This window comes from Micromonospora sp. NPDC049171 (assembly GCF_040648275.1).
GTDB lineage: Bacteria > Actinomycetota > Actinomycetes > Mycobacteriales > Micromonosporaceae > Micromonospora.
The window spans coordinates 57314-157577 of the sequence record NZ_JBEZDJ010000022.1; the positions used below are offsets into that span (position 1 = coordinate 57314).

Genomic DNA, 100264 nt, shown 5'->3' on the forward strand with positions numbered 1-100264 from the left:
TCGTAGACCAGGTCCAGTGCGACCTCGCGCTGCTCCTCGGGGATCTTCGACATCGGCAGGATCTTGCTGGCGTGCACGATCGCGGAGGTCAGGCCGGCCTGCACGCACTCGTGCAGGAACACCGAGTTGAGGACCTGCCGGGCAGCCGGATTGAGCCCGAACGAGACGTTCGAGATGCCGAGGGTGAAGTTGACCCCTGGGTAGAGCCGGGCGATCTCCCGGATCGCCTCGATGGTCTCCAATCCGTCGCGGCGGGTCTCCTCCTGGCCGGTGGCGACCGGGAAGGTCAGCGCGTCGATCATGATGTCGGACAGGTCCATCCCCCACCGGCCGGTGAGGTCGTCGATGGTGCGCGAGGCGATGCGGACCTTGTCCGCCGCGGTGCGCGCCTGCCCTTCCTCGTCGATGCACATCACCACCACGGCGGCACCGTGCTCCCGGATCACCGGCATCACCCGCCCGTAGCGGGACTCCGGGCCGTCGCCGTCCTCGAAGTTCACCGAGTTGACCACGCACCGCCCGCCGAGCATCTCCAGCCCCGCCTCGATCACCGCCGGCTCGGTGGAGTCCAACATGATCGGCAGGGTGGAGGCGGTGGCGAACCGGCTGGCCAGCTCCCGCATGTCCTGCGTACCGTCGCGGCCGACGTAGTCCACGCACAGATCGAGCAGGTGTGAACCGTCGCGCGCCTGGCTGCGGGCGATCTCCACGCAGGCCCGCCAGTCGGCGGCGAGCATCGCATCCCGGAATGCCTTGGACCCGTTGGCGTTGGTCCGCTCCCCCACCATCAGCACGGACGCGTCCTGGGCGAACGGCACCGGGTGGTAGACCGAGGAGACGCCCGCCTCGTGCCGCGGCTCACGGGCCGGGGCGGTGACGCCGTGCAGCCGCTCGGACAGCACCCGGATGTGCTCCGGGGTGGTGCCGCAGCAGCCGCCGACGAGCCCCACGCCGTACTCGGTGATGAACCGCTCCAGGGCCTCGGCCAGCTCCACGGGAGTCAGCGGGAAGTACGCCCCGTCGGCGGTCAGCACCGGCAGGCCGGCGTTCGGCATCACCGACAGCGGGATGCGGGAGTGCTGCGACAGATACCGCAGGTGCTCGCTCATCTCGGCCGGGCCGGTCGAGCAGTTGAGCCCGATCAGGTCCACGCCGAGCGGCTCGATGGCGGCCAGGGCCGCACCGATCTCGCTGCCCACCAGCATGGTGCCGGTGGTCTCCACCGCCACGTGACAGATGATCGGCACCGACTGACCCAGCTCGGCCATCGCCCGCTTCGACCCGACCACTGCCGCCTTGACCTGGAGCAGGTCCTGACAGGTCTCGATGATCAACGCGTCCGCGCCACCGACGATCAGACCGGCGGCGTTCTCCTGGTACGCGTCGCGCAGGGTCGCGTACGGGGCGTGCCCGAGGGTAGGAAGTTTGGTGCCCGGCCCGATCGAGCCGAGCACGAACCGGGGCCGCTGCGGGGTGCTGGCCGCGTCGGCGGCCTCCCGGGCGATGCGCGCGCCTGCCTCGGACAACTCCCGGATGCGCTGCGGGATGTCGTACTCGGCGAGGTTGGCGAGGTTGGCGCCGAACGTGTTGGTCTCCACGCAGTCCGCGCCGGCGGCGAGGTAGGCGTCGTGCACCCCACGCACCACGTCCGGCCGGGTGACGTTGAGGATCTCGTTGCACCCTTCGAGGCCGTCGAAGTCGTCCAGCGTGAGGTCCGCGGCCTGCAGCATCGTGCCCATCGCACCGTCGGCGATGAGAATCCGGTCGGCCAGCACATCCATCAACGAAGTCCGCACCCGTTCAGGTTAGTGCGGCATCCCCTCCGCCCAGCACCCCTCGGCGCCCGATCCCAAATTGTGTCAGCGGGATCACCCTGTCCGGTTCATTCGTGTATGACCGGGCCTCCGGGCGGCCGACCGGCGCGGCCGACAGGCCGTACCCTCGGCTGGCACGTAGGCTGACGGACGTGAAGGACAACAGGGACGCCGCCGTGCCCCACGGTATGACGACCGGGCGCCATCCCGGCGCCGGCCGCGACGAGCAGGGTGAGGTGACGGCGTGACCGAGTTCGACGGACTGCCGGTGCTGCGGTCCCCGGTGGCCATCGCCGCGTTCGAGGGCTGGAACGACGCCGCCGACGCGTCCACCGCCGCGGTCGAGCACCTCGAGCAGGTCTGGAACGCCCGGCAGATCGCCGAGTTGGACCCGGAGGACTTCTACGACTTCCAGGTCAGCCGGCCCACCATCACCATGGCCGACGGGGAGACCCGTCGGGTGGAATGGCCGACGACCCGGTTCATGGTGGCCAGCCCGGAGGGCACCGAGCGCGACGTGGTGCTGATCCGCGGCATCGAGCCGAGCATGCGCTGGCGGACGTTCTGCGAGCAGGTGCTGGAGATCTGCCACAGTCTCGAGGTGGAACGGGTGGTGCTGCTCGGCGCGTTGCTGGCCGACGTTCCCTACACCCGGCCGCTGCCGATCAGCGGCAGCGCCTCCGACGCGCAGGCCGCCGAGCGCTACCAGCTCACCCCCACCCGCTACGACGGGCCGACCGGCATCGTCGGCGTGCTGCACGACGCCTGCACCCGCGCCGAGGTGGACGCCGTGTCGTTCTGGGTGCACGTGCCGCACTACGCCAACAACCCGCCCTGCCCGAAGGCCACCCTCGCCCTGCTGCACCGGGTGGAGGAGGTCGTCGACCTGCCGGTGCCGATGGCCGACCTGGCCGAGGAGTCCGCCGAGTGGGAGCAGCGGGTGCGCAGCGCCGCCGAGCAGGACGCCGAGCTGGGCGAATACGTCCGCGAGCTGGAGGAACGGGTCGGCGACGAGGGAATCACCCCGCTGACCGGTGACGAGATCGCTCAGGAGTTCGAGAAGTACCTGCGGCGCCGGGGCGGTTCGGCCGGCCCCACCGCCGGCTCCTGGTAGCACCGCCTCCCTGCGGGCCCTCGGACCTTTCGTGGTTCGAGGGCCCGTTTTCGCGTGTCCGGGGTGGCGCCGTCACACCCTCTACGGCATCCTAGGAACCTAGATGTGATCAAGGAGGTGGGTGTGCAGATCAACCCCGGGGCCGCCGAGTTCCCGCACCGACAGATCGCCGCGCAGCTCAAGGCCCAGGTCCGCCGCGGCGACTGGGGGCCCGGCGAGCGCCTGCCGTCCATCCCGGCCATCGCCGAGATGTTCGGCGTCGCCAAACAGACCGTGCAACGCGCCGTCGACCAGCTGCGGGTCGAGGGCATCCTGATCACCAAACCCGGCTCCGGTACGTTCGTCCGGGGCACCCGCCGCCGACTCAACCGCCTCTCCCGAGGCCGGTACGGCGGCTTCCGCGGCTACCACACCGACCTCGCCGCCCGATACCGCCAGCAACTCGTCTCGGTCGGTCGCGCCCCCGCCCCCGCCGAGGTCGCCGACGCGTTCGGGGTGCCCGACGGCACCGACCTGCTCTGCCGCCGACACCTCGTCCGCACCGACGACTCCCCCGTGGAGGTCGGCGCCTCCTGGTTCCTGCCCCGCGACACGACAGGCACCTCGCTGGAGCGCGCCGAGGCGTTCGGCCGGCCCCTCTACCAGGAGGCCGAGGAGGCCACCGGGCGGCGCTACGTCTCGGCCACCGACACGATCAGCGCCCGCCAACCCAGCCGGGAGGAGGCCGAGACCCTCCAGATCCGGCCGGACACCCCCGTGCTGCACCTGCTGCACGTCGCCTACGACGCGCACCGCAAGCCGATCGAGGTGGCTCAGGCCACCTGGCCCGGCCCCATGACCACCCTCACCGAGGAATACAAGATCCCCGGCCCGGCCCCCGACCCAGAGCCCGACCCCGGCCTGGTCCTGGGCTAACCCAACCCGCCCGGCCTGCCCCACCCGACCCGCCCGGCCTGCCCCGCCCGGCCTGCCCCGCCGGCCCGGCCTGCCCCGCCTGCCCCGCCCCGCCTGCCCCGCCTGCCCCGCCGATCTTGCCCCGCCCCGCCCTGGCCCGCCGTTCTTGCACATACTGTCGCCGCCATGCCCCGTTCTGCCCCCTTCGGGGGGACAGAAACCGCAAGATCCGCACGGAGACGGCGGCTACGGGATACGAGGGCTCGTCCTCCCTCGACCGCCGCGTCGATCATGGAGTTGTGGTGCCTCACGAAAGGTGCCTAGCACCACGTACCAGGCACCACAACTCCATGATCGACGGGTAGAGGTGGGCTGGGGGTGGTGTGGGTGGGGCCGTTTGGTTGAGCTGAGCGGGCTGGCATCGTTGCGTCTATACCCTCGGTGTATATACTGCGGGTGTATTGATCGATGGTCGGGCATTCCGGTCCCGGCGTCGAGGGACCTCAGGAGGTAGATCGATGCCAGCCGTGAAACCTGTCGGTGGACGGGGAATGACGCGCCGTGGCCTGGTCGGAGCCGCACTGGTGGCCGGGGTCGGCGTGCCTCTGGGCATTGCCGGCCACGCCACGGCGGCCACGGCCAACCCCGGCCCGGACCGGCTCACTCTGCCCCTGCCGACCGGGCCGTACCGGGTGGGAACGGTGCCGCTGCACCTGGTCGACAGGTCACGGCCGGATCCGCTGGCCGGTCCGGGGCGACACCGGGAGCTGATGGTCAGCGTCTGGTATCCCGCCCGGGACGTGCGCCGGTACCCGCGTGCCCCCTGGATGACCCCCGCGTCGATGCGCATGCTGCTGGACTCCGCCGGGTTCGCACCCGACGCCGTGCTGTCGCCGCTGACGGCTGGGCGCGAGGGCGCCCCGGTGCGGCACGCGGGCCAGCGGCTGCCGGTGGTGCTGTACTCGCACGGTGCCGGCAGCCACCGCTCGGACACCACCATCGTGGTGCAGGAACTCGCCAGCCACGGGTACGTGGTGGTCACTGTGGACCACACCTACGACGGGTTCGGCGAGTTCCCCGACGGTCGAGTCACCGTTGCGGACGAGAACTACGACGCCACCCCGTGGACCTACAGCCAGGACGCCCGATTCGTCCTCGACCAGGTCGCCGAACTCGCCGCCGGGCGCAACCCCGACGTCGACCACGCGCCGCTACCGGCGGGGCTGGGCGCCGCCCTCGACCTGAGCCGGATCGGCATGTTCGGTTGGTCGAAGGGCGGCACCGCGACGGCCCTGACCATGGGCACCGACCGGCGGGTCCGGGCAGGGCTGAGCATCGACGGCCCGATGGTGTCGCAGCCAATGCCCACCACCGACCTGTACCGGCCGTTCATGCTGATGACGGCGGGGTACACCCGGGCCACGGAGCCCGCCGTCGCCGATTTCTTCACGCACCTGCGCGGATGGCGGCTCAACGTCCACGCCACGGGGGCGATCCACTCGTCGTACGGCGACAACCAGTGGCTGATGCCGCAACTGGCACGGGTCGTCGGGATGAGCGACGAGGAGCTGGTCGGCTGGATCGGCACTCTGGACCCCTCCCGCGCGGTCCGCATCGGGCAGGCGTACCCGCTGGCGTTCTTCGACAGGCACCTGCGGCACCGGGGCGGCCATCTGCTGCGCGGCCCGAGCCGGTCCTTCCCCGAGGTGACGTTCATTCCGTGACGGCCCCGGAGTGATCGACTCGGCTTCCTGGAATCGGCGGGTCGCGCCGTGCAGGACACCGCGACTTCCTGAAAACCGGGTCGATCACTTCCGGGAGCGGCGAGGGGTTGGGTGTTAGAGGCGGACTCCCAGGAGGGCGTCCACGGTGTCCGCGAAGAGGGCCGGGGCGTCGGTGTCGTCGGCGGTGCCGGCGAGGGTCGCGTCGGCCCAGCGGTCGGCTGCCGCCAGTGCTCCGGGAGTGTCCAGGTCGTCGGCGAGGCGTGCGCGTACCTCGGCCAGCAGCTCAACCCCGGACGGCCCGGCGGGCGCGGCGGCGGCTTGCCGCCAACGGGCCAGGCGCTCCTGCGCGGTGGTGAGCACCTCGTCGGTCCAGGTGCGGTCGCTGCGGTAGTGCCCGGAGATCAGTGCCAGCCGGATCGCCATCGGGTCGACCTTGTCGGCGCGCAGCCGGGACACGAAGACCAGGTTGCCGCGGGACTTGGACATCTTCTCGCCGTTGAGGCCGATCATCCCGGCGTGCACGTAGTGCTCGGCGAACGGCGCCTGGCCGGTGAGCCGCTCGGCGTGTGCGGCGGAGGCCTCGTGGTGCGGGAACAGCAGGTCATTGCCGCCGCCCTGCACGTCGATCCGGTCACCGAGCAGGTTCAGTGCGATCACCGCGCACTCGATGTGCCAACCCGGGCGACCCGCGCCCAACTCCCCGCCCGGCCAGGACGGCTCGCCCTCGCGGGCGCCGCGCCACAGCAGCGGGTCCAGGGGGTCACGCTTGCCGGCCCGGTCCGGGTCGCCGCCGCGCTCCGGGAAGATCTCCAGCATCTGCGCACGGGTCAGGTTGGACTCGTAGCCGAAGCGGGGCGTGGCGGAGATGTCGAAGTAGACGTCGCCGGTGCCGTCGTCGAGGCGGTACGCGGCGCCGTCCTTGACCAGCACCTCAACCTTGTCGGCGATGTCCGGGATCGACTCGACCGCGCCCACGTAGTGCGCCGGCGGGATGATCCGCAGCGCCTCCATGTCCTCCCGGAACAGCGCCGTCTCGCGCATCGCCAGGACCACCCAGTCCTCGCCGTCGCGGGCGGCCCGCTCCAGCAGCGGGTCGTCGATGTCTGTGACGTTCTGCACGTAGCGCACCGGACGGCCGGCGTCGCGCCACATCCGCTGCACCAGGTCGAACGTGATCATGGTGGCGGCGTGGCCGAGGTGGGTGGCGTCGTACGGGGTGATGCCGCAGACGTACATGCTTCCCGCGTCGGCCGGCTCACTCGGGTGGACACCCTGCCGCGCCGAGTCGTACAACGCCAGCGGCTCGCCCCTGCCCGGCAGCCGTGGCACCTCGTGTCCCGCCCAAGACTCCATGGGATCAGCCTAGCCAGCCCACCCACGACGCCGGAGCGTCCCACGGGTGATCAAGATGACAGCGGGTCACATGGGCGGCCAGGGCACCGCGGGCCAGTCCTCCGGTGGCTGCGGGAAGCGGCAGGTCTCCCGCAACCTGTCGATCCGGGACGCCAACTCGGTCACCTCGCTGATCGTCAGGTGGTCGGCCAGCTCCGCGCCGAGCGACCCGGCGACCTGCCCGGCGAGCCCGTCGAGCATCTCCACGGCGTCCGGGGGCAACTGCTTGCCGGCCCAACCCCACAGCACCGTACGCAGCTTGTCCTCCACGTGGAAACTCACCCCGTGGTCGACCCCGTAGATCCGGTCGTCGGCACCGACCAGCACGTGACCGCCCTTGCGGTCGGCGTTGTTGATCACCGCGTCGAGCACGGCGAGACGGGCCAGCCGTGGGTCGTCGGAGTGGGCGAGGGCATACGCGGTGCCGTCGTCGTCGCGGGCCGCGGCGATCGGGAACCAGCGCGGCGGCAGCTCGTCGGCCGGCACGAAACCGACAAGCGGCTCGGTGTCCTCCGGCTCGTCGATCCAGAGCTGGCAGGAGCCGGGGCCGAACGGGCCGTCACGCAGCACGGTGGGCGGCACCAGGCCCCAGCCGGTGGCCCGGGAGACCAGGTACGCCGAGACCTCCCGGCCGGCGAGGGTGCCGTCGGGGAAGTCCCAGAGCGGGCGCTCACCGCGGACCGGCTTGTAGACGCAGCGGGCGGTGGCCCCGTCCAGGGTCAGGATGCCGCGCAGCGTCGTGTTCGACGCGTCGACCAGCCGACCCTCCAGGTCGAGGGTGCCGTCACGCAGCAACCGCAGCGCGGCGTCGCCGTCCTGGCGAGGCTGGAGGCCGGACGAGGTCACCGGTGATAACCGTTGTGCCGCGGGCAGAGGTGCCCGGCGGGGTCCAACGGTTGGCCGCAGAGCGGGCACGGAGGCCGACCCGCGTTGACCACTCGCCGGGCCCGCTCGATGAACTGACGGGTCGCCTGCGGGGTGAGCCGGACCCGGAGCCGGTCGAGGTCCTCGTCCGGCTCGTCGTCCTCGACATCGTCGTCGTCGGCGTCCTCGTCATCCTCGTCGCCCAACTCGACCTCGGGCTCCACCTCGCCCGCGGCGATCGCCTCGATCACCACGGTCGCGGTGTCCACGTCGAAGGCCAGCCCGAGGGTCCCGACCCGGAACTCCTCGTCGACGGGCGTGTCCAGTGGCTCGTTGTCGCCGATCACCGGGGCCAGCTCGGGCAGGTCCACCCCGAAGCGACGTTGCGCCTCGGTGAGCAGCTCCTCCAGCTTCTCGGCGAGCAGGGACACCTGAACCTTCTCCAGCGCGACGCTGACCAGCCTGCCGCCGCCGCGGGCCTGCAGGAAGAACGCGCGCTCCCCCGGCGGCCCGACAGTCCCGGCGACGAACCGCTCCGGCGGTTCGAAGGCGTGCACCTGGTGGGTCATACCCACGACCCTATCCGGCCCGCCACGGCACCGCGCACCCCACCGACCCGTTTCGCCCGGAGGGCGGCGCGCCCGGCGTACCAGCGGCAATAACCGGGCGTGGCGGCCCCGCCGTCGGCCGGCCCACGATCAGGCGGGGGTGTCGCGGCGGGGTGGCCGCCCGGCGGCGGCGTCACGAGGACGCACCGGCGCCACCGCCGACCGCGGCGTCCGAGTCGGCCGCGCGGGGAGCCCGCCGACGCCGCTTGCGCGGCGGCGGCACCAGGGCGGACAGGTCGCCGCCGGTGTCGTTGAGCCGGACCAGGAACGGCCGCAGCGGCGTGAACCGGATCGCGGTCACCGACGCCGGGTCGGCCACGATCCGCTGAAAAAGATCCAGGTGTACGCCGAGCGCGTCCGCCACGATGGCCTTGATCACATCGCCGTGGCTGCAGGCCAGCCACACCGCCTCGGGCCCGTGTTCGGCGCTCACCCGGGCGTCCCACGAGCGCACCGCCGCGACCGCCCGCGCGGCCATCTCCGCCATCGCCTCCCCACCGGGGAACACCGCCGCACTGGGGCGCTGCTGGACCACCGGCCAGAGCGGCTCCTTCGCGAGCTTCTTCAGCGGCTGCCCCTCCCAGCTGCCGTAGTCACACTCGATCAACCCGTCCTCGACGACCGGGGTGGCCTGCGGAAGCGCCAACTCCAGGGTCTGCCGGCAGCGGATCAGCGGGCTGGTCACCACGGCGGCCAGCGGCACCGCCCGCAACCGCTCACCCGCCGCGGCGGCCTGGGCGCGCCCGGTGTCGTCCAGCTCGACCGGTTGCCGGCCGGCCAGGCCGCCGTCGGCGTTCGCCGTGGTCCGGCCGTGTCGCAGAAGCAGAAGGGTCGCCACGGAGACCACCCTATGACCTGCGTCCCACCCGGGACGGCCGCGGGCTCCGAGCCACCACCTGAGGTACGCGCCGCCGGGGGTCGGTGCCGCCGGCCCGCGCTTCATGATCGACTCGGTTTTCAGGAAGTCGGGCTGTCCGACCGTCCCGGACAGCGCGATGTCAAGAAAGTCGAGTCGATCATGCCTGGCGGGCGGCGGGCGGCGGCGGGCGGGGATGACGACCGCGGCCCCCGGTCCCGCCCGGAGGCAGGGCCGAGGGCCGTCGACGGGTCGGTCAGGTGGCGTCGATCGAACCGGTCAGCAGCAGCGCCAGGACCAACGTGCCCAGCGCGACCCGGTACAGCACGAAGACGTACAGGGTGTGGTGGGCGACATAGCGCAGCAGCCAGGCGATGGCCGCGTACCCGATGCCGAAGGCGATGAGGGTGGCCACGATCGTCTGGGCCACCGTGGGCACGGAGGTGCCCGGGGCGGAGGGCTCGAAGACATCCCCCAGGCTGAACACGCCGGACATCACCACCGCCGGGATGGCCAGCAGGAACGAGTACCGTGCCGCCGCCTCCCGGGTGAGGTTGAGCAGCAGGCCGGCGGTGAGCGTGCCACCGGAGCGGGACACCCCGGGGACCAGCGCCATGGCCTGGGCGAAGCCCATCACGATGCCGTCCTTCATCCGGAAGTTTTCCAGGGTGCGGGTCTGCCGCCCCCAGTACTCCGCGAACGCCAGCACGAAGGCGAACACGATGAGCGTGGTCGCCACGACCCACAGGTTGCGCCCGGCGGTCTTGATCTGGTCCTTGAACAGGAAACCGAACAACCCGATCGGAATCGAGCCGACGATCACGTACCAGCCCATCCGGTAGTCGAGGCTGGAGCGCACCGAGGTGTCCCGGATGCCCACCAACCAGGTCCGGGTGATCCGCCAGATGTCCTTGGCGAAGTAGATCAGCACGGCCGCCTCGGTGCCGAGCTGGGTGACCGCGGTGAACGACGCGCCGGCGTCCCGGTCGAAGAAGATCGCCGAGGTGATCCGCAGATGCCCCGACGAGCTGACCGGAAGGAACTCGGTCAGTCCCTGGACGATGCCCAGGACGATGGCCTCAACCCAGGTCACTCGCCGACTCCCGAGAGCTCAAGTGCCTCCGCGACGGTACGCAGGGTCTGCACGCCGCTGTCCCGGTCGGCCACGAACAGGGTCACCGACAGCGTGGTGACGCCCGCGGCAGCGTACTCCCGCATCCGCTCGGCGACGCGCTCCTTCGGGCCGAGCAGGGAGGTGCGGTCGATGAACTCCATGGGTACGGCCGCGGCGGCGTCACGCTGCCGCTTGGCCAGGTACAGGTCCTGCACGTCGCGGGCGGCGTCGCCGTAACCCATCCGGGTGGCGAGCTGGTTGTAGAAGTTCTGCTCGCGGCTGCCCATGCCGCCCACGTACAGCGCGGCGTACCAGCGGACGAGCTCGGCGCAGGAGGCCACGTCGTCGCCGATCACCACGGGCACCGAGGGCACCACGTCGAACCCGGCCAGTTCCTTGCCGACCTTGGCCCGGCCGGCGCGGACCGACGCGAGCTGCTCATCGGCGAACTCCGGGGCGTAGAACACCGCCAGCCAGCCGTCGGCGATCTCACCGGCCAGCTCCAGGTTCTTCGGGCCGACCGCGGCCAGGTAGATCGGTATGTGCTCGCGGGGTGGATGGAAGCCCAACCGCAGGGCCTTGCCGGGGCCGTCCGGCAGCGGCAGCGTGTAGTGCTGCCCGTCGTAGGCCACCTCCTTGCGGGCGATGGCCAGCTTGACGATGTCGACGAACTCGCGGGTCCGGGCGAGGGGCTTGGCGAAGCGCACGCCGTGCCAGCCCTCGGAGACCTGCGGACCGGAGACACCCAGGCCGAGCCGGAACCGGCCACCGGAGAGCGCGTCGATGGTGGCGGCGGTCATGGCGGTGGCCGCCGGCGTACGGGCGGGGATCTGCATCACCGCGGCGCCGACGTCGATCCGTTCGGTCTGGCCGGCCATCCAGGCGAGCATGCTGGGCGAGTCGGAGCCGTACGCCTCCGCCGCCCACACCACCGAATAGCCCAGCCGGTCCGCCTCCTGGGCCAGGGCCAGATGGTCGGCCGGCGTGCTCCACGCTGTCTGGTATCCGAGACTGAGCCCGAGTCGCACTGGTCCTCCCCCATCCGTGGCACAGGTCGCACCAGGTTACGCAATGCCGAAAACGGACTCGATCACCGGCTCTCCACGAATGCTCCCCCCTCCATCGGGGCAGCCCAGAGCGGCGGAACCGGCAGAACCGGCGAAGATACGGGAGCGAGGATATCCGTAGCGCCAGGTTCGAAATAAGGTTCACCCATGCAACAGCGACCGCTCGGCCGAAGCGGGCTGGCGGTTTCCCGGCTCGCGCTCGGCACCATGACCTGGGGCCGGGACACCGACGCCGACGACGCGGCCGCCCAGCTGAAGAGTTACCTCGACGCCGGGGGCAACCTGATCGACACCGCCGACGTGTACGGCGACGGCGACGCCGAGTCGGTGATCGGCTCGTTGCTGGGCTCCCTCGTGCCCCGCGACGAGCTGCTGATCGCCACGAAGGCGGGGTTGCGTCCGGGCAGCGGCCGACGCCGCGACGGCTCCCGGGGGCACCTGCTGCGGACGTTGGACGCGTCGCTGCGTCGGCTCGGCACCGACCACGTCGACCTGTTCCAGGTGCACGGGTACGACCCGGACACCCCGCTCGAGGAAACCCTGGCCGCACTGGACCACGCGGTGGCCAGCGGCAAGGTCCGCTACGTCGGCGTGTCGAACTTCTCCGGCTGGCAGACCGCGCGGGCCGCCGCCTGGCAGACCGCCTGGCCGGGCCGTGCGCCGGTGGTCGCCACCCAGGTGGAGTACTCGCTGCTGGAGCGGGGCGTCGAGCGGGAGGTGCTGCCCGCGTGCGACGCGCTCGGCCTCGGCCTGCTGCCCTGGTCACCGTTGGGTCGGGGCGTCCTCACCGGCAAGTACCGGCACGGCCGTCCGGCGGATTCCCGAGCCGCGTCGCCGCACTTCGAGCGGTTCGTCTCGACGTACCTGGAGCCGCGCTGTTCCAGCATCGTCGAGGCGGTGGCGACGGCGGCCGGTGGGCTGGGGGTGTCGCCGCTGGAGGTGGCGTTGGCCTGGATCCGGGACCGGCCGGGGGTGACCGCGCCGATCCTCGGCGCACGGACGGTCGGGCAGCTGCTCGGCGCGCTCGGAGTGGAACGGATCACCCTGCCCGAGGAGATCACCACCGCGCTGGACGACGTCTCGGCGGTGCCGCTCGGCTACCCCGAACGCGACGGCTGACCGACGCGACCAGGTCACGGCGGCAGCCGTGCCGATCCGGCCCCGCCCCAAGCCCCACGCCGCGCCCCGTTCCAAAATCCGCGCAACTACCCCGATGTTGCGCGGATCTTCCTCGCCCGGGGGCGCGGCTTCAGGGTGTTGGGCGATGTCCGGGGAGGTCGTGGATCGCGGTCAGGAAGCGCGACTGGTCGTCGCGCAGTGCGGGCTGGGTGAGCCGGATCCACGAGCCGTCGTCGAAGACGATTGTGGACGTCAGCTGCACGAGCCCGGTCGCGCCGCGCTCCGAGTCGATGCGGGCCACCCGGTCGCGTGGCACACTCCACAGCACCCGCGGTTGCCGCCGGTCGGGACGGTCGGCGTCGGGACGGGGCCCCATCCGCAGCAGGTGCAGGTGGGTGTCGGTCACCGCCAGCGGGGTGCCCGTGTAGCGCTCCAGGAAGAGCAGCAGGCTGCCGGCGAGGGTGGCGAGGTCGCCGCTGAAGACGTACCGGCGAAGGTAGGCGATCTCGGCGAGCTGGTCGGCCAGCGGGCGGTACAGGCTGAGCCGGAACAGGGCGCGGAACGCCTCCTGCTCCTCGGTGAGCGCAATCGGCTCCCGCCGCACCCGCTGGTGTGGCGGGCCCGGCGCCGGCTCGGTCGCCTCCGGGACACCGGCGGCGAGGGCACCGACCTTGCCGGGCAGCAGCAGCACGCCCGCCGCCAGCCGGACCGGCGCCAGCACCGCGTCCACCCAGACCACCGGGTTGACGATGTTGAGCAGCCCGAACAGCACCTTCGGGTCGAGCGAGTCGACGAACTCGTCGGCCATCACGTCGGCGAGCTGCCGGCCGGCCTTGTGGGTGTCCGGGGCGCGGACCGGGCCGAGCCCCACGTAGCGCAGCTCCTGCCCGGGCAGCAGGGGCGCGACCAGGGCACGTTCGGGTTCGTCGCTGGTGCGGAACTCGTCGCGCAGCTCACGGGCCCGGTCCCGGGCGGCCCGCGCGCCGCCGAGCACCGCCTCGGTGAACCGACCGAGCCGACCCCGCTCCCCTGACATCACGCGTTCCTCCCTGGCGGCCCGCCGACGGCTGCCCGAACACATTCTGTCCGATCGACGCGAGGCCGCCGCGTACCGCCTGGTCGACGATCTGCTCCCCGCCGGGCACGGAGAGGCGGCTCGGGCGCCGCTTCCGGCCAGGAGACAACACGCGGGCGCGGACTCCGGGGCACGAACCGCCCAGGGCAGCGGCGTCGATCACCCCCGAGGGGGTGGCGAACAGCCGCTGGGCTGGGCAGCATGGGTGGCATGGACTACGAGTACGCGCCACTGCGGCTGCCGCCGAACGTCGACCGGTTGACGGCCGCGGCGCAGTTGGCGATCCAGGCGGAGTTCTCCGGATGGGAGTTGGCCCGGGTGCGGTTGTACCGGGACGGCACCCGGCAGGTCGTGCTGCGACGGCGACGGGTCAACCAGCCCCAGCCGGGCCTGTCGTACTGAGAGGACGGGCGGGAACGCCCGGGGCCTCAGCGGGCCCCGGGCGTGACCCGACCTAGTGCTGGTGCCCGGCGTGGTCGTGGTCGTCGTCGAGCTCCAGGAACGGGTGCTCGTCGAGCCGGCCGACCAGCCGGTCGTCGGCCGCCGGCTGGAACGGGCCGACCGCGTCGTCATCGTCGAACGACTCCAGGTCGACGGGGGTGCCCACCTCGCTGACCATGACCACCCCGTCGAGGGGCTCCAGCTCGGGGACGTCCAGCGCGCCGAGCGAGCCGTCGCCGCTCTGCAGCAGCTCCAGCACCGCCTCGCCGACGCCCTCCACCGGTGCCGGCTCGTCGTCCTCCGGGGTGCCCTCGCGGCGGGCCGCCTCGGCCACCCGCAGCAGCGCGGCGACGCTCGGCACCCGGTAGTCGCGCCGCTGCCGCACCGAGATCACCCGGGGGTGCGGGTCGCTGGCCTCGGAGCCCTCGGGGCCGCCGAAGCGCTCGTCGGCCTCGTCCGGGTCGATCGAGTCGACATCCCACGGCGTCACCTCGCCGAAGGCGTCGAGCAACCGCTCGTCGTACGCGAAGGAGGCGTTGTTCAACGCCACGTACGCCTGCCAGACGTCGTCGTCGTCGACGCGGCCCTGAGCGGCGCGTACGGCGGCCAGGTGGTGGCGGGCCGCTTCGATCACCCGCTCGAGAGCGGCGTCCAGCTCACCGTGCTGGTCGGTCATGTGGGGCAGTCCCTTCACGTTAAGGAGGTCGCGCGCCGGGCGCGGCTAGCAGGTGCGGAGGAACCGGTCGAGAACCCGCACGCCGAACTGTAGTCCGTCGACCGGAACGCGCTCGTCGATGCCGTGGAACAACGCCGAGAAGTTCAGGTCGGCGGGCAGCCGCAGTGGCGCGAAACCGAAGCAGCGGATGCCGAGCTGCGAGAACGCCTTGGCGTCGGTGCCTCCGGAGAGCATGTACGGAACGGGGCGCGCGCCCGGGTCCTCGGCGCGCAGCGCCGCTGACATGGCCTCGACCAGGTCGCCGTCGAAGGTGGTCTCCAGCGCCGGCTGCCGCTGGATGTACTCGATCGCGATGTCCGGGCCGATCAGCTCGCGCAGCTGCCGTTCCAGCAGCTCGGACTGGCCGGGCAGGCTGCGGCAGTCGATGGTGGCGGTGGCCCGGCCGGGGATGACGTTGTCCTTGTAGCCGGCGCCCAGGCGCGTCGGGTTGGCGGTGTTGCGGATGGTCGCGCCGATGATGTTGGCGATCGGGCCGAGCTTGGCGATGGCCGTCTCCGGGTCCTCCGGGTCCAGTTCAACGCCGAGCAGGTCGGAGACCTCCTCCAGGAAGGCGCGCACGGTGTCGGTGACCACCACCGGGAAGCGGTGCCGGCCGATCCGGGCGACCGCCTCGGCGAGGGCGGTGACCGCGTTGTCGTCGTGCACCATCGAGCCGTGCCCGGGGCGGCCCTTGGCGTGCAGCCGCAACCAGTCGATGCCCTTCTCGGCGGTCTCGATGAGGTAGAGCCGCTGGCTGTCGTTGACCGAGTAGGAGAAACCGCCGACCTCGCCGATCGCCTCGGTGCAGCCGTCGAAGAGGTCACTGTGGTTGTCCACCAGGAAGCGCGCGCCGTAGTCGCTGCCCGCTTCCTCGTCGGCGGTGTACGCGAGCACGATGTCGCGCGGTGGTCGCACGCCGGTGCGCTGCCAGTGCCGCACCACGGCGAGCACCATCGCGTCGAAGTCCTTCATGTCGATCGCGCCGCGGCCCCAGAGGTAGCCGTCGCGCAGCTCGCCGGAGAACGGGTGCACCGACCACTCGTCGGCGTCGGCGGGCACCACGTCCAGGTGGCCGTGCACCAGCAGCGCGCCCCGGCTCGGGTCGGCGCCCGGGATGCGGGCCACCACGTTCGCCCGTCCCGGTGCGGACTCGTGCAGGACGGACTCCACGCCCACCTCGGCGAGCTTCTCCGCCACGTACTCGGCGGCGCGGCGTTCGCCGACGCTCGTGTCGTTGTCCCCCGTGTTGGTGGTGTCGATGCGCAGCAGGTCGCGGCAGAGGTCCACGACCTCTGCGGTGGGGTCGGGTCGGGCGGAGGCCGCATCGCTCGTCATCGCCTCTTCATACCAGTCGGCGCCGGCCGACCGTCCGGCGCACCGGTGCGGACGACCCCGACCCGCCGGCGCACCGGTGCTGACGACCTCGACCCGCCGGCCTTCCCGGACCGGCGCATCGACGGGCCCGGTTTCGCCGACCCCGGGTTCGGGTACCGCCGCCCACGACCGTACGTCCCCTGCCGGAGCTTCCGCCCGCCAGTCGAGGAGGGCACCATGTCCGCCGTTCCCCTGCCGCCGCTGCCGCCCGCACCCGCGCCCGAGGAGGGCTACCGACCCGGTGGCCGCAATGTCGCCGACATCGTCGACCGGGAGCACCGTCAACTGCTGGCGCTGCTGGACCAGCTGAGCGGCCCGGACGCCACCGGGCAGGAGGGACTGGCGGTGCTCACCGCCGCGCTGTCGCGGCACCTGTCCGCCGAGGAGCAGTATCTGCTGCCGGCGGTACGCGCCGCGCTGCCGGACGCCGCCGAGCGGGTGGACGCCGAGATCAGCGCCGACGCCAGCCTGCTCGGCGCCCTGAAGGGCCTGACCGACGAGGCGTTGACCGAGGTCGCCGAGCGGGTCCGCCACCACGTCGACGGGGTGGGCGCGCTCGTCAGCGAGCTGCGCGCGGTCGCGACCGAGGAGGAGCTGATCCGGCTCGGCAATCGGCTGGAGATCGCCGAGGAGGCGGCACCGACCCGACCGCACCCGGGCACTCCGGCCACCCCTCCGTGGAACCGGATCGTCGAGCCGGCGGTCGGGGTGGTGGACAAGGTGCTCGACGCGGTGACCCGCCGGCCGACGTACCTGGCGGACCTGCCGCAGGCGCCTCGGGAGTGAGGGGCGACGGCGATCCCTAAGTGCATTCATTATCACCGATCCACTCGGGCTATTCCGCCGACTGACGCGTAGTCCTACCGTCACGGTATGAACCTGGAGCTGCGTCACCTGCGGGTGGTCTGCGCGATCGCGGAGACGGGGAGTGTGACGAAGGCGGCGTCGGCGCTCGGCCTGGCCCAGCCGGCGCTGACCGCCCAGCTCCAGCGCATCGAGCGGACACTGGGCGGCCCGCTGTTCGACCGGGACCGGCGGGGTGCCCGGCCCACCGCGCTCGGTGAGCTGGTGCTGGCCCGGGCCCGGGTGCTGCTGCCCGCCATGAAGGGTTTGCAGGACGAGGCCGCCCGCCTGGCCGGGGCTGGCGACGCCCCGCCGTGTTACCGCTTCGGTGGGGTGAACAGCCCGATCCTGGGCCGGATGGTGCACCGGTTGGCCGCCGCGCAGCCGCCCGCCCAGATCACCACGTTCGCCTCCTGGTCGGTGGACGAGTTGGCGCAGTTGGTGGCCGGCGGCCGACTGGACTTCGCGCTCACCGGGGTGTGCGGCGACGCCAGCCCGTCGGGCGGGTTCGGGTTGAGCTGGCAGGAGGTGGCCATCGACCCGGTGTTGGTGCTGCTGCCCGAGACGCATCCCCTCGCGGCACACGACGAGGTGCGTCTGGCGGACCTGCGCCACGAACAGTGGGTGGCCGCCCCGGGCGACGGCTGCTTCGGCGACTGCTTCGCCGCCGCCTGCGCCCGCGCCGGCTTCACCCCCCGCAAGGTGTACGAGACCGACATCCGCGGCTGTGTCGACCTGGTGGACGCCGGGGTGGGGGTGGCGCTGTGCCAGGCGACGTTCCGTCCGGTGGCCGGGCTGGTGACCCGCCGGATCGCCGGCACACCGCTGCGCTGGCGGCTCCTGCTCGGCTGGCACCCGGACTCCCCCGCCGCCCAGGGCGCCGATCTGGTGTTGGAGACGGCCAAGGCGGCGTACGTCGACTCGCTGGCCCCGCATCCGGAATACCTGTCCTGGCTGCTGAGCAATCCCGGGTTCGGTGTGCGGCAACCCAGCGGGATCCGACCGGTCTGAGCGGGTATTCCCGGCCGGTGGCGGTGCGAACCGCCGTGGGCCGGGTATCTGGCGGACATGACCGACCTCTACCCGCCCGCCGACGACCGCGAACTGCTCCGCGAGGCGGCTGCCGCGCACACCGCCGCCACCCGTGCGGTGGAGGCGTTCCTGCGCCGCCTGCCGGAGGTGCCCGACCCGGCGGCCGTCACCGAGTACGCCAACCTGCTCACCCGGGAGGACCAGACCCGCTCCGAACGGGACGCCGCCGCCGACGCGGCGGGGCTGACCATCGCCAGCCTGGAACCGGACCAGGGTCAGTAGCCGGCGCGACGGTGCCGTCCCCCGCGCGGGGGACGGCACCGTCGTACGTGGGCTCGATCAGCGTTCGACGAGCGGGTCGTGCCCCAGGTCGAGCAGCGAGTGCCGCCAGGTGTCGTCGGCGTTGCCGCGCGACGGTTTGGCGTCCATCAGCTCGCGGATCCGTTCGACCGCCTCCCGCATCACCTCGATGTCCTCCGGGGTGAGGTCGACCTTGCGCTTGTTCAGCACCTTGAGGATCTCCCGGCCCGGCTGGGGCAGGTCGAGGGTCGGGTTCGGGCCGAACGACTCCTCCCCGGAGCCGCGGGTCAGCAACCACGTCCGCAGCTGCTCCGACGGGACGTTGACCTCGGCGTGGAAGTCTTCCCAGAGCACTTCCACCTCGGGGTCGAGCCGCGCTTCGCGTACCATCGGGTCTCCTCTCGCAGGCGGTGGTTCGTCCTGGTCGGTCTTCGGATGCAGGCCCTCCGCGGGCACCCGCGTCCGGCGGGGGTTCGCGGTGGGCGGCGCCAGGATCGGGTCGGGGTGGTCGTCCTCGTCCCGGTGTCCCGCGGGCTCGTGCGGGTCCTCGGTTTCCCCTCGTCGCGCCGGCCCGCTCATCGCGGGTGCGTCGTGGTGGCGGCGGTGTACCCCCGCTCACCCGCGGTCACGTCGAAGGTGAGCGCGCCGTCGCGGACGTCCACGGTGACCTTCTGTCCCGGTGAGATCGCCGATTCCAGCAGCATGCGGGACAGGTGGTTGTCCACCTCCCGCTGGATGACCCGACGCAGCGGACGGGCACCGAACTCCGGTTGGTAGCCGTGCTCGGCGAGCCAGTCGATGCCGGCGGTGGTGAACTCCACCTGCAGGTCCTGGGCGTGCATGCGGCGGCGGGTGTCCTCCAGCAGCAGCGCGGTGATGTCGCGCAACTGCTCGGCCTCCAGCCGGCGGAAGATGATGACCTCGTCGATGCGGTTGAGGAACTCCGGGCGGAAGTTCTCCTGTAGCCGGCGCATCAACCGTTCACGCAGTTCGTCGTTCTCCTGCTCGCTGCCCACGGCACCGCTGCCGAAGCCGACCGAGCGCTGGGCGCCGGTGATCAGCTCCGAGCCGAGGTTGCTCGTCATGATCAGTACGGTGTTCTTGAAGTTCACCGTGCGGCCCTGGCTGTCGGTCAACCGCCCGTCGTCGAGCACCTGGAGCAGGATGTTGAACACGTCCGGGTGGGCCTTCTCGATCTCGTCGAGCAGCACCACCGCGTACGGGCGGCGACGCACCGCCTCGGTGAGCTGGCCGGCCTCCTCGTAGCCGACGTACCCGGGCGGGGCGCCGACCAGCCGGCTGACCGTGTGCCGTTCCTGGAACTCGCTCATGTCCACCCGGACCATCCGGTCCGCCTCGCCGAACAGCGCCTCGGCCAGGGCACGGGCCAACTCGGTCTTGCCGACGCCGGTTGGGCCGAGGAACAGGAAACTGCCCATCGGCCGCTCCGGGTCGGCCAGTCCGGCCCGGGAGCGACGGACGGCCTCGGCGACCGCGGAGACCGCGTCGTCCTGGCCGACCACCTTCTGGTGCAGTTGCCCCTCCAGGCGCAGCAGCCGGTCCCGTTCCTCCTCGGTGAGCTGGCTGACCGGAATGCCGGTGGACCGGGAGACCACCTCGGCGATCTCCTGTGGGCCCACCTCCGGCACCTGGGATCCGGACGAGCCGTCCTCGCCGTTCGCGCGGCGGACGTTCTCCTCCAGCTCGGAGATCCGGTCGCGCAGGGCGGACGCGCGCTCGTACTGCTCGTCGGTGACGGCCTGTTCCTTGTCCCGGCGTACCTCGTCGAGCTCCTGCTCCAACTCCCGCACGTCCGCGGCGGGCGTGCGGGTCCGCAACCGCACCCGCGCGCCGGCCTGGTCGATGAGGTCGATGGCCTTGTCCGGCAGGAACCGGTCGGTGACGTACCGGTCGGACAGTTCGGCGGCGGCGACCAACGCCTCGTCGGTGAAGCGCACCTGGTGGTGGGCCTCGTACCTGTCGCGCAGCCCGCGCAGGATGGCGATGGTGTCGTCGACGCTGGGCTCGGGCACCAGCACCGGTTGGAATCGCCGGGCCAGCGCGGCGTCCTTCTCGATGCTCTTGCGGTACTCGTCGAGCGTCGTCGCGCCGATCACCCGCAGCTCGCCGCGAGCGAGGGCGGGTTTGAGCATGTTGGACGCGTCCATTCCGCCCTCACTGCCGGCGCCACCCGCCCCGACCAGGGTGTGGATCTCGTCCATGAAGATGATCAGCTCGTCCCGGTGCGCCCGGATCTCGTCGATCACCTTCTTCAGCCGTTCCTCGAAGTCGCCCCGGTAGCGGGTACCGGCGACCAGGCCGGCCAGGTCGAGTTGGACGACCCGTTTGCCGAGCAGGGTCTGCGGCACGTCGCCGTCGCAGATCCGTTCGGCCAACCCCTCGACGATGGCGGTCTTGCCGACGCCGGCCTCGCCGATCAGCACCGGGTTGTTCTTGGTACGCCGGGACAGGATCTCCACGGCCTGCTCGATCTCGTCGGCCCGCCCGATCACCGGGTCGATCTGGTCCATCCGCGCCAACTCGGTGAGGTCCTGGCCGTACTGGTCCAGGGTGGGCGTGCCGCGATCCGGCTTGGGCCCGGTCATCGGCCCGCGCTCGGCGTTGGCGGCCTGCAACGACTCGGGTTGGATCCGACCGGCGGCCAGCATCCGACCGGCCGGCGACTCCGGGTTGAGCGGCAACGCCATCAGGATGTGCTCGGGGCCGATGTAGTTGGCGCCCATCGCCCGGGACAGCTGGTGGGCGTCGAGCAGCGCCCGCTTGGCGGCCGGGGTCAACGACAGGTTGGGCGGCACCTCGCCGCGCGGTGCGCCGTCGCCCTTCCCGCCGAGGGCGTTGAGCAGGGTGTCCGGGTCGGCTCCGGCCCGGCGTACCAGGTCACGGAGCTGTTCGCGTTGCAGCGCCGCCCAGAGCAGGTGGTCGGTGTCCAGGTCGCTGCTGTGGCGTTGCGCGGCCCGCCGGGCCGCGTCGGCCAGCATCTCCCGGGCGTCGGCGGTCATCAGTCGGGTGATGTCGACCCGGTGCGGCGGTCGGCGTCCTCCCTCGCCCCGACCGAAGTATCTGGCCAGGAATTCGTCCCACGGGTCGGAGCCGGTGTCACCGGGTCCCATCATGTCTGTCCTCCGCAGTAGGGCGCGGCACGGTCGGCAGGGGCTACCCGGCGCGCGCCCCGACAAACGCCGCGGGAGGCGGAGCACCGGCATTCCGGGAGTGGCGTCGGGCTGGGGCCGGCCGTTGGTGGCAGGCTGACGGGATGGATGAGACCCCGCTGCTGATCGTGGATGGCGCCAACGTGGTGGGCTCCCGCCCGAACGGGTGGTGGCGTGACCGTGCCGGGGCGGCGGCCCGTCTGCGCGACTCGCTCGCCCCGGTGGCGACCATCGGGCTGCCGGAACGACTGCCCGCCCCGGTGGAGGTGGTGCTCGTGGTCGAGGGGGCCGCGCGGGACGTGCCGGGCACCGACGGCGTCCGGGTGGTCTCCGCACCGGGTTCCGGCGACGACAGCGTGGTCGACCTGGTCGCGGGCGCCCCGCGGCGGCGCCGGCTGGTGGTCACCGCGGACCGGGAGCTGCGCGAGCGGGTCACCGCCCTGGGCGCGGAGGTGTACGGGCCCCGCTGGCTGCGCGATAATTGAGAAGTTCTCGCACCGGGAGTCCCACAGAACGGACTCCCGGCACTTCAGGGCCCCTACCGGACAGGTGGGCAGGAACACCGACAGGGCGGATGTTCTTTCGGCGCGGCCGATAGGCTCTAATGGAGATCTCCCCGCCCCCAGGAGGTTCCGCCGTGGCGAGCGTCGCCGAGCTGAAGGCTGCCATCGATGTCGCCCTCCAACAGATCGGTGACGGGCAGACAGCCGTGCAGGCCGCCGGCGAGAAACTGGCCGAGGCGCAGCAGACCCTCGCCGGTGCGCTGGAGGGCAGCGGGCACGAGACCGTGGAGGCGGCCCAGGCGTCGCTGACGCAGGCCAGCCAGGAGCTGGAGGAGTGTCTCGCCGCGACACTTGTCGCGGTCGAGCAGGCGCAGCTCTACGTCGCGACCCTGTAGGCCGTCGTGTCCATCATCGAGGACGTGGGTGGGCAGGTCCGCGCCGCCAGCGAGGAGTTCCCGGTCGCGCTGCTCGGGCAGGCGCTGGAGAAGTTCGGCCTCGCGGCGGAGCGTCTGCGCTGGGTCCGCCAGGAGTCGGCCAACCCGATGGGGGTGCCGGAGTTGTCCGCCGCCACCGAACATGCCGAGAGCGCCGGCTACGCGCTGCGCGTCGCCCAGGAACAGCTCTCGGCGTACCTGGCGGCGATCGGGCTCGGCGCGGACGGGTCCCCGGCGCCCCGCCCTGAGCAACGCGCTCCCCGACACGACACCCCACCGGCGGCCGGGCCCACCGCGGTCGCGCCGGAGTCGACCGAGCAGGTTCGGATGCGCCGCTGGTGGTCGGTGCGGGTGGCGGAGCTGACCGGCGGGCGCGAGGGCTCCGACGACGAACCCGACGAGCGGGTGGGCGACTCCCAGGAGTTGCTGCGCCGGGTGGTGGGTGGTGTCCGCTCCGGCGACCGGGACCGGCTGCGCAAGGAGCTGCGGCGGGCCCCGGCCGACGTGGGGCTGGGCATGGCGGCGCTGGCGCCACCACTGCTGCGCGAGCTCGCCGGTGAGCTGCTGGGGCACCCGCCCCGCGCCGCCGACCTCCCTCGGCTGCGTGGCGAGTTGGACGGGCGCGTACGCGACCTGCTGCCCGGGCTGCCGCCGCCGGTGCTGGAGACGCTGCTGACCCGGGTGTGCCGGATGCCGCCGCCACGCGCCTCCGGGGAGCCGACGCACGCCGCCGACTCCGCGGTGACCGCCGGCGTGGCGACCGGGCTGCTGCTCGCCCGCCTCGGCCGGGACCTCCCCTCGGGCCCGAAAGAGCCGGCGGGCGCGGGGCAACCGGGCGCCGGAGAACGACCAGGCGGGGCGGAGCAACGAGGCGGGGCGCAGCAACCGGCGCGGGCCGCTCGACCGGCGGGTACCGGGCAGTCGGGCGGGGCTGGGCGGGCGGGAGGCGTGGGTTCGCGTGCCGGCGGTGCGGCGCAACGACCGGGCGCTGCCGGTGGGCAACGCTCCGGTGGTCTGCCGCCGCGCTCGGAGGAGCTGCCGCCGCGCCCCGATGAGCTGCCGCCGCGTCCCGACGGGCTGCCGCCGCGTCCCGGTGGCCTGGCGCCGCGCTCGGGCAGCCCGTGGCGCGACGCGCCGACCCGTCGGGGCTCCGATGGCTGATCGGCGCGGTCAGCTGGCCAGGCGCGTCCGGGACACCCTGGCCGAGGCGTTGGGTGCCACCCGTACCCGGCTGTCCGCCGCGCAGGCGGAGCTGACCGCCGGGCGGGAACGGTTGGCCCGGGTCCAGCGGGCGGCGGCCGTCGTACCGGAACGGGTGGGCGCCCAACGGGACCGCCGCATCGCCGACATCGACGCCCGCTACTCCGCCCGGATCGCCGAGCTGGCCCGGCGCGCCGCCGACGCCGCCCGCCAGGAGGCGCCCGGCTGCGCGGGGGCCGACTGGGCGGGGTGGGCACCGACGCCGACCCGGCGGGCGGAGCCGCCCGGCGCGCTGCGGGTCGGCACGGTCCGGATCGACGGCGTCGACCCGGTGCCCGCGCTGGTGCCGCTCCTCGACGCCGGCCACGTGCACCTCTCCGGAAACGACCGGGCCGGCTGCGACGCGGTGGTGTCCGCGTTGCTGCTGCGGGCCGCCGGCCGCGCCACCCCCGGCGCGGTCCGGCTGACCGGGTACGACCCGGAGCAACTCGGTGGGGGCCTGGCCGGGTTCGCACCGCTGGGCACGGCGGGGCTGCTCACCTTCGTCGGCCCCGGCGGGCTGGGTCCACTGCTGGACGACCTGGTGGAGCAGATCCGCCGGATCAACGAGACGGTCCTCGCCGGCGAGTACGCCTCGCTGCGGGAACTGGCCGCGGCGACCGGCCGACGACCCGAACCGTGGCGGGTGGCGGTGCTACTCGGCGGTGACGAGCTGAACCGGCACGAGCGCGGCCAGCTGGACCGGGTCGTACGGGCCGGCCCGGCGTGCGGGGTGCACCTGGTGGTGCACGGTGTGCCGGTGCCGGACGATCCGACGGTCACCCGGGTGGTGGCCGGTGCCTCCGGTGCGCGCATCGGCGGGTCGGCCGGGCTGCCGATCCGGCTGGACCCGCCGCCACCGGCGACGCTCGTCACCGAGACCTGCCGGGAGATCGCCGCACAGGTCAACGCGGGCCCACCACCGACCCCGTTCGCCGACCTGCTGCCCCCGCCCGAGCTGATGTGGCGGGAGGACTCCGCCGACGGGTTGACCGCCCCGATCGGTGAGGGGCCGCAGGGCCGGCCGGTGCGGCTGACATTGGGTGACTACCCGCCGCACGCGCTGATCGGCGGGCCGTCCGGCACCGGCAAGACCAACCTGATCTTCGCGTGGATCGGCGCCCTCGCGTCCCGCTACTCCCCCGCCGAGCTGGAGTTCTACCTGCTGGACTTCAAGGAGGGGGTGTCCTTCGCGCGGTTCGCGCAGGGCCGGCGCGACCCGAGCTGGCTACCGCACATGCGCCTGGTCGGCATCAACGTCAACACCGACCGGGAGTTCGGGTTGGCGCTGCTGCGGTTCCTCGCCGAGGAGCTGCGCCGGCGGGCCGACGCGGCCAAGAAGCACGAGGTGACCAAGCTGGCCGAGCTGCGGGCCGTCGACCCGAACGGGCACTGGCCACGGATCGTCGCGGTGGTCGACGAGTTCCAGATGCTGCTGGCCGGTCGGGACGTGGTCGCCCGGGAGGCGGCCGACCTGCTGGAGGACCTGGCCCGGCGCGGCCGGTCGCAGGGCATCCACCTGGTGCTCGCCTCGCAGGACGTGCGGGGCATCGAGGCGCTGTGGGGCCGCCCGGCGTTGGTCGCCCAGTTCACGCTGCGCATCGCATTGCCCAAGGCGCTGCGGATCCTCGCCGAGCGCAACGACGCGGCGCAGTCGCTGCCCCGCTGGCACGCGGTGGTCAACGCCGAGTCGGGCATGGTGGAGGGCAACGAGGTCGCCCGGATCCCGTCGGCCAGCGACTGGGAGACGTGGAGCGGGTTGCAGCACCGGCTGTGGCGGATGCGCCCGCCCGACGCGGCGCCGGCCCGACTCTTTGACGGCGACGCGATCCCCCGGCTGGCCGACGCGCCGGACTTCCGGGCGCTCACCGCACCCCCGGACGGGAGCGTGCCGCGCAGCCCGGTGGCCCTGCTCGGCGAGATCATCGACGTGCAGTCCCGTTCGGCGGCGCTGCGGCTGCCGCGCGCACCGGGGCGCAACCTCGCGGTGCTGGGCACCCGGGTAGACGAGGCGTGCGCGGTGCTCGACGCGGCGGCCCGGTCGCTGGCCCGCCAACACCCGCCGGGCACCGCCCGGTTCTCCATCGCCTGCCTCGACGCGGACGCCGACCCGATGGCCCGTGCCCTCTACGACGACCTGGCCGACGACGCCGCCTGGTACGACGAGGAGACCGTGGGCGAGCTGATGGCCGAGACGGCCGACGGGCTGACCGGGCCGGGCAGTCCGCACTACCTGCTGCTGTTCGCGGTCGACGCGGCGGCCGGCACACTGGCCGCCCGCGCGGGCCGACGCACCGGCCTGGAACACCTACGCCGGATCCTGCACGACGGGCCGGAACGGCGCACGCACGTGCTGGCCTGGTGGCGTGGGGTGGCCCGGATGCGCGCCGACCTCGGCGGGCCGGCCGCCCGCACCGACCAGATCGGGGCCTGGGTGGCGCTGGACGCGCACGGTGGCGAGCTGGGTTCGTCGCTCTACCCGGGCACCGGCGGCCCCGACTGGTATCCCCGCCCCTGGCGAGGGCTCTTCTTCGACCGGGCGGTCCACCGCACCGGCCAGGTGATCATCCCCTATGGACCGTCGCGGTGAACGAACCAGTGGCCAGTGAGACGTACGCGGCGCAGTTGCGGCGACTGGCCGAGCTGACCGCACGGGTGCAGGAGCAGCGTGCCGAGGCGCACACCTGGTACGAGCGGCAGTGCGCCGCCGCCGAACAGGCCGTCGCCGACGCCGCCGAGCAGGTCCAGGACGCCGAGGTGGAGCTCGTCGAGGCGCGCGAGCAGCAGGAACGGGTCGACGCCGAGGTGGCACACCTGTGGCAGCAGGTGCGGACCCGCCTCGGTGCCCGTCGCCTCGGCGGCCCGCCCGCTCCCGCCAACGGCGGCGAGGCCACCGACGCGGTGCTGCTGCTCACCCGCGCCCGGGACCTGCTCGACCGGGCCGGGCAGCCGGGTGAGCTGCCGGGCTCCGTCAACCCCCTGCTGGCGCTCTGCGGGGTGGCCGGCGCGGTGCTCGCGTACGCGCTGGGGGCCGGGGCACGGGCGCTGGGCGTCGGGTACGGCGGCGACCTGGCGGTCGGGATGCCGGTGTTGGCGCTGGTGGTGACCCTGCTCGGGCCGCTCGTCGGGCTGGCACCGGCCCGGGTGCTGGCCGACCGGAGACACGCGGTGCTCGGCCCCCGGCCGATCACCGTGGTCCTCGGCGCGGGCCTGCTGACCACCGCGCTGCTGCTGGCGCTCGGCCGCTGACCGCTCGGGGCGTCCACAAGGGGTTGTCGAGAAGCCGACGGCCGGTGCGGCGAAGATCAGCGCGCGATCTTCGATACGGTACGTCAAATGGTCAGCTTCCACCTCAGTTACCGCGCCGCCGGGGACAACACCGTCGCGCGCCTGCTCGACGGCGCGCTGACCGCCCGATTCGGCAGCGACGGCGTCGTTCGCGACGATCCCGGCGCGGTTCTGACCCCTGCCAAGCTTCGGCGCCTGTCAGACTCGGCGGCACTCATCGTCGTGATCGAACCTCGCTTGCCCGGCGAGTCGGCAGTCTTACCGGGCATCAGGCGACGGACGGTCGTAGCCGCCCTCACCCAGCAGGTTCCGGTCATTCCGGTGCTGGTGAACAACGCCGAACTGCAACGTGGGACGCGCCTGCCCGAGGCGCTCAGACCGCTTGGCCAGCAGCACTACCGGCGGGTCCACAGGACCAGCGCTCCGGCGGACATCGCCTACCTGGTCGACGACCTGGCGACGAGTTTCGCCCCGGAGGCCGCACCGGCCGGGCCAGCGATCCCCCTGATCCTCAGCGTGGAGCCGGTGCGATTGTTCATGCCGCCCCCCAGCCACGGGCCGTCGGCGGCGATCGTCTACTCGACCCGTCAGGGTGATCTGGAGGTCGCCGACGGTGGCCGGCCGATGGCGTGGCGGCACCCGGGGTTGGTAGCCCGGTACGCGATGCGCTACGAGGTGGACACCCGCGCCCACTCGGTCGTCGTCGACCTCCGGCTGCCCTCCGAGGGCGGCGCGTACCACTTCGAGGCGTCGATCGCCGTCGGTTTCCGGGTGACCGACCCGGCGCGGATCGTCCGACGCGCGATCACGGACGCCGCGGTACTGGTCCGCGAGTTCCTGCTGGACACCTGCCGGCCGATCACGTCGCGGTACGGCGTCGACGACGTGATCCGAGCCGAGGCCGCCATCCGCCGACGGCTCGGTCACGACCCGTCCGCTCTCGACGGCATCACCCTCGACCTGAGAAGCGTGCGGCTGTCCCTCGACGAACGAGTCGGTCGCTATGTGCGGGAGCGCGAGGTGAAGCGGGCGCAGGACGACAGGCGCGAGCAAGCGGAGTTGCGGCCGGAGCGGGCCCGGAGGGCCCATTTCCGGGAGGAGGCAGACACTGTCACGTCCGCCGATCCGCAGTTCTACCTCGATGTGCTCGCAAGGGGCAACCCTGTCCCCCCCATGCTCATCGACGAGGCCTACGTCAGCGAGGACCGTGCGATACCAACGTTCACCGGACCGCCGACCTCGTCATTTCCGGGCGTCACCCCGGCGCCGGAGCGGCTGTTGGTGGCGCGCGCGCCCACCCAGGTCCCGGCGGGGCAGGATCTGAGCGTGGAGGTTCGGCTCGTCACCGAGGGACGATCCGTCCATCCGGACGCCGTGACGGCACCGATGCGGCACTTCTTCGTCGCCGACGCCGGCACACCGGTCACCGTGACCGTCCACGCGCCCGCCGGCCTGCACTCCGAGGGCCCGCTCCAGCAGACCGTGCTGGTCACACCCGACGACGATCCGGATCCGATCCGGTTCGGTTTCGGGGCGCGTACCCCGGGTCTGCATCGCATCGACGTGACGGCCTGGGCCGGCGGCACGTTCCTCACCGAGGTCTCCGTCGAGGTCTCCGTCGCCGACGGTGGGCCGTTCCGCGACGGCCAGCCGAAGACGGCGCCGATGGGTGCCCCGCGGGCACGGCCCGGCGAGGTCACCATGGAGGTCCGGTTCGACGGCAGCCAATACACCTTCCAGTTGCGGTCCGACGCGGCGCTGTTCGCCCCGGTCGTCGAGTCGGTCACGAACACGCCGAACGCGGCGGTGGAGCACGCCATCCGGGAGTTGCAGCAGTTGGCCGGGGGTGGTTCCCGCTACAGCGCGACGATGGCCCGCGAGGTCATCAGGTCGGCGGGGATCCAGCTGTGGTCGGAGCTGGTGCCGGCCGACGTGCGGGACCAGTTCTGGCAGGTCGGCGGCGACATGAGCGCCTTCACGATCGCCACCGACCACGACGTGGTCCCGTGGGAGCTGCTCTATCCGCTCAGCGCCCAGCGTGATGCCGGTTTCCTCGTCGAGCAGGTCCCCGTGGTCCGCCGCACCTACGGGCAGCACCGGAACGCGACGGTCGGCCTGCGCAACCCGCGGTTCGTGGTGCCGACGAAGGCCCCAACCGGCGCGCACGAGGAGATCGCCGCCATCCGCGCGATCCTCGGCGCGGCCGACAGCGAGCCCATCACCAGGGCCGACGACCTCCTCGCCCTGATCAATTCGGGGGCGTTGGGGGCGACCCACTTCGCCTGCCACAACACCTTCTCGGCGGACGGCTCGTTCATCGACATGGACGGCGGCCGGTTCAAACCGACCCTGCTCGCCGAGGCCAGCATCCGGAAACTGCTGGCGGAGACCGGCCCTCTCGTGTTCATCAACGCGTGCCGGAGCGCGGGCGTGGCCCCGACGTACACCACGATGCTCGGCTGGGCGCAGCAGTTCATGTCGTCCGGGGCGGGGGCTTTCGTCGGCACGCTCTGGGCGGTGCGCTCGGACAGCTCGGCGCGCTTCGCGACCGCGTTCTACCGCTCCCTCGCCGACGGCGCCACGCTCGGCGCGGCGGCCCTCGCCGCACGCGTCGAGCAGCAGGACGACCCGCTCGACCCGACCTGGCTGGCCTACACGGTGTACGGCGACCCGTTCGCCACCGCCGCCGTCTGACCTGTCGACAACTAACTCGTACGGAAAGGGTGGCGCGGCATGGAGGTGACCGACTACAGCGTGCCGGTCGAGGAACTGGTGTCGGCGGTGAAGTACGCGGTGGAGCAGGCCGGCATCTCCACGACCGACGAGGGCCGGGACCTGCGGGTCGCCTCCGTTCAGCTCATCCTGAGCGCGGTCGTCACCACGAAGGGCGGCGGTGGCGTGGACTTCCGGGTCCCGGTGATCGGCTGGAAGGTCAAGGTGGCCGGCAGCCGATCCCACCAGAAGACCCACACGATCGACATCACGCTCGTCGCCGAGGATCTCCAGGACCGGCACGAGCTGCGGCACAGCGCCGTCGCGGCGACCCTCGTGGACGCGATCACCACGATCCGCGCGGTGGTCGCCGCCGGCAGCGGCGGTGACGACCCGCTGGTGCTGAAGGCCGGCACTGTGGAACTCGTCTTCGGCGTCACCGACCAGGGCACGATCTCGGTCGGCGCGGAGGGCGAGCTGACCGACGAGATCACGCACACGCTCCGGATCGAGCTGGTCGCGGCCACCGCCGGGTAGCTCAGGCCGGGACCAGGACGGCCTCACGAAGCAGTCGCCGGGTCAGGGTGACCCGGTCGGCGTCGTCGGGCAACCCGGGCAGGTCACCGACCCGGGTGACCGCGCCGCTGAGCAGGACACGAGCGGCCGCCTCGCAGTCGACGGGCAGGGTGATGGTGCGGTCGAACAACCGCAACGCCACCGTGTCCGGCCCGTGCGGCACCAACTGCCAGCGCAGGCCCGGCCGCAGGGTGACCCGTGTGTCGGCGTCCAGTGCGGCCAACGCGTCGGCCTGAGCGAGTGGTCGGATGGGCGCCGGGCGGGCAGCCGGCCAGGCTCGTTGGCGCAGCCGCGCGGCGACCGCGCCCGGGTCGGCGCGCAGCAGCCAGTCGCGCAGCGCCTCCACCGTCTCGGTCAGCTCCGGCTCGATGGCGTCCGGGTCGGCGACGTCGGTGCCGAACGGCAGGGTGGCCCGCAGCCGCTGGTCCTCGGCTGCCAGCGCCAGCAACTCCTCGACCAGGGCGTAGCGGGTGAGCGCCCGGATGCCCACGGTCAGGTGCAGCGAGCTGGCGTCCTGCGCCTGCGCGCTGTGCAGCCAGCCCCGGGGGAGGTAGAGGGCGTCGCCGGGGGCGAGCACCACGTCCAGCGCGGCGGGGCCCTGCGCGGTCGCGCCGACCTCGTCGGCACGGCCACCCCACTGCTGCTTCTCCAGCGGGTCGGGCAGCACCGGCGGGTGGATCCGCCAGTGTTTGCGGCCGTCGACCTGCAGGACGAACACGTCGTGCGTGTCGTAGTGGGTGGCGAAGCCCTGGCTGCCGGCCGGGGTGAGGTAGGCGTTGATCTGTAGCGGCTGGTTGAGCGCGAGGCCCAGGTCACGGGCGAAGTCGACGAGGGGTGGCCAGATCCGGTGCAGACCCTGCAACACCAGTGTGGCGCCGGAGGCGTACTGCTCCAGGACTCGCTCGTCGAGCACCTGGTCGCCGATCTCGGCGCCGGCACCACCGCCGCCGGTCCAGCGCGCCGCGGGCACCAACTGGCCGTCCTTGGCGATCCGCAGGAACGGGGTACGCAGACCACGCCGGCTCAGCAACTCGTCGGCGTCGGCGGGGCTGAGCAGGTCGGTGAAGCCGGCCGGGTCGGGCAGCTCGGCGGCGCGGGACAGTAGCGGGGTGTGGCCCCAGTGCGCGGCGGCGAACTTGGCCGGTTCGACCGAGACGCAGCGGGCCAGCGCGGCGGTGGCGGTTGCGGACGAAACCGCCGGGCGGCCGTGGCCGCCCGGCGGGTCGAGGTGCGTCATGGTGTGCCGCTACCGGGCGCTGCCGTCGGCGCCACCGTCCTGCTGACCCGGCGTCGCACCGCCGTCGGCGGGACCTTCCGCGCCACCGTCAGCGCCACCGTCGTGCTGACCGGGGGTCGCACCGCCGTCGGCCGGGCCCTCCGCGCCACCGTCAGCGCCACCGTCGTGCTGACCGGGGGTCGCGCCACCGTCGGCCGGGCCCTCCGCGCCACCGTCAGCGCCACCGTCCTGGTGACCGGGGGTCGCGCCACCGTCGGCCGGGCCTTCCAGGCCGCCGCCGCCCGTGGTCTGCATGTCGTCGTCGTTGAGTGCCATCGGTACTCCCTCGGGTGTGCCGCCCCGCCGTACGCCGGGGTCCGTCGTGCTGCGGGTGGTACCCCACGCGCGATCTTCTCTAACCCTCACCGTAGACGTCGAAGCGGGGCGACACGGGCGGTTCGCGGGCGGCGGCGCAGAGTGTCAGGATGAGACGGTGATCCTGGTGGGTACGTCCGGCTGGCAGTATCGGGACTGGCGGGGCCGCTTCTATCCGCGGCAGCTGCCACAGCGGCTGTGGCTGGAGCACTTCGCCGACGGGTTCGCCACCGTGGAGGTCAACAACGCCTTCTACCGGCTGCCCGAGCGGGACACCTTCGCCGCCTGGCGGGCACGCACCCCGGCGGATTTCTGCGTCGCGGTGAAGATGAGCCGCTATCTCACCCACATCAAGCGGTTACGGGACCCGGCCGAGCCGGTGGCGCGGTTCCTTGGGCGTGCCACCGCGCTCGGTGACCGGCTCGGCCCGGTGTTGGTGCAGCTGCCACCGAACCTGCGGGTGGACGTCGAGGCGCTCGACGCCACACTGCGGCTGTTTCCCGCCGAGGTGCGGGTCGCGGTGGAGCCTCGGCACCCGTCCTGGTGGACCGACGCCACCCGGGCGGTGCTGGAACGGCGTCGGGCGGCCCTGGTCTGGGCGGACCGGCTCGGACGGCCGGTGGCCCCGCGCTGGCGCACCACCGACTTCGGCTACCTGCGGCTGCACGAGGGCCGGGCCCGCCCCTGGCCCCGGTACGGCCGTGCCGCGCTGCGGTCCTGGGCGCACCGGCTGGCCGACGCGTTCGGCGCCGACGAGCCGGCGTACGTGTACTTCAACAACGACCCGGGCGGCGCCGCCATCGTGGACGCCGTGGCGTTCGCCGCGCTCGCCCGTCGGACGGGGCATCCGGTGTCCCGGGTGCCGACCGCCGCCGAGGCGGACACCTCCGGCGACTGAGCCCACCCAACGACGGCGACTGAGCCCGCCCAACGACAGTCGGGCGGGCTCGGACGCGTCAGGCTGTCAGGGCATCATCGTGGCCAGGTCGGCGGGCATGGTGTCCTTCACGTCCTGCCACTCGCCCTGGGTGACGTGTCGGCGCAGGGTGTCGAGCACCACCTGCGTCACCCGCTCCGGGCCGCCCTCCGCGTCGTACGGGAAGCCCTGGCGGACCTCGTAGAGGAAGTCGTCCCGGTTGAGTTTGATCGGCACGTCCGACGGGACCCACCCGTCGAAGTAGATGCCCCGCACCAGCACCGGCAACTGCTGGGCGAACTCCACGCTCTCGTCCACCGGCAGCCGGTCGCGCAGCAGGTGCAGCACCGTGCGCAGCGCCGCGTACGACTGGTTGCGCCGATCCTTGGGCCAGCCGTAGGCGTTCTCGATGTCCTTCAGAATGAGGTTCGTCTTGTCCAACGACGATTCGAACGCTGAGATCATCGCGTCAGCCATCGGTCGACCCCCGTTCCGTGCTGTCCCACCGTCGGTCGTCGCTGCGACGTGGCGGCCCCACCGGGCCACGGCGGGCCCGCACCGGGCTGCCCTGCGGGGCGCGCCGGGCGTTGTCGGGTGTGCCGACCACGTGCAGGACGGCTCCACGCCGTCGATCCGTCACCACTCGAACCGTCATCCCCCGTCACCTCCGTGTCGTCTCCGGCGGCGGCCACCCTCCCAGGCGGCCGCACCCACCGTGTCCACCCTGCCGGCGGACGGGGTGAGCCGGCCCCACCCCGATCGGGTGAGCCGACGGTCAGTCCGCGCCGAGCAGCCCGGCCAGGGTCGTCGCGTTGGTCTGCGCGTAGTCCCGGTAGCAGTTGTTCATCAGCACGTGGGTCTGGCCGGCCTGGTCGGCCAGCTCGCGCAGCTTCGGCGCCCAGTCGGCCAGCTCCCGCTTGGAGTAGTGGTAGCCGAACTTCTCGTGGATGTCCTTGCTTGTCCACTTGTCGCTGTGGCCGTGGAACCGCACGACCGCGAGGTCCGCGGTGGCGGCCAGCACCGGGGGCAGCGACGAGCGGTGGCCCTGCGGCATGTCCACGCAGACGTACGGCAGGTTGTGCTCGCGCAGGAAGGTCAGCGTCTCGTCGGCGTTGTCGCCGTCGAACCAGGAGGCGTGCCGGAACTCGTAGACAGCGCGTAGCGGCGCGCAGCGCTTCGCCACCTCCAGCAGGTACTGCTTGTTGGCCCGCTTGATGGTGAACCAGGGCGGGAACTGGAACAGCAGCGCGCCCAACTTTCCCGCCTCGACGAGTGGGTCCAGGGCGGACAGGAACCGCGTCCAGACCTCCTCGTAGGCCTGCGCGGGCAGGTCGTCGGGGTAGACGTTCTTCTTGTCGGTCTCCGGTCGCAGGTCCTTGTAGAGGGCGCTGACCCGGGTCGGATGCCCGGTCAACAGGCTGAACGCCTTGATGTTGAAGGTGAAACCCTCGGGGGTGCGCTCGGCCCACAGCCTCGCGGTCGCCTCGGCGGGCGGGGAGTAGTAGGTCGCGTCCACCTCGACGAGCGGGAACGTGCGGGCGTAGTAGGCCAGTCGCTTCTCCGGGGTGTCCGCGGTCTGCGGATACCACCCCGAGTCCAGCAAGGTGCGGTCGGTCCAGGACGCGGTGCCCACCAGGATGTCACCCATGGGTGAAGTCCATCGCGTTGTGGACCGACCGGCAACCGCTGGTGTCGCTCAGGCCGCTCGCCGTTCGCGGGTCTGCTTGCAGGACACGCAGGTGGTGGCGGCCGGGAAGATCTCCAGCCGCTCCACCGGGATCGCCGCCGAGCACCCCTCGCACCAGCCGTAGGTGCCCTCGGCGAGCCGGCCGAGGGCGTGCTCGTACTGGGCGCGGCGGTCGAGGATGGTACGCAACAGCGACTGCGCGGTGTCCCGCTCGGCCGTCTTGGTGCCGCTGTCGGCCTGGTCGTCGCCGGCGGTGTCGCCGACCTCCACCAGCCGCAGCACCTGGCTCTGGAGCACGGCCTGGTCGTACTCGGCGGTCAGCTCGTCGTAGCGCGCCTGCAGGGAGAGCCGAATCTGGTCGATCTCCGCCTGGGGACGGGTGGTACCGACCGTGTCGTGGACGAGCATCGCTGCCTGCCTTTCCTGGGCCTGTGGCTCACGGGAACCGGGTGCCGGCGGCGTCGTGCCCCGGTCACGGTCGCGTTCGGTACGCGGGCGGTCACCCGCGCCCTGTGAGCCGGGCGAGTACCCGCCGGACGAGCCGAACAAACCGACGGTTTCCCGACTGTTGTCAGGCGTCGCCGTCGGCCTCCACGAGCGCCGGATGGCGGGGGTCGTCGGCCCGGACCACCACGTCGGCGAAGCTCGCCGGAACGACCTCCTCGGCGTACCTGTCGAAGGCGGGCAGCGCCCACTCCTGGGCCGGGTCGGTACGGCGGCGCAGTGCCGCCGGGGACAACTGCAGGTGGACGGTGACGTCGAAGGGCAGGCCACCGCCGAGCAGCAGTGGGCCGCTGACCAGGACGACACCCCCGGGTGGCAGCTGTACGTACCGGGCGCGGCTGGCCCGGTCGGCGTCGGCGTCCCAGAGGGACGGGAGTAGCCGCCCGGTGCCGCCCGGACCGGCCGGGTCGAGCACCTCCCGACGCAGCCCGGCCTCGTCGACCCAGTTCTCGTAGAAGGAGTCGGGGTTGGTGCGGCCCAACTCGAAACGCAGGGACGCGGGGCGGAGGAAGTCGGTGGCGCGGACGTGCAGCACCGGACGACCCCGGGCGCGTAGGGGGTCGACGAGCGCGGCGGCCAGGTCGTCGGCGCCGGCGGCGGGAGCGCCGTCCACCGCCACCCGCAGCCGGGCCGCCCGGGCGGCACCGGTCGCGGCGCGACTCGCGGCGTCCGTCGCGGCGCGACTCGCGGCGTCGGCAAGCCGGCTGGCCAGCTCGTCGACGAGCAGGTCGGGCGAGATGGGGCGGATGCGCACCGGACCATCCTGCCCCGTGCCGGGCGGGTCGGTGACGCCGGTCAGCCCGTGCGGTCGATGGTGACCCGGGCGTCGTCGGCCAGCCGGTAGCCCACGCCGTAGACGGTGGTGACCAGCGGTACGTCCACACCGACCTTGCCGCGCAACCGACGCACGTGCACGTCGACGGTGCGGACGCCGGCGTGCTCGTAGCCCCAGACCGCGTTGAGCAGTTGCAGCCGGGTGAACACCCGGCGCGGGTGGGCGACCAGGTGCAGCAGCAGGTCGAACTCCAGCCGGGTCAGCGGCAGCGGCTCGTCGTCGCGCAGCACCGAGCGGGACGAGGCGAGGATGTGCAGGGCCGGAATGGTCGGGCTGAGCGCCAGGGCCGGCGACCGGTTGGTGGGCGCCTGGTCGGGCCGGCGTTCGGCCGGGACGGCCCCGATGATCACACCTTCGCCCCGCTCCAGCATTTCGCGGGCGGCTTCGAGCAGCCGGCGTGCCGCCGGAGTCAGCGACTCCTCAGAGGCCAGCGGGATGGACAGCGTCACGGTGAGCACGGGCGCGGCGGTGTTCGCCGGGCGACGTTGGCCGCCGGGAGGTCGACCGGGCACCGAGGGTTGGGACGTATGCCATCCGGCGCGCGACGAGGCAGGGCTGACCGACATGGTCCTCCTTGGGCTGATCCGGGTATCTCCCCACGGCCCGGGACGCCGCTTCATCGATGGTTCCCGGCGCTCGGGCGAGGGTCAAGGGGCGGCCGCGTTGCATGACTGTGACAATTGACTTACACATCGGAGCCAGGTGCTCGCTCTGCGTGTGAGGTCAGATGATTACAGCAGAGCCCACACGATGGGCCGATACGGGGGTCCCCGTCCGGTTCACCTGGGCGTTCACACGACCGCCGGCCCGGCGCTCAGCGCCTGTGGTCCACGCTGATCCGCGCCTCGTCGGCCAGCCGGTAGCCGACCCCGTAGACGGTGGTGACCAACTCCGTGCCGGCCAGCTTGGCGCGCAGCCGGCGCACGTGCACGTCCACGGTCCGGGCCACCGCGTGCTCGTAACCCCAGACGCTGGACAGCAGCTGGAGGCGGGTGAAGACCCGGCGTGGCCGCTCGGCCAGGAACAGCAGCAACTCGTACTCGATGCGGGTCAGCGGGACGACCCGGCCGCCGCGGCGGACCAGCCGCGAGCCGGCCAGGATGTCGACGTGGTCCGGGTCGGCGGGCGGCTCGGCGCTGGCCGGGATCGGGACCGGTCGCGGCCCCGGCGCGACGTTCTCGACGGTACGCAGCTCACCCTCCCCCGACTCGGCAAGCTCACCGAGCAGTTGCACGAGCCGGGCCAGCCGCGGGCTCAGCGGCCCGGGGACGAGGTCGAGGGTGATGGTCAGGGTCGGTGCGGTGCGCGGCCGCGCCGGGCGCAGCCCGTGGTGACGGCGAGCGGGGATGGCGACGACGGACATGGTGCCTCCTGAGTGGCGGTACGCCTGCCACGCCCGGTGGGGCGTGACAGTCAGTGGCGCGCCCACCCGGCGTTGACCGGGGGCGCGAGAGGGGTGGTGCGGTGCAGCGGGGTCGGGCCGAGGGCCGGCAGACCGGCGATCCGCCAGGCGGCGAACCCACCCGCCACGTCGGTGGCCCGGTGCAGGCCGATGTCCTGCAGGGCGGCGGCGGCCAGCGACGAGGTGTAGCCCTCCTGGCAGAGGATCATCACCGGCACGTCGTAGTCGACCGCCTGCGGCAGCCGGGCCGGACAGCGCGGGTCGAAGCGCCACTCCAGCACGTTGCGCTCGACCACGAGCGAGCCCGGCACCATGCCGTGCGCGGCCCGCTGCGCGGCCGGCCGGATGTCGACAAGCAGCGCTCCGGCCCGGTACGCCAGGTGTGCCCGCTCCGGGTCCAGCCGGTTGAGGCGGGCGCGCGCGGCGCCCAGAATCTCGTCGATGCCCCGAGATCCCGGCGGCGGCACGGGGGCCGGACAGTGCTCGGCGGTTAGCTGCATCATGGGTTCCTTCCAGTGACAGGAGTGGATCGTGCGTGGCCGGCGTTCACCAGGACCGGCCGGCCTCGGCGACCTCGGCGACCCGCAGTCGTCCGTCGACGAGGTGATAGCGGGTCATCCGCAGCAGCGCCGGCCGGTAGACGTGCACGCTGACCGCCGGCATCGACCCCTGGTTGGTCACCTGGTGCACGTGTCGGGGGCCGAAGCGACGACCGACGCCGGCGGCCAGCAGCCGTGGGCGCAGCCGACCGGCGCCGACCGTCTCCTCGGTGAGCGCGCCGTGGACGACGCGGAACGCTCCGGCGGAGCCACCGTGGTCGTGCAGGTCGGTGCCCTGCCCGGGCAGCCAACTCAGCGCCCACACCTCGTGGTCGTCGCCGACGTCGAGGCGCGCGTACCACCGCTGGGCAGGGTCGAAGCGCAGGGCGACCGGCCAGCCAGCCGGGTCGGCCCACCGGGCGGCGACGGTGAGCAGGTCGGGCTCCGGGCGGCGGTGCGTCATGGCGGTTCCTCGCGGGTCGTTCGGCGGGGTGCCCTCGTACTCTAGACGGCAAAGCCTATAGGTTTAGTAGGTAATACCGCCTGATGGGACGCCGACTCACCCCCGACGATCAGCGCAGGACCGGAGAGCCCACCCGGTAGCCGGGCACGGAGGGCCACCGCACGGTCAGCACCACCGACGCGCGTTCGGCGTACCAGGAGTGGTCCACGCCCCGACCCCACACCACGTAGTCGCCGGGCGCCGCCAGCCGTACCGTCCGGTCCGGCAACTCCACCCGGAAACACCCCTCGACCAGGACGAGCAGGGTGGTACGCCGTTCCCCGGTCGCCCACCGCGAGCGGGCCTGCCCGGGCGGGTGCACGCCCCACTTCACCTCGACGTCGGTGCTGTGCCGGATCTCCCCCGGCGGGGCGAAGTGCCCCAGCAGCCAGCCGGCGTTGGTGGCACCGTCGACGCCCGCGTTGCCCACGTACACCGTCTCAGCCATCGGACCCTCTCCCCGCGCGCCGGCCGAGCAACTAGGCGCCGGCCGAGCAACCTATCAGGACCGCGGCGACTAACCTGGACCGGTGACCGACCACCTCGACGCCGAGACGCTGGCGTTCGCGCACCGGATGTTCGACCTGGCCCGGGCCGGCTCCACCGAGGAGTTGGCCGCGCAGCTCGACGCCGGCCTGCCCGTCAACCTCACCAACGACAAGGGCGACACGCTGCTGATCCTGGCGGCGTACCATGCTCACCCGGACACGGTGGCCGCCCTGCTCGATCGCGGCGCCGACCACTCCCGGGCCAACGACCGCGGCCAGACCGCGCTGGCCGCCGCGGTCTTCCGCAGCAGCACCGAGGCGGTCCGCGCGCTGCTCGCCGCCGGCGCCGACCCGGCACACGGCAACCCGTCGGCCCTGGAGACCGCGACGTTCTTCGACCTACCGGAGATGGTGGCGCTGCTGCACGCCGGCTGACACCGACGCCGACATGCCGGTATACAGGGTCGGTGGAAGATCCGCTGCCCGAGCAGATGCGCGCCGCCAGCACCTCACTGCTGGCCGCGCTCGACCCCGCCGCCCGCGAGAGCGCCGTGCACCCGTTCGACGACGAGCCGGCCCGACGCTGGTTGGAATACCGGCCCCGACCCCGACCCGGTGTCTGCCTCGCCGAGCTCGACATCGCCGGCCGCAAGGCCGCGCACCGGCTGCTGGCCACCGCGCTCAGCCCCTCGGCGTACGCGCAGGCGATGGCGATCATCTCGCTGGAGGAGGTGCTGGACCGGGCCGAGGACTGGCAACGTGGGCGGCACAGCGGTGACTACTGGGTGGCCGTCTTCGGCGATCCGGCGCGCGACGACCGCTGGGCGTGGCGGTTGGAGGGACACCACCTGTCGGTGAACATGACAGTAGTGGACGACCAGGTCTCCCCCGCGCCGATCTTCTTCGGCGCCAACCCGGCCGCGGTCCGGTACGCGGGCCGCCCGGTCTCCCGCCCACTCGGCGTCGAGGAGGACCTCGCCCGGGCACTGCTCGACGCGCTGGGGCCGGCCGAGCGGGGCGCCGCGATCATCGCCGACGAGGCTCCGGCGGACATCATCAGCGCCACCCGTGGGCAGGTCGACGGGCCGCTGGAACCCCTCGGCGTGTCGGCCGCCCGGCTGGGGCCGACCGGCCGCGCGTTGCTCGACCAGGTGGTCGCGGTCTACCTGGACCGACTGCCGCCCGAGCTGGCCGTGCGGGAGGCGGCGCGCCTCGGTGCCGGCCAGTTGCACTTCGCCTGGGCCGGCCCCACGACGCCCGGCCAGCGGCACTACTACCGGGTGCAGGGCGACGACCTGCTGATCGAGTACGACAACACGAGCGCCGACGGCAACCACGCACACACCGTGCTGCGCCGCCCCGCCAGCGACTTCGGCGCCGACATCCTGGCCAGCCACCACCAAACCCACAAACACTGACCCCACCCCACCCCACCCCACCCCCGCCCCCACCTGGCGTCGATCATGGAGTTGTGGTGGGTGACTTGCCCCGGTGCGCGGCTTCTGTTCGGCACCACAACTCCATGATCGACGGCGCTTGGGGGTCAGGGGCGGGTGGCTTCGACGAGGAAGCGCTGGGCGTGCGCCACGAAGGGGCCCTCGCTGGCTATGCGGTCGTGCAGGGCGCGTAGTTGGTCGCGGTAGCGGTCGACGGTGAAACCGGGCACCGTCCAGATCACCTTGCGCAGAAACCACACCACCGCCCCGACGTCGGCGAAGGTCGCACGCAGGGTGGCCCGACGCAGGTCGACCACCCGCAGGCCAGCGGCCTCGGCAGCGGCAACCGCGTGCTCGGGGTGCCGCTGGGTCGGCGGCGGCAGCGGACCGAGGATCGCCTCACTCAACTCCCGCATGGTGCCCGCCCCGATCTGCTGCGACAGGAACGTGCCGCCGGGTCGCAGCACCCGCGCCGTCTGCGCCCAGTCGGTACGCACCGGGTGCCGACTGACCACCAGATCGAAGGAGGCGTCGCGAAACGGCAACGGCCCGTCCTGTGCGACCGCCACCACTGTGGCACCCACCCGGCGCAGGGTCCGCCGGGCGACCTGCACGTTTGGCGGCCAGCCCTCGGTCGCCGCCAGCAGCCTCGGTGGACGCGGCACCTCGGCGAGCACCTCCCCACCGCCGGTGTCCACGTCCAGTGCCGCGTCGGCGCGAGCCATCCGGTCCGCGACCAGCCGGGCGTACCCCCACGGTGGACGCTCCTCGGTGGCCCGGCCGGCAAGCCAACCGAAACCCCAACCGTCGACCGGCGCGGCAGCACCCTGCGCGATCAACTCCTCGCCCTCATCCTTGGCGTTCACGGCGATCAGCCTCGCCGGCCGGCAACGCGGCCGGCAACTCAATTGCCCACTGCCCGGCCGAGCGGGCCCGGCAGACCGGGAAAGTCAGCGGCCCGAGCACGCTCACCGGGCCGGGTCAGGCCGGGCCGGGCCAGGCCAGGCCAGGCCAGGCCAGGCCAGGCCAGGCCAGGCCAGGCGGGGTCAGGTCAGACCGGGCCGGCAGGCCCGGCGGCTGAGCGGAAGAAGACCCGACCGTCGTGGGCTACGTCTCCCGGTCGCGGCGAGCGGGCGGGCGGCGACGCGAGAGGCGGTACGGGTGTTGGCTGGCGGTGACAGACCTCAGTCCAGCCCCAGGTTGTGCTCTTCGAGGACGGCCTGGAGGATGCCGAGCGCCTTGGGCCCCATGCCGTGCAGCTTGGCCAGTTCCGACCGGGGGACGCCGGCGAGTTGGCGCAGCGTGGTGTAGCCGGCGGCGTGCAGGGCACGCGTCGCGGGCGCGCCGATCTTCGGAAGTGTGTCCAGCGGCGAGGTCATGCGCGGATGGTAGTGACCAACTCCGACACGGTCGGCTCCGCGCGGCGGACCCCGGCTCCGCATCAGGGGCGTGGGCGGGACATCTCCACCGTGGAGCCGGCGAGCGTGTCCAGGCCGCCGGCCTCGGCGCGGCCGGTGTCGAACTGGCGCATCAGCCGGGCGCCCAGGTGCACGCCGACCCCGCCGACGGCCAGTGCGACCAGCTCGGTGATCAGGATCGCGGCGGACGCGCCGCGCTGCGGGGAGTGCGACCGGACCAGGCAGGTGAGCAGGAACATGGCCGCCATCACGGTGTTCACCAGATTGAAGGCGACCGCCGTGCGGCGGGTGTGATCACCGGGCACGTCCCACAGGTCGACCATCCCGGCCACCGCGGTCAGGGCGGCGGCGACAAGGGCGGCGACGGCCGTCCAGTAGCCGACCTCTCCCAGGAAGGCTGGCCCGCCGAGGACGTCGGTGAGGTCGAAGACGGCCGTGCTGACGAAGAGCCCGAGCGGGAACGTCACGAGCATCGGTTGGATGGGGTGGCCCTGCACGCGCAGCCGGCTCTGCATGGATCCTCCCCGGGTCGGCGCACCTCACCTGACCCAGAGTGCTACCCCAGCCCGGTCACCCGGAAACGACGCCGCCCGACTCCTCACCAGCGGGGAGAACGGGCACCAGGCGGGAGTGATCGACTCGGTTTCAGAAAGCCGGGTCATCCACGAGCCCCGGACACCCCGACTTCAGGAAACCCGAGTCGATCAACGGCCGGCCGAGCGGACCGACCGGCCGAGCGGACCGACCGGCCAAGCGGACCGACCGGCCGAGCGGTCAGGTGTCGCGCTGGCGGGAGACCGTCCGGACGAGCCGCTCGGCCACCTCCCGGAGCGGGATGTCCAGCGACGACGCGGCGGCACGCAGCACCTCGAGGGCCTCGGCGGGCGGGCAGCCGCGCTGGGTCATGATCACGCCGACGGCCTGGCCCACCACACCGTCGTTCAGCAGCGAGGCGTCCCGCTCGCCGGCGAGCACGAATTGCCGGTTGCGGTCCCGGACGGCGGCCAGCAGCAGGCCGGCGTGTTCGGCGAGCAGCATCGCGGTCAGCTGGTGCTGTGGGGTCAGGACGTCCGGGGAACCGGCGTAGAGGTTGATCGCCCCGATCACCTGGTCGTCGATGTCGACCGGCGCGGAGATCACCCCGCGTACGCCGAGGTCGCGGGCGCGTGCCGTCCAGACCGGCCAACGGGCCTCACCGGCCAGGTCGGCGGCGAGGATCATCTCGCGGCGATGGATGGCGCTCATCGCCGGCGAGTCCGGCCCGTGTCGCAGGTCGTCCAGGCCGGCCAGCCGCTCGTCGGAGGCGGCCACGCCGGCCGGTTCGCCGGCGCGCAGGGCGGTGAACCCGCACCAGCGCACCCCGGCCACCGCGTCCCGAGTGACCCGGACCAGCGCCAGCAGGGCCTCATCAAAATCGGTCAGCGCGATCAGGCCGGCGGTCAACTCCCGCAACAGTGCGGCGGTTTCCAGGACGCCGAGACTCTGCACCGCCGGTTCCCGCGTGTCGAGGTTCACCGGTCCGCAGCCTCCGTGCACCCTCGCGCCTGCCCAGCGGGCATCGTCACCTGTGTCATCGTCTGCTCTCTCCCGACGTAACCGACCAGCCCTACTACCCTGCGTGACCCGGGTCGAAACGGCGCAAGCAGGGCCCCTGCCGCCGTGGACGCACGGTGGCAGGGGCCCTGATCTTGCCAGAGTCAGCGCGAGGCGCCGCTGAGTCGTCGACCGATCGACGCGATCAACCGATCGAGCTCGGAACCGAACGGGTTGTCGTGCACCAGGTACGTCCAGGTGGCGGTGGGCCGGACCAGGGTGCCGTCGTCGGGCTGCCAGTCCTCATCGAATTCGGTCTCGTTGAAGGTGGCGAGGGTGCGGGCCTCGATCTCCGGGATCAGGTCGTTGAACGCCGGTACGGCGGCCCGGTGGAACTCGTCCAGCGGGTCGAGCCGGCCCAGCGCGCGCAGGTGCACGCCCTCCCGGACCTCCGACAGCTCGGCCAGGTGCTCGGCCCAGAGCCGGTCCAGGTGGAAGAGCGCGATCGAGCGGGCCACGCGGGCGAGTAGGTCCTCGTCCATCTCGCTGGCCTTCTCCGGTGCCTTCTCCAGCAGCATGACCGCGGCCACGTCGCTGGTCAGCAGCCGCTCCCGGCGGGCGGCGAGCGCCTTGCGCTGCTGCTCGATCACCACGCTGTAGCGCCAGGTGTTGCGGTGGATCTCGTGGTTGACGCCCTCGGCGACCCGCTGGGCGTGCTCCACCGCGTAGTCCACCTGCTCGTCGGTGACCAGGCCGTCGGCGTTCATCCGTGGCGACGGCGGCACCGAGTCGGCGGCGTGCCGGACGACCAGGTCGTCCTCCAGGCTGACGAGGAAGACTGAGCCACCCGGATCGCCCTGCCGGCCGGCCCGGCCGCGCAGTTGGTCGTCCACCCGACGGCTGTCGTGCCGGCCGCTGCCGATCACGTAGAGCCCGCCCAGCTCGGCGACGCGCTCCTGGTCGCTCTGGTCGCTGCCGCCGAGCCGGATGTCGACGCCCCGGCCGGCCATCTGGGTGGAGACGGTCACCGCGCCGTACGCGCCGGCCTCGGCGATGATCGCCGCTTCCTCGTCGTCGTTCTTGGCGTTGAGCACCACGCAGGGCACCCCGGCGGCGTTGAGCCCGGCGGCCAGCCCTTCGGACTCCTTGACGTCCAGCGTGCCGATCAGCATCGGCCGCCCCTTGGCGTGCCAGCGCTGGATCTCGTCGATCAGCGCCTCGTCCCGCTCCGCCCGGGTGGCGTAGATCCGGTCCGGCTCGTCCTCACGGATGCACGGGGTGTTCGGTGGGATCACCGCGACCTCGAGGCCGAAGAACTCCCGCAGCTGGTCACCGACCAAGACCGCGGTGGCGGTCATCCCGCAGACCTTCGGGTAGAGCGCAATGTACGCCTGCACGGCGATCGTGCCGAGCACCTCACCCTCGGCGGTGGCGTCCAGGCCCTCCTTGGCCTCGACCGCCGCCTGGAGCCCGTCCGGCCAGCGGCGGCGCTGGGCCACCCGGCCGCGCATCTCGTCGACCAGCTCGACCGAGCCGTCCCGGACGATGTAATCCACGTCACGGTTGAGCAGGGCGTGCGCGTGCAGCGCCACGTGCACCGCGGAGAGCTGCGTGACGTGCTCCTCGTCGTACAGGTCGATGCCGAGCTTGGCCTCGACGGCGGCCAGGCCGGCGGACGTGAACGCCACGCTGCGCCCGTCCTCGGCGACCGTGTAGTGCTTGCCCTTGCGCAGGCCGCGGACGAGCGCGGCGGCGGCGTGCACCGGATCCTGCTCGCCCGGCACGGCGCCGGCGAGGACCATCGGCACCCGAGCCTCGTCGATCATGATCGAGTCGGCCTCGTCGACGATTGCGGTGGCCAGCGCGGGCTGCACCCGGTCTGCCACGTCGGTGACCAGCTGGTCGCGCAGGTAGTCGAAGCCCGCCTCGCTCACCGAGACGTAGGTGACGTCGCAGGCGTACGCCTCGCGCCGCTCCTGCGGGGTGGAGGCCTCGTTGACCCAGCCGACGGTCAGGCCGAGCAGGGTGTAGACCGGCTCCATCCACTGGGCGTCGCGGCGGGCCAGGTAGTCGTTGATGGTGAGCACGTGCACCGGCCCGTTGCCGAGCCGAACGTGCCCGTACGCGGCGATGGTGGCGGTCAGCGTCTTGCCCTCACCGGTGGCCATCTCGGCGACCTTGCCGGAGAGCAGCGACATCGCGCCGATCAGCTGCACGTCGTACGGCCGCTGGTCGAGGCCACGGCGGGCGGCCTCGCGGCCGACGGCGCAGATCTCCTCATAACCGACGGCGGCACCCGCGGCCTCGGTCAACTCGGCGTCGTCGAGCGCGGCGAGATCATCCGCACGCGCCTCGATCGCCGGCAGCAGCTTCTCCAGCGGAGCAAGATCCACGGTCGAGCCGGGGCGCTGGAGGAAGCGCCGGAACTTGCTCTTGAACCGTTGCGACACACCCATGAGCGGCAACGGTACGCGATTCCGGCCGGCTTGCGCGGCCCGGCCGCCGGCAAGTCGACACCGAGCGGACTGAGCAGGCCGACCCCCGCCGGAGGGAACGCGTCGAGTCCGAAGGGAGACGGTCAGCCGACCAGCAGCTGGTGGCTGGCGAGCTCCCGGTAGAGCGGGTCGGTGGCGGTCAACTCGGTGTGGGTGCCCACGGCCACCACCCGACCGCCGTCGAGGACGACGATCTGATCGGCGTCGACAACCGTGGCCAGCCGGTGCGCCACGATCAACAGGGTGCGGCGGACGGCCACCGCGTCGATGGCGCGGCGCAGCGCGGCCTCGTTGCGCGAGTCGAGGTTGCTGGTCGGCTCGTCCAGCAGCAGCACCGGCGGGCCGGCCAGCAGTGCGCGGGCGATGGCCAGCCGCTGCCGCTCACCCCCGGAGAGCAGCACCCCACCCTCGCCCACCTGCACGTCCAGGCCCTGCGGGGTGCGCTGAACGAGGTGGCCCAGGTTGACCTCGTCGAGGACCTCGCGCAGCCGGTCGTCGGTGGCGTCCGGCGTGGTGATCAGCAGGTTCTCCCGCAGCGTGCCGGCCAGCACCGGGGCCTCCTGCTCGACGTAGCCGAGCCGGGCCCGCAGCACGTCGCGAGGCACGGCCCGCACGTCGTTGCCGTCGATGCGGATCGCCCCGGCGCTCACCTCGTAGAAGCGCTCGACCAGGGCGAGCAGCGTCGACTTGCCGGCGCCGGAGGGGCCGACCAACGCGGTACGCGTACCGGCGGGCACGGCGAAGCTGACCTCGTGCAGCACCGGCTCACCGCCGGGGTAGCCGAAGCTCACCCGGTCGAACTCGATCATCGGAGCGGGCCGGCGCGGGGTCGTCGGCGCGGCGGCGGTCGCCGGCGGGTCGTCCGCGCCCTCGGCGGGCACGGCGAGGATCTCCTCGATCCGCTGGAGGGCACCCAGCCCGGACTGCAACTGGGTGTACGCCCGCAGCACCTGACCCAGCGGCAGCGCCAGGAGGAACAGGTACATGACGAAGGCGACCAGGTCACCGACGGAGATCGCCCCGGCGGCGACCCGCGCCCCGCCAATGCCCAGCACCAGCAGGAACGCGCCCTGCACGGTGATCGAACCGATCGGGCCGACGAGTGACTGCACCCGGGCCACCCGCAGCCCCGCCTCGTACGCCTCGCGCGCGCTGCCGGTGACGGCCTGCGTCTCCCGGGTCTCGGCCCGGCTGGCCCGGATGGTCCGGGCCGCCGAGATGGCCCGTTCCACCGCCGAGGTCATCTCGCCGATCCGCTCCTGGGCGGCTCGGGCCAGCGCCCGGACCCGGCGGGCGAAGGTGGCGGCGAAGCCCAGCCCCAGCGCCACCCCGAGCAGGGTGACGCCGAACAGCAGCGGGTCGAGCAGCACCATGGCGGTGCCGGCGCCGACCACCGTCACCGCCCCGGTGACCGTCTCGAAGAGCCCGGAGGTGACGACCGCCCGCAACAGGGTGGTGTCCGAGCCGACCCGGGAGAGCAGATCACCGGTACGTCGGCGGTCGTACTCGGCGATGGGCAGCCGCAGCAGGTGCCCGGCGAGCCGGCGCCGGGTGCCCAGCACCAACCCTTCGGCGGTGCGTTGCAGCAGGTAGTCGCGGAGCCCACCGATCGCCGCGCCGAGCACCACGAGGGCCACCAGCACCGCCACCAGGTCGGCCACCGGGTCATCGGCGCCGATCCGGTCGAGCACCGACCGGGTGAGCAGCGGCTGCGCCAGTGACGCCGCCGCGCCGACGAGCGACAACACGCCCACCACGACCAGGGTGCCGGTGTGCTCCCGCAGGTACGGCAGCAGCGCACCGAGACCGACCGGCCGATCCGCGGCGGTGCCGCCGGCCGGCCGGTCCGTCGAGGTGCCGCCGGCCGATCCGGCCGCCGAGGTGCCGCCGGCCGACCCGCGCGTCGAGGTGCTCATGCCGGGAACGGTAGTCCGCCCCGTCACCCCGGCGGGCGCGCTCCGGTGCGGCGGGTCAGGCGGACAGCACCACCTGTTGCTCCTGGCGGCGACGCTCGGCCAGGTCGGTGAGCAGGGTGGGCGCCTCGTCGAACGGCACCACCGCCGAGACGACGTGCTTGCGGATCACGTCCCCGTAGGTCCGGAGCAGGTCGACGGTTTCCGCGGAGAGCCGCTCGCGGTCCCAGGTGGGGGCGAGCCCGCGCGGCACCCGGCCGATCTGCGCGCAGCGCAGCGACAGGCCGTTGTGGTGGAACTCCTCACCGAGCCGGACCGCGTCCGCGCCGCCCTGGTAGAAGGCGAGGTCGATGACGGTGCCCTGGGGCCGCAGCAGCCGCAGCGCGAGCTGCAACGCCCACGCCTGCCCCCGGCACTGCAACACCACGTCGGCGCCCCGATCACCGGCGGTGTGCGCCCAGCGGGTCTTGAGCACGACGGCCGGATCGTCCCCGTCCGGGTCGAGGGTTTCCAGGCCGAGCGCCTCGGCGACGTGGCGGCGCTGCGGGGTGGGGTCGAGCACCACCACCGAGGCAGCGCCGTTGCGCTGGGCGAACAGCGCCGTCAGCAGCGCCACCACGCCCGCGCCGACCACGGCGACCCGTCGGCCACGTACGCCGTCGCCGAGCGTGCGGACGTCGACGCCGTGCAGGTCGGCGGCGGCGTGCAGCAGACCGTTGGCACAGATCGGGCCCATGTGCGCCACGTAGACGCCGAGCAGCGGATCCAGGTCGTCGGGCAGCGGCACGAACCGCTCGGCGACCGGGTCGGCCAGCCAGCCGGTGCGGTGCCCGTACGTCATCGCGCCGACCGTGCCCACCGCGACGGCCGGGGTCTCGCTCTCCACGACCCGGCCGACCTGCATGTAACCCAGTCGGGTCACCGGGTACGGGGTGCTCGCCGCGCCCGGCTGGAACAGCCCCAGGTCGGCGTTCCAGGTGACGTTGAGGTAGGGGTTGGTGCCCTTGACGTAGCTCAGCTCGGTGCCGGCCGAGACGCCGCTGAACAGCGTCTCGACCCGGAACGTGCCGGGGCGCAGCGGGGCGGCGTCCTGCTCCTCCAGCTCCACCCGGCCGGGACCGGTGACCACCACGACCTTGTCACGCATCGACGGTCACCCCCGCGCTGAGCGCCGCCGGCGCGGTGGGGGTGGCGAGCCGCACGGTCGCGCCGGTGCGGGCCGAGTCGGCCACCGCGAGGGCCAGTCGTTGGGTCGCGAGGGCCTCGGCGTACGGGACGCGGACGTCGTCGCCGATGCCGCGTACGGCGTCGACGAAGGCGCGGTCCACCGCCACCCGGGCGGCTTCCGGGTCGGCGGGGATGTGTCGTTCACCGTCGGCGTCGCGGATCGTCAGGCCGTCCTCGGTGAGGGCGAGGGCCAGCCCGTCGGCGAGGATCTCCACACCGGCGCGGTGCTTCCAGCCGAGCACGCAGGCGGCACTGAGCGTGCCGACCGCGCCGTCGGCGAAGCGCAGGGCGGCGGTGGTCACCGAGTCGATGTCGGCGCCGTCGACCGGCGGCGGTGTGCCGTTGCCGTATGCGGTGACCTCGGTGACCTCCCCGGCCAGCACCCGGATCAGGTCCAGCACGTGGGCGGCCTGCTCGACCACCGGGCCGCCGGAGCGGTCCCGCCGCGACCACCACGCCACCGGGGGCACCTTGTCCAGCCAGGCGCCGCTGACCATCCGCACCGGACGGTCGGCGAGCAACTCGCGGGCCTCGTCGAGCACCGTCAGGTAACGCCAGTGGTGGCCGACGGCGGTGCGCAGCCCGCTGCGGGCGACCAGGTCGGCGATCCGTTCGGCGGTGTCGAGGTCGACCGCGACGGGCTTCTCCACGAACATCGGCACGCCGGCGGCGAGCACGGCCTCCTCGGCCGGGCCGTGCGCGAACGGCGGCACGCAGACGTAGACCGCGTCCGGGCCGGTGGCCAGCAGCTCGGCGACGTCGGCGCAGGAGCGCCCGCCGTGCTGGGCGGCGAGCGCGGACGCCGCCTCCGGTGTGACGTCGGTGACGGCGACCACCTCGACGTCGTCGAAGGCGGCCAGCACCCGCGCGTGGCGTTGTGCCACCCCACCCGCTCCGACCAGACCGACCCGGCATACACGCATCCGACACCCCTTTACCGACGTTTCTCTTGCGATGGGAGCAGTCCCCTGGGGTGTGCGCAATCAAACGTTCATCCCCCGGGAACGCGTGAGCGTCACCCTTGTGATCAAGCTGTTGCCAAGAAAGCGGTTAGAGCGTGCTGGCGGATGGGAACAACCAAATTCGGTTTTTCCACGCACGAACGGAGGGGTGCCCGTGCGGGATATGACAACGAGCGTGTCACCGGTGGTGGAGGCGTGGGCCACGTACCGGACGACGTCGGCCGGTGACTGGCCGGCACGTCGACTGTTGCGGGCCAAGGGATCGACCCGGGTCAGTGTGGTGCTGCCGGCCCGGAACGAGGAGGCCACCGTCGGCGCGATCGTGTCGACCATCCGGGAGCACCTGATGGATCGGGTCGCCCTGGTCGACGAGCTGATCGTGGTGGATTCCCGGTCGACCGACCGCACCGCCCAGGTGGCAGCCGCCGCCGGGGCGGAGGTGGTCAGCCAGGACGCGATGACCCGTGGGCTGCCCCGGCTGACCGGTAAGGGCGACGCGCTCTGGGCCGGGTTGGCCGCCGCCGAGGGTGACGTGGTGGCGTTCATCGACGCCGACCTGCGGGAGTTCCGCCCACACTTCGTGAGTGGGCTGCTCGGTCCGCTGTTGACCGACCCCTCGGTCGACTTCGTCAAGGGCTTCTACCATCGGCCCCTGGTGGGCGCCGCCAGCGTGGAGCAGGACGGCGGGGGCCGGGTGACCGAGCTGATGGCCCGACCCCTGCTCAACCTGTTCTGGCCCGAGCTGGCCGGCTTCGTGCAGCCGCTGGCCGGCGAGTACGCGGGCCGCCGGGACGTGCTGGCCCAGGTGCCGTTCGTCTCCGGGTACGGGGTGGAGACGGCCATGATGATCGATCTGCTCGACCTGGTCGGCCTGGACGCGATGGCGCAGGTCGACCTCGGTGAGCGCAAGCACCGGCACCAGGACACGGCGGCTCTCGGCCGGATGTCCGCCCAGATCATGTTGACCGCCTGGTCCCGGTTGCAGCGGCGCGGGTGGGCGGCCCCCGGGCTGGCGCCGGAGGCGTTGCTGACCCAGTTCCGTCGGGGCGGTTCCGACACGCTGCCCAACCTCGACCGCGAGATCGTGGTCAGCGACGTGTCCATCGAGGAACGCCCCCCGCTGGCCGAGCTGCGCCACCGGATGCCCCGCCGCCGGGTGGCCGCCGCGTGAGCGCGAGGAGTGCGGGGCGGGCCCGATGAGCCTCACTGTGCTGATGAACGCCGGCCCGTGGCTGTCCGTGCCGCCGCCCGGCTACGGCGGTATCGAGAACGTGATCGCCACGCTGGTGCCGGAGTTGCGGCGACTCGGTGTGCGAGTGGTGCTCGCCTCGGTGGGCAGCAGCACCCTGCCGGTGGACGAACAGGTGTCGGTCTTCGCCGACGGGCAGTTCGCCGCCCTGCAGCGGCCGTACAACCAGGTCTGCGGGATCGCCCAGGCGCACCTGGCCGGGGTGGTCCGTGAGCTGCACGCCCGCGACGACATCGACCTGGTGCACGACCACGTGGAGGCGGTCGGGCTGGCCACTCTCGCCGCGATGGGCCCGGCCGGTCCGCCGACCCTGCACACCCTGCACTGGGACCTGGCCAAGCACCCGGCGCTCTACGGCGGACTGGACGGCGGCGACCGGGTCCGGGTCAACGGCGTCTCCGCGTCGCAGCTGGCCCGAGCCCCACTGGCGTTGCGGGAGCACTCGGTGGGGCACGTGCACCTGTCCACCCCGCTCGCCGTCGACGCCGACCGCAGGCCCATGCCGGCCAAGGGCAAGTACCTGCTGATCCTGGGCCGGATCAACCCGGGCAAGGGGCAGGACGTGGGCGCCCGTCTCGCGCATCGCGTCGGCTTTCCGCTGGTGCTGGCGGGCCCGGTCGGTCCGTATCATCGGCCGGCCGATCTCGCCGCGGCCGGCGACGAGGCCCGCCAGAACCCGGACGTGCGGTTCTTCCTCGACGAGGTGGCGCCGCACATCGATGGCGACCTGGTCCGCTGGATCGGCACCGTGGCCGGTCAGGAGCGCGACAACCTGCTCGCCAACGCCCGCGCGTCGCTGTTCCCGCTGCGCTGGGAGGAGCCGGGCGGGACGGCGGTCGTGGAGTCACTGGCCCTGGGCACGCCGGTGGTGGCCACCGCCCGGGGCTGCCTACCGGAGCTGATCGAGCACGGCCGTACCGGCCTGCTCACCACAGACGAGGAGGAGCTGGCTGACCTCGTACTCGGAGCCGAGTTGCTCGACCCCGACGAGTGCCGGCGGGTGGCCGCGCAGCGGTTCACCCCGGCGGTGATGGCGCAGCGCTACCTGGAGCTGTACGAGCGGGTCCGCCAACTGGCCAGCGAGCCGAGGCTGCTCCCGGCCTGACCGGCGGCACGGCCGAGACCGGCGGCACGGCGGCACGGCACGGCGGCACGGCCCCGGCGCGGCGGTTTGGGGGTGGCGGCAGCGGGTAGCCCCGCAGCCTCATGCCCGCCGCGCAGCGAGGAGCCGGTGATGGTCGGACCGATGGCGCACTCCCGGGCGCGCCCCAACCCGGCCGACGGCAAGCCGCCGGTACGCCGTGCGGCGGCCTCGGTGGGGGTGCTGTTCCTGCTGATCGGCGCGCTCGGCTTCGTGCCGGGGATCACCAGCGGCACGGACGCCCTGCGGTTCGCCGGGCACGGTTCGGGCGCGTACCTGTTCGGTGTCTTCCAGGTGTCGGTGCTGCACAACCTGGTGCACCTGGCGTTCGGGGTGGCCGGTCTGGTGCTGGCTCGGACGGTCCGGGGCGCCCGGACGTTCCTGATCGGCGGCGGTGCCGTCTACCTGGTGTTGTGGCTCTACGGGCTGGCGGCGGACCACGACACCGGGGCGAACGTCCTGCCGGTCAACGACGCGGACGGCTGGCTGCACCTGGGCCTCGGCCTGGGCATGATCGCCCTGGGTGTCCTGACCGGGCGCACCCGTCGGTGACGCTGCCGTCGCGGGCCGTGACCTGCGTCGCCTCGCCGCCGGCCCCGGTTTGGCGCGGCAGGGGCTCGGGTAGTTGGCAGATCCCGACCCAGTAGCGAATCGAGGGCCCGAGATGTCCAGCCGGATCACCTGCGACGTGCGCTCCACGGCACCGGTGGCGGTCGTCCGGCTCCGCGGCGCACTGGACCTGGGCACCATGCGGTCGGTGCACAAGGCGCTCAACGACGCTCTCGTCGAACAGACCGAGGCGCTGGTGGTCGATCTGACCGAGGTCGACGTCCGGGACCGGCTGGCGCTGTCGGTGTTCGCCGCGACCGCCCGCCGGGCCGAGGAGTGGCCGGCCGTACCGGTGGTGCTGTGTTCCCCGTCGCCGGTCGTCGAACGGTGGCTGGCCGAGACGGCCACCTGCCGGGTGGTCCCGGTGTCCCCGGACTGCGCCGAAGCGACCCGGGTGGCCGGCGCGATGTCCACGTTGCGGATGCGGGCCCGGCTGGAGCCGGTGGCCGGGGCCTGCCGGCGCGCCCGGGAGCTGGTCACCGACGCGTGCGCGCGGTGGAATCTGCCCGACGCGTCCGGCCCGGCCGCGCTGGTGCTCAGCGAACTGGTCGGCAACGTGGTCCGGCACGCCGGCACACCGATGCAGGTGACGGTGACCCTGCGCCGGCCCTACCTGCACCTGGCGGTGGTGGACGGCAGCCGCGCCCAGGCCCGGCCCGGCGAAACGGACCTGCGCGCCGAGGGTGGGCGGGGTCTGCTGCTGGTACGCGAGCTGACCCAGCGCTGGGGCAGCGTGCCGGCCGGTCAGGGTAAGGCCGTCTGGGCGATGCTGCCGGCAACGTGAGCGTTCGGGGTGCCTGCGCCGGTACCGGCGATCTGACCGAAATTACCGCTCTGGCCTGGTTACATGGTGGGAAGGTCGGGTAGGCACGCCCGTCCTTTCTGCCGTCACGACGGGGTGAGCAGCCATGCCCAAGCGGGTAACCACGGAACCCGGTCGCGATCGGGGCCCGGCGATCCTGGCACCGGCCCGTTTCGGGGGGTTCCCCGGAGCGGTACGAGCACCGGTCCCCGGCAGCTCGTTGATCAAGTTTCTCGCGACGACCGACCACAAACAGATCGGCCTGCTGTACCTGCTGACCTCCTTCGGGTTCTTCCTGCTGGCGGGGTTGCAGGCGATGCTGATGCGCGCCGAGCTGGCCCGCCCGGGGTTGCAGTTCCTCTCCTCGGAGCAGTACAACCAGCTCTTCACCTCGCACGGCGCGGTGATGCTGCTGCTGTTCGCCACGCCTGCGGCGTTCGGGTTCGCCAACTTCATCGTGCCGATCCAGATCGGCGCACCGGACGTGTCGTTCCCCCGGCTCAACGCGCTGGCCTACTGGCTCTACCTGTTCGGCGGGCTGATGGTGGTCGCCGGCTTCCTCACCCCGCAGGGGTCGGCCGACTTCGGCTGGACCGCCTACACCCCACTGAGCAGCGTCGAGAACTCCCCCGGGGTGGGCGCGAACATGTGGGTGCTCGGCCTGGTGCTCTCCGGGCTCGGCACCATCCTCGGCGCGGTCAACCTGATCACCACGATCCTCACCCTGCGCGCGCCCGGCATGACCATGTTCCGGATGCCGATCTTCACCTGGAACATGCTGTTCACCAGCGTGCTGGTGATCCTGGTCTTCCCGCTGCTGGCCGCCGCGCTGCTGGCGCTGTCCGCCGACCGTCTGCTCAACGCGCACGTGTACGACGCGGTCACCGGCGGGCCGATGCTCTGGCAACACCTGTTCTGGTTCTTCGGTCACCCCGAGGTGTACATCATCGCGTTGCCGTTCTTCGGCATCATCACCGAGATCATCCCGGTCTTCTCCCGCAAGCCGTTGTTCGGCTACACCGGGATCGTGCTGGCCACCGTCGCGATCACCGTGCTGTCCATGACGGTCTGGGCGCACCACATGTTCGCCACCGGCCAGGTGCTGCTGCCGTTCTTCAGCATCCTGAGTTACCTGATCGCCGTGCCCACCGGCGTGAAGTTCTTCAACTGGATCGGCACCATGTGGAAGGGCCAGCTCACCTTCGAGACGCCGATGCTGTTCGCCATCGGTTTCCTGGTCACGTTCCTGCTCGGTGGCCTCACCGGGGTGCTGCTGGCCAGCCCGCCGGTCGACTGGCACACCCATGACAGCTACTTCGTGGTGGCGCACTTCCACTACGTGGTGTTCGGCACGGTGGTCTTCGCCCTCTTCGGCGGCTACTACTTCTGGTGGCCCAAGATGACCGGGCGACTGCTCGACGAGCGGCTCGGCAAGGCGCACTTCTGGACCATGTTCATCGGCTTCCACGGCACCTTCCTGGTGCACCACTGGCTGGGCGCCGAGGGCATGCCCCGGCGGTACGCCGACTACCTGCCCAGCGACGGATTCACCACGCTCAACACCGTCTCCAGCATCTTCGCGTTCATCCTCGGTCTGTCCACGCTGTTCTTCATCTACAACGCCTGGAAGTCCTGGCGGTACGGCGCGGTGGTGACGGTGGACGACCCGTGGGGCTTCGGCAACTCCCTCGAATGGGCCACCAGCTGCCCGCCGCCACTGCGCAACTTCGACCGGATGCCCCGGATCCGCTCCGAGCGCCCCGCCTTCGACCTGAAGTACGGCCCGCTCGTCGCCGATCTGGGCCGGGACCTGCCGCAGCGCACCACCAAGCCGCCGCAGCACTTCGCCGAGGAGTTGCGGATGGAGCACCACACTCCGGAGTCGCCGGCCGCCGAGGGCGCGCACGGCGCCCGGGACGCGACCGACTACCAGCCGGCGCCACGCTCGGGTGCCCGGCCGGTGGATGTGCCGGAGCCCGAGGGCGTCCGCCGGCCGAGCTTCGAGCAGAGCGACGCGCCCAAGGACGCCGAGGACGCGCCGAAGCCGCACGAACGCTGGCGGCACCCGCACAGCGACGGCAACCCCGAGGAACACTGATCGGCGTACGCCGAGAGGGCCGACACCCGGTGGTGTCGGCCCTCGTCGTGTGCTCAGCCCTGGGCGGCGGTGGCTCAGTCCCGGGCGGGTGCCAGGCCGGCGGCGGTGAGCGAGCGGCGTACCGCGGGCTGGACCCGGGTCAGCCGCAGCGGCACGCCGGTCCGCTCGGCCGCGTCCCGCCCCGCCATCAGCGCGGCGATCCCACCGGCGTCGAACCCACCCGCGCCGACCAGGTCGACGACCACCTCGCTGGGCTGGCCGGTGACCGCCTCCAGCATGGCCCGGCGCAACTGGTCCGCGCCGTCGCGGTCGATCTCGCCGCCGACCTCGACCACCACCCGGTCGCCGTTCTGCTTCACCGAGATCCGGGTCTTGCCCGGGTCGGGTTCGGCGGCACCGTTCTGCCAGGGTGGCGGCGCGTCGGCGAGCATCGCCTGACGCAGCCAGGTCAGCGCCCGCGACAGCAGCCGGGACACGTGCATCTGCGAGATGCCGAACCGCGCGGCGATCTCGGCCTGGGTCTGGTTGCCGTAGAAGCGCATCGCCAGGATGCGCCGCTCGCGCCAGGGCAGTCGGTGCAGCAGACCGCTCACCGTGACCCGGTCGTCGACCGACTCCAGGGCGTTGTCCGACTCGCCGACCAGGTCACCGAACTCCGCGGAGCTCTCACCGCCCACCGGGGCGTTGAGGGAGGCCGGGCTGTAGCCGGCCGCCGACTCCAGCGCGGCGAGGATCTCCGCCTCCGGCGTCTCCAGACGGGCCGACAGTTCGGCCACCGACGGCGCCCGGGACAGTTCGCTGGTCAGTGCGGCGGTGGCCTGCCCGACCTCGAGGATCAGGTCCCGCAGCCGGCGGGGCACGTGGACGCCCCAGGTGCGGTCCCGGAAATGGCGTTTGATCTCGCCCACGATGGTGATCGCGGCGTACGCGGTGAACGAGCCCCGCTCCGGGTCATACCGGTCGACGGCGTTGACCAGCCCCAACCGGGCGACCTGCTCCAGGTCCTCCAGCGGCTCTCCACGCCCTCGGTACCGGCGGGCCAGCCGCCCGGCGAACGGCAGCGCGAAGCGCACCAGGTCGTCGCGGGCCTCCCCCCGCCGCTCCGGTGGGAGGCCGGCGATCCGGGCCGCGTACGCCAGTGCCGCCGCGTCGAGGTCCTCCAGACCACGCTCGGTGGGTGGTGGTGTGGTCGTGGTCGTGGTCGTGCTCGTCTGTCCGAACATCCGCGCCTCCCTCAGGAAGGTCCCCCGCCCGGATCGGGAAACCGGTCGTGCGCGTGGTCGAGCCACGCACCGGGCCGGAAAAGTGGGTCAGTGACTGGGATGCCAGCGGGCGACACCGCCTCTACGCAGCGCAATCAGGCCGTCGCAGCCAGCGATGTTCCCGCTCCGTAGGTACTCAATCACGGGACCCCGGGTTCGCGAGGAAGTTTCGGCGTGCTCCGCCTCAGGAGACCAACAACCCCTGGTGGCCGCCGCTGTCCCGGAGTACGGCCAACGCCTCGGCGGCCCCCAGCGGAGGCGGCGCGGGCAGGTCGTACGGCTGGGCACGCAGCACCTCGGTGGCCCGGCGGGTGGGCACCGAGGTGACCGGGTAGCCCCGGGCGGTGGTGCGGTCCAACGCTCGACGCCGCCGCCCGAAGCCGGCCACCGCCAGCCACTGCGGCAGCCCGGCCAGGGCCGGTGACCGCATCCCGGGTGGCTCGGGCAGCACGTCCACCGAGCTGAACGCCTCGCTGCCGGCCAACCACCACTCGGCCTCGTCGACGCTGCGCCGGGTGGCGTTCTCACACCAGTACGGCACCAGCCCCGCACGCACCACCTGCCACGGGTCGAGCAGCCGGCCGCACTCCACCACCAACCGGTCACCGGTCTTGCCGGCGGCGCGCAGCCACCGCCGGTACAGGTCGGCCACGCCCGCGCTCAGTGCCGCCGGCCGGGGCACCAGCACCTGGTGCAGCGGGTGCTCGTGCCGTGCGGACCAGTCCCGCACGGCCGGCTCGAAGCCCGGGTCGACGCCGTGCTCGGCGTAACCCGACGGAACGGACACCTCCGGTGGCTCCCAGCGGGTCGCGTCACCGCCGACGGAGCGCAGCACCTGCCGCAGGGCGTGGCTGTCCGGGTGGAAGTCGACCGGGTCCAGCCCGCTGGCCGGGCAGCCGACCTGGAAGCTGTGGCCGGGGCCGCGCTCCAGCACCGGCCAGGTGCGCGCGTCGCGGACCAGCAGCACCGGGGCACCCGGGACCAGCCGGTCGGCCAGAAACTGCGCGTACGCGGCCGGTAGGGCCGTCCACGCGGCGGCCAGCGACACGGTGGCCCCGATCAGCGGGCCCCGGCTGGCCGGGCAGTGCACCTGGCGCAGGTGCAGGTCGGCGTTGCCGGCGAGCAGCCGCACGGCGAGTGCCGCACCGTGCTCCAGTGCGTCCGCCGGGCGGTCCACCGCGCCGTCGGGCCAGTGCACGCTCATCTCGAAGCCGGCCGGCAACCACGGCACGCCGAGAGCGACCGCGAGGTGTGCCGCCGCGCCGTGCGGTGAGCCGATCAGCACCCCGGGGTAGCGCCGGCGGGGGTACTGGTCGACGAACCAGCGGGCCACCCGGGCGGCGTCCACCTCGTCGGTCTGGTCCACGGTGAGCGCGACCCGACCGGCGGCGCGGGTGACCGCGGCGCGGCGTACCGGCTCCGGGGCGCCCGGGAACCGCGACGTCGGCCCGGTGTGCCCGAGGTCGGCGCAGTCCACGCCACGCAGGGCCCGGGCGGTGGCGGCGACCAACACCCGGGCGGCGCTGCCCACGGCCACGACCCGGTCGCCAGCGAGACCGGCGCCATCGGCCGTGAGCCCCTTGTGCACCTTGTGCACCGGCCCCACCTTGCCTCTTTCGCTCACCACGCGGCCCGGCTTCCCGTCCCGATGGGGTTCAAACGGGGCATCACCCACCCGGCAGCACATTCCGCTGGTCAGCGGCGTGCGCCGGTCATCACCGCCGTTCGGCGACGATCGGCCGAGGACGGCGGGAGCGGGTCGGCCGAGGGCAGATCGACTCGGCCCTTACGAAATCGCGGTGGCCGTGCGGGCGGGATACCGCGGTTTCACCAAACCCGAGTCGACCTCGACGGACGGCCCGGTTTCGCCGGCCCCAAGACGGGCACTTCCGGGGCCATGCGCACCGACGACACCAGCGAATCAGCCGCCGCCACGATCACCCCGTACGAGGACGGACCGCTGCTGGTCCGCGGCGACTTCGCGTTGGTCACGCCGGACGGCGAGCACATCGACGCGCGCCGGGGCACGGTGGCGTTGTGTAGGTGCGGCAAGTCGGCGCTCAAGCCGTTCTGCGACGGCACCCACAAGGCGATCAACTTCCGGGCCGGCACCACCCGCGAGGGCTGATCCCACGTCACCGCGTCCCCCGCCGCGCCGCGTCGCCCACCTCGCCGCGTCGCCGCGCCGCCGCGTCCCCACGCCGCCGCGTCGCGCGGCGAGAGCACGCGGACGGACCGCACCAAGACACGCCCCCTTTGCTCTGCACCCGCCCGCGCACCACGCACGCTCCGTAACTGGCGCATGGGCGGGTGCAGAGCAAAGGGACGAACCCGCGCAGCACGCCCCCCAACAGCCGGCACTCAACACCCAGCGCTCGACACCCGGCGCTCGACACCCGGCGCCCAACACCCAGCACCCTGCGCCCAACAGGCGGCGCTCAACAGCCGACCCCACCCCGCCTGGGCGTGATCCGTCGGCTTCCTAAGGTGCCAGTCGCCTCGGCTCAGACGAGCGCGGGCGGGGCCGGCGGGGCCACCGCGGGCAACGCGACAAGCGGGACCTTGGGCGGCAGGGCCGGCGGGGCGGGTGCCCGCAGCGAGCTGCGGCCGGCGGCCCAGCTGTCCAGCAGGTGCGCGGCGAACAGCCGGTCCACCGCGAGCCCGGCCGCCGCGCCGAAGAGCACGTCGGGGGCGAGGGCCGGTTCGGCGCGGACCAGGCCGCCGCACATGTCGTGCGCGGCGATCTGCTCGTGTACCGCGTCGGCCTCGACGTGCTCGTCGTAGAAGCGGGTGGCCACCTCGTCGAGGCCGAGCCGGCGCAGCCCGTTGCCGTAGCGACGGTTCGGCAGCGAGGAGGTCATCTCGAACGCGGCCAGGTGCCCGAGCAGCGCGCCGCGCCACCGCCGGTGCAGCCCGAACAGCGACATCAGGTTGTTTGTCGCCAGGGTCACCGCGGGTGCCGCGTCCAGGTGGGCGCCGTAGGAGGTGTCCATGCCCAGCCGTTGCAGGGTGCGCCGGAACAACTCGGCGTGCATCCGGTCCAGCCGGCCGTTGCCGTACTCGTCGGTCTGGATCTCCACCAGCGCGGCCTTCGCCGGCCCACCGAGGCGGGGCAGGGCCCAGCTGTGCGGGTCCGCCTCGCGTAGGTGGTAGACGGAGCGGTGGGCGACGAACTCGCGGAACTGGCTGAGATCGGCGCGTCGTTGCAGCGTCGCGGCCAGCGGCGGCCCGTCGTCGGCCGCGACCAGCTCGGCCAGGCCGGCGGCCACCCCGGCGGCCGGCACCGACGGTACGCCGACCAGCCGGCGCAGCGCCGCCGCGAAGGGCCGTTCGGCTTCGGCGCGCAACGCGAGCAGCGTCGGCTGCCACTCCCACGCCTCGTCCACGCCGCGCCAGCCCCGGTAGTGCAGCTCGTAGCAGAGGAACAGGGTGAGCTGAAGGTCCTCGTCCGTGATCGGGTCGGCCGGATCGAGGTCGGTGCCGAGACCAGCCGGCAGGTCGTGCGGCGGGCGCCGGAGAGCGTCGAGCACCGCGGTGGAGAGCGGGCCGCGCGATCGTGGCAGTGTCGCGGGGCCGTAGCGGCCGTCAACCTGCTCGGACATGGGACCTCCAGCGTCGTCGGGCCGCTACTGATGCCCTGGCCGAGGGCAGCTAAACGAGGTCTTCGGCGTTCGCGGTGATCTCCACCTGCTCGCGGACCTTGCGGGCCGGAGCGCCGTCGGCGTACAGGCCGCGCAGGTCCGCGAACGCCGGCTCCGGCGGCGCCAGCGACACCGCCGGGTCGACAACCGCCTCCAGTACGCAGGGACGGTCCGCGGCGAGGGCCTCGTCCCAGGCCGCGCCGACCAACTCCGGGCGGTCCACCCGCACACCGTGCAGCCCGAGCAGGCGGGCCCAACCGGCGTACGGCACATCGGGGCGGCGGTTGCCCGGATCGGACGACGGCTGCCGCCCGCCACCCGTGCCGCTCTGATCCCGGTTGTTGAGCACCAGCACCACCAGCCGAGGGTCACGCCAACTCTGCCAGTGGTGCGACACGGTGATCAGCTCGGCGAGCCCGTTGAGCTGCATCGCCGCGTCGCCGAGCAGCGCGATCACCGGCTGGTCGGGGGCGGCGAGCTTGGCGGCCACCGCGTACGGCAGCGCACAGCCCATCGACCCGAGAGTGCCGCAGAGCTGCGCGTTCACCCCGGGTGGCAGGGTGAGGTGCCGGGCGTACCAGTAGAGGACCGAACCGACGTCGACCGCGACCGCCGCGGTGCCCGGCAGGCGGGCGGACAACTCCTGGAGTACGAGCTGCGGGTTGACCGGGTCGGCGGACGCGGCCACCCGTCCGGCGGCGATCTCCCGCCACCGGTCCACCGAGCTCTCCACGGTGGCGCGCCACCGCTGTTCGGGACGACCCCGCAGCCGGGCCAGCAACGCCCGCAGCGTCTCGGCGGCATCGCCGACCAACGGCACGTCGGCCGGGTAGCGGGTGCCGATCCGCCGGCCGTCGATGTCGATCTGCACCGTGCGGGCCTGCTCCGGCATCGGGAAGTAGCCGGTCCACGGGTCGTTGGTGCCGACCATCAGCAGCGTGTCGCAGCCGCCCATCAGCTCGGCCGCGGCCGCGGTGCCGACCTCGCCGAGCACCCCGGTGTGAAACGGCAACCGCTCGTCGAGCACCGGCTTGCCCAGCAGTGACGTGGCCACCCCGGCACCGAGCCGGTCGGCCACCTCGATGATCTCGGCGGCCGCGTCCCGCCCACCCTGACCCACCAGGATCGCGACGCGCTGACCGCCACCGAGCAGTTGCGCGGCGGCGTCGAGGTCCGCCTCGTGCGGCAGCACCCGGGCCAGCGGCTCACCGGGGGTGGCCGAGACCACCCCGGCGGCGTACGTCTGCACGTCGGGCACCAGGGTTTCCTGCAACTGCCGGGGCAGTACGACACAGGTGGGGCTCCGGGTCGCCGCCGCCGTCCGGAACGCCTGGTCCAGCAGGGCGGCCACGTCCTCGGGGTTGCGCCCGTAGCGGACGAACTGGTTGCACACGTCGCCGAAGAGCCGACTCAACCCGATCTCCTGGTGCGCGGCGCCGAGCGGCCCGGAGATGTCCTCCCCGACGATCGCCACCACCGGCTTGCTGTCCAGCTTGGCGTCGTAGAGGCCGTTGAGCAGCTGCACGGCGCTGGGCCCCTGGGTGGCGAGACAGACCCCGATGCCGCCGGTGAACTTGGCGTGCCCGGTGGCCATGAACGAGGCGGTCTCCTCGTGCCGGGCCGGGACGAACGCCGGCTCGCCGCCGGTGCGGTCCAACGCCTCGATCAGCGGGGTGATCGCCTCGCCCGGGTAGCCAAAGGCGCGGGGCACCCGCCAGGCCAGGAGCCGTTCCACCACGAGATCTGCCACCCGGCGCTCAGCCATTGCCGCGCCCCGGTGTGCTGGGGTCGACGTAGCGCAGCACCGCACCCACCCCGTCGGTGAGGTCTGGTGCCTCGTCCGCGCCCAGCACGGTCAGTGCCGCGTCGGTGCCGACGAGCGCGCGGACCAGCGCCGCGTCGGCGCGTACCCGTTGCGGGTCGGCCACCGACATGGCGGCCAACTGCCCCGGGTCGACGGCGATCTCGGTGGGTTGCGCGCCGATCCACAGCTCACCGTCGGCCGACGGATCGTCCACGATCAGCATGGTGTCCACCTGGTTGCGTTGCAGGGCCGAGACGACCGCGTCGAGGCCGCCGCCCACGTCCTCCTGCACACCGAACCTGTCCAGCGCGGCGCTGATCCGCTGGTCGGCGATCTCCGCGATGGTCTGCACGGTGAGGTCGTCCAGCATCGTCTGGTCGGCGCCCCCGGCCCGCGACCCGGCATCGGTGCGGACCACCAGGTCCTGCCACCGCTCCGGCATCTGGGCGGCGATCATCCCGGTGGCGCGGACGTCACCGGCGACCACCACCACGTCCGCGCCGACCTGGTCGGCCAACTGCACGGTGGCCGCGGTGACGTCGCCGGCGTTCTGGTGCCACGCCTCCATGGCCGCCCGCTGGTAGCGCGACTGGGACCAGCCGCCGGGCTTCGTCCGCCGCAGCGGGAACTCGTCGCGGCCGGCGACGTGCGCCCGGCGGGGCACCCCGCCGGCGCTGACCGCCATCGCGTCGGCGCCGAGCCGGTCGGCGACCACACGTACCCAGGCCACCTGTTCGCCGCGTTGGGCGAGCAGCGGCATCACGTGTGGCAGCGGCGCGAAACTGGCCAGGTCGCGCAGTGGTGGCGCGGACAGGTACTCGGAGAGGACCACCCGACCGTGGCTGGCGAAGACCGCCAGTCCGTAGTCGCCGACCATCGGGTCGTGTCCGCGGATCACCCGGTCCAACGCGGCGATGCTCGCCTCGTCCGCGCCCTGTTCGGTCAGGCGACTCTGTAGGGCGCGCCAGCGCAGGTCCAGCGCGGGTTTGGCGTCCTCCGTGTCGGCGGAGGCATCCAGGTACACCGAGCACCACGGCCCGGGACGGTCGTAGAGCGGGCGCAGGAAGGACAGCTGCATGCTCGACCCCTTTCCAGCTCGGCCCCCCGCTTACCCGGGTCGCCGGGGATGTCACCTCGCGGCCGTGAGCCCGTGACCAGGTTTCATTCACGTCGTTCAACCCAGGACGTCGATACGATCTGTGCACACAAGCGGACTCTCGGTGGTGGGAATGGACAGCGGACTCGAAACCCGACGGATCGTGCATCCGACCGAAAGGATCGTCACCGGGCGGTTGATCCGCCTGCTCGACGGCTACACGCGCGAGATACGCGTCGGTCAGCCGGTGCTGGTGGCGGTGCTCGCCGCGGCGGCGATCGCCCGGCTGCCCGCCCTGCTGCTGCGCGCGCTGTTCTCGTTCGGCGGTGGCGGCACCCGCCGGCGGTGGAAGGAGCTGAAGAAGGGCCCGGAATACCTGGTCGTCCCGGTGCGTCTGCGCAACACCGCCGGCCAGCTCTGCGAGGTGGAGCTGCACGGGCATCTGCCGCAGAGCGCCCTGCACCCGGCGGACCAGGTGCAGCTCACCCTGCGCCCGCAACGCGACCCGGAGCTGCCGCCGCGCATCGAGCGGATCGTCAACCTCACCACCGGGCAGTTGCTCACCCCGCGCACCGCGACGCTCTGGTCGCACCTCGGGCCGCCGCTGCTGTTGCAGGCGTTCCTGGGCGCGCTGCTGCTCGCCGGTGTCACGGCCTGCTCCGCACTCACCTGACCGCTCAGGCAGGCGCCCCGGTCAGCCGACCGGGGCGGGCTCGCGGGCCGGTTGGCGGTCGACGCCGAGCATCCCCCGGCGGCGAGCCCAGCGCTCGTAGGCCAGGGTGGCGAACGGCGGCACGGCACTGATCAGGGCGACCGCCGTGGCCAGCAGGCTCCACCGGTGCAGCCGGGCCACGGCCAGCGTCAACACGACATACGCGATGAACAGGCCGCCGTGGATCGGCCCGAAGACCTGCACGCCCAGCTCGTTGCCGGGCGGGCCGTACTTCATGAGCATGCCGACCAGCAGGGCCAACCAGGAGCAAGCCTCGGCGATCGCCGCCGCGACGAACAGCCGGGTCACCTTCTCGCGCATCCGCACGCCACCACCTCTCGACCGGCAATGCTATCGGGATGGTCTGACTGGGCTATCAGGGTGGTCAGCTGGGTAGAAGAGGTCCATTGGGTGTTCCCCCGCCCGACGAGGACGTGCGAGGTTAGGGGGAACCAGCGGTGACAGGGTGGTGACGATGGGCGAGGACGTCGGCGTACGGACCTTCAGTCGAGAAGATCGGGCCCGCTATCGCGACAAGGTCCGCCGCTGTCTGGATGTCTTCGCCGAGATGCTGCGCGAGTCGCGTTTCGACGTCGACCGGCCGATGACCGGCGTGGAGATCGAGCTGAACCTGGTCGACGAGGCGTCGAATCCGGCGATGCGCAACGCCGACGTGCTGGCAGCCATCGCCGATGAGAGCTTCCAGACCGAGTTGGGCCAGTTCAACGTCGAGATCAACGTGCCGCCGCGGCGACTGACCGGCACCGGCACCGCCGACTTCGAAGAATACGTGCGGGCCAGCCTGAACGCCGCCGAGGTGAAGGCGCGGGCGATCGGCGCGCACATGGTCATGATCGGGATCCTGCCGACGCTGCGCCCCGAGCACCTGACCGCCGAGACGCTCTCGGCCAACCCCCGCTACAAGCTGCTCAACGAGCAGATCTTCGCGGCGCGCGGTGAGGATCTGCCGATCGCCATCAGCGGGGTGGAACGCCTGGCGGTCACCGCCGACACCATCACCCCGGAGGCGGCCTGCACCAGTACCCAGTTCCATCTGCAGGTCAGCCCGGCCCAGTTCGCCGACTACTGGAACGCCGCCCAGGCGATCGCCGGCATCCAGGTCGCCGTCGGTGCGAACTCGCCGCTGTTCTTCGGCCGGGAGCTGTGGCGCGAGACCCGCATCCCGCTGTTCCAGCAGGCCACCGACACCCGGTCGGAAGAGATCAAGGCCCAGGGGGTACGCCCCAGAGTCTGGTTCGGCGAACGCTGGATCACCAGCGTGTTCGACCTGTTCGAGGAGAACGTGCGCTACTTCCCGGCGCTGTTGCCGGTCTGCGACCCGGAGGACCCGACGCAGACCCTCGCGGCCGGTGAGGTGCCCAATCTCGCCGAGTTGCGCCTACACAACGGCACCGTCTACCGGTGGAACCGCCCGGTGTACGACGTGTCCCGTGGCCGACCGCATCTTCGGGTGGAAAACCGGGTGCTGCCCGCCGGCCCGACGGTGCTGGACACCATCGCCAACGGTGCCTTCTACTTCGGGCTGGTCCGTGCCCTTGCCGAATCCGACCGGCCACTGTGGTCGCAGATGTCGTTCAGCGCCGCCGAGGAAAACTTCACCAACTGCGCCCGGCACGGCATCGACGCGCAGGTCTTCTGGCCCGGCCTCGGCTATCTGCCCGTCACCGAGCTGGTGCTGCGCCGGCTGCTGCCGATGGCACACCACGGCCTGGACGGGTGGGGGCTCGACCCGGGCGAACGCGACCGGCTGCTCGGCATCATCGAGCAGCGCTGCCTGACCAGCCGCAACGGCGCGAGCTGGCAGGTGGAGACGCTGCACCGACTGGAGTCGGCCGACCACCTGGACCGGCCGGCGGCGCTGCGGGAGGTGGTCCGCCACTACGTGGACCTGATGCACAGCAACCGGCCGGTGCACGAGTGGCCGATCCCGTGAGCGCCCCCGGTGGCCCGACTGGCGCGGGGCTCAGCCGCGCGGGGTGGGCACACCGAAGAGATCGATGATGCCGCCGGGAAGCTGGGCGAGCAGGTCGTGTCGTTCGTCGTCATCGAGCGCCTCGGCGACGGTACGCAACACCGCCTGGGCGTGTTGACGCACCTGGTCGGCGTTCGCGACCTGTTCGCGGTCCCCGACGTTCTTCAGGAACTCGCCGACGTCCCACCGGCGGCCCTGCGGATTGCGGGTGACGGACCCGTTCAGCCGCTCGGGTAGCTGCGCCGCCAGGTGGTCGGCCTCCTGTCCGGCGAGCCGTTCGCCGAGCACCGACAGGACTGCCTGTACGGACCGCACGGCCTCGTTCTCGCCGAGGCCAGCTCGCTGTCGTACCGTGGCGATCATCTGCTCGTACTCCATGCTCCGCTCCTTCGGTTCCTCGACCTGCCGTCGGGCCTGCCTGCGGACGAACGGGGCGAGTTCCCAGGCTCACTGGCCACAAACGGGGTCACGCGCGGATCCGGACTTCCCGCCATCGGCGGTCGGACCCGCACGAAACCCGCCAGTCACGGCACTCGGATCGCCAGTGCGGCCGGGTCGGGCCGCGCGGGAAGCCCACCGGGGCATCGCGCGTCCGTCGACTGGGGACCGTCCGTTGTGGACCCCTCCTGGCGTCGATGACTGTCGTAGGCTGTGGCGGCTCGCACATCGTCAGACGAGGGGATGCCGATGGCCACGTCAGGACCAGACCCAGCTTCGACCCGAGGGCCCGCGCGGGTGCCCCTGTCCCGTCGACACATGCTGCGGATGGGAGCGGCGGCCGCCGGTGGCGCGGTGCTCGCCGGCGGGTTGGAGACCGGGCCCGCGCAGGCCGCGCCGGCTGGTGCGAAGCGTGCGCTGCGGGCTCCGGCGCTGGCGCCCGGCGATCGGGTCCGGGTCGTGTCGCCCGGCAGCACTCCCGACCCCACGAACATGGCCCGCGGCATCGAGATCCTGCGAAGCTGGGGCCTGGAGGTCGAGCTGGGCACGCACGTCTTCGCCAAGTACGGCTATCTGGCCGGCACCGACGCGCAGCGGCTGGCCGACCTCAACGCCGCGCTCAACGACCCGGGGATCCGTGCGGTCTTCGCCGCCCGTGGCGGTTACGGCACCCAGCGGATCGTCGATCGCATCGACGTGTCCGGCGTTCGCCGGGATCCCCGGGTGGTCGTCGGGTTCAGCGACATCACCAGCATCCACGGCAAGCTCTGGCGCGAGACGGGCCTGGTCACCTTCTACGGTCCGATGGTCAACTGGAGCGACGACCGCACCGGCCCTGATTCGGCCGAGGCGCTTCGCCGGGCGGTGATGACCACCGCACCCGTGACGATCGTCCGGGACCCGGCCGAGACGGCGGCGCCCGTGCTGGTGCCAGGGCGCGCGTCGGGCCCTCTGCTCGGTGGCTGCCTCACCCTGCTCTCCACCTCGCTGGGTGCCGGTGACATCCCGAAGTTCGACGACGCCATCCTGTTCTTCGAGGACGTCGACGAGGCTCCGTACAGCATCGACATGATGCTGACCGAGCTGCGCCGGGTGGGCGTGTTGTCGAGGGTTGCCGGGGTGGTCATCGGCCAGATCACCAACAGCGTCGGCGAACCCGGCGAGTGGGACGCTGCGGCGGTGCTGAAGGACCGCCTGTACGACCTTGGCGTGCCGGTCCTGGGCGGGCTACGGCTGGGGCATGGCAACGGGCAGCTCACCGTTCCGCTCGGCGCACGGGCCACGATCGATGCCGAGGCGGGGACCCTGACGGTGGAGCCGGGAGTCCGGCCGCGCTAGCCTCCCGTCACCGCGGCCCAGGGGGACAGGTCGTCGCGCAGCCGGCTGTAGAGGTAGGCGTCGCGCCACTGGCCGGCCCGAAACTCACTGGCCCGCACGACGCCCTCCAACTGGAAGCCGGCCTTCTCCAGCGCCCGCTGCTCGGCGATGTTCTCCGGGTGGGTGCCGGCCTGGATGCGCTGCGCCGGCGTGTGCTGGAACAGGTAGTCGCAGAGCAACGCCTGCGCCCGCCAGCCGATCCCCCGCCCGCGCCATTGCGGCAGGAGAAAGATGCCGATCTCCCAGTACGACGCCCGCCCGGCGTAACGCCCGGAGATGTAGCTGACGAGGCCTGCGGCTGCCCGCTCCTGCTCGACCTCGACGATGAGCCGCCCGTCGTCCTCGCCGAGGTAGCCGTCGACGGCGAACCGCCGAGCCGGCGCCCCCGCGTCGCGGAAGCCGGCCCAGTCCAGACCGATCAGGCCCGGCTCGGTGCAGAGCCGCCGAAATATCGCCAGGTCGGGCTCGGCGACGGGTCGAAGCCGAACGGTGAGATCTGCCGTCACCGGCACCGACGTGCCACCGTGATCCATGGCGACACGCTAGCCGCCAACCCGCACCGCGGTCGTCCCGGCAGCAGGGAGGCGCCGCCGGTCAGACCGTGAGCAGCACCTTCGTACACTCGTCCTGCTTCTTCTGGAAGATCTTGTAGCCCTTCGGGGCGTCGCGCAGCGGCATCCGGTGGCTGACGATGAAGCTCGGGTCGATCTCGCCGCGTTGGATGCGCTCCAGCAGCGGCCGGGTGTAGCGCTGGACGTGGCACTGACCGGTCCGCATGACCAGCGAACGGTTCATGAACGCGCCCATCGGGAACTTGTCGACGAAGCCGCCGTACGCGCCGACGACCGAGACCACCCCACCCGAGCGGCAGGCGAGGATCGCCTGGCGCAGGGCGAACGGCCGTTCCGTCTCGACCCGGGCGACCTGCTTCGCCCGGTCGTAGGCGTACATGGCGGCGTTGCCGTGGTGGCCTTCCAGACCGACCGCGTCGATGCACGCGTCGGGCCCTCGTCCGGCCGTCATCTCGTTCAGGGTGTCCAGCACGTCCGCCTGCTCGTAGTTGATCGTCTCGGCGCCGATGTGCTCCTCGGCCAGCCGCAACCGGTACGCGAACCGGTCGATGACGATCACCCGCTCCGCGCCGAGCAGCCGGGCGCTGGCCGCGGCGAACAGACCCACCGGCCCGGCGCCCCAGACCGCGATCACCTGGCCGGGTTTGATGTCGCACATCTCGGCGCCCATGTAGCCGGTCGGGAACACGTCGGCGAGCATGACCGCTTGGTCGTCGCGGACCTCGTCGGGCACCTTGAGCGGGCCGATGTCGGCGAACGGCACCCGGGCGTACTCGGCCTGACCGCCGGCGTAGCCGCCGAGCAGGTGGGAGTAGCCGAAGATGCCACCCGGCGAGTGGCCCATGATCTTCTCGGCGATGCCGGCGTTCGGGTTGGAGTTCTCGCAGACCGAGTAGAGGCCGCGCTGGCAGGACGAGCAGTGCCCGCAGGCGATCGGGAAGGGCACCACCACCCGGTCGCCGGGCTTGAGGTTGCGCACCTGCGGACCGACCTCGACCACCTCGCCCATGAACTCGTGGCCGAGGATGTCGCCCCTGCGCATCGCGGGGATGTAGCCGTGGTAGAGGTGCAGGTCCGAGCCGCAGATCGCGGTGGTGCTGATCCGGACGATCGCGTCCCGGGCGTTCATGATTTTCGGGTCGGGCACGTCGATCACCTTGACGCTGTCGGTGCCCATCCAGGCGGTGGCCTTCATGGTCGGTCCCTTTCGGAGCGGGCGGTCATCGGCGCGACGGCGGCAGCGGCTGGGCGGGGCGCTGCATGGCCTGCTGGCGTACGGAGATGCCGTTGGGGCTGCCCTCGGAGCGGACCACCTCGCCGGTCTCCAGCACCTGCTTGAAGCGGCGCAGGTCGTCACGGACCTGCTGCTCGGGCTCCTCGCCGAAGAGTTTCGCCACCACCCGCCCGAGCGGGCCGGCCGGCGGCGCGTACCGCAGCTCGACCCGGACCTCGGTGCCCCGGTCACCGGGTGCGGGCACGAACCGGACCCGTCCGGCGTTGGGCACCCGGGTGCCCGGCAGCGAACGCCAGGTGATCGACTTGTTCGGTTGGTCGTCGATGATCTCGGCGTCCCACTCGACGCGGTGACCGGCCGGGCCACGGGCGATCCAGTGCGAGCGGCGCAGGTCGTCGGCGCGTACGGACTCCAGGTGTGCCATGAACCGGGGCAGGTTCTCCATGTCCCGCCAGAACCGGTACGCCTCGGCGGGTGAACGGTTGACGGTCACCGCGATCTCCATCCGGATCATCCGGGCCCGGGCCCGTTGGGCCCGCCCGATCCGTACGGCGCAGAGCACGTCGACGGCGGTGATGCCGGCGACCGCGAGGGTGCTCAGTGCGACCCGGCGGCGGCGTTCACCGTCGCGGTCGGCGAGGGCCCGCCCGAGCAGGGTCAGGTCCATGGCGTCGCCGGCCACCCGGCTCCAGGCCCAGCCGGCGGGGCGGCGCCCGCTGAGCAGACCGGCGGCGCTGCCCACCTCCCGGAGGCCGACGGCCGGCAGCACGGCCCGCGCGGACGGGGAGTCGTCCACCCCGGTCAGTCGCGCCAGGGGTCCGGGCGCGACCAGGGCGCCCACGCCCAGGGCCAGGCTCAGCAGGCCCAGGGTGCTCGGCAGCGTCGCCGGCACCGGCCCGTCCAGCTCGGGCAGGAGCACGGTGTCGATCCGGGTCATGCCTGGTCCCTTCCGTTGGACGTGACGGCCGGCGGAGCGGCCGTGGTGGTGGTTCCGCCCCCGTGACGCTATGTCGTAGACGTGCCGTATGCGCCAGGTTCGGGGTAGAACGTCCAACGCGACAACGGAGGCGTGAACGCCTACGGCACCGGTCAACATCGCGACATTGACCGATTTGGATCGCTTGAAGCCGTTACCTTCGGCCCAACCCGCCGCGCCGCCGGAAGGACACCCCCATGAGCCGGGCTCTCCTGCGCCACCTGACCGCCACCGTCACCGTCGCACTGCTCGTCGTGCCGGCCGCCGCGCCGGCTGCCGCGCGTACCCCCGGGTCGGCGACGCCCGCGCCCGGCGTCGTCCGCACCGTCGTGCGCGACGCGACGACCGGCGCACCGGTGCCCCGGGCCTGCGCCGCACTCCTCCCGGTGGACGCCGCCGCGTTGTCGGCAGTCGGCATCGGTGAGGACCAACTCGGACGGTACGGGGGTTGCGCCGACGAGCAGGGCGTCCTGGTGGCCTCCGACGTCGCCCCGGGGAGGTACCGGCTGCTGGTGCGCCCCTACGACACGACGGCGCACGGCTGGCAGTGGGTCGGCCGGCACGGCGGCACCGGTGAACGCGAGCGGGCACAGGTGATTCAGGTGCGACCCGGCGTCGTGACCAGCGCGCCGACCATCCGGCTCGACCCGCCGGGCAGCATCACCGGAGTGGTGACCAACATGGCGACGGGCGCTCCGGTCTATCGTGCGCTGGCCATGGTGGTGCCGTACGTGCCGCACCCGAAGTACGACGACCACGGCCCGACCACCGACGAGAACGGCCGCTACACGATCACCGGCCTCGGGCCGTACCACTGGCCGGTGCAGTTCGCGGCGAGCGGGCTGGCGACCGTGTGGTCCGGTGGGGTGGGCAGTCGGCAGCAGGCGCGGTCGGTGCGGGTGCGTGCCCACCAGACGGTAGCCCTGGACCAGGCGCTGCCCGCCGGCACGCTCGTCAGCGGCGCGGTACGCGTCGACGAGCTGCTCACCTACGCCCAGGTGATCGCGTTCGACACGGCCACCGGGGACCTGGCCGGCGTGGCGGACGTGGGCACCGACTACACCCTGCGCCTGCTCCCCGGGCAGCGGGTGAAGCTGCGCTGCGACTGCGCGTACGCCCCGCCGACGTGGCACCGCGACGCGGCCGACTTCGACACCGCGACCCCCGTACGGGTCCGACGCGCGCCGGTCGTTCTGGACTTCGACCTCCGGTAGGAGTCGCTGGCCCGTACCGACAGCCGAACCTCGCCGGTCCGCATATTCTGGCCGGCCACCGGAACCTTCTTCCCGGCCCAAAGGTGGGAATGGTGGAGAAGGGGGGTGACGGTGTCCGACTGCGATCTGATCTCCGAGCTGTACGCCGGCTGTTTCCGACGCCTGGTGGTCCAGGTGTACGCGGTGACCGGCGACCTGACCGAGGCGCAGGAGGCGGTCCAGGAGGCGTTCACCCGGGCGTTGGTGTCACCACGGCGCTTCGCCGCGCTGGACAACCCGGAGGCGTGGTTGCGCCGGGTCGCGGTGAACTGGGCCCGCAGCCGGTACCGGCGGCGCCGGGTGCTCGACGGGCTGCTGCGCCGCATCGGCCCGCCGCCGGCCGTCGCCGACCACTCCCCGGAGCACCTCGCCCTGCTCGCCGCGCTGCGCGTGCTGCCGGAGGGGCAGCGGCACGCCCTGGCTCTGCACTACCTCGTCGACCTGCCGGTGGACGAGGTCGCGGCCACGCTGGGCGTGTCGGCCGGGACTGTGAAGTCCCGACTGTCGCGGGGTCGGCAGGCCCTGGCGGCGCTGCTCGCCGACACCGACACCCCCGATGCCGCCGCCGGCGCCGGCACGGGCACTGCGGCCGACACCGGCACTGGCACGAAGCGCGCCACCGACGCTACGGAAACCGGGAGGATCGATGTCCGGTCGTGAGTTCTCCGGGTTCGACGTGGACACCCTCACCGAGGCCGTGTCACCGCCGCCCTTCGACACCCTGCGCTCCACCGCCCGGTCGCGCCGACAGCGGTCGGTCGCGATGGTGGCGACAGCACTTGTCGCACTGGCCGGGCTGGCTGTCCTGCCGCTGGTGGCGGGGGCGGACCGGGCCGACCCGGTGGCCCCCACGCAACCGTCGCCCGTGCACGGGGACGACTTCACGCTCACCGGGCCGGAATCGGGGGTCGACGTCGACGTGTCCGAGGACGGCTGCGTGGTGCGCTTCACGTACACCGGAGACCGCGGCCGGACCTGGTCGGACTGGGACGCGGCCCTGTTCCGGGGCACCAGGTGTGCGGCCAGCGCCCGCACCGCGACACCGGCCGGTCCGGTCCAGGTCGCCGTGCTCAGCGACCGGTCCTACCTGGTCAGCGACGCCGGCCTGCCCCGTCTCTCCACCGACTACGGTCGCACCTGGCGGGACGGAAGCACCGCGATCGTCGCCGTGTCCAGGTTCCCGGCGACGGCCCGGCCGGTCTTCTGCGGGTTCGGTTGTCGGCCGCTGGCCGAACCACTCGCGGTGGATCCGTCGAACGGCACCGTGTACCGCCTCACCACGGCACCCTCGTGGCGTCCCCTGTACAGCCTCTACCCGGCTGCCGACGGCTCGATCTGGGCGGTGTACCGGATGGGAAGAACCTCGGGGTCGACAGTCGCCCGCAGCGTGGACGGGGGCGCGACCTGGACCACCTGGGACGCGGGCGACGACGCGAACGTGGTCGCGGTGGTCGGGCTCGACGACCGAAAGGGGTACGCGCTGGCCGAACCGTCGACGACGAGCGGCGGGATCCGGCTGCTGCGCACCACGGACGGCGCGAAGACCTGGACGGACACCGGCGCCCACCTGCCGCGGCAGACGTGGGACCTCACTGTGGGGTCGGACGGCTCCCTGCTCGCGACCAGCACCAACGGGGGCACCGAGCCCAACGAGCTCGCGCGGCTCCTGGTCAGCCGGGACGGCGGGAGCCACTTCACTGTCGCGCGGGACTACGGCCCGGTTGTCGGGTCGATCAGTGTGACACCCGGGTACGCCTGGCTCTTCGGCCGCGACGACGGGGCGGAGCCCGACCACCTGCTCGTCACCACGGACGCGACCACCTGGAGCCGCTTCGCGCTCAAACCCTGAAGAAGGAGTGCCGCCCGGAGTTAACACCGAGCCGCACCGGGTAGCCGGCATGCGCTTCTACCAGCGCCCGGGGGAGGTGGGATGACGGCGACCAGTGCGTTCTTCGAGCGGTTGACGGTCGCCGGCCAGGATCCGCGGTTCGAGAAGGTGTGCGGGAGCGTGCGGTTCGACATCCGCGACGGCGCTCAGCTGGAGCAGTGGCTCCTGGTGATCGATCACGGTCGGATGCGGGTGACCAGGAGCTCCGACCCCGCCACCACAGTCATCATGGTGTCCGCGCAGGTAGCGGAGGCGATGGCGCGCGGTGAGGTGAACGGCCTGGCGGCGATCACCCGAGGCGACATCATGGTCGACGGAGACCTCGGTCTGGCCCTGCGGCTCGGGCGGCTGTTCCCGCGGGAGCCCGGGCCGCTGCAGAGCGGCGGCCAGGCCAGTGGGACGTGACCGATGAGGGACATCCCGGGCACCGTGTCGTGTATCGACGGGAACACCTTCATGGTGTCCGACGCCAGCGGCGATGTGGAGTCGTCCCCCGCCACACCGGTCGGGCTGTTCGCCGCCGACACCCGCTTCCTGTCCCGCTGGATGCTGTTCGTCAACGGCGAGTGCATGACCGCGCTGTCGGTGGACGACAGCCAGTACTACGAGGTGACGTTCTTCGTGGTGCCGGGCGCGGCGGTCGACTACGTCCAGGCCGACGTGTCGGCCATCCGGCGCAGGCGCATCGGCCCGGACCTCACCGAATCGCTGACGATCTTCAACTACGGCGAGCGGGACACGGACCTCGACATCCGGCTGGAGGTGGCCGCCGACTTCGCCGACATCTTCGAGATCAAGTTCGACATCGGTGACAAGACCGGCACCAGTTACACCCACGTGGGCCCGGACGAGTTGCGCCTGGGCTACCGGCGCGGCACCTACCGACGTGAGGTCGTCGTGTCGGCGAGTGAGCCCGCCGAGTTCGACCCGGACGGCCTGCGGTTCACGATCCGCCTGGCCCCCGGCGAGCAGTGGTCGACGCGGTTGCAGGTCGCCATGCTGGCGCTGCGTCCGGACGGCGTCGACCTGCGCTCCGCGCTGCGGGCTCTGCGGCCCGACGACTCCACCCTGCCCACCAGCCTGCGGGCCTGGGTCGCGGCGGCCCCGACCCTGGACACCGAGAGCGCCGCGCTCCAGCAGGTGTACCACCGCAGCCTGGTCGACCTGGCGGCCCTGCGCTTCGCCCCGCTCTCGCTGAGTGGCGCGGCCGTGCCCGCCGCCGGGTTGCCCTGGTTCATGACCCTGTTCGGCCGCGACAGCCTGCTGACCTGCCTACAGACCCTGCCCATCACCCCGTCGTTGACCCCGCCGACGCTGCGGATCCTCGCCTCGCTCCAGGGTGTCCGCAGCGACGACGTGCTGGAGGAGGATCCCGGCCGGATCCTGCACGAGCTGCGCTACGGGGAGTCGGCCGCGTTCGAGGAACAACCGCACTCCCCGTACTACGGCACGGTGGACGCGTCGCCGCTGTTCGTGGTGCTGCTCGACGAGTACGAACGGTGGAGCGGCGACACCGCCCTGGTCAGGGAGTTGGAGCAGGAGGCTCGCGCCGCCCTGGCGTGGATCGACAACTACGCGGACCTGACGTCCACCGGCTACATCTGGTACGAGCGGCGCAACCACGTCACCGGCCTGGAGAACCAGTGCTGGAAGGACTCCTGGGACAGCATCTCGTACGCCGACGGAAGAATGCCGGGCTTCCCGAGGGCCACCTGCGAAACCCAGGGGTACGCCTACGACGCCAAGATCCGCGGGGCCCGGCTGGCCCGTACCGTCTGGGGTGACCCTGATTTCGCCGACCGGCTGGAGCGGGAGGCGGCGGCGCTGTACGACCGGTTCAACCGGGACTTCTGGCTGGCCGACCGCGGCTACTACGCCCTGGCGCTCGACCACGACGGCACCCCCGTCGACAGTCTGTCGTCCAACATCGGGCACCTGCTGTGGAGCGGCATCGTGCCGCCGGAGCGGGCACCGCAGGTCGTCGACCACCTGATGGGTCGGGCGCTGTTCTCCGGGTGGGGTGTGCGGACCTTCGCCGAGGGTCAACGCCGCTACAACCCCCTCGGCTACCACAACGGCACGGTCTGGCCGTTCGACAACTCGTTCATCGCCTGGGGCCTGCGCCGCTACGGGTTCGCCAGCGAGGCGGCCCGCATCGCCGAGAGCATCCTGTCCGCCGCGACCTACTTCCAGGGCCGGCTCCCCGAGGCGTTCGGCGGGTTCGACCGCAACACCACCCGCTACCCGGTCCGGTACCCCACCGCCGGCAGCCCGCAGGCGTGGTCCAGCGGAGCGTCGATGCTGCTGATCCGTACCATGCTGGGCCTCAACCCGCACGAGGACCACCTGGCCGTGGATCCCGCGCTGCCCTCCATCTTCGGACGGGTCGCGCTGCTGGACGTTCCCGGCCGCTGGGGCAAGGCCGACGCCTTCGCCCGCCACCGCCCCGACCAACGGCAATAATCGGAGCAAGATTTATCTCCAAAAACTGTAATCACCCATTCGCCGGGGACACGCGCCCCGGCACCTCAGGCACTTAACAAAGAATTAAGGTTGCCCGACCGAAAAACTGTCATCTGGCACGGACACGACCGCAGCCAGGAGACTTGCCGGTCACCCTCCTTAATTCTTCGTCCGCAAGTTGTTGTCAGCCCTCGGCGCACCCATAATTCCTTTCGTCAAAAGATTTGTCGCCGACGCAAAGGAAAACACTGGTAATGCGGACTCCCCCCGCGCATGTCGCACCGGCGGACCGGGCGCGAAAGCGTCGCCGCCGCACCCGCATCTCGCTCTCCGTCGCCGTCGTGGCCGCACTGGGTGCCAGCGGCATCTACATCGCCGGCGCCCAGGCCGAAGAGGTCGCCGTGCCCGGCCGGGTCCAGGCCGAGGCCTTCGCGGCACACTCCGGGGCGCAGACCGAGGGCACCGGCGACGCCGACGGCGGCCGGAATGTCGGCTGGCTGGCCAGCGGCGACTGGCTGCGCTACGACGCCGTGTCGATCACCGGCGCCGACCTCACGGCCCGGGTCTCCTCGCAGAACGCCACCGGCGGCACGGTCGAGCTGCACCTCGCCGCGCCGGACGGTCAACTGCTTGCCACCTTCCCGATCGCGCAGACCGGCGGCTGGCAGAAGTGGACGACTGTCACGGCGCAGGCGTCCGGCGTGCCGGCCGGCCCGCAGACCGTCTTCGCTGTCATGAAAAGCACCTCGCCGTCGGACTTCGTGAACCTGAACTGGTTCACGTTCGGCCCCGCGGCGGGCTCGTCGCCGAGCGTGCCGGTGAGCGCCTCGGCGACGCCCACCGCCTCGCCCACGCCGAGGCCCACCCCGTCGGCGTCCGCCTCCACGTCCGTCCCGCCGGGCGCGCCGGCAGCCGGCTGGGTACCGGTCGACCAGGCCCGGTGGAGCAGGGAGTTGGCCGCCTTCGACGCCCTCACCCCGAAGGCGGTGCCGCCGGGGACCACCCGGGTTCCCGAGTTCCACACCGACTGCGAGGTCGCCAACTCGGCGCCGGACGACCCGATCGTCGTGCCCGCCCTGCCGGGCGCCTCGCACATGCACACCTTCTTCGGTCCGAAGATCGACTCCTTCACCACGACCGACAAGCTGCTCTCCGCGACGACCAACTGCAACGCCCCGGGTGACAACAGCGCCTACTGGACTCCGGAGTTGCGCAAGGACGGTCAGCCGGTCCCGATCAAGAGCATGCGCGTCTACTACGGCTCGCGGGTCAAGGACCCGTCGACCGTGAAGCCCTTCCCGCCGGGCCTGCGGGTCGTCGAAGGTGACGCCAAGCGGCAGGTGGACACCCCGAAGAACGCCGGTAGCAATCAGTTCTGGTGCGCCGGCAGCGCCGAGATCGGCCGCAGCGCCGACGGCAACTGGCCGGTCTGCGCCCCGGGCGGCAACCTGATCTTCCAACTGGTGTTCAAGGACTGCTGGGACGGCAAGAACATCGACTCACCCGACCACAAGTCGCACATGGGTGACCCGGTGAACGGTGTCTGCACCGGCAAGTACCCGGTGGCCGTGCCGGACCTGTCCTTCATGGTCAACTACCAGTCGCTGGGCGGTGACGGTCTCACGCTCTCCTCCGGCAAACCGTCGTCCATGCACGGCGACTTCATGAACGCCTGGGAGCCGGCACGCCTCGGCGCCCTGGTGAAGTCCTGCCTCAACCAGAACGCCAAGTGCGGCACCGAGGTCACGTTCGCCGGCGGCTGACCGGCGCACCCACACCGTTGCCACCGGACGACCCCCTCGCTCAGGCGAGGGGGTCGTCCGGCATCGTGGCCGGCTCGGGACAGGTGCGAATCTCTCCGAACCCGGTGCGGCGACTCCCGCCCCCCGTGCGGAGCGTACGGATGGATGTCGCCGTCAGCGCGACGACGCGGTCGTCGTCCCGTGACAGGTCCACCAGGGCGCGCTCGGCGGTGTCGCCGGGGATGTCCGCCAGCGCCTCGGTCAGCCGCCGACGCGCGGATGGTGCCAGGGTCCCCCGGGCGAGGCAGTCGACGAGGCTGGTCGCGATCCGTTCCGCCACCGCGGTTTCGCTCGCCAACGCGGCCAACACGTCGGCCGCCTCGGCGTCCCTCGTCTCCTCGACGACCATGTCGACAAGCGTCGGGATCGCGTCCACCACCCGCCGCGCCCCGAGCGCCAGCGCCGCGTACCTGCGGACCACGACGTCGGAGTTCGTGAGGGCGTCCCGCAGCACGTCGGTCGCCGCGTCGTGCGGGATCTCGGCGATGGTCTGGACGGCCCGCTCGCGTACCTCTGCCTGTGGTGCGCGTAGGCCGACCGCGAGCAGGGCCACGCCGCTGTCCCCCGACTGTGCCAGCGCCCATCGCAGGGCTCCGGCGACGTTCGGGTCGCTCTCGTTCAGCGCCGCCTCGACGAGAGCCTCCACGGGCACCGGACCTCCGTCGAGCGAGGACAGTGCCGCGCGCTGACGCCTGCCCGCGCTCGGTGAGCCCAGGGCCTGTAGGAGCGCGACGACCTGGAGGACGTCCTTCCAGTCGGCGGGGTCGGCGGCACCGATCCGGCGCAGTCGGGTGAGCAGGTCCAGCTCATCCGCGATGCGCTGCCGTGTCCGCTGGATCAGGTCGTGGACGAGGTCGGAGGGGGTGAAGCCGGGATCGTCGAGCGCCCGCCGGACGTCACGTAGCGACAGGCCCAGGGACCGGAGGCTCTCGACCTGGAAGATCAGCCGGATGTCCTCGTCGGAGTACTCCCGGTAGCCAGCGCCGCTCCGGCCGGTCGGTCGGACCAGGCCGAGCGAGTCGTAGTGCCGGAGCATGCGGGCGCTGACCCCGGACCGGCGCGCCACGTCACCGATCAACACCTGCGCATCATCCCCGCTCGCCGATCGCGCCGAGGGCCACCACACGCTTCGCCTCCTCGATCGAGAACCCGACACCGGCATCCGGGTCCCGCGCCAGCCGTTCCGTCGCGATCGCGTGCGCGCGTACCTGCGGGTCAGGATCTGTCAGCGCGACGCGCAGGATCGGCGTCAGCACCGCACCGAGCGCGACCAGCGCCCGGCTGAGGCTCAACCGCGTATCCCGCGGGCCACGCCCGAGCTGCGTCGCCAACACCTCGGCCAACTCCGGCTCGTCGGCCGGGGGCACGAGGACGACCGCCGCCCGCCAGGCGCTTCGCGCCACCTCGTCGTCCGGGTCGGTCAGAAGCGCCCGTGTCATCGCCGGCCAGGCCCGCCGATCGCCAATCTTGGACAACGTGTGCAACGCCTGGCTCCGGGCCTGCGCACGCTCCGAGCGGAGTTGGTCGGTGAGCTTCGGAACGGTCAGTGCGGGTGGGTGGCGGATCAGTGCCCAGGTGAGCATCTCGCGTACGGAGAACTCGGGCTCGATCGCGCATCGCTCGACGAGGGTGTCGACGAACCGCGGGTCCGGGGCTGTGCCGACCGCCAGCGCCGCGCGCAGCCGCACCGACGGGTCGCCGTGCTCCAGCGCCTGGAGCGCCCGCCTGGTGTTCGTGTCCTTCTCCGGTCCGGTCATCGAGACCACCTCCTCGATATCACTGAAGACCTTCGCACCGTGTCAAGGTCAAGGCGTCCGACGACGGGTGCCCCGGGCAACTTTCGTCGACCACGGTAGATCCATCTGTCGGCATCAACTGATAGGAAGGGGGCACAACCTAGCCTCCCGGGAGATCGTCTTGGCACGTGCACACCTGTCCCGTCGTTCGCTGCTGGCCGCCGGTGGCGCCGCCGCCGTCGCACTCGGTGCGGCAGCGAACCCGTCCGCTGCCGCCGCCGCACCGGCCGACAACCCGGTCGGTACGCCGGCCGAGGCGCTGCGTCGGCTCCAGGCCGGCAACCGACGGTTCACCACCGGCCACGGCCGGCACCCGCACCAGGGCCTCACCGACCTGCACCGACTCGCCGCCGGCCAGCACCCGTTCGCCGTCACCGTCGGCTGCGCGGACTCCCGGGTGGCGCCGGAGCTGCTCTTCGACCAGGGGCTCGGCGACCTGTTCGACAACCGGGTGGCCGGCAACATCGTCGACGACCTGCTGCTGGGCAGCGTCGAGTTCGCCGTGGAGGAGTTCGGCAGCCTGCTGATCGTCGTCCTCGGCCACGAACGCTGCGGCGCGATCACCGCCACCATCGACGCCATCCACAGTGGCGGTGCCGCACCCGGGCACATCGGCACCATCGTGGACGCCCTGCGTCCGATCGTCGAGCCGGTGCTGGACCAGCCCGGTGACCCGGTGGAGAACGGGGTCCGCGCCAACATCGCCGCCCAGGTGGCCGCGCTCTCGGCACGCAGCACGATCATCGCCGAAAAGGTGCACCAGGGCGCGTTGCGGGTCGTCGGCGCCCGTTACGACCTGGACACCGGGCGGGCTTCGCTGGTGGCCTGACGGCCGTACCCGCACGCACGGTGACGCCGGCCGGTCGACCGGCCGGCGTCGCCGCTCGCGGCCGGGCCAGCCAGCATCGCCGGCCGCGGCCGGGCCGGCTGGCGGTCCCGTCAGCGCGGCAGCCGGGTGCGGCGGTAGTAGGACCAGCCGGCCAGCGGCAACGCGATCGCCCACGCCAGCAGCAGCGGAAGGCCGATCAGGACACCGGTCGGGGTGAAGATGTCCTGCTCGCTGGACTTCGACAGGTCGGCGGCGAACTGCCACGGCAGGGTCGCCGAGTAACCAATCATCAGCGCGGAGCCCAGCACCGTCGGCGTCAGCGGCACCCACGGTGGCACCCGGCGCCCGCGCAGCCACGGCACCCACCGGGGGAAGGTCACGCCCCACTCGCTGACGAGCCCCAACGCCAGGACGCCGCCGAGACCGGCGAGGACGCACAGCAGGCCGAGATAGAACGCGCCGGCCGGCATACCCAGGAAACCCTCGACCGGGTGGTCCCCGACGCCGGGCCCGCGACCGTGGTACCACTCCTCGAACGGCTCGGCGTTGGCGAACAGCGGGACACCGAGGATCCACGGCACGTGCAGCGGGATGAACCCCAGCACGGGCGCGATCCACGCCACCTGCCCGGCCCGGCGCGCCCAGGGCGGCGGCGGCGTAACCGCGGTGGCGGGCCTGATCTGCGCAGGTGCTGGTCGAGTCACGGCGTTCCCCCGTAGTCGGCGGTGGTGTCGGCATTTCCGAGATCACCCTGCCCGGGCCGGCGTGACCCGCGAATCCCCCCGCGGAGGGAACCGCCTCCCCGTACGCGGGAGTGCCGCCGGGTGGCGCCGAGTTCGACACCGAAGGCGAGGCACTCGCCATGGCCAAGCGCCTGCTCGCCGCCGACGCGGGCGGCCAATGGCGCAAGCAGTCCGGCGACAGCCAGCCGCCACAGCACGCATAGCCCCCGGCTTGCGGTCCGCTGGCGCAAGCCCGCGGACCGCAAGCCAGGATCGTGGTCAGGAGCTACAGGTGTTGAGCATGCTCTGCAGGGCGGACTTCTCCGACGACTGCAGGGTCAGGCCCCAGTTGTACTTCACGGTGATCCACATCTTGCTGTAGGTGCACCGGTACGACGACAGAGGCGGCTGCCAGGTGGAGGGATCCTGGTCGCCCTTGGACTGGTTGACGTTGTCCGTCACCGCGATCAACTGGGGGCGGGTGAGGTCGTTGGCGAAGCTCTGGCGGCGGCTAGTCGTCCACGAGTTGGCACCCGAACGCCACGCCTCGGCGAGGGGCACGACATGATCGATGTCGACGTCGGAGGCCGCGGTCCAGGTGGCGCCGTCGTACGGGCTGTACCAGCGGCCCGAGGTGGCGGCGCAGGCGCTGTCGACGACGACGGAGGTGCCGTCACGTTTGAGGACCTGCTCGCGGGTGTTGCAGCTACCGCTGACCGTGATCCAGTGCGGGAACAAGTCCCGCGAGTAGCCGCTCGTTGAGCCCTGCGTCGCCACGGTCAGGGCGTTGAGCTGCGACTGCGCCGTCGCCTTCGACGGGATCCCGGGAGGTGTGGCGGACGCGGGCTGCGCGCTGACGCCGACCAAGGCGGCGACGGCGGCGAGAATGACTGCGCCGGCGTGGCGCGTGACGCGTGGAAAACGGGCAGAGACTCGGGTTACCCGCATAGGGGCCTCCTCGGCACTGGGTGGACGGCAACCGTCGCTGACGATCGTTGCCATCGAAGGACGTGTTGTGGAGGGGTAGGGAAGCAGCCGGGAAACTTTGAAGCGCTCTGCGGCTAACGTGCGGGCACGAGCCGGTCGGCTCATGAGAGTTCATGGCGGTGGGGCGAAACGACCGTCGCTCTACCGACGGCTCACACCCGGTTGTGTGTCCATGCCTGCACGGGTAGCCCGCTGCACCCGTACAGCTGGATGTTCGCGCCCGGCGACGGATTCCAGTCCTGGTCATCGAGGCACAGGTACGGGGCGATCCGGGGCACGATCTGCTGCAGGTTGCCGCCGAGCTGGACGACGCCCCACTGCTGCATGGGGCCATTCCAGCAGCCGTGCAGTTGCAACTGAGCGCCCGGGTACGCGTTGTTATACGGCAGGTCGAGGCAGCGAGGACTGCCGGCGGGGCTGTTGCCGTTGACGATGTAGAACCAGTCGACGCGGACGCTGTTGCCATTGTTCAGGTAGCTGTACGTGTAGTAGGTCGACTCGATGTAGTCGTAGCGCCACCGTTCCGGCGGCCCGCCGTAGCAGGTCCACTGCTGAATCCGGGCGCCGTCGTTGACGCTTCCGTAGGCGACATCGACGCAGTTTTGACTGTGTTGATTGACGACGGTGTAGGTATAGCCGGGCGATGCGGCGTTCGCGACGCCGGGCAAGATCCCGACGACCCCCGCTACGAGCAGCACGGCAGCGATCAATTTTCTCAACAGTTTGCCCTTTCCCTCTCATGGCACCTACGAACAGACCAAAGCGTGTTGCGTGCGTCAGGTGTCCGGCAACCGGTCCGGACGGATTGCCTTCGACAGGCGACAATTCGCTGGTCAGCCCTGCTACATTTCCGGTGTCAGCAGGTGTCCGGTGACGCCGGACACCCAGTGGATCGAGGGACGCTTGGACGAGACCACGGACCCGCGCGCCGAATTCGCCCGCAAACTGCAGGCACTGCGGCAGGCCGTAGGTCTTTCCGTGCGGCAACTCGAGAGCGAGAGCGAGCACACTCCGCGGCGGCGGAACGAAGACGTGATCCGGCTCAAGCGAGCCACGATCGCCGGGATGACGAGCCAGGCCCGTCCGGTCCGTCCCGAGCTCGTGAATTTCGAAGTGTTCGTCGACACCTGTCTGCGGGTCGCGGCCGATAAGAAGATCGCCCTTCCACCCGATCTCGCCGGCCGCGCCCATTGGGATGAGGCATATCGCGAACTCCGTGATCAGCTCGACCGGAGCAAGCGCCGTTCCACGTCAGGTTCCGCGACAACAGTCGCCGCGGAACCTGAACCCTCCACCGCGAACCAGGCGGATCCCGAGCATCCGAGGCACGACCCGGCAGAACAGCGGAAGCGCGTCTTCACCCGACGGCGGATCATCACGGCCACGCCGGCCGTACTGCTCGTGGCCGCCGGAGGCATCGCGACGCCCCGCTGGCTCCGCGGGTCGAAGCCCGCGGGCGCCGGCACCGCCGACGGCTACAACCCGGCCGGGAGGCTGCTCAGCGCGCCGACCGCCGTCGACAACCCCGTCTGGGCGACTGCAGTCGGCGTGCTGCTCGGCAAGCCCATCGCGGTTGTCGGGCGGGGTGACGGCACAGTGCAGGTGTGGGACCTGGCCGCGGGCACGGCGCTCAGTGGCCCCCTCCCGGGTCACGACAAACCCGTCTACTCCGTCGGGCTGCAAGGCCCGCTCGCTGTCTCGGCCAGCGCCGACGGCACGCTGCGGGCCTGGGACCTCACCCTCGACACTCCTCGGGGCGTCCGCATGGGCGACCCGCTCCCCGCCGGTGTCAACAGTGTCGCGCTCGGCAGCATCGATGGCAGGACCGTGGCTGTGTCCGGCGCCGACGACCGCACGGTGCGACTGTGGGATCCGGGCACACCCCGGCTGCCGGGAACGGTCGTCGGCGAGCCGCTCGAGTCGGAGGTGAAGAGCATCGCCGTAGGTGCCCTCAACGGTGTGCCGACTGCGCTGTCGGGCGGTGCCGACGGCACCATCCGGCTCTGGGATCTCCAGGCGCAGCGAGCGATCCGGCTGCTCGGCATGCACGCCGACGTCGTCGGGACCCTGGTGATCGGCCTGGCGAACGGTAAGACCATGGCCGTCTCAGGCAGCGAGGACGGTGAGGTACGGCTGTGGGACCTGACCCTGTCCAAGCCGTCGGGCACAACCCTCGGCCGGATTCGCAACGCGGTCAAGACGGTCGCCATCGGCACGATCAGCGGCCGGACCGTCGCCATCTCCGGGAACGACGACAACACCATCAGGATCTGGGACCTGGCTACCGGCGCCCCCTTCGGCGGCGGCCTCACCGGCCCGGAGCGCGGCGCCGAGGCAATCTCGATCGGCACGGTCGAGGGCAGGACCGTGGCCGTCTCCGGGCACTGGGACGGCACGATCTGGACGTGGAACCTGTGACGTGAGCAGGTGTCACTGCCGCTGTCAGGCTCAGGTCGACAGCCTTTGCAACGCGCTGCTGCAGGTACGGACGCACGAAAGTCTGCGGACAGCATTCGAGGCGCTCTCTCCTGACGCCCAAACCGCTTTGGCTGAAGGCAAAGCGTTGACCAACTGGGTGGTCGTCAAAAGCGGAGGGGAACCGTCCTCCTGAAGGCTGAGGAGCCGTCAGGCGTCGTATCGGAAGTGTGCCGGCGGACCGCCCTCCGGGCAGGCCGGGCGGGGCGTGTGCACACACTCGATCCAGTGGTCGCCGCCTGCGGGCACCTGGTAGGTCCGGGGTCCGGGTGCCGCGGTCGTGACAAAGCTCCGACCCCGGTTGGTCACCTCGACCCGCTTTCGTTTCCCAGCGACCACCAGGTCGAGTTCGAGAGTCCACTCCACCGTGCCGGTGGTGAACGCGGTCAGGTCGAACACCTCGGTCTCGCCCTTGGCGAGGGTGAACCCGAACAGTGGCCTGCGCCCCTCAATCAGGGTGCGGTAGCGGGCGGTCGGCTGGGGAGCGTCCAGGTCCATCTCGACGTCCCGTGGTTCGGCGGCTCCCTGCTGACCGCCGCAGCGCAGCTGCACACCGGCCGGTTCCGGAGTTTGGCTGCGCCGGATCACGCGGGCACGCAGGTTGTCGATCAGCACCCCCTGGTCGCCGGCGCCCTGCACGACGACGCGCACCCGGCTCACCTGGTGATCGACCGCACCGAGGGCGCGCGCCCAGTCGATCAGCGTCGCGCAGCCCACCGGTGGATCATCGGAGGGCTGGGCGTCCTTCGGCAGCACCATGGCGAACTCAGCGGTGCCCCAAGTGTCCACAGTGGCCGGATTCGCCACGACGTGTACCGCGACGACCTGCGGGTCCACCTGATCAACCCACCTGGGCACATAGATGCTCGCGAGGGCGGCTACCGCGGTGGCCAGCACGAACCACCAGGCCCGATGTAACGATCCCAGCACTCGACGCAGCCGCGGTACAGGCTGATCGCCGCCCGGTTTGTCCTGGTCCGCTGCCGGACGCCCGCCCCGGACCGCCTTCTTCCGGTCCGGACCGCTGGTGCCGCGCCGCCGTTTCGGTTTGCCGCCGCTCACGACCCGGACCCCTGCCACGAACCCGCCAGCTTGCCGTCCGGAACCGACCACACGTGGCCGTGCTCCGGGCCGGCCAGCAGCCAGCCGCCGTCTTCGGTGAACTCCAGCTCGGTGGGGTTCACGGCCGGTTTGGCTCCGGAGGCCACGGCCGGCACCTTCCAGTGTCCCACCTCCTGGGGAGGGCCCGGATCCCAGAGCGCCATTTCGTCGTTCAGGGTCAGGAATGCCACGTGCCGAGCCTGCCGGTCCACCGTGCTGGTCAGGGTGCTACCGCAGGCGCAGGGCCGCCACTGGAATGTCTGCCCGTCCGGCACCCAAACCAGGAAGCCTTCTTGACCGGCGATCACCACCCGCTTTCCGCCGTTGACCACGGCCAGCCCTGCTACGTCCAAGATGACACCCGGATCACTCGGGACCTCGATGCTCGGCGGAGGCGGCGAGACGATCTCACGGCGACTGTGCAGATCGTGGAGCCAGTAGCGACTGTTGTCCCGTTCATCGAACAGTTCGACCACCAGATGACCACTGTCGGCCGAAAAGCGTAAGTTGCCGGCGCGCGGCCGGGGTTCGCCGCCCGGCCGCTCCACCTCCTCGGGCAGGGGCAGCGCCGTGGGGTCCTTCGTGGTGAAGTCGTAGAGGACCACCGAGTCCGGTAGTCCGACCGCGAGGTATCGCCCGTCGGGAGAGAAGTCCATGCTGATCCAGGCGTCTGCGGCGCCGGTGCTGAACCGGTCGAACTCGGCACCGTCGGCGGTGGAGACAACCACCCAGTCGCCGGCCAGCCGTGCCTGATACTTCCCGTCCCGGGTGAGCTGGGCGCCGGCAAGCCTCCGACGGGCCAGGTCGAACTCAGGACCGGGCGGCGCCGCGCTGCTGACCGTCGGCTCGACGATCTGATCGGTGCCGTCCAGTCGGGTCGGCTCCGGTTCGGTGGTGCAACCGGCAAGCAGCAGACTCACCAGCCCGGCGAACATGGCCCGCGTTGGCCAGGCTCTCGCCGGCGCCCGGCAAGCCGACGGTGCCGCGCGCGGGGGATGACGCCGACCCGCCAGCGCGCCGACCCGCTCGGACAGCCGGAGCGGTTGGCGCGGGTCGCACACCGCCGCCGATTGCCACAGCACCAGTGCGCCCCCATCGATCCACTATGGCCACTCGTTTTGCTCAGGCATCCTATCCTCGGGCGGCGATTCGCCCGGATGGCAGAATACTGACAGCTCGCTGCTCGAGAGCGTTTCGCATGCCTGCCAGTCGGGTGGGTTGAAGGTACGGCGTTCTTGGCGGGCAGCGGGTCCGCCTCGGGTGAGGAGGCCGAGCATGCCGGCGATGGCGGCCCAGCGGATCATGCGCATCGATCAGGTCAGACGGGTACCGCCGGGCTCGATCCATGCCCGTCTACTTGCCGCGCCCAGCCCATCGATCGCACCCACTGTGCGACCCACCCGGCCAGCACACATCCCAAACACGCTCTCAGGGTGCAGCCATGGTTGATCGGCGTCAGGTGATGAACTTCCGCGTCCAGGCCCAACAGCTCGACCGGGACCACGGGACGCTCGCCGACACCGCCGTCCTGGACCTCGGCGTGCAGAACACCGGCCCGGACGGCGCCCGGTGGGCGCTGGCGGTGCGCGGGGTCGACGTGACGACGCTGTCCGACGGGGAAGTGATCCTGCTGTGGACCGTGCGCGGCGCACCCCACCTCTACCGCCGGGCCGATGTGGCGAAGGTGGTGGCGGCGGTCGAACCCTTCTCCGACGCCGACGCGGGCAAGCGCATCTACGACGCGTCCAAGCCGTTGAAGGCCGCCGGCATCGGCAACCTCGCGGCCCTCGACGAGGTGGCCGCCCGGATGCGGGCAGTCGTCACCACACCAACGGTCAAGGGAGAGGTCTCCGGGCGACTGGCCACGCTGCTGCCCGAGCCGTACCTGCGGTTCTGCCGGGCCTGCGACGCGACGCACCTCTACGAGATGCCGTTCCGGCTCGCCGCCGCGCGGGCCGGACTGGAGTTGCAGCTCGACACCTCACCGCCGGTCCTGCGGCGCATCACCGGGTTCGCGAAGGCAGCCGCACCGGGCGACCGATTCGACCTCATCCGCGCCTACCTTCGTCTGCTCGGCCCGGCCACCCCGAAACACGTCGCCGACTATCTCGACGCCTCCGTGCGGGACGTGCAGGCGCGCTGGCCCGACGACGTGATCGAGGTGCCGGTCGACGGCGAGGTGCGCTCGCTGCTGGCCGCCGACGAGCAGGCCCTGGTCTCGGCCGCTGGCGCGGGGACCCGGCTGCTCGGCCCGTTCGACCTGTTCCTGCAGGCCAAGGACCGGGCGACGCTGGTGCCGGACGCCGCTCGGGCGAAGGAGTTGTGGCCGACGCTGGGTCGTCCCGGTGCCGTCCTGGTCGACGGCGACCTGGTCGGCACCTGGCGTCCCCGCAAATCCGGCCGGACGTTCACGGTCGCCGTCCAGCCCTGGCACCGGTTCTCCGCCGCCACGCGTACGGCCGTCACCGCGCAGGCCGAACGCCTCGCCGCGCACCGCCGCGTGCCCCTCGGCGGCGTCGACTTCGGCAGCTAGCCAGCGGCCGGGCGGCTACTCCACCGTCCAGGCGATGGCGGGAGGGTGGACCCGAGCGCACACCGGGCCGCCGGTCGCGTCGGTCAGGCCGACCCGGCCGACCAGGACCCCGCTGCCCTCGTGCGCGGCGCGCAGCAGGGTGGTCGGGATGTCGGTGAACATCAGCTTCGCCCGGCGGAACATCGCGAAGCCGTCGACGCCCACCGCACCCCAGCTCAGATAGAGAAAGCGCGCGCCGGGACGCCCGTGCACCCACGGACCGCCGACGTCGAGCATCCCGTCGACCTCCCGGCTGGACACCTCGAAGCCCCAGGTCGCCGTCGCCGCGTCGGCCGGCACCTGGTCGACCACGTCGGCCTTGCGCTGAATCCCCACGTGCACGTTGCCGAGCCGCAGTGCGTCGGCCTGCGCGCCGGCGCGCCGCCCGGGGAGGTCGCTGCCGTCGATCCGGATCCGCATGCCCGCGACTCTAGGCCTGTGTCAGTGGTCGCGATCCGTTGAGCCCGAAGCGGGCGGATTCGCGCGGTCGTAGGCCTCCTGCGCCACCGACACGTCGCCGAGGTGGGTGATCGACCACTCCTCCAGGGCGCGCAGCGGCCCCCGCAGGGTGCGGCCCGCCTCGGTGAGCGTGTACTCCACGCGGACCGGAACCTCCGGGTAGACGGTGCGGCGCACGAGACCGTCGCGTTCGAGCCCGCGGAGGGTCTGGGTGAGCATCTTCTGCGAGACGCCCTCGACGCGTCGGCGCACCTCGGAGAAACGGACACTGCCGTCCCAGAGGGCGCCCACGATGAGCACCGTCCAACGGTCGCCGATGCGATCCAGGATGCGGCGAGTCGGGCAGTCCGCGCGGTAGGGGTTGCCCCGCAGCACCGACTCAGCCCCGGGGGTGGTTACCACAAAGTGCCTTCTTCCCGTTGGAGAGTTGCACTCGTACGGTAATCGCAACGCGTCGCCCGACGCCACCCCATCTCCTGGAAGGGCACCTCGTGTCTCGCATCACCGTCATCGGCGGCACCGGCTACGCCGGTTCGGCCATCGTCGCGGAGGCCGCCGCTCGTGGTCACCAGGTCACCTCGCTGAGCCGCTCGGCCCCCACGACGCCCGTCCCGAACGTGACCTACCGCCACGGCGACGCCACCGACGAGGCAACCCTCTCGGCGGCCGTCGCAGGCGCGGACGTCGTCGTGGCCGCACTCGCCCCGCGCGGCCCGCTGGCCGGCGTCTTCCGCGACGTCTACCGGGCCGTCGCCCGTCTGGCCGACGCCGCCGGCGTACCCCTGTTCGTCGTCGGCGGTTACTCGTCGCTGCGCCCGGCGCCCGGGGCGGACCGCTTCGTCGCCGACCTCAGCCACGTTCCGGCGGAACTCCACGACGAGATCCGCGCCGGGGCGGCGCTCATCATCGAGGACCTTCCGGCCACGCCCGCGACGCTCGACTGGGTCTTCGTGAGCCCGGCGCTCAGGTTCGGCGCATGGATGCCCAGCGAGCGACTCGGCCGTTACCGGCTCGGCGACGATGTCGCGGTCGCGCCCGAGGACGGCGGCGCGATCTCCGCCGCGGACTACGCGCTCGGGTTCGTCGACCTCATCGAGAAGGGCGAGCACCACCGGGCTCAGGTCAACCTCGGCAACTGAGGACGAGGTCAGCAGCAGCCGTCCCCCGGCCGGCGGGAACGCCCGATCTCCCGCCGGCCGGGGGGCACGGCGTGGAACACTGCGACGTGCCCTCGGTCGGTGTGCCCCCTGCTAATGCGGCGACGGGAGGCGCGTCGGCGTCCCGCGTGCGGAAGGGGCGGGGATGCAGCCAACCTGGCTCCTGACGCTCTCCTGGGTCTCGCTCGCGTTCGGGTTCCTCAGCTGCGCGATCGTCGTCGCCGACACCTATCTTCGCGGACACCGTCAGCCGGTCCGGGTCATGGAGATCGTCTGGCTGGTGACGGTCCTCTACGTCGGCCCGGCAGCCGTCCGCCTCTACTGGAACTGGGGCAGGCCGGAGGCGTTCGCCCAGCGGCGGCGGGAGGGCCAGCCGCGACGGCCGCGCCGGGGCATCGTCGTCACCCACGTGTCCCGCTGCGGCGCCCACTGCGCTCTCGGTTTCGTCGTCGCCGAGGTCGCCCTGTACGTCGTCAGGTCCGACCCGGCTCAGGAGACCCTGTGGGTCGACTACGCCGGGGACTACCTGGCGGCGGTGGCGATAGCCGTCCTCTTCCGGTACGTCGGCGCGCCCGGTCGCAGCGTCCGGAAGATCTGGCACGCGCTCTCCACGGTCGCCAGGGTCGAACTGCTGACCATCACCGTCTTCGAGGTGACGCTGTTCGTGTGGCTGACGCTCGCGCATCGCGTGGTCTTTCCCGAGCCACCCCTGCGACCCGACAGCCCGCTCTTCTGGTTCGCCGGCCAGTTGGGCCTGATCGCCGGCTTCGTCGCGGCGTGGCCCACCGCCTCCTGGCAGTTCGGCCGGGGGTGGAGACTCGAACCGCGCCGACTCCCCTACGACTGAACGAATCGTCGCCCGCCGCGCATCCCTGTCCGCGCGCCCGCGCCCATGATCGACTCCGCTTTCAGGAAGTCGGGGTGTCCGCGCTACCGGGACGCCCCGACTTCCGGGAACCACCGTAGGGTCGTCGCGGGTGACCCGCCGGAGACGAGGGGAACGATGATGGATTCCGCTGCGCGACGCCTGGCCACCGCGGTCGCCGCACTGTCGGCCCTGGTGTCGTTGGCGGCGTGCGGCACCGACGACGCCCCCGAGGCGCGCACCACACCGAGCACCGAGGTGACGCTGTCCCCGACGCCAGCCGCCGCGCAGGAGTTCCAGCGGCTGGAGCAGACGTTCGGCGCGCGCCTGGGGGTCTACGCCGTCGACACGGGCACCGGCCGCACGGTGGCACACCGCCCTGACGAACGATTCGCGTACGCCTCGACGTGGAAGGCCTTGGCCGCCGCCGAGGTGCTCGACGACACCACGGACGCCGAGCTCAACCGGGTGGTGCGCTACTCGGCTGGGGAGTTGGTGGCCCACTCCCCGATCACCGAGAAGCACGTCGCCGAGGGCCTGAGCCTGCGTGCCCTCGGCGACGCCGCCGTGCGCCACAGCGACAACACCGCCGGCAACCTGCTGCTGCGTCACCTCGGCGGCCCGCAGGGGTTCGAGACGAAGCTGCGTGCCCGAGGTGACACGGTCACCGACGCCACCCGCTACGAGACCGCGCTCAACGAGGCGACGCCCGGCGATCGGCGGGACACCAGCACCGCGCGGGCCCTGGCGGGCGACCTGCGCGCGTACACCCTGGGCGACGCCCTGCCGCCCGCGGACCGCGACGTCCTGCGCGGCTGGCTGCGCGACAACACCACCGGGGCGACGCTGATCCGCGCGGGCGTGCCCGCCGGATGGGTGGTCGGGGACAAGACCGGGACCGGAGGGTACGGCACCCGCAACGACATCGCCGTGCTCTGGCCGCCCGACCGGGCCCCGATCGTGCTCGCCGTGTTGACCAACCGCGCCACGAAGGACGCCACTCCCGACGACGCTCTTCTCGCGCAGGCCACCAGGGTGGTCGTCGCCCACCTCTGAGCGGCTGCCTGGTGGCCGCGTCGTGCCGGCGCGGGGATCGCCGTCCGGGCGCGGAGGCCGCGTGCCTATTCGGTGCCGTCGGCCGGCAGACGCTCGGGCAGCCCGAGCCGCGGGAACTGGTCATCGTGGAACGTGACGATCTCGGTGATCGCACCGCCGGTGACGCGCAGGACGTCGAGGGTCAACGGCAGGTACGCGCCCTCGTCCGCGCGCCACAGGTAGAACGCGACGGCCGGCTGCCGGTTCACCGAGGTCGCGACGCCGCGCAGGCCCCGCATGCCCTCGAACCCGTCCTCGACCCAACTCCTCACCACCGCGTCGCGCCCGACGGACAGGCCCGGGGTCGGCGGCATCGAGCAGCGGACGTCGTCGCGCAGCATCTTGGCGAGCACGTCGATGTCCGTGGCCACGGCGGCGTCGGTGAAGCGGCGCACCAACTCTCGCGTACCGGCGTCGCCCTCCCCACCGGTCCAGTCCTGCCGCTCGGCCGGCAGGTGCTCCCGCATCCCGGCACGGGCCCGCTGCAACGCGCTGTTCACCGAGTTGACGGAGTCCCCGAGAAGATCCGCGACGTCCTTCGCCGGCCACCCGAGCACGTCGCGCAGGATCAGCGCGGCCCGCGGGCGCGGCGCGAGGTGCTGCACCGCGACGACGTACGCCAACTCGATCGTCTCCCGCGCGACGGCGAGCGCCTCCGGCTCGTCCGCGCCACCCGCCGGCACCTCGTCGAGCAACCAATCCGGGTACGGCTGCAACCACCGCACCTCACCCCCGGTCGCGGGCTCCGGGCGGTGCTTGGCGAGCAGGTCCAGGGAGACGTTCGTGGCGATCCGGTACAACCAGGCCCGCAACGACGACCGCCCCTCGAAGGTCTCCCGCCGCCGCCACGCCCGCAGCAACGTCTCCTGCACCGCGTCCTCGGCGTCCTCGAACGACCCGAGCATCCGGTAGCAGTGCACGTGCAGCTCCCGCCGGTGCCGATCCGCCAACCCCGCGAACGTCCGCTCGTCGACCTCGCCCAACCCGTCCAGCCGCGTGTCCGCACTCATCACGTCATCCTTCCGTCTCGTCACGTCCCAGGTATGACGGGCGCGGGCGCGAAAACTCATCACCGGCGTCGGTCACGGTGCTCTGCCGGCCCGCTCCGGCCGTTGCGCCGCGGTGGCACCATCGGTGCGGTGAACGTTCGTCGGCTGGCGGCCATCGACATGTACGGCAGCCGGGGCACCACCCGTCGACGCTGGATCATCCTGGCCGAGTTCCTCGTCGGCGTGGTCGTCATGGTGACGTGGGGTGTCTGGCTGCTGGCGTCAACGGACGGCCTCGGCACCCGAGCACTGGGGCTGTGGCTGACCGGCGCGGGCCTCAACTACGCCCCGCTGTCCGCGTCCGCGATCGCGCTGATGCGCCCCGGCGCCCTGGACGCCGAACTGGCCGGCGCGTCCATCGACGGGGAGTTGCGCCGGTACACAGTCCTTCAGCTCTGGGTGTTCATCCCGCTCTCGCTCGTCGTGCTCGCCATCCGCGACGTGCTCGCCGGGCGGCGGGCACGGGGATGACGGCTGTCGCCCAGCCCTGACGAGCAGAGCGCACCTCCCGTCCCGCCCCCCGTGGACCGGTGCCGTGCGATACGGTCAGTTCGTGGTTCCGGTGGAGGCGGTCGCGGCTTCGTACGCCCGGTGGATCACGCCTCCGCTGCCGTTGTACGGCAACGACCACGAACGGTCCGACTTCGCTCCCTGATCCGCGCTGGCAGTTGCCCGTGGGTCCGTTCGATTCCTTCCCTCGCGCCGGGAGCGATGTCTCATGTCTTCATCCGGTATCCGGGTGGTCCTGCGTGCCCCGCAGGTGCTCTGGGTTCTGCTCGCCGCCCAGGTGGGTCGGCTGCCGTCGGCCTCCGGGCCGCTCGCCCTCCTGCTGTTCGCGCGGGAGTCGTTCAGCCTGGCCGCGGCCGGGTTGCTCGTCGCCGCGTACACCGCCGGGGTGGCGGTGGGAACGCCCCTGCTCGCCCGAGCGGTGGACCGTTGGCGTCAGCCACCGGTGCTGGGCATCTCGGCGGTCATGTCCGGCGTCGGGTTCGGCTTCGTGGCCACCGGTGCCTTCGGCGCGACAGGTGCCGCCGTCGGTGCCGTGGTCGCCGGGCTCGGCGCTCCCCCGCTGGAGGCCTGCCTTCGCTCGCTGTGGCCGGATCTGCTGCCCCCGGCGGCGGTGCCGGCCGCGTACGCGCTGGATGTCGCCGTACAGGAGGTGATTTTCGTGGTGGGCCCGCTCACCACGCTCCTCGCGGTGGCGCTCGGCGGGCCGGTCGCCGGGTTGGTCGTGGCCGCGCTGCTCCAACTCGCCGGGACCGCCGCGTTCCTCCGCGCTCCCGCCGTGCGGGCCTGGCGCGGGGTTCCGGCGGCGCGGCACTGGGCCGGTCCGCTGCGGGTGCCCCGGTTCGCGGCGCTGCTGGCCGGGGTGGTCGGCGCGGGGATGGCGGTCGGCGGCATCACGGTGGCGATCACCGCCTACGCGGAGGAGGCCGGCGACCGGCACCTGGCCGGCTGGCTGCTCGCCGTGCAGGCAACCGGTGCCCTGATCGGCGGCCTGCTCTACACCCGGGCCCGGCCCGCCGGAGCGTGGCGGCTGCCGCTGCTCACCGCCGGGTTGACCCTCGGCTATGTGCCGCTGCTGCTGACACCGCGCCCCACCCTGATGGCGGTGTTGCTGGCGGTCAGCGGTCTGGCCCTACCGCCGACGCTGACCGCCATCTTCCTCCTGGTGGATCAGCTCGCGGCGCCGGGCACCGTGGCCGAGGCGTTCGCCTGGGTCGCCACCGCGTTCACCATCGGCAGTGCCGCCGGCTCGGCGGTCACCGGTCTGGTGGTGGCGAACAGCGTCCGTCACGGCCTGGCCCTCGCCCCCGTTGCCGCGCTGCTCAGCACCATCGTCATGGTGGCCGTCGCCAGAAACACGAACCGCCCGAATGTCGCCACCGCCGACCACCACGACCCGCACCTAAGGCCTGTTTCATAAGAACTGGCCGCCCTTATGAAACAGGCCTTAACGCAACAGCGCTGAGACCATCGTGATCAGAGGGTCACACTGACTCCGGCCGCCTTGCACGCGGCGCTGACGTCCTTGCCGGCCTTCAGGAAGGCCGGGTTGTCGGCAGCGGACCCCGGGTCGGCGGCCGCCGCGGCCTTGGCCGCCTCGGCGCCGAACGGCTTGAGGGCCGTGGCCACCTTGCTGTCTCCGCCGGCCGAGGCCAGGGCGGTAGCCTTCGTGCCCAACTCGGTCAGGATCTTCTTGAAGTCCGCCGCCGTCGGCTCACCAGCCGTGACGATCTTCAACAGCTCGGCCCTCATCTCGTCGCTGGCCTTCTTCACCGACGTGCAGAGTTCCTTGTCGCTCGTGGCGCCGGCCGCGGCTGGCGACGCCGGTGCGGCGGTCGGGGAGGCCGCCGCTGAGGTCGCGGCGGCGGACGTGCTGGCAGACGGCGTCGATCCGGCGTTCGTCGCCGGTTCCGCGTCACCGCAGGCGGTCAGCGCGGTGGCAGTGGCAAGGATCAACAGCACGGAAGCAATTCGAGAGTGATTCACGGACGCGGACACTAATCGACGGGTAAGACATGATCAATTCGCACGGGACGATTCCGGCTATCACCGCACTTCTGCGCGTGGCGCGCCACCCCACTACGCGCGGGCGGGCGCCTGCCGTCGGCGGCGCCGCTTGAGCAGCTCGCGGATGACGACTCGAAGCGCGCCCAGGGTGAGCGCCAGCCCGCCGGCCGCCGGCAGAAACTCCAGGCCGCCTCGGGTCACCCACAACCGGCCTTCCAGCGGGGCATCCGGCGAATAGATCACCTTGACCCTGTCACCGTCGCGGTCGAGGGAGCCGCTGGGGGTGACCCGGAAGCTGGTGGCGACCTGCCGTCCGTCGGCGATGGCGTACTGGAACTCGTACCACGTTCCCTTGCGCTTCTCGCTGCGGGCCGACGGATGGGAACCGGTAAGCGTGCCCGTCGTGGTCACCTCCCTCGGTGAGCCGCGGTCGTCCCAGATGAAGGTGACGCCGATACCGGTCGCCAGGATTCCGACCAGGACGACCGTCAGTGCGGCCCGCAGCGACGAGACGCCTGAGGTGTCCCCGCGAAAGTCAGACATGGCCGAGAGAATAGCCACGGGCCACAAGCGACTGGTGGGCCGGCGCGATATGAGATGGCCAGCCGGCCGCGGGTGGTCTACCGTGGCCCGCCGTGCTCTTCAACGATCAGATAATCGGACAGGCCCTGGACCGGATCGAGGCAGGGTACGTCTTTCCCGAGAAGGTCGCGGACATCGACGCCGCGATCCGGCGTCGTCTCGCGGCAGGCGAGTACGACGACCTGGACGGGCCGGCGCTCTGCGCGACGGTGACCGCGCACCTCCAGCAGGTGTGCCCGGACAGGCATCTGCGGCTGCTGTGGGCAGACCAGCCGCAGTCGCTCGATCCGGCGGACGCCGACGGCGGGCGGGCCGCGTTCCTCACGCTGCTCCGGGCCGAGAACCAGGGCATCCGTCGGGTCGAGCACCTGGCCGGCAACGTCGGGCTCATCGACGTGCGGCGCATCGCGTACGCCGACGAGGGCGCCGCCGCGATCGGCGCGGCCATGCAACTGGTCGCCCTCAGCGCCGTGCTCATCCTGGACCTACGCGCCTGCTCCGGCGGAGCACCCGAGGGCGCCGCGATGTGGTGCAGCTACTTCTTCCCCGACGATCAGGTGCACCTCAACGACTTCTACGAACGGTCCACCGGCGCCACCCGCCAGTTCTGGACGACCGCGCACCTTCCCGCGCCGCGCTACACGGACCGCCCGGTCTACGTACTCACCAGCGCGATGACGTTCTCCGGCGGCGAGGACGTGGCGTACACCCTGCAGGCGCACGGTCGGGCTGTCGTCGTCGGTGAGACGACACGTGGCGGCGCGCATCCGACGGCCCGCCATCCGGTCACCGAACACATCCTCGTGACCGTGCCGACCGCGCGGACCATCAACAGCGTCACCGGCACCAACTGGGAGGGTGTCGGCGTGCTCCCCGACGTGCCCGTCCCGGCAGAGCAGGCACTGGACACGGCGCTGAAGGCCATCTCGGCCCCATAGACAGATTGGCGCGGCGGCATCCGGTGACGCCGCCGCGCCTCACCCGGGCTGCTGGATGGTGCGCACGATCCGGGCGAAGCCCTCCTGGCCGTGGCCGGCGTCGACCTGGTGGCGGATGAGGCGTTGCACCATGGCGACCACGTCCGTGCTGATGCCCTGGTCCCGGCTGGCGGCGAGAATGTCGCCGAGATCGGAGAACTCCAGGCTCTGCTGCCCCGGCACGGTGTAGTCGCCGCCGTCGACGACCGTCGCGAACCTCGGGAAGGCACCGGTCATGGCGGACAGCCAGGGTGCGGCCAGCGCGGCGAACTCCGTGGCGCTCACGCCGGACGGCGCGACCATGGCGACGCCGTGGAGGAATCCGGCGAACATGACGTACATGCCGGCGAGCAGGGCCAGGTCGTACAGCGACGCCAGGCCGGGGTCCGCGCCGAAGTAGGTGCTGGTCCCCCATGTGTCGAGCAGCGGCCGGTACGTGTCGAACGCGGCGGCGGACCCGCTGTAGAGGATCGACGAGCCGGGCTGGCCGATCATGGCGGGGACGGCCATGATGCCACCGTCGAGGTACGTCACGCCGACATCGGCGGCCCACGCGGCCAGCTCGCGCGCCTGCTCCGGCGTCGTCGTCGTCACGTTGACCAGGGTCCGGCCGGCCAGGTCGCCGGCCAGCGGGTCGAGCACCTCGTGGACGGACGCGTGGTCCAGCAGGCAGACGACGACCAGTTGGCCGGCGCGGACCGCCTCGGCGGCCGTGCTGGCCGGGATCGCGCCCTGGGCGACGAGCGCGCTCGCCCTGTCGGCCGAGCGGTTCCAGACCGTTGGCGGGTGGCCGGCCCGCACCAGGGCAGCCGCCAGGGCGCTGCCCATCGCCCCCAGCCCGAGGACGCTCACCGGAAGGTCGTGCCGTGTGTCCATGCTTCTGATCCCCTCGTGATGTCGGTCGAGGAAATCCTTTCCGCTGCCGATAGGGTTGACCAGTACCGACAATGTAGTGCGGTACTTACCTTCTGGTAAGTCCACCCTGGAGGGCTGATGGCGGCGGCAGCGCGAAGCGGTCCGTATTTCTGCGGCATCGACGCGGCGATGGACGTCGTCAGCGGCAAGTGGAAGTCGCTGATCCTCTGGGAGCTGCACCACCACGGGGTTCGTCGGTTCGCCGAGCTGCGGCGGGGCCTTCCGGGCGTCAGCGAGAAGATGCTGATCCAGCATCTGCGCGAGATGGAGGAGGACGGGCTCGTGCACCGCGAGGTCTACCGCGAGGTGCCGCCGAAGGTCGAATACTCACTGACCGACGACGGGGTCTCCCTCAACGCCGCGCTGGCCCCGCTTGGCGCGTGGGGCACCGACCGCATCCGACGAATCGGCGCCGACAAGATCCCGATCAAACCCTAGCCACGAAAGCCCTGGTAGACCCGCCAACAGCCCCAGCCGATGGCGGCGAAGCAGGCGATCCGCACCGCGAGCAGAATCGGCAGGCCCCACCGGCCCTGATCGACGAGCCAGTCGCGCAGCCCCCAGAAGAGCGCGGTGAACACGACAGCGGCCACCACCACGACGACCAGGCCGGTCACCACCCGCACCCAGTGGCGGATCCGCACAGCCCGGGCAACGTCGCGGTCGCCGTCGCCCCCTGCCATGCCGGTCAGCCTAGGTCCGGCACACAACGTCCGCTCCCCCTCCCCGCATCGCTGACAATGAGGTCGAATCCCGTCAGCCTCACGATCACCCAGTGCCGGGCAGGTCGGTTGCGGGGCATGGATACGCTTCGTTGTCACGGGGTGACCGGTGCAGCAGCCAGTGACGAGGAGCAGCCGATGACACCTCGACCGTGTACGGACGGCACGATCCAGCACCTGTCCGTGGATCTCGACGACGAGGCCGGCGGGGACGGCGGCCAGACGGGTCTCACGCTGTGTTCGACTCCGCAGCGTCCGGTCTGGGGCAGTGACCAGTGGGCGATCGACATCGCCTACGAGATGCATCGCAGTGACAGTCGCGTGGACATCGCCGCGTTGCCGCCGTGCGTGGAGTGTGGGCGGGTGGCGCAGTTGCTGGCCGACCCGGACACGGCGCCGCCGCTACACCGGAGGACTCCCCGGCCGGAGGTCGCCTCCGGGTTCACCGGCGAGGAGATCCGCGGCATCCTGCGCACCGACATCGCCACCGGCGCCTCGCTCGGCCGGCGGGCCGCCGTACATCTGCTGACCTTCACCACGGTCCCGGACCAGCCGGGCTTCGGTGACCTCGTGCGGATCCTGGATCTGCCGTGGGACATGGGTGACACCGTGCGGATGGGGCAGGTCACCGACTGGGCGGCGGTGGTCGACTTCGCGGCGGCCGCCGACGTGCCGGACCGGGACCGGCAGTTGGTCGCCGTGGCCGCGAGCCTCGCCGGTGGGCCGCCGGTCGGCCTCGACGCCGCCGTCAGCTTCGTCGACGATCCCACCGCGGCCCGGCGGGTGATCGAGGCGATCGTGATCGCCACAGGTCACGGCGACCGGTGGCAGCTCACCGAGAGCCCGGCCCCGAGCGCCCACGCCTGACCGGGGGTCACCGGCAGCGTCGCGCCCACACCGAGCCTCAGCTGGGCGGCGACGGACACTCCAGGACCGCGATCGAGTTTCCGGCGAGCAACCCCAGGTGCGGGTGCCCGGAGAAGATCTGCACCGCCTCGTCGTGCGAGGCCGCTTCCACGATGGTGTACGCGGTCAGGGCGTCGGTGAAGTCCTCGACGCCCCGTGCCGTGACCAGCTTCTTCGCGTTCAGGGGAGCACCGGGGTCGACGATGGCCTTCTCGTTGGCCTGCGCCCAGGCCGCCCACGCGTGGCGAAACTCGGCCTGCCGCTGGTCGCTGAGGTCGACCCTGTCGGCCTCACCAGCCGCGCCGTTGAAGAGCGCAAAAAGGGCCTGTTTCACAAGGGCGGTCGAGCCGAGGCGGAGTCCGGGCGGCGATCCGGCAAGGCGCGGTTTCGTCCGGATACCGGTGTCGTATCCGGA

100 protein-coding genes and 1 pseudogene (1 of these 101 only partly in view) are annotated in these 100264 nt (G+C 72.2%); 44 read left to right on the forward strand and 57 right to left on the reverse strand.

The genetic code is table 11. The features are described 5' to 3' along the window. Positions 1 to 1796 carry the 5' portion of a methionine synthase gene (gene metH, locus AB0B14_RS25660; protein ID WP_357524637.1) on the reverse strand. The gene continues 1720 nt to the left of window position 1, outside the view, so only the first 1796 of its 3516 coding nucleotides appear in the window; its start codon is at positions 1794 to 1796; the stop codon falls past the left edge of the window. Positions 1797 to 2058: 262 nt separating this feature from the next. Here metH and AB0B14_RS25665 point away from each other — a divergent pair, with 262 nt between their 5' ends. The 3 genes from AB0B14_RS25665 to AB0B14_RS25675 all read left to right on the forward strand — a co-directional run bounded on the left by AB0B14_RS25665 (position 2059) and on the right by AB0B14_RS25675 (position 5546). Continuing rightward, positions 2059 to 2928: a PAC2 family protein gene (locus tag AB0B14_RS25665; RefSeq protein ID WP_357074105.1), complete on the forward strand. Its 870-nt coding sequence runs from the start codon at positions 2059 to 2061 to the stop codon at positions 2926 to 2928. A 123-nt stretch (positions 2929 to 3051) separates the two neighbouring features. After that, positions 3052 to 3843 (forward strand): GntR family transcriptional regulator, encoded by a 792-nt coding sequence (locus AB0B14_RS25670; protein WP_357524713.1) that lies wholly within the window; start codon positions 3052 to 3054, stop codon positions 3841 to 3843. Between the two features lie 530 nt (positions 3844 to 4373). Further along, complete coding sequence (locus AB0B14_RS25675) at positions 4374 to 5546, forward strand: acetylhydrolase (RefSeq protein ID WP_357524639.1); 1173 nt, start codon at positions 4374 to 4376, stop codon at positions 5544 to 5546. 114 nt (positions 5547 to 5660) lie between these two features. Here AB0B14_RS25675 and mshC read toward each other — a convergent pair whose 3' ends face one another. From mshC to AB0B14_RS25705, 6 genes are all read right to left on the reverse strand, one after another. Continuing rightward, positions 5661 to 6899, reverse strand: coding sequence for a cysteine--1-D-myo-inosityl 2-amino-2-deoxy-alpha-D-glucopyranoside ligase (gene mshC, locus AB0B14_RS25680; RefSeq protein WP_357524641.1), 1239 nt, complete (start codon positions 6897 to 6899; stop codon positions 5661 to 5663). A gap of 66 nt (positions 6900 to 6965) precedes the next feature. Beyond that, positions 6966 to 7784: an SCO1664 family protein gene (locus AB0B14_RS25685; RefSeq protein ID WP_357074113.1), complete on the reverse strand. Its 819-nt coding sequence runs from the start codon at positions 7782 to 7784 to the stop codon at positions 6966 to 6968. Next, positions 7781 to 8371 carry a DUF3090 domain-containing protein gene (locus AB0B14_RS25690; protein ID WP_357074116.1) on the reverse strand — a complete coding sequence of 197 codons (591 nt, stop codon included), beginning with the start codon at positions 8369 to 8371 and terminating at the stop codon, positions 7781 to 7783. Before AB0B14_RS25690 ends, AB0B14_RS25685 begins: the two co-directional genes overlap by 4 nt. A gap of 172 nt (positions 8372 to 8543) precedes the next feature. Continuing rightward, positions 8544 to 9257 carry an MSMEG_4193 family putative phosphomutase gene (locus tag AB0B14_RS25695; protein ID WP_357524643.1) on the reverse strand — a complete coding sequence of 238 codons (714 nt, stop codon included), beginning with the start codon at positions 9255 to 9257 and terminating at the stop codon, positions 8544 to 8546. 265 nt (positions 9258 to 9522) lie between these two features. Next, the gene (locus tag AB0B14_RS25700; protein WP_357074122.1) at positions 9523 to 10359 is read right to left on the reverse strand and encodes an undecaprenyl-diphosphate phosphatase; all 837 of its coding nucleotides are present in this window, start codon (positions 10357 to 10359) and stop codon (positions 9523 to 9525) included. Then, positions 10356 to 11408 (reverse strand): LLM class F420-dependent oxidoreductase, encoded by a 1053-nt coding sequence (locus AB0B14_RS25705; protein ID WP_357524645.1) that lies wholly within the window; start codon positions 11406 to 11408, stop codon positions 10356 to 10358. Before AB0B14_RS25705 ends, AB0B14_RS25700 begins: the two co-directional genes overlap by 4 nt. Before the next feature lie 186 nt (positions 11409 to 11594). On the opposite strand from AB0B14_RS25705, the gene AB0B14_RS25710 reads away from it, so the two are divergent. Continuing rightward, positions 11595 to 12566, forward strand: a complete 972-nt coding sequence (locus tag AB0B14_RS25710) for an aldo/keto reductase (RefSeq protein WP_357074128.1) — start codon at positions 11595 to 11597, stop codon at positions 12564 to 12566. 130 nt (positions 12567 to 12696) lie between these two features. Here the strand turns inward: AB0B14_RS25710 and AB0B14_RS25715 are convergent, their stop codons facing one another. After that, positions 12697 to 13605 (reverse strand): hypothetical protein, encoded by a 909-nt coding sequence (locus AB0B14_RS25715; RefSeq protein ID WP_357524647.1) that lies wholly within the window; start codon positions 13603 to 13605, stop codon positions 12697 to 12699. 246 nt (positions 13606 to 13851) lie between these two features. Between AB0B14_RS25715 and AB0B14_RS25720 the strand changes: the two genes are divergently transcribed. Beyond that, complete coding sequence (locus AB0B14_RS25720; RefSeq protein WP_013734349.1) at positions 13852 to 14043, forward strand: DUF5703 family protein; 192 nt, start codon at positions 13852 to 13854, stop codon at positions 14041 to 14043. 52 nt (positions 14044 to 14095) lie between these two features. On the opposite strand, the gene AB0B14_RS25725 is transcribed toward AB0B14_RS25720, so the two are convergent. Beyond that, on the reverse strand, positions 14096 to 14758 hold the full coding sequence (locus AB0B14_RS25725) for a hypothetical protein (RefSeq protein WP_357074134.1): 663 nt from the start codon (positions 14756 to 14758) through the stop codon (positions 14096 to 14098). A 45-nt stretch (positions 14759 to 14803) separates the two neighbouring features. Next, complete coding sequence (locus tag AB0B14_RS25730; RefSeq protein ID WP_357074137.1) at positions 14804 to 16132, reverse strand: M20/M25/M40 family metallo-hydrolase; 1329 nt, start codon at positions 16130 to 16132, stop codon at positions 14804 to 14806. Between the two features lie 216 nt (positions 16133 to 16348). On the opposite strand from AB0B14_RS25730, the gene AB0B14_RS25735 reads away from it, so the two are divergent. The 3 genes from AB0B14_RS25735 (at position 16349) to AB0B14_RS25745 (ending at position 18328) form a co-directional block, all read left to right on the forward strand. Beyond that, complete coding sequence (locus AB0B14_RS25735; RefSeq protein ID WP_357074140.1) at positions 16349 to 16957, forward strand: hemerythrin domain-containing protein; 609 nt, start codon at positions 16349 to 16351, stop codon at positions 16955 to 16957. Positions 16958 to 17044: 87 nt separating this feature from the next. Then, a complete protein-coding gene (locus AB0B14_RS25740; RefSeq protein WP_357074143.1) occupies positions 17045 to 18025 on the forward strand; it encodes a LysR family transcriptional regulator in 981 nt (326 codons plus the stop codon). 57 nt (positions 18026 to 18082) lie between these two features. Continuing rightward, positions 18083 to 18328: a hypothetical protein gene (locus AB0B14_RS25745; protein ID WP_357074146.1), complete on the forward strand. Its 246-nt coding sequence runs from the start codon at positions 18083 to 18085 to the stop codon at positions 18326 to 18328. Between the two features lie 57 nt (positions 18329 to 18385). Here AB0B14_RS25745 and AB0B14_RS25750 read toward each other — a convergent pair whose 3' ends face one another. Further along, entirely contained in the window at positions 18386 to 18736 is a 351-nt protein-coding gene (locus AB0B14_RS25750) for a DUF3140 domain-containing protein (protein WP_357074149.1), read from the reverse strand. A gap of 185 nt (positions 18737 to 18921) precedes the next feature. Continuing rightward, on the reverse strand, positions 18922 to 21480 hold the full coding sequence (locus AB0B14_RS25755) for an ATP-dependent Clp protease ATP-binding subunit (RefSeq protein ID WP_357074153.1): 2559 nt from the start codon (positions 21478 to 21480) through the stop codon (positions 18922 to 18924). 140 nt (positions 21481 to 21620) lie between these two features. On the opposite strand from AB0B14_RS25755, the gene AB0B14_RS25760 reads away from it, so the two are divergent. From AB0B14_RS25760 to AB0B14_RS25790, 7 genes are all read left to right on the forward strand, one after another. Beyond that, positions 21621 to 22001: a hypothetical protein gene (locus AB0B14_RS25760; protein ID WP_357074157.1), complete on the forward strand. Its 381-nt coding sequence runs from the start codon at positions 21621 to 21623 to the stop codon at positions 21999 to 22001. A 152-nt stretch (positions 22002 to 22153) separates the two neighbouring features. Continuing rightward, on the forward strand, positions 22154 to 22414 hold the full coding sequence (locus AB0B14_RS25765; protein ID WP_030504016.1) for a hypothetical protein: 261 nt from the start codon (positions 22154 to 22156) through the stop codon (positions 22412 to 22414). Between the two features lie 6 nt (positions 22415 to 22420). Further along, a complete protein-coding gene (locus tag AB0B14_RS25770) occupies positions 22421 to 23614 on the forward strand; it encodes a hypothetical protein (RefSeq protein WP_357074160.1) in 1194 nt (397 codons plus the stop codon). Beyond that, a complete protein-coding gene (locus AB0B14_RS25775) occupies positions 23607 to 26282 on the forward strand; it encodes an FtsK/SpoIIIE domain-containing protein (RefSeq protein ID WP_357074163.1) in 2676 nt (891 codons plus the stop codon). Before AB0B14_RS25770 ends, AB0B14_RS25775 begins: the two co-directional genes overlap by 8 nt. Next, positions 26279 to 26941 carry a hypothetical protein gene (locus AB0B14_RS25780; RefSeq protein WP_357074166.1) on the forward strand — a complete coding sequence of 221 codons (663 nt, stop codon included), beginning with the start codon at positions 26279 to 26281 and terminating at the stop codon, positions 26939 to 26941. The genes AB0B14_RS25775 and AB0B14_RS25780 overlap by 4 nt, the downstream gene beginning before the upstream one ends. Positions 26942 to 27028: 87 nt before the next feature. Continuing rightward, the gene (locus AB0B14_RS25785) at positions 27029 to 29674 is read left to right on the forward strand and encodes a CHAT domain-containing protein (RefSeq protein ID WP_357524649.1); all 2646 of its coding nucleotides are present in this window, start codon (positions 27029 to 27031) and stop codon (positions 29672 to 29674) included. Positions 29675 to 29713: 39 nt separating this feature from the next. Continuing rightward, positions 29714 to 30229, forward strand: a complete 516-nt coding sequence (locus AB0B14_RS25790; RefSeq protein WP_357524651.1) for a trypco2 family protein — start codon at positions 29714 to 29716, stop codon at positions 30227 to 30229. Position 30230: 1 nt separating this feature from the next. Here AB0B14_RS25790 and AB0B14_RS25795 read toward each other — a convergent pair whose 3' ends face one another. Both AB0B14_RS25795 and AB0B14_RS25800 read right to left on the reverse strand, forming a co-directional pair. After that, on the reverse strand, positions 30231 to 31505 hold the full coding sequence (locus AB0B14_RS25795) for a cupin domain-containing protein (protein WP_357524653.1): 1275 nt from the start codon (positions 31503 to 31505) through the stop codon (positions 30231 to 30233). 9 nt (positions 31506 to 31514) lie between these two features. Further along, positions 31515 to 31820, reverse strand: a complete 306-nt coding sequence (locus tag AB0B14_RS25800) for a hypothetical protein (RefSeq protein WP_357524655.1) — start codon at positions 31818 to 31820, stop codon at positions 31515 to 31517. A gap of 157 nt (positions 31821 to 31977) precedes the next feature. On the opposite strand from AB0B14_RS25800, the gene AB0B14_RS25805 reads away from it, so the two are divergent. Further along, positions 31978 to 32757: a DUF72 domain-containing protein gene (locus tag AB0B14_RS25805; RefSeq protein ID WP_357524657.1), complete on the forward strand. Its 780-nt coding sequence runs from the start codon at positions 31978 to 31980 to the stop codon at positions 32755 to 32757. Between the two features lie 66 nt (positions 32758 to 32823). On the opposite strand, the gene AB0B14_RS25810 is transcribed toward AB0B14_RS25805, so the two are convergent. The 10 genes from AB0B14_RS25810 to AB0B14_RS25855 all read right to left on the reverse strand — a co-directional run bounded on the left by AB0B14_RS25810 (position 32824) and on the right by AB0B14_RS25855 (position 38692). Continuing rightward, entirely contained in the window at positions 32824 to 33252 is a 429-nt protein-coding gene (locus AB0B14_RS25810) for a DUF2267 domain-containing protein (protein ID WP_355029128.1), read from the reverse strand. Beyond that, a complete protein-coding gene (locus AB0B14_RS25815; RefSeq protein WP_357074184.1) occupies positions 33245 to 33430 on the reverse strand; it encodes a hypothetical protein in 186 nt (61 codons plus the stop codon). The genes AB0B14_RS25810 and AB0B14_RS25815 overlap by 8 nt, the downstream gene beginning before the upstream one ends. A gap of 120 nt (positions 33431 to 33550) precedes the next feature. Then, entirely contained in the window at positions 33551 to 34423 is an 873-nt protein-coding gene (locus AB0B14_RS25820; protein ID WP_357524659.1) for a DUF72 domain-containing protein, read from the reverse strand. 48 nt (positions 34424 to 34471) lie between these two features. Next, positions 34472 to 34870 carry a TraR/DksA C4-type zinc finger protein gene (locus AB0B14_RS25825; protein ID WP_357074189.1) on the reverse strand — a complete coding sequence of 133 codons (399 nt, stop codon included), beginning with the start codon at positions 34868 to 34870 and terminating at the stop codon, positions 34472 to 34474. 163 nt (positions 34871 to 35033) lie between these two features. Continuing rightward, a complete protein-coding gene (locus AB0B14_RS25830) occupies positions 35034 to 35720 on the reverse strand; it encodes a uridine kinase (protein ID WP_357524661.1) in 687 nt (228 codons plus the stop codon). A 41-nt stretch (positions 35721 to 35761) separates the two neighbouring features. Further along, positions 35762 to 36367: a winged helix-turn-helix domain-containing protein gene (locus AB0B14_RS25835; protein ID WP_357524663.1), complete on the reverse strand. Its 606-nt coding sequence runs from the start codon at positions 36365 to 36367 to the stop codon at positions 35762 to 35764. Positions 36368 to 36615: 248 nt separating this feature from the next. Beyond that, positions 36616 to 37164 carry a winged helix-turn-helix domain-containing protein gene (locus tag AB0B14_RS25840; protein WP_357074198.1) on the reverse strand — a complete coding sequence of 183 codons (549 nt, stop codon included), beginning with the start codon at positions 37162 to 37164 and terminating at the stop codon, positions 36616 to 36618. A 50-nt stretch (positions 37165 to 37214) separates the two neighbouring features. Continuing rightward, positions 37215 to 37703: a rhodanese-like domain-containing protein gene (locus AB0B14_RS25845; RefSeq protein ID WP_357074201.1), complete on the reverse strand. Its 489-nt coding sequence runs from the start codon at positions 37701 to 37703 to the stop codon at positions 37215 to 37217. A gap of 46 nt (positions 37704 to 37749) precedes the next feature. Then, entirely contained in the window at positions 37750 to 38205 is a 456-nt protein-coding gene (locus AB0B14_RS25850) for a cysteine dioxygenase family protein (protein ID WP_357074204.1), read from the reverse strand. Positions 38206 to 38314: 109 nt separating this feature from the next. Further along, on the reverse strand, positions 38315 to 38692 hold the full coding sequence (locus tag AB0B14_RS25855; RefSeq protein ID WP_357524665.1) for a signal peptidase I: 378 nt from the start codon (positions 38690 to 38692) through the stop codon (positions 38315 to 38317). An 82-nt stretch (positions 38693 to 38774) separates the two neighbouring features. Here AB0B14_RS25855 and AB0B14_RS25860 point away from each other — a divergent pair, with 82 nt between their 5' ends. After that, entirely contained in the window at positions 38775 to 39167 is a 393-nt protein-coding gene (locus AB0B14_RS25860) for an ankyrin repeat domain-containing protein (RefSeq protein ID WP_357524667.1), read from the forward strand. Between the two features lie 32 nt (positions 39168 to 39199). Further along, on the forward strand, positions 39200 to 40150 hold the full coding sequence (locus AB0B14_RS25865) for a DUF3500 domain-containing protein (protein WP_357074213.1): 951 nt from the start codon (positions 39200 to 39202) through the stop codon (positions 40148 to 40150). A 125-nt stretch (positions 40151 to 40275) separates the two neighbouring features. On the opposite strand, the gene AB0B14_RS25870 is transcribed toward AB0B14_RS25865, so the two are convergent. The 8 genes from AB0B14_RS25870 to AB0B14_RS25905 all read right to left on the reverse strand — a co-directional run bounded on the left by AB0B14_RS25870 (position 40276) and on the right by AB0B14_RS25905 (position 49677). After that, the gene (locus AB0B14_RS25870) at positions 40276 to 41034 is read right to left on the reverse strand and encodes a class I SAM-dependent methyltransferase (protein WP_357074216.1); all 759 of its coding nucleotides are present in this window, start codon (positions 41032 to 41034) and stop codon (positions 40276 to 40278) included. Between the two features lie 318 nt (positions 41035 to 41352). Next, positions 41353 to 41547: a helix-hairpin-helix domain-containing protein gene (locus AB0B14_RS25875; protein WP_357524669.1), complete on the reverse strand. Its 195-nt coding sequence runs from the start codon at positions 41545 to 41547 to the stop codon at positions 41353 to 41355. 62 nt (positions 41548 to 41609) lie between these two features. After that, positions 41610 to 42101, reverse strand: coding sequence for a DUF2231 domain-containing protein (locus AB0B14_RS25880; RefSeq protein ID WP_357074222.1), 492 nt, complete (start codon positions 42099 to 42101; stop codon positions 41610 to 41612). A 259-nt stretch (positions 42102 to 42360) separates the two neighbouring features. Continuing rightward, the gene (locus tag AB0B14_RS25885; protein ID WP_357524671.1) at positions 42361 to 43101 is read right to left on the reverse strand and encodes a GAF and ANTAR domain-containing protein; all 741 of its coding nucleotides are present in this window, start codon (positions 43099 to 43101) and stop codon (positions 42361 to 42363) included. Between the two features lie 182 nt (positions 43102 to 43283). Beyond that, positions 43284 to 45575 (reverse strand): accessory Sec system translocase SecA2, encoded by a 2292-nt coding sequence (gene secA2, locus AB0B14_RS25890; protein ID WP_357074228.1) that lies wholly within the window; start codon positions 45573 to 45575, stop codon positions 43284 to 43286. A 122-nt stretch (positions 45576 to 45697) separates the two neighbouring features. Continuing rightward, positions 45698 to 47530, reverse strand: a complete 1833-nt coding sequence (locus AB0B14_RS25895; RefSeq protein WP_357524673.1) for an ABC transporter ATP-binding protein — start codon at positions 47528 to 47530, stop codon at positions 45698 to 45700. A gap of 55 nt (positions 47531 to 47585) precedes the next feature. Continuing rightward, a complete protein-coding gene (locus AB0B14_RS25900; RefSeq protein WP_357524675.1) occupies positions 47586 to 48674 on the reverse strand; it encodes a zinc-binding dehydrogenase in 1089 nt (362 codons plus the stop codon). Next, a complete protein-coding gene (locus tag AB0B14_RS25905; RefSeq protein ID WP_357074238.1) occupies positions 48667 to 49677 on the reverse strand; it encodes a Gfo/Idh/MocA family oxidoreductase in 1011 nt (336 codons plus the stop codon). The genes AB0B14_RS25900 and AB0B14_RS25905 overlap by 8 nt, the downstream gene beginning before the upstream one ends. A 193-nt stretch (positions 49678 to 49870) precedes the next feature. Here AB0B14_RS25905 and AB0B14_RS25910 point away from each other — a divergent pair, with 193 nt between their 5' ends. The 5 genes from AB0B14_RS25910 (at position 49871) to ctaD (ending at position 55615) form a co-directional block, all read left to right on the forward strand. Beyond that, entirely contained in the window at positions 49871 to 50887 is a 1017-nt protein-coding gene (locus AB0B14_RS25910) for a glucosyl-3-phosphoglycerate synthase (RefSeq protein WP_357074241.1), read from the forward strand. 25 nt (positions 50888 to 50912) lie between these two features. Then, positions 50913 to 52070 (forward strand): glycosyltransferase, encoded by a 1158-nt coding sequence (locus AB0B14_RS25915; protein WP_357524677.1) that lies wholly within the window; start codon positions 50913 to 50915, stop codon positions 52068 to 52070. A 141-nt stretch (positions 52071 to 52211) separates the two neighbouring features. Further along, positions 52212 to 52658, forward strand: coding sequence for a DUF4383 domain-containing protein (locus tag AB0B14_RS25920; RefSeq protein WP_357074391.1), 447 nt, complete (start codon positions 52212 to 52214; stop codon positions 52656 to 52658). Positions 52659 to 52770: 112 nt separating this feature from the next. Next, positions 52771 to 53499: an STAS domain-containing protein gene (locus AB0B14_RS25925; RefSeq protein WP_357074247.1), complete on the forward strand. Its 729-nt coding sequence runs from the start codon at positions 52771 to 52773 to the stop codon at positions 53497 to 53499. A 124-nt stretch (positions 53500 to 53623) separates the two neighbouring features. Next, positions 53624 to 55615, forward strand: a complete 1992-nt coding sequence (gene ctaD, locus AB0B14_RS25930; protein ID WP_357074249.1) for a cytochrome c oxidase subunit I — start codon at positions 53624 to 53626, stop codon at positions 55613 to 55615. 74 nt (positions 55616 to 55689) lie between these two features. On the opposite strand, the gene AB0B14_RS25935 is transcribed toward ctaD, so the two are convergent. Together AB0B14_RS25935 and AB0B14_RS25940 are read right to left on the reverse strand one after the other, a co-directional pair. Continuing rightward, positions 55690 to 56838 (reverse strand): SigB/SigF/SigG family RNA polymerase sigma factor, encoded by a 1149-nt coding sequence (locus AB0B14_RS25935; RefSeq protein ID WP_357074252.1) that lies wholly within the window; start codon positions 56836 to 56838, stop codon positions 55690 to 55692. 223 nt (positions 56839 to 57061) lie between these two features. Further along, positions 57062 to 58504 (reverse strand): hypothetical protein, encoded by a 1443-nt coding sequence (locus AB0B14_RS25940; protein WP_357074255.1) that lies wholly within the window; start codon positions 58502 to 58504, stop codon positions 57062 to 57064. Positions 58505 to 58774: 270 nt separating this feature from the next. On the opposite strand from AB0B14_RS25940, the gene AB0B14_RS25945 reads away from it, so the two are divergent. Next, positions 58775 to 59005 (forward strand): CDGSH iron-sulfur domain-containing protein, encoded by a 231-nt coding sequence (locus AB0B14_RS25945; protein ID WP_357524679.1) that lies wholly within the window; start codon positions 58775 to 58777, stop codon positions 59003 to 59005. Positions 59006 to 59381: 376 nt separating this feature from the next. On the opposite strand, the gene AB0B14_RS25950 is transcribed toward AB0B14_RS25945, so the two are convergent. The 3 genes from AB0B14_RS25950 to AB0B14_RS25960 are packed head-to-tail and all read right to left on the reverse strand — an operon-like array spanning position 59382 to position 63400. Further along, a complete protein-coding gene (locus AB0B14_RS25950) occupies positions 59382 to 60479 on the reverse strand; it encodes an iron-containing redox enzyme family protein (protein WP_357074261.1) in 1098 nt (365 codons plus the stop codon). Between the two features lie 49 nt (positions 60480 to 60528). Next, complete coding sequence (locus AB0B14_RS25955) at positions 60529 to 62283, reverse strand: thiamine pyrophosphate-binding protein (RefSeq protein ID WP_357074264.1); 1755 nt, start codon at positions 62281 to 62283, stop codon at positions 60529 to 60531. Then, positions 62276 to 63400 (reverse strand): Vms1/Ankzf1 family peptidyl-tRNA hydrolase, encoded by a 1125-nt coding sequence (locus AB0B14_RS25960; RefSeq protein ID WP_357524681.1) that lies wholly within the window; start codon positions 63398 to 63400, stop codon positions 62276 to 62278. Before AB0B14_RS25960 ends, AB0B14_RS25955 begins: the two co-directional genes overlap by 8 nt. Positions 63401 to 63542: 142 nt before the next feature. Between AB0B14_RS25960 and AB0B14_RS25965 the strand changes: the two genes are divergently transcribed. Further along, complete coding sequence (locus AB0B14_RS25965; protein WP_357074270.1) at positions 63543 to 64091, forward strand: hypothetical protein; 549 nt, start codon at positions 63543 to 63545, stop codon at positions 64089 to 64091. Positions 64092 to 64112: 21 nt separating this feature from the next. Here the strand turns inward: AB0B14_RS25965 and AB0B14_RS25970 are convergent, their stop codons facing one another. Further along, positions 64113 to 64451, reverse strand: coding sequence for a DUF3817 domain-containing protein (locus AB0B14_RS25970; RefSeq protein WP_357074394.1), 339 nt, complete (start codon positions 64449 to 64451; stop codon positions 64113 to 64115). A gap of 154 nt (positions 64452 to 64605) precedes the next feature. Between AB0B14_RS25970 and AB0B14_RS25975 the strand changes: the two genes are divergently transcribed. Continuing rightward, positions 64606 to 66084, forward strand: coding sequence for a glutamate--cysteine ligase (locus AB0B14_RS25975; protein ID WP_357074273.1), 1479 nt, complete (start codon positions 64606 to 64608; stop codon positions 66082 to 66084). Positions 66085 to 66114: 30 nt separating this feature from the next. On the opposite strand, the gene AB0B14_RS25980 is transcribed toward AB0B14_RS25975, so the two are convergent. Next, the gene (locus tag AB0B14_RS25980) at positions 66115 to 66501 is read right to left on the reverse strand and encodes a DUF2267 domain-containing protein (RefSeq protein WP_357074275.1); all 387 of its coding nucleotides are present in this window, start codon (positions 66499 to 66501) and stop codon (positions 66115 to 66117) included. Positions 66502 to 66879: 378 nt separating this feature from the next. On the opposite strand from AB0B14_RS25980, the gene AB0B14_RS25985 reads away from it, so the two are divergent. Next, on the forward strand, positions 66880 to 67899 hold the full coding sequence (locus tag AB0B14_RS25985; RefSeq protein ID WP_357074278.1) for an LD-carboxypeptidase: 1020 nt from the start codon (positions 66880 to 66882) through the stop codon (positions 67897 to 67899). On the opposite strand, the gene AB0B14_RS25990 is transcribed toward AB0B14_RS25985, so the two are convergent. From AB0B14_RS25990 to AB0B14_RS26000, 3 genes are all read right to left on the reverse strand, one after another. Continuing rightward, positions 67896 to 68471 carry a GNAT family protein gene (locus AB0B14_RS25990; RefSeq protein ID WP_357074281.1) on the reverse strand — a complete coding sequence of 192 codons (576 nt, stop codon included), beginning with the start codon at positions 68469 to 68471 and terminating at the stop codon, positions 67896 to 67898. The two genes, AB0B14_RS25985 and AB0B14_RS25990, sit on opposite strands and share 4 nt — an antisense overlap. 61 nt (positions 68472 to 68532) lie before the next feature. Further along, positions 68533 to 69705, reverse strand: a complete 1173-nt coding sequence (locus AB0B14_RS25995) for a zinc-dependent alcohol dehydrogenase (RefSeq protein ID WP_357074284.1) — start codon at positions 69703 to 69705, stop codon at positions 68533 to 68535. A gap of 25 nt (positions 69706 to 69730) precedes the next feature. Beyond that, positions 69731 to 70681 (reverse strand): SRPBCC family protein, encoded by a 951-nt coding sequence (locus AB0B14_RS26000; RefSeq protein ID WP_357074287.1) that lies wholly within the window; start codon positions 70679 to 70681, stop codon positions 69731 to 69733. Positions 70682 to 70917: 236 nt separating this feature from the next. On the opposite strand from AB0B14_RS26000, the gene AB0B14_RS26005 reads away from it, so the two are divergent. The 6 genes and pseudogenes from AB0B14_RS26005 (at position 70918) to AB0B14_RS26030 (ending at position 78087) form a co-directional block, all read left to right on the forward strand. After that, complete coding sequence (locus AB0B14_RS26005; RefSeq protein ID WP_357524683.1) at positions 70918 to 71934, forward strand: carboxypeptidase-like regulatory domain-containing protein; 1017 nt, start codon at positions 70918 to 70920, stop codon at positions 71932 to 71934. A 111-nt stretch (positions 71935 to 72045) separates the two neighbouring features. Further along, positions 72046 to 72513: pseudogene (locus AB0B14_RS26010) on the forward strand (sigma-70 family RNA polymerase sigma factor); the annotation flags it as partial. A gap of 106 nt (positions 72514 to 72619) precedes the next feature. Beyond that, on the forward strand, positions 72620 to 73822 hold the full coding sequence (locus tag AB0B14_RS26015; protein ID WP_357074293.1) for a hypothetical protein: 1203 nt from the start codon (positions 72620 to 72622) through the stop codon (positions 73820 to 73822). Positions 73823 to 73903: 81 nt separating this feature from the next. Continuing rightward, positions 73904 to 74266: an SCP2 sterol-binding domain-containing protein gene (locus tag AB0B14_RS26020; protein WP_357074296.1), complete on the forward strand. Its 363-nt coding sequence runs from the start codon at positions 73904 to 73906 to the stop codon at positions 74264 to 74266. A 12-nt stretch (positions 74267 to 74278) separates the two neighbouring features. Further along, positions 74279 to 76324: a glycogen debranching N-terminal domain-containing protein gene (locus tag AB0B14_RS26025; protein WP_357524715.1), complete on the forward strand. Its 2046-nt coding sequence runs from the start codon at positions 74279 to 74281 to the stop codon at positions 76322 to 76324. Between the two features lie 254 nt (positions 76325 to 76578). Further along, positions 76579 to 78087 (forward strand): DUF1996 domain-containing protein, encoded by a 1509-nt coding sequence (locus AB0B14_RS26030; RefSeq protein ID WP_357074299.1) that lies wholly within the window; start codon positions 76579 to 76581, stop codon positions 78085 to 78087. A 40-nt stretch (positions 78088 to 78127) separates the two neighbouring features. Here AB0B14_RS26030 and AB0B14_RS26035 read toward each other — a convergent pair whose 3' ends face one another. Beyond that, complete coding sequence (locus tag AB0B14_RS26035; protein ID WP_357524685.1) at positions 78128 to 79207, reverse strand: MerR family transcriptional regulator; 1080 nt, start codon at positions 79205 to 79207, stop codon at positions 78128 to 78130. Between the two features lie 7 nt (positions 79208 to 79214). After that, positions 79215 to 79883, reverse strand: a complete 669-nt coding sequence (locus AB0B14_RS26040; RefSeq protein WP_357524687.1) for a HEAT repeat domain-containing protein — start codon at positions 79881 to 79883, stop codon at positions 79215 to 79217. A 160-nt stretch (positions 79884 to 80043) separates the two neighbouring features. Here AB0B14_RS26040 and AB0B14_RS26045 point away from each other — a divergent pair, with 160 nt between their 5' ends. Further along, the gene (locus AB0B14_RS26045; RefSeq protein WP_357524689.1) at positions 80044 to 80751 is read left to right on the forward strand and encodes a carbonic anhydrase; all 708 of its coding nucleotides are present in this window, start codon (positions 80044 to 80046) and stop codon (positions 80749 to 80751) included. Between the two features lie 110 nt (positions 80752 to 80861). Here the strand turns inward: AB0B14_RS26045 and AB0B14_RS26050 are convergent, their stop codons facing one another. From AB0B14_RS26050 to AB0B14_RS26060, 3 genes are all read right to left on the reverse strand, one after another. Further along, positions 80862 to 81356, reverse strand: coding sequence for a hypothetical protein (locus AB0B14_RS26050; RefSeq protein WP_357524691.1), 495 nt, complete (start codon positions 81354 to 81356; stop codon positions 80862 to 80864). A gap of 396 nt (positions 81357 to 81752) precedes the next feature. Then, complete coding sequence (locus tag AB0B14_RS26055) at positions 81753 to 82421, reverse strand: HNH endonuclease family protein (protein ID WP_357074314.1); 669 nt, start codon at positions 82419 to 82421, stop codon at positions 81753 to 81755. 191 nt (positions 82422 to 82612) lie between these two features. Continuing rightward, a complete protein-coding gene (locus AB0B14_RS26060; RefSeq protein WP_357074317.1) occupies positions 82613 to 83179 on the reverse strand; it encodes an RICIN domain-containing protein in 567 nt (188 codons plus the stop codon). A gap of 61 nt (positions 83180 to 83240) precedes the next feature. On the opposite strand from AB0B14_RS26060, the gene AB0B14_RS26065 reads away from it, so the two are divergent. Continuing rightward, entirely contained in the window at positions 83241 to 84878 is a 1638-nt protein-coding gene (locus AB0B14_RS26065; protein ID WP_357524693.1) for a hypothetical protein, read from the forward strand. A 207-nt stretch (positions 84879 to 85085) separates the two neighbouring features. Here AB0B14_RS26065 and AB0B14_RS26070 read toward each other — a convergent pair whose 3' ends face one another. Both AB0B14_RS26070 and AB0B14_RS26075 read right to left on the reverse strand, forming a co-directional pair. Continuing rightward, positions 85086 to 85865, reverse strand: a complete 780-nt coding sequence (locus tag AB0B14_RS26070) for a hypothetical protein (RefSeq protein WP_357074322.1) — start codon at positions 85863 to 85865, stop codon at positions 85086 to 85088. Positions 85866 to 85993: 128 nt separating this feature from the next. Next, positions 85994 to 86956 carry a hypothetical protein gene (locus AB0B14_RS26075; protein WP_357524695.1) on the reverse strand — a complete coding sequence of 321 codons (963 nt, stop codon included), beginning with the start codon at positions 86954 to 86956 and terminating at the stop codon, positions 85994 to 85996. 521 nt (positions 86957 to 87477) lie between these two features. Here AB0B14_RS26075 and AB0B14_RS26080 point away from each other — a divergent pair. Next, complete coding sequence (locus tag AB0B14_RS26080) at positions 87478 to 88569, forward strand: winged helix DNA-binding domain-containing protein (RefSeq protein ID WP_357524697.1); 1092 nt, start codon at positions 87478 to 87480, stop codon at positions 88567 to 88569. Between the two features lie 15 nt (positions 88570 to 88584). On the opposite strand, the gene AB0B14_RS26085 is transcribed toward AB0B14_RS26080, so the two are convergent. Together AB0B14_RS26085 and AB0B14_RS26090 are read right to left on the reverse strand one after the other, a co-directional pair. Continuing rightward, positions 88585 to 89028 (reverse strand): DUF5990 family protein, encoded by a 444-nt coding sequence (locus AB0B14_RS26085; RefSeq protein WP_357074331.1) that lies wholly within the window; start codon positions 89026 to 89028, stop codon positions 88585 to 88587. Positions 89029 to 89049: 21 nt separating this feature from the next. Next, positions 89050 to 89469 (reverse strand): helix-turn-helix domain-containing protein, encoded by a 420-nt coding sequence (locus tag AB0B14_RS26090; protein WP_357074334.1) that lies wholly within the window; start codon positions 89467 to 89469, stop codon positions 89050 to 89052. An 89-nt stretch (positions 89470 to 89558) separates the two neighbouring features. Here AB0B14_RS26090 and AB0B14_RS26095 point away from each other — a divergent pair, with 89 nt between their 5' ends. The 3 genes from AB0B14_RS26095 to bla all read left to right on the forward strand — a co-directional run bounded on the left by AB0B14_RS26095 (position 89559) and on the right by bla (position 92145). Continuing rightward, complete coding sequence (locus AB0B14_RS26095) at positions 89559 to 90206, forward strand: NAD(P)H-binding protein (RefSeq protein ID WP_357524699.1); 648 nt, start codon at positions 89559 to 89561, stop codon at positions 90204 to 90206. Positions 90207 to 90369: 163 nt separating this feature from the next. After that, the gene (locus AB0B14_RS26100) at positions 90370 to 91071 is read left to right on the forward strand and encodes a DUF4396 domain-containing protein (protein ID WP_357524701.1); all 702 of its coding nucleotides are present in this window, start codon (positions 90370 to 90372) and stop codon (positions 91069 to 91071) included. A gap of 159 nt (positions 91072 to 91230) precedes the next feature. Then, the gene (gene bla, locus AB0B14_RS26105) at positions 91231 to 92145 is read left to right on the forward strand and encodes a class A beta-lactamase (RefSeq protein ID WP_357524717.1); all 915 of its coding nucleotides are present in this window, start codon (positions 91231 to 91233) and stop codon (positions 92143 to 92145) included. Positions 92146 to 92210: 65 nt separating this feature from the next. Here the strand turns inward: bla and AB0B14_RS26110 are convergent, their stop codons facing one another. Beyond that, positions 92211 to 93194 carry an RNA polymerase subunit sigma-70 gene (locus AB0B14_RS26110; RefSeq protein ID WP_357524703.1) on the reverse strand — a complete coding sequence of 328 codons (984 nt, stop codon included), beginning with the start codon at positions 93192 to 93194 and terminating at the stop codon, positions 92211 to 92213. Between the two features lie 129 nt (positions 93195 to 93323). Between AB0B14_RS26110 and AB0B14_RS26115 the strand changes: the two genes are divergently transcribed. Together AB0B14_RS26115 and AB0B14_RS26120 are read left to right on the forward strand one after the other, a co-directional pair. After that, entirely contained in the window at positions 93324 to 93704 is a 381-nt protein-coding gene (locus AB0B14_RS26115; protein ID WP_357074346.1) for a hypothetical protein, read from the forward strand. A gap of 247 nt (positions 93705 to 93951) precedes the next feature. Beyond that, positions 93952 to 95160 carry an MFS transporter gene (locus AB0B14_RS26120; protein WP_357074349.1) on the forward strand — a complete coding sequence of 403 codons (1209 nt, stop codon included), beginning with the start codon at positions 93952 to 93954 and terminating at the stop codon, positions 95158 to 95160. A gap of 56 nt (positions 95161 to 95216) precedes the next feature. On the opposite strand, the gene AB0B14_RS26125 is transcribed toward AB0B14_RS26120, so the two are convergent. Both AB0B14_RS26125 and AB0B14_RS26130 read right to left on the reverse strand, forming a co-directional pair. After that, complete coding sequence (locus tag AB0B14_RS26125; protein ID WP_357074352.1) at positions 95217 to 95726, reverse strand: hypothetical protein; 510 nt, start codon at positions 95724 to 95726, stop codon at positions 95217 to 95219. A gap of 93 nt (positions 95727 to 95819) precedes the next feature. Then, complete coding sequence (locus AB0B14_RS26130; RefSeq protein ID WP_357074355.1) at positions 95820 to 96290, reverse strand: DUF3592 domain-containing protein; 471 nt, start codon at positions 96288 to 96290, stop codon at positions 95820 to 95822. 92 nt (positions 96291 to 96382) lie between these two features. On the opposite strand from AB0B14_RS26130, the gene AB0B14_RS26135 reads away from it, so the two are divergent. Further along, positions 96383 to 97267 (forward strand): S41 family peptidase, encoded by an 885-nt coding sequence (locus AB0B14_RS26135; RefSeq protein ID WP_357524705.1) that lies wholly within the window; start codon positions 96383 to 96385, stop codon positions 97265 to 97267. Between the two features lie 39 nt (positions 97268 to 97306). On the opposite strand, the gene AB0B14_RS26140 is transcribed toward AB0B14_RS26135, so the two are convergent. Next, positions 97307 to 98182 (reverse strand): NAD(P)-binding domain-containing protein, encoded by an 876-nt coding sequence (locus AB0B14_RS26140; protein ID WP_357074360.1) that lies wholly within the window; start codon positions 98180 to 98182, stop codon positions 97307 to 97309. 117 nt (positions 98183 to 98299) lie between these two features. Here AB0B14_RS26140 and AB0B14_RS26145 point away from each other — a divergent pair, with 117 nt between their 5' ends. Beyond that, positions 98300 to 98659 carry a helix-turn-helix domain-containing protein gene (locus AB0B14_RS26145; protein ID WP_357074363.1) on the forward strand — a complete coding sequence of 120 codons (360 nt, stop codon included), beginning with the start codon at positions 98300 to 98302 and terminating at the stop codon, positions 98657 to 98659. On the opposite strand, the gene AB0B14_RS26150 is transcribed toward AB0B14_RS26145, so the two are convergent. Next, positions 98656 to 98904 carry a hypothetical protein gene (locus AB0B14_RS26150; protein WP_357074366.1) on the reverse strand — a complete coding sequence of 83 codons (249 nt, stop codon included), beginning with the start codon at positions 98902 to 98904 and terminating at the stop codon, positions 98656 to 98658. The genes AB0B14_RS26145 and AB0B14_RS26150 overlap by 4 nt on opposite strands. Positions 98905 to 99081: 177 nt before the next feature. Here AB0B14_RS26150 and AB0B14_RS26155 point away from each other — a divergent pair, with 177 nt between their 5' ends. Further along, a complete protein-coding gene (locus AB0B14_RS26155) occupies positions 99082 to 99810 on the forward strand; it encodes a hypothetical protein (protein ID WP_357074369.1) in 729 nt (242 codons plus the stop codon). 37 nt (positions 99811 to 99847) lie between these two features. Here AB0B14_RS26155 and AB0B14_RS26160 read toward each other — a convergent pair. After that, positions 99848 to 100264 (reverse strand): hypothetical protein (locus AB0B14_RS26160; protein WP_357524707.1); only part of this gene is annotated, 417 nt, incomplete at its 5' end.

What these genes read in the sequence shown, in the direction of transcription:
- AB0B14_RS25745 (WP_357074146.1), top strand. Translation starts at nt 18,083, where the DNA reads ATGACCGACCTCTACCCGCCCGCCGACGACCGCGAACTGCTCCGCGAG.
- AB0B14_RS25975 (WP_357074273.1), top strand. Translation starts at nt 64,606, where the DNA reads ATGGGCGAGGACGTCGGCGTACGGACCTTCAGTCGAGAAGATCGGGCC.
- AB0B14_RS25775 (WP_357074163.1), top strand. Translation starts at nt 23,607, where the DNA reads ATGGCTGATCGGCGCGGTCAGCTGGCCAGGCGCGTCCGGGACACCCTG.
- AB0B14_RS26015 (WP_357074293.1), top strand. Translation starts at nt 72,620, where the DNA reads ATGTCCGGTCGTGAGTTCTCCGGGTTCGACGTGGACACCCTCACCGAG.
- AB0B14_RS26055 (WP_357074314.1), bottom strand. Translation starts at nt 82,421, where the DNA reads ATGCGGGTAACCCGAGTCTCTGCCCGTTTTCCACGCGTCACGCGCCAC.
- AB0B14_RS25755 (WP_357074153.1), bottom strand. Translation starts at nt 21,480, where the DNA reads ATGATGGGACCCGGTGACACCGGCTCCGACCCGTGGGACGAATTCCTG.
- AB0B14_RS25815 (WP_357074184.1), bottom strand. Translation starts at nt 33,430, where the DNA reads ATGACGGTTCGAGTGGTGACGGATCGACGGCGTGGAGCCGTCCTGCAC.
- AB0B14_RS25955 (WP_357074264.1), bottom strand. Translation starts at nt 62,283, where the DNA reads ATGGCTGAGCGCCGGGTGGCAGATCTCGTGGTGGAACGGCTCCTGGCC.
- AB0B14_RS26005 (WP_357524683.1), top strand. Translation starts at nt 70,918, where the DNA reads ATGAGCCGGGCTCTCCTGCGCCACCTGACCGCCACCGTCACCGTCGCA.
- AB0B14_RS26155 (WP_357074369.1), top strand. Translation starts at nt 99,082, where the DNA reads ATGACACCTCGACCGTGTACGGACGGCACGATCCAGCACCTGTCCGTG.
- AB0B14_RS25935 (WP_357074252.1), bottom strand. Translation starts at nt 56,838, where the DNA reads ATGTTCGGACAGACGAGCACGACCACGACCACGACCACACCACCACCC.
- AB0B14_RS26140 (WP_357074360.1), bottom strand. Translation starts at nt 98,182, where the DNA reads ATGGACACACGGCACGACCTTCCGGTGAGCGTCCTCGGGCTGGGGGCG.
- AB0B14_RS25880 (WP_357074222.1), bottom strand. Translation starts at nt 42,101, where the DNA reads ATGCAGAGCCGGCTGCGCGTGCAGGGCCACCCCATCCAACCGATGCTC.
- AB0B14_RS26100 (WP_357524701.1), top strand. Translation starts at nt 90,370, where the DNA reads ATGCAGCCAACCTGGCTCCTGACGCTCTCCTGGGTCTCGCTCGCGTTC.
- AB0B14_RS25960 (WP_357524681.1), bottom strand. Translation starts at nt 63,400, where the DNA reads ATGCAGCTGTCCTTCCTGCGCCCGCTCTACGACCGTCCCGGGCCGTGG.
- AB0B14_RS26030 (WP_357074299.1), top strand. Translation starts at nt 76,579, where the DNA reads ATGCGGACTCCCCCCGCGCATGTCGCACCGGCGGACCGGGCGCGAAAG.
- AB0B14_RS25995 (WP_357074284.1), bottom strand. Translation starts at nt 69,705, where the DNA reads ATGAAGGCCACCGCCTGGATGGGCACCGACAGCGTCAAGGTGATCGAC.
- AB0B14_RS25950 (WP_357074261.1), bottom strand. Translation starts at nt 60,479, where the DNA reads ATGTCCGAGCAGGTTGACGGCCGCTACGGCCCCGCGACACTGCCACGA.
- AB0B14_RS25740 (WP_357074143.1), top strand. Translation starts at nt 17,045, where the DNA reads ATGAACCTGGAGCTGCGTCACCTGCGGGTGGTCTGCGCGATCGCGGAG.
- AB0B14_RS25990 (WP_357074281.1), bottom strand. Translation starts at nt 68,471, where the DNA reads ATGGATCACGGTGGCACGTCGGTGCCGGTGACGGCAGATCTCACCGTT.
- AB0B14_RS25875 (WP_357524669.1), bottom strand. Translation starts at nt 41,547, where the DNA reads ATGACCTCGCCGCTGGACACACTTCCGAAGATCGGCGCGCCCGCGACG.
- AB0B14_RS25750 (WP_357074149.1), bottom strand. Translation starts at nt 18,736, where the DNA reads ATGGTACGCGAAGCGCGGCTCGACCCCGAGGTGGAAGTGCTCTGGGAA.
- AB0B14_RS25675 (WP_357524639.1), top strand. Translation starts at nt 4,374, where the DNA reads ATGACGCGCCGTGGCCTGGTCGGAGCCGCACTGGTGGCCGGGGTCGGC.
- AB0B14_RS25855 (WP_357524665.1), bottom strand. Translation starts at nt 38,692, where the DNA reads ATGGCTGAGACGGTGTACGTGGGCAACGCGGGCGTCGACGGTGCCACC.
- AB0B14_RS25710 (WP_357074128.1), top strand. Translation starts at nt 11,595, where the DNA reads ATGCAACAGCGACCGCTCGGCCGAAGCGGGCTGGCGGTTTCCCGGCTC.
- AB0B14_RS25985 (WP_357074278.1), top strand. Translation starts at nt 66,880, where the DNA reads ATGCTGCGGATGGGAGCGGCGGCCGCCGGTGGCGCGGTGCTCGCCGGC.
- AB0B14_RS25920 (WP_357074391.1), top strand. Translation starts at nt 52,212, where the DNA reads ATGGCGCACTCCCGGGCGCGCCCCAACCCGGCCGACGGCAAGCCGCCG.
- AB0B14_RS26080 (WP_357524697.1), top strand. Translation starts at nt 87,478, where the DNA reads ATGGTTGATCGGCGTCAGGTGATGAACTTCCGCGTCCAGGCCCAACAG.
- AB0B14_RS25720 (WP_013734349.1), top strand. Translation starts at nt 13,852, where the DNA reads ATGGACTACGAGTACGCGCCACTGCGGCTGCCGCCGAACGTCGACCGG.
- AB0B14_RS25825 (WP_357074189.1), bottom strand. Translation starts at nt 34,870, where the DNA reads ATGCTCGTCCACGACACGGTCGGTACCACCCGTCCCCAGGCGGAGATC.
- AB0B14_RS25790 (WP_357524651.1), top strand. Translation starts at nt 29,714, where the DNA reads ATGGAGGTGACCGACTACAGCGTGCCGGTCGAGGAACTGGTGTCGGCG.
- AB0B14_RS25835 (WP_357524663.1), bottom strand. Translation starts at nt 36,367, where the DNA reads ATGTCGGTCAGCCCTGCCTCGTCGCGCGCCGGATGGCATACGTCCCAA.
- AB0B14_RS25820 (WP_357524659.1), bottom strand. Translation starts at nt 34,423, where the DNA reads ATGGGTGACATCCTGGTGGGCACCGCGTCCTGGACCGACCGCACCTTG.
- AB0B14_RS25905 (WP_357074238.1), bottom strand. Translation starts at nt 49,677, where the DNA reads ATGCGTGTATGCCGGGTCGGTCTGGTCGGAGCGGGTGGGGTGGCACAA.
- AB0B14_RS25980 (WP_357074275.1), bottom strand. Translation starts at nt 66,501, where the DNA reads ATGGAGTACGAGCAGATGATCGCCACGGTACGACAGCGAGCTGGCCTC.
- AB0B14_RS26130 (WP_357074355.1), bottom strand. Translation starts at nt 96,290, where the DNA reads ATGTCTGACTTTCGCGGGGACACCTCAGGCGTCTCGTCGCTGCGGGCC.
- AB0B14_RS26110 (WP_357524703.1), bottom strand. Translation starts at nt 93,194, where the DNA reads ATGAGTGCGGACACGCGGCTGGACGGGTTGGGCGAGGTCGACGAGCGG.
- secA2 (WP_357074228.1), bottom strand. Translation starts at nt 45,575, where the DNA reads ATGGGTGTGTCGCAACGGTTCAAGAGCAAGTTCCGGCGCTTCCTCCAG.
- AB0B14_RS25810 (WP_355029128.1), bottom strand. Translation starts at nt 33,252, where the DNA reads ATGGCTGACGCGATGATCTCAGCGTTCGAATCGTCGTTGGACAAGACG.
- AB0B14_RS26085 (WP_357074331.1), bottom strand. Translation starts at nt 89,028, where the DNA reads ATGCGGATCCGGATCGACGGCAGCGACCTCCCCGGGCGGCGCGCCGGC.
- AB0B14_RS25760 (WP_357074157.1), top strand. Translation starts at nt 21,621, where the DNA reads ATGGATGAGACCCCGCTGCTGATCGTGGATGGCGCCAACGTGGTGGGC.
- AB0B14_RS25725 (WP_357074134.1), bottom strand. Translation starts at nt 14,758, where the DNA reads ATGACCGACCAGCACGGTGAGCTGGACGCCGCTCTCGAGCGGGTGATC.
- AB0B14_RS26020 (WP_357074296.1), top strand. Translation starts at nt 73,904, where the DNA reads ATGACGGCGACCAGTGCGTTCTTCGAGCGGTTGACGGTCGCCGGCCAG.
- mshC (WP_357524641.1), bottom strand. Translation starts at nt 6,899, where the DNA reads ATGGAGTCTTGGGCGGGACACGAGGTGCCACGGCTGCCGGGCAGGGGC.
- AB0B14_RS25785 (WP_357524649.1), top strand. Translation starts at nt 27,029, where the DNA reads ATGGTCAGCTTCCACCTCAGTTACCGCGCCGCCGGGGACAACACCGTC.
- AB0B14_RS25730 (WP_357074137.1), bottom strand. Translation starts at nt 16,132, where the DNA reads ATGACGAGCGATGCGGCCTCCGCCCGACCCGACCCCACCGCAGAGGTC.
- ctaD (WP_357074249.1), top strand. Translation starts at nt 53,624, where the DNA reads ATGCCCAAGCGGGTAACCACGGAACCCGGTCGCGATCGGGGCCCGGCG.
- AB0B14_RS26000 (WP_357074287.1), bottom strand. Translation starts at nt 70,681, where the DNA reads ATGACCCGGATCGACACCGTGCTCCTGCCCGAGCTGGACGGGCCGGTG.
- AB0B14_RS25800 (WP_357524655.1), bottom strand. Translation starts at nt 31,820, where the DNA reads ATGGCACTCAACGACGACGACATGCAGACCACGGGCGGCGGCGGCCTG.
- AB0B14_RS25900 (WP_357524675.1), bottom strand. Translation starts at nt 48,674, where the DNA reads ATGCGTGACAAGGTCGTGGTGGTCACCGGTCCCGGCCGGGTGGAGCTG.
- AB0B14_RS25840 (WP_357074198.1), bottom strand. Translation starts at nt 37,164, where the DNA reads ATGTCCGTCGTCGCCATCCCCGCTCGCCGTCACCACGGGCTGCGCCCG.
- AB0B14_RS25970 (WP_357074394.1), bottom strand. Translation starts at nt 64,451, where the DNA reads ATGCGCGAGAAGGTGACCCGGCTGTTCGTCGCGGCGGCGATCGCCGAG.
- AB0B14_RS26150 (WP_357074366.1), bottom strand. Translation starts at nt 98,904, where the DNA reads ATGGCAGGGGGCGACGGCGACCGCGACGTTGCCCGGGCTGTGCGGATC.
- AB0B14_RS25845 (WP_357074201.1), bottom strand. Translation starts at nt 37,703, where the DNA reads ATGCAGCTAACCGCCGAGCACTGTCCGGCCCCCGTGCCGCCGCCGGGA.
- AB0B14_RS26040 (WP_357524687.1), bottom strand. Translation starts at nt 79,883, where the DNA reads ATGACCGGACCGGAGAAGGACACGAACACCAGGCGGGCGCTCCAGGCG.
- AB0B14_RS26120 (WP_357074349.1), top strand. Translation starts at nt 93,952, where the DNA reads ATGTCTTCATCCGGTATCCGGGTGGTCCTGCGTGCCCCGCAGGTGCTC.
- AB0B14_RS25915 (WP_357524677.1), top strand. Translation starts at nt 50,913, where the DNA reads ATGAGCCTCACTGTGCTGATGAACGCCGGCCCGTGGCTGTCCGTGCCG.
- bla (WP_357524717.1), top strand. Translation starts at nt 91,231, where the DNA reads ATGGATTCCGCTGCGCGACGCCTGGCCACCGCGGTCGCCGCACTGTCG.
- AB0B14_RS25850 (WP_357074204.1), bottom strand. Translation starts at nt 38,205, where the DNA reads ATGACGCACCGCCGCCCGGAGCCCGACCTGCTCACCGTCGCCGCCCGG.
- AB0B14_RS25690 (WP_357074116.1), bottom strand. Translation starts at nt 8,371, where the DNA reads ATGACCCACCAGGTGCACGCCTTCGAACCGCCGGAGCGGTTCGTCGCC.
- AB0B14_RS25795 (WP_357524653.1), bottom strand. Translation starts at nt 31,505, where the DNA reads ATGACGCACCTCGACCCGCCGGGCGGCCACGGCCGCCCGGCGGTTTCG.
- AB0B14_RS25945 (WP_357524679.1), top strand. Translation starts at nt 58,775, where the DNA reads ATGCGCACCGACGACACCAGCGAATCAGCCGCCGCCACGATCACCCCG.
- AB0B14_RS26145 (WP_357074363.1), top strand. Translation starts at nt 98,300, where the DNA reads ATGGCGGCGGCAGCGCGAAGCGGTCCGTATTTCTGCGGCATCGACGCG.
- AB0B14_RS25895 (WP_357524673.1), bottom strand. Translation starts at nt 47,530, where the DNA reads ATGAGCACCTCGACGCGCGGGTCGGCCGGCGGCACCTCGGCGGCCGGA.
- AB0B14_RS25925 (WP_357074247.1), top strand. Translation starts at nt 52,771, where the DNA reads ATGTCCAGCCGGATCACCTGCGACGTGCGCTCCACGGCACCGGTGGCG.
- AB0B14_RS25735 (WP_357074140.1), top strand. Translation starts at nt 16,349, where the DNA reads ATGTCCGCCGTTCCCCTGCCGCCGCTGCCGCCCGCACCCGCGCCCGAG.